Consider the following 115,343-nt stretch of genomic DNA (forward strand, 5'->3'; position numbering starts at 1 on the left):
ATAGGCCAGGAGCTGACATTTGATGCTCCCCCATGTCAACGATAAATCCATGAAAGCAGAATTCCTCAGTCCTCACGATCCCTACCTTGAGTTCGACCAAGTCCTCGTTGCCGCTGGTGAGATATCGGACTCCGAGCTCGTCGCAAGCGTGCCGTGACCGTTGATAGCGCACCGCTTGCCCGAGTAGACATTCTTGCGATCTCCGGGCACCGAACGAAAAACCGTCCAGCGAATCCGGTCAACCGATGCGAAGCTGAAGGCTGTCACGGTGTGCGTTCCTCGACGAGGCTGACCACTACTCTGAACGGGGTCCACTATCAGCCTTAAGACTACTGTTAGCGTTTCATCTTTTTGAACATTCTGGTCATGGTTTCCGCATCGATTGCCTGCATATCCACAAGCTTCAACGATTTGACCATGTGAAGAGTTGCAGTCTTATATTTTTGGAAATGCGGCGTCTTGAGATGGGCCTCATACGCTTGGCGGTCGGCATACATCTCGAGAATCCTGATTTGGGTGTGGTCTTCTCGCTGATACAGAGGGAAGATGGCAATCACCCCCGGTTCGAGTCTTACCGACGCTTCCGCTTCTTCTTTAAGAAGCGCCTTGTACTGATCGAGATGATCAGCATGTATCTCAATCTCCGAGATCCGAAGCATCATTTGCGGCTCCTGGGCATGCGCCCGGTCCAAATTAAGACACAGCCAGACGGCGATCCCAAGTACCAAGAGTTTTCTGCCCAAGTCCGCCAGCGATAGCAGATGGGTTTCAAGTCTCTGCACATTATCCCTTCTTGAAATCAACATTTTTATTCCTTCTTCCCTGATCCATTCAACGGCCTTGGCTGTCCTTTGACCGCTGTCCCCGGGCTTGCGATCGAGCGAAGGCACTGTCCTCCACTCCTCTGCAGAAGATGATAGACGATTACACGCTGAATCAGCCCGCTCATGAATTCCAAATCTTGTAGGGACGTGCTGCAGGTCCATCAGCCGGCAGAACGCGTCGGGAAGCTCGTCAGTCGTCTCGGCCGTCTTCGTGGGCGAAGACCATTCGTCGCGCAGCGGCATTGAATTGGCGCACTCTAGCGCTCCAACACCGGGCGAGGGAAGCACGGCTGCTCAATGCGACTCCACCGAGACAATGCATGTCGACACATGTAGATATTATGTCAACTCGACAAATGCTGGTGCAGCTGCGCCGTTTGCGCTGTCAGTTATAAAGCAGCTGCTTGAGGGCAAGCTGTATCGATTGCTCGACCGCTGGCAAGTCTGCTGCCGTGAGGTGGAGCGACCTGACCCGCAGCCCCTCGAACAAAGCGAAGATGGCGAGTGTGCGACCGCGAATCAACCCTTCGTTCTCTAGCAGGCCAAGCTTGATTCGCCCCGCGCGCAACACCTTCCCGAATGACATCGCTGCCAGGTGATCGGCGTCGCGCACCACGGCAGCAATCACGGGATTGCGGGACGCCTCGGCGGCAATCTCCAGCTGCAGGCGTGCGCTCTGCACGTCGAGGCATTCTGTGATCCACTGCGGTGCAGCGGAAAGCAGTTCGTGCAGTGGATCACTGGACGATTCCAGGCTGGACATCAGCGCTGCCAGCCGGCTGACATTTTCCGCAACAAGTGCGGCAATGACCTTATCCTTCCCATCGAAATAGTGGTAGATGTGCCCGACGCTCATGCCGGCTGCATGAGCGATCTCGGCCATGCTAGCGCCGTGGAAACCACTCGCCGCGAAACACGACGCTGCCGCTTCGATAACCTGGCGTTGCCGTTGGCGGGTACGACCAACCTGGTCAGCCGGCCGGCTCATCGTCGCTCTTCCCCACCTACCATTGCAGTGGCTGCACACGATGGCGCCCCTCCCGGCCGCTTCGCGGGCTGAGCAACGGGATAGCATGCCACTCGCGCCAATTGTTCGGCAGGTACCGGGATGCCGGCACGCAGTATCAGGACGGTTCGATTTGCTGCCGCCTGCACGATGTCGACCACTACATGGTCGCGCACAGTTTTCACGCCGGTCTGCGCTATGTTCATGTCAACACTCGAAGGAGAACCCACCATGCCATTCCAGGCGCGCGTGGCTTTGACGTCGGGCCACAAAAAGATGCAGGGACGTGGCTGCCAGCACCCCGCCCTGGCATTCATCTGTATCCGGTCTGTCGCTCATGCCGAAGTGTCTTTCGCCAGCACGAAATTGCGTCGCAACGCCAGCTGTGGGGAGCCGTCGCGCAACCGCGACGCTTCCGCTGCGGCAGGAAGATCGATGAGGCGTTCCACGAGGGAATCCTTCACCCCAAAGACGACATCGGAATCAAGATAAGGGTCACCCTCAAGGAAGAGATGAGTGACCAAGGTCTTGCAGCCCAAGGCGGCGATCCTGAAATGAACGTGTGCAGGTCGGTAAGGATGACGTCCCTGCGCCTTGAGCATGTCGCCAACAGGTCCGTCATCCGGAATCGGGTACGGTGACGGCACAGTGGCTTGAAGCGAAAAGTTGCCCTCGGAATCAGTGCGGAAGCGTCCACGGCCGGTATAGCGATCTGCAGAGAGCTGTACATCGTAATAGCCCTCTTCATCAGCGAGCCAGACATCCACGCTTGCCTCCGCCACGGGCCGGCCGTCGGTGTCGCGGACGGTTCCCTCCACGAGCAGCGGCGTTTCGCCGGCAACTGCTGCGAAGACAGCGGATCCGTTCGGCAATTCGGGAGGATCGTTTACGTAGAATGGACCAAGGACGGTGGTTTCCGTCGCTCCCTCCGGAACCCGATGATTGAGCGCATCGACAAGCATCGAAACGCCGAGGACATCGGATAGAAGGATGAATTCCTGGCGCGTTGCCGAACACATGCGGCCCGTCGCGGTAAGGAAATCGATAGCCCATTCCCACTCCTCTTGCGTTGGCTCGATCTCGCGAATGAACGCGTGAAGATGCCGGACCAGCGCCCCGCTAATCGCTCGCGTCCGCGGATCAGGACTTCCGGAAACGCGCCCTAGTACCGCGTCGGTAATATTCTCTTCATTAAAATTTCGCATGAGTGTTCCTGAATTTGATCGTCGCTCCCCCGCATGCCGTGCCTTACGCCGTCTAAAGCGCAGGCGACATGCCGGCGAGCTGGAGGTGCCGTCGAACGGATCGTCGCGTGCTGCAGGACAGCTCCTTGCGGCCCCGCCCAAGCAAAAATTTGCACTGACCATTGGCAGGAAGCCGCAATGCCTGGCGCGGCTGCTCCGCTGGCCAAGTCAACTATCTTGCTACTCGACGCCTGCTCTGACTGCTTGGCCTCTGCAGGTGAATCCTAGTCCCTGACACGAGCGCCCCCACCTATCCAAAGATAGCCGGGAAACAAACCTATCTTTCGGCAGGTATCGCCGCTGCTATCCGCGCCTAAGCTTCCTTGTGGCGGTCGAGACGGCTTTGATGAACGCCTTCATCGCCCGAAGTTGCGGACCGAAATCCTCGATGCGAGCTCGCCATCGTGCGGGCGTCGCCTGCCGCGAATCGACACTGATAACAACTGGAGATGACAATGAACGACAACACGCTGGCGCCCTGCCCGGCGACAGGGGATAGTGGAACTGCCCGACCTGGCGAAGTGCAGGCCGAGCTCAGATTTACCGTCCCACAGGACGATGCGCCGATCGTATATCTGGTCGATTACGCCAGTACGACGATCAAGCTTGAAAGCCGTCAGGTGACGATCAGGAATGCGAGGGCCCTGGAGAATGAGATCGAGCTCGAGCAAAACGGCTTCGCACTCGTCGAGTTTACGACCGGATTACAAGACGTACGCGACAAGCACGCGGTAGACACGGTGTTTCGCCAGGAGGCGGAGTCGCTTCTGCAGAAAATCACGGGGGCCAAGCGGGTCGTGATGTTCGCCAGTCTTGCGCGTGACATGCGTTTCGCCGCCACAAACGAGAACCTTGGTGCGGCAACCAATGTCCATGTCGACCATGACCAGGCAACGTACGAGTACAGTATCCGTCAGGTACTTCCTCCTGACGAGGCGAACGAACTGCTCCAGCGGAGATGGGCTGCATACAACATCTGGAAGCCGCTTCGGACAGTCGAGTCGATGCCGCTTGCGGTATGCGATGCGCGGACAATTCGCAAGGAAGACCTGATTCCGACCGCTGTCGGAACATCACCGGATGAGCCCCTGCTTCCCAGGACGGGGTTGGGCGTGCTTTATCGGTCTGACCAGAACTGGTATTACTATCCACTGATGACCGCCGACGAAGCGCTGATCCTGAAAATGTGGGACACCGATCAATCCCGTCCACAATGGGCGGCGCATAGCGCGTTCGACGACCCGACATCGCCTACGGACGCGCAGCCACGTGTCAGCCTGGACGCACGTTTCGTCGTGTTCTTCTGACGCTGAATACAGGCTTCAAACGGAAGCCTGTCCTCCCTGAGTGCGGCATCAGGTCACCTGCCGCACTCGTAGCAAAGCCCCAGGTTGCACCGTAGACTGGTGGTCTTGCGACCACCGTTATGCCATTGCCGGTCCTTCGGTGCCCCGTGCTTATGGAGCCTGCTGCACGTGATTCGATTCGGCGCGCCCACCACCAATCAGGGGCCCGTCGATGCCCTCGTCCCGCATCAGACGCTCCAGGATCCAGCGGTATTGCAACGTTGCGGCATCGAATGATGTCGGCTGCATCGTGATACCTGGCGATGCGTCGATCGTACGCTGCTGCGCGCTGACGATTTCCGCATCCTCGTTAAATGCCAGGTAACTGAAATCGCGGTAGAACTCGGCAAGCCCGGGCGTGCGATCCCAGGATCCATATGAGAAAAAGTAGCGCGACTTTCCAAGGCTTTCAGGGGTTACGGCCTGGCTCGTGTATTCCTTGTGCAAGGGCTCGACTCCACTTGGCGCGTCTTCCCCGAATTTTTGTGCAGCCCCTGGCTCATGCATCTCGGCGTACAAAAGGAACAGCCCGGGAGCAATGAAATCATAGGTGATCCATACATCGAGATGCGTCGCATCAATTTTTTCCCGAATATATTTCGCTGTGGGCTGGTTCAGCAACCAGCGTGATACACGGACGCCCTTTTCCAGCCGCTCGACTTTCGGTCGCGTCTGGCCAAACACCAGACCCGGGCCGAACGAATCACGATGCACGTAGCTTAAATGGGAGAGGTCCAGCAAATTGTCCGCGACAAGCATGTAGTTGGCATTGACTTCGAGTCGCCCCGGCAACATCGACCAGCCCGGAAGATCCGGCCCGACGTTGTCCGGAATATCGGCTTGCGAAGCCTTCTCCGGTTGCCCCATCCAGATCCAGACACAGCCATGGGACTCGGCGGTCGGATACGAACGCACGCACATGCTGCTGGGGATACGCGGCTGCCCGGGAATCTCAATGCATTTTCCGGATGGAGCGAATTTAAGCCCATGGTACATGCAACGGAGGTCATCCCCTTCGATCTGCCCGTGCGAGAGCGGCGCGAGCCGATGGCAGCACCGGTCTTCCATCGCAACCACTGCGCCATCGTCCTTGCGGTAGAAGACGAGCGGCACTTCGAGGTACGTTCTTGTCGTGAGGGCGCCGTTGGGAAAATCTTCACTGAACCCGGCAACATACCAGGCGTTCTTCAGGTACATGAGTGTCTCCTTGTTATATAAAAATATGACTGCTGCCGAGGTTGCATATGGTTCGAGTATTCGGGAGCACGGCCAATCATGCGGGCAGCTCGTTTTTCAGGTGACGGTCGAGGATGCGGCGCGATTGCACGCCGCCCGCATCGATGTTCAACATCAGCAGCTTGCGTTCCGGGTGCCGGAGAATATTCTCTTGCTGCTGTTCCAGCATGTCCCGGTCCTCTCCAAAGATCTTGCCCTGGCCAGTGCGAATCGCGGCGGTCAATTCGGTATCCTGAGGCTTGAAATTGCGCGCCATGCCCCAGAAGTACCAGTGCGACGTCGCTGTTTCCGGCGTGATGAAGTCAACGACGACACTGGAGGCCTTGACCTCGGGCGGTGCGTCATAGCCGCCCCTGCCGGCCAGAGCCACTCCAACTTCGATCATCACGTGGCTCGGTGCCGTAAAACGACATATCTGCCACCGATCTACCGGCGCATCTTCAGGTAGGCTGTTCGCACGCAATGCCGCACGCCAGAAGGGCGGCGCCATCACGTTTTCCATGAAGCGGCTGGTAATGACTTCTTCGTCTTCCACTCTCGTGTTGACCGGTGCTTCGTCGATCTCCTTCTGGCCAATGCTGCTCGCGTGTACATAGGTCTCGTGAGTCAAGTCCATCAGGTTATCGATCATCAGCCGGTAATCGCAGTTAATGTGGTACAGCCCCCCGCCATATGCCCACTCCGGATTGTCCGCCCATTCAAGATGATGAATGCTGGCAGGATCGGCTTGCGCAGCATCACCTGGCCACACCCAGATGAAACCGTAACGCTCGACTACGGGATAACTGCGGATGCAGGGAAATCCCTGCACGCGCTGACCGGGCATGGCAACGGTCTTGCCATTGCAGCCCATCTGCAAGCCATGGTATCCGCACACCAGTTGTCCGTCGCGAACGAAACCGAGCGACAATGGCGCACCACGGTGTGGGCAGAAATCCTCCAGGGCTGCTACCTTGCCGTCGGCACCGCGGTAGAAGACCAGCCTTTCGCCACAGATGCGGCGACCGAGTGGCCTGTCAACGATTTCATCCGGCGTACACGCGACATACCAGGTATTTCTAGGAAACATGCGCGACTCCATCATCCGGCGGCGAGCGGAGCGACCGGCCGCTGGAATCCGGCACGCCAGTCCGGAGTGTAAGGAACGCCCTCAAGCTTGAACACGGACATTACTGCATGGCGTACGGCGTCCGGATCGCGTGTCATCCCGATAAAGCCCTGTTCGTCCGCTACGCGTGCCGCTGGATCCGTACGCTGCGTACGGCGCTTATGGTCAATCGCTGTGGGATTGGCCACCTCGAGGAATACACGGCGCCGTTCCTCGGCGTAGAAGTCGAGCACATCGTCCCCAGCCTCGTTGTTCCACAGCTGACCCAACGCCCGTACCAGTGCCTGGGCATCCTGGACCCCGGACGTAAAGCCCATCCCGCCAATGGGATTGGTCGCATGGGCGGCATCACCGGCAAGCAGGACGCGCCCCTTGCGATACGTGTTGGCCGAGCGCTGGTGCACGCGGTACGAATTCGCGCGCTCCAGTTCAAAGGACGCATTCCTCGGCAGGAAGTTCCTGTAGCGCTCGCGAATGCGGGCCAGGCGCTGTTCTTCGCTGAGATCGCTATCTTCGCCGTAGGCGATGCGCCACAGGTGCTGGTCGTCGATTTTTGCGATGACATGCCAGTCTTCGCCCGCGGCAACCATGTTCGATGCCGCATAGCCGTATTTTTCGAAATCAAAATAGAGGTTCGTGGCCATGAAGGTATCCGGCCAGGTGAAACCTTCGAATTCGATCCCGAGTGCCTTTCGTACACTGCTGCGCGCGCCGTCGGCACCGATCACCCAGTCTGCATCCATCGTGGCGCCGACCCCGTCGACCTCGACGCTGAGTTGGACCGCATCGGCGCTTTGTTCAGCGCCGATGAAACGGGTATTCCAACGCATCGCCGTGCCATCGAACGCGAGGAAATGCCGGAGGATGAGTTCGGCCAGGCGATTCTGGCCGAAGTGCAGCGTGAAGGGATAAGTCAAGCCTTCCAGCAGCCTGAAGTCCATGGTGCCAACATTCCCGCTCAACGGAAAGTGCATCTGAAACGCATGGCCCAGGGCTGCAATCTCCTTGGCGTCGTCCAGCAGGCCGACGTTATCGAGGGCCTTGATGGTCGAGTGCAGGTACACGTTGGCCCTGGGGGAATCGTTGATGCCGACTGCGGCGTCGATTACGGTTACGTGTGCTCCTAGCCGCGCAAGGCCGAACGCCGTGAACAACCCTGCCGGCCCCGCACCGACTACAACGACCCGCTTTCCCTTGCTCATACTGTCATCTCCATTTGGTTATCAGGATGCTGCTACTCGATACGTGGCACTGTCGCAGTCGGCGGCGCCACTGCCACCTGTCGAAGGATAGGTCGCCCTGCTTCTATCTTTCGACAGGTGTTGAACGCAGCAGGGCAACGGCATAGTTGGCGCCAATCGTCCTGATCGCCTGAACATCCACATGGAGAGCACATGATGCCCAGCTATCCTTTCCCGCCTCATTTCCCGCAAGAGGTGTCATGAAGCACCGCTGGGACAGCATCGCCGGAAAATCGTCATGAAACCCACGCCCGCACCAGTGCTGTCCGATGCTGGAGCCAACGCGCACAGTGTCAACACCGCCGTCGATGAATTCGTCAACGTCCTGGGGAGCGGCGCAGTGGCAACCGACAGTGAGGACATCGCGGCGCGCGTCGGCGTCCACGCGATCCCGACAGATCGCCTTCGTTACATTGCTGCACTCATTGCGCCGTCATCGGTAGCGCAGGTCCAGGCTGTCGTTTCCATCGCCAACCGCTATCGCGTCCCACTATGGCTGTACACAGGCCATCGCCATCACGGCCAAGGCGCATCGGTTCCACGCGTTCCCGGCTTCGTGATCGTGGACCTGCGGCGCATGAACCGTGTACTCGAGATCAACGAGAAGTGTGCTTACGCGGTAGTGGAACCCGGGGTCAGCTTCTTCGACTTGTACGAGCACCTGCGCGCCGGCGGCCATGAATTGATGATGCCCGTGCCCGACCTTGCCTGCGACAGCGTTGTCGACTATGTGCTCGATGGCGGCCACGCGCTGCAATCCTGCGGCATGGAAATGGTGCTCGCCAATGGCAGTCTGGTGCGTACCGGCATGGGTGCCCTGTCGACAAGCCGCGCCTGGCACACCTGTGGCCAAGGACTTGGTCTCACGCTTGATGGATTGCTGCTGCAGTCGGATCTCGGTATCGTCACGCGCATGGGCGTATGGCTGAAACCGCGCCCCGAGCGCTACCTGTCCTGCAATATCGTCTGCCGCCACGATCGAGACCTGCAGTCTCTCGTTGATATGATCAGGCCCTTCCTGATGGACGGCACCATTTCCAATCATCCGGTACTGTCCAACCTGGTTGGGACGGCTGCGCGGATTGCCGGCCGACAGGAATGGTATCCCTCCACCGGAGTGATCCCCGAAGAAACACTCGAACGTATTGCCGACGAAACGGGCCTTGGGCGCTGGAACCTGCGCTTCGCGCTTTACGGCCGGCACGATGTCGTAGAGGCCCAGTTGGCCACTCTCGCGGCAGCATTCGGCGGCATCGCCCAGGCAGTTTTCAGCTATCGGGAATACGACGGCAACGCGCCGGAGGAAGCGATTCTTGCGGCCGACAAGTCGCAGGCAGGTATTCCGGAACCGGGCGCGGATCAGATCGCCCGTTGGGCGGGTAGCACCACCGGTGACTATCTCACGTTATCTTCAGTGGCGCGGCTCGACGCGACCGATGTCGAAGCGCATTACCGACTCGTGCGCGCGGGCTTGGAACAGCACGGATTCGATCACCAGTGCATGTTCGTCCTTTCGTCCCGCAGTGCTTTGCAAATATGCTGCATTTCGTTTGACAGGACTGTCTCTGCGCAGGTACGCGCAGCGCATGCCGCCTTCGATGCGGTGCTGGCGCAAGCTGCCGAGGCAGGATTCGGGCCCCACGGCCCGCATACCCACCCCGAGGATGGGGCGGTGGCACACTTCAGTTTCAATGACCATGCGCTGCAGCGCATGCAACGATCGATCAAGGAGCTCATCGACCCGAACGGCATCCTTGCTTCCCGCACCCAATGGCTATGACGACGCGTCGCACCCGTGCCTTCGTCGAGCCCACAGCCACGAAAAAAAGGACGGGATGATATCACCCCGTCCAAAAAGCGCCGGGAGACACGGCGTCAGTGAGAGCTTGCAGAATGGCGGCGGCACCGCGTACCAGGGCGCGCGCAAGCGGTTGCGTCGGCGATCCCCTCGTTGCAAGCTTCGATAATTGAAAGTGCCTTAACCGGCGGTTTCACGGATGAGACGCTCGATGATCCGGCGTGCGCGGTTGGGCCCGACGTCGACGTGGATATCGATTTGCGGCGCGTGCTGGAACTGCAGCATGTTGCGGTACTGGGCTTCGATAACGACCTTGTCTTCCTCGAAGGTGAGTGCCGACTGCTCGTAGACCGTATCCATCATGTCCGGCATGTCGGGGTGCCGGTTGGCAGCCACCGTCCAGAAGTAGTGTGTCGAGACATCAGTCTCCGGCGTCACGCCGTGAAAGCCACGCATATGGAAACCGCCGCGTCCGGCATCGCGCATCGATCCCGCACCGGCGTCGTTGGCCCCTGTCCAGATACGAAGATGGCTGAGATCGAATTCGATCTCTTGCCAGCGGTCGATCAAGCCATCGAAACGCCACGCCGCAGTATAAGTGGGCGGGGGCTCCGACGACGGCATGTACCGCAGCACGCGCACGACGTTGCCCTGCTCCTCGACCTTTGTTTCGGCGTGCATATGTATTTTTGCGTTGCCGCCGATCGTACGCAGATGAACATAGCCGAGATGGCTGAGGTCCAGCAGGTTGTCGTGGATGAGCTGATAAGGCGCGTCGTAATGGTAGACATCGCCACGATAGCGATAACGCGGGTCGTCATGGACGGCATATTCGGGCGCGTCACAGTCCGGCTGACCGCCAGGCTCGGACGGCATCCAGATCCAGACGATCTGATTGCGCACCGAGACTGTGTACGGCCTCACGCATGCCCTGGCCGGTATTTTTTCCTGGCCAGGGATTTCAAGGCACAAGCCGGACGGCGCGTACAACAAGCCGTGATATCCGCAACGAAGTCCGCGTTCTTCCAGCGTTCCGGAAGAGAGTGGCAGTGACCGGTGACAGCATCGGTCTTCAAGCGCGGCGATGGTTCCTTCGCCGGTTCGAAACAATACAACGGGTTGATTCAGGAATGTGCGTGCAATCGGGCGTTCCTGAAACTCCCATTCAAAACCTGCAACGTACCACTGGTTCAGTGCAAACATAGGATACCTGCAATATGTAGTCGGCAATACGTCAACGATATGCCCACATCCTGCAGAGTGCACCTTCCGAAAGATAGCTGGCCACACCAGATTACGGCGGCTTCGCTGCCGCTGAAGGCGGCAAGCGCCATCAGCTTCATGGATCATGCAGTGCAGCGTGTTTACCGGTTGATCAGGCCCAACTGGTACGCGCGCTCCACGACCTGCGCGCGGCGCCGTACGCCGACCTTGTCGTAGATCTGCTGCACATACCATTTAACGGACCCTTCCGTCATGCCCAGCTTGTCGCCAATTTCGCGGTTGAGCAAACCCGTCCCCATCAGCCTGAGTATCTCGAGTTCGCGTGCGCCCAGCGCGCCATACACACCCGTGCCTGATTCCGGAGGCAGCTCCACGCGGATGGTCGGACGGTTGCTGCGCTGCGCAAACGCCTGCAGCAGCTCGGCCGCAAATGCATCGCGCGGCAAGTCGACTGGCCCCGGTGCGCCAACGGAATCCTCGAGCAAGGTCTCGATCCAGGCGCCTTCGTCGAGAAACGTTCTCACGAAACGGCCGCTGGCGCCAATGGCGATCCCGCGACGCAGGGCCCGCTGTGCGGCCAGCCGCTCACCCGACAGCATGAAGCCATGAGCAAGGATGATATCCCAGCGAATCTGGTTACGGATCGCGCCGGCGGCTTGCACGAAACCATGCCACTGCTTCGCTACCGACATTGAATCGGCGATACGGTTTTCGGCCAGCGCCAGCCGCACCCAGGCAAGTGCCCGCGCTTCATCACGCGTCGTGACGCTCCCCCCCGGCATGAACTGCTTTGCAACGCCGACGATACCCTGGTTCCGGCACGCGCGCGCCGCTTCATCGATCTGCCCGTCTCCCAGCAACATCTTGATGTGGCCTGCCGTGATCCAGAACCGTATGCGATCGAAGCCATGCTCGCGCGCAAACGTGGTTGCCGTATCGACGACCCTGTAGGCTTCCGTAATCTTGCCGTCCAAGCGCAGAAGCTTCATCTGCGTCAGCCATGCCGCGATCATCTGGTCGATGAAACCATGCGCGCTCACATGCGCCAGATGCGCATCGAGCAATTCGCGTGCACGATCGAGTTCGTTGCGTTCGTAGTAGATCTCACTCAGCGGCAACGCCACGAGAGCCGCAACCATTGATCCGGGCTCGGTCAGGGTTTCCGCTGTCTCCAGAGCGTCCGACAGGCTGTGAATAGCCACTTCGGTGCGGCCCATCATGAAATGCGATGGTCCGACGATCGCCTCATGAAAAATGGATGTCAATCCCTTGCCGGGACGATGGTAGTGGGAACGGCCCAGCCGGCTCAGGAGATCGATATCCTGCAGCTTGTACTGTTCGCGCTGGGCATACAGCAGCGATGTGTAGAAGCTGCCCCGTACGTGCAGGTTGGCGCGCTCGTAATCCCGAATCAGGACATGCGCAAGCTCCTCGGTACGTGGCATGTCGTCACTGCAGCAGGCGATCATCATCTCGCCATGCACCAGCAATCCCTGCATCTCCGCGATGTCCTCGGACCGGTCCGGGTTTTCCGATGCCATCTGCCGCAGACGCTTGCGCGACAGTTCGACCAGCTCGCGCGAACCGTCGAATTGCCAGAACACGTCGCGTCGCCACGCTTCAATCAGCATGATGCGAGGAAAACACGTCTTGATCTCTTCAGGTAATTGCGCAGCGAGGGTAATGATTTCCACGGATGCGGAAGTCCCGAACTCGCGATTGCACCAATCGTCAAGAATCTGTGCTGCGCGCATGAGATCGCCCAGCGCAACTGCGTGGTCGAATGCATCCACGTAGTGCCGGTGCGCGAGAAGCCAGGCACATGCGCGCTCGTGCAAATCGCGTGTCAGCGCTTCTTGTTCGTCGTGCAGTTGACGTTGCAGGAACTCGGCGAACAAAGGATGGAAGGCGAACCATGTCTGTCCTTCGTCCAGCGGCCGGATGAAGCACCCGGCTGCTTCACATTCGGCGAGCAGCGCGCGGCTGTCAGCGCGGCCGGTAACCGCCTCGCACAACGCCGGGCTGAAGCGCGCCAGTATGGAAATCTGCAGCAGGAAGTCGCGCTTCCCGGTGTCGCCACCGACAGGCATCACCTCTTCCTCGAAGAACTCGGCGAATCGACGGTTCGCACCGGAAAAATAACCCAGCAGGCGGGAGGCGTCTCCCTCGTTGCGCAGCATTTGCTGGAGCAGGACGAGGCCGCCAGCCCAGCCGGCACAACGCCTGGCCAGGACCTCCAGCGCGCCACCCGTCGCGGGCCTGTCGCTGCCCTCCCCCAACACTGCCAATGCCTCGTCCGGTGCCATGCTCAGGTCATGCATTCCCAGCTCGACCAACAATTTGCTTTGGCGTAGCCGCGCCAACGGCAGCATGAGCTGCACGCGCGTCGCGATAAGCACATGCAGACCGGCCGGCAGACGCTTCGCCAGCAGTTCAAGCAGCTGCAATGCCTCGGACCCCGACAGCACCTGGGCGTCGTCGAGAAACAGGTGCACGTCCCTGCCCGCGCTCTCGACCAGAACGGTCAAATGCGCCAGCATCGATTCAATATTGAATACCTTCCCCGGCGCTGCCCCAGGCGGCGCTCCGCAAGCGCTGGCGATCGCGGACGCCATGCAAATGTACAGGTGCGTCAGGTCGCGATGGGTGTCGTTCAGGGTTATCCAGGCCGTAGCCCCATGCTCAGCCAGAATGCCGTGGAAGTGTAGCAGCACCGTGGTTTTGCCGAAGCCGGCGGGTGCACGTACCATCGTGACGGGCGCGTGCGTGAGCTCTGGCAGGCCGATATGCAATGTGGAACGTGCAATTGCGCTACGGTGCAGGGCCGGAGGCTGCCAACGGCGCGCTTCGGGCTGGGAGGATTGCTGGGGCGCCGCGCCCTGGACGGAATGCGCCGCAGCGTATTGAACAGCTGGCATGATTGTCTCCTGTACGGGATCCGATGGTCCCGTCGTTGTTTACGTCCGGCGCATCGGGGCGCGGATCGAGGTCAACTATAACTCAGTGTTCAGCCCCCGCGGTGGAGCATGCAATGCCACGATGCCGTTCGCCGGATCGCCGTGTGCCGGATAGCGCTGCATGACGACAGGATCGTGGCCCGGAACGAAATGGTCAGGGCTGTCGCATAGCCCCAGCAGGCGGCGGTAACCAGCCAGCATGTCCCCGACATCGTGCACGATGGGAAACGGCGATTCATTGCAGACGTTGTCATAGTAGTGGCTCGCATCCGATGCCAGTACCACCCAGCCACGCGCCGTATGCACCCGCACCGCCTGCAGCCCCCGCGTATGACCGCCCACGTGCAGCAACTCGATACCAGGTGCATAGACAGCATCGCCCATGTAGAACACGACCCGGTCGCCATACAGTCCCTCGACGATATGAGTGACATCATCGACCGCATAGGCATGCCGCAGCAGCTGGAACTGCATGTGCCGGCTGACCGCATATTGCAGCTCGGCTTCCTGCAGGTGAATGCGGGCATTCGGAAGCAGGTCGACGTTTCCCGCATGGTCGTAATGCAGATGGGTCAGGATAACGTCGCTCACCTGGCCGGGCGAAATATCCAGGGCCGCCAGCCCGGCAATGGGACAACGCAGGAACTCGCGCTGACGGTGTTCGGCTGCCTGGCGGTTGAATCCGGTGTCGACGAGACAGCAACGGCCCTGCCCCCGGATCACCCAGACAAAATAGTCCATGGGCATGGGGCCGTCGTGTGGATCGGCCTGCATGAAATTCTGGTTGCGGCGCCTGGCCACAGTGGCGTAGCGCAGTGCGTAGACCTCGTATTCAGGCAGGCTGGCGGAATGCAGTGTCATCATGTTGGCTTCGTTACCGGCGGACGCGTGGCGCCGCCCGCACGCTTATTCAGTGTAGGTCTTGATGGCTTCACTCGCCACGCGGAAGGACTCTAGTGCCGCCGGCACGCCGCAATAGATCGCGGTCTGCATCAGCACGGCCTGGATTTCAGTCTTGCTCACACCATTGCGCAGTGCACCCTGCACGTGGACTTTCAACTCGTGCGAACGGTTCAGCGCGGTCAGCATGGCGATGTTCAGCAGGCTGCGGGTCTGACGCGGCAGGTCTTCGTTGCCCCATACCTCGCCCCAGCAATAGGTCGTCACGAGCTCCTGGATCGGCTTGTTGAAGTCATCTGCAGCGGCGAGTGAGCGCTCGACGTGCGCGGCGCCGAGGACAGCCTTGCGGATCGCCAGGCCTTGTTCGAGTTTAGGATTCGTCATCATCATTCCTTGGAAGTTTTTTCGGTACTGTTACCGATCTGTACGCCGGCCCACTGCTCCACTACCTTTGCAATGCAGGTGAAATCGGATTGGGGGCCGAAGGTGGCATTGGTCACCGCCAGCATCTGGCGCACGGCGCTGCCGACGATCATCGGCACTCCGAGGGCTTCGGCCTCCTCCACGCAGAGGCGCGCATCTTTATAGGACAGCCCGGTGGCGAAGCCGAAATCGAACGTGCGCGGAATCACCGCACGGGGGAACTTGTCCACGCTTGCGCTGTTACGACCGCTACTGGCATTGATTACATCGATCATGACGGTCGGGTCCAGACCCGCCTTTACCCCCATCGCCAGTGCTTCCGAAGTCACTGCGAGCGCGGCGGCCGACATCAGGTTGTTGGCCAGCTTGAGGGTCTGCCCCAGGCCCGCCTTGTCACCGCAGAAGAACAGCTTGCCCAGATGAGCGAGGACGGGCTGCAGTTCGTCGTAGACGGCACGCGGTCCGGAAACCATCAGCGCCAGGCTGCCCTTGACCGCGCTGGCGACGCCGCCGCTGACAGGCGCGTCCATGGCAGTGATGCCTGACTCGGCCAATCTTGCCGCGATCTGCACGGCGGCCTTGGGACCAGTGGTCGACAGGTCAACCAGGATCCGTGCCTTGCCGCCATGGATCAGCCCTTCTGGACCGAAGGCTACCTCCTGGACGACATCCGGGGTGGGCAGGCTGACCAGTATGATTTCCGCCTGGGCACCCACCTCCGCCGCCGTTTCGACACTGCGCGCGCCACGTTCGACCAGCGCAGCAACCGCCCTTGCGGACGGATCGCACACGACGAGCGGGTAGCCGGCTGCAGCCAGGCGCGTGGCCATCGGCCCGCCCATGTTGCCAAGGCCAATAAAGCCGATTGTTGGTTCAGACATTTGCTTCCTTTCTTCTAAAAAATTTCGTCGGTGCCAGCGGCCAGCTCATCGAGAAGATTGCGCACGTTGGCGACCTCGTCCGCATCAATGGCATGGGGCCGTCCGGGATAGACGCGCTCCGCGACCCTCCCACCCATCGCGCGGAAGACATCTGCGCTGGCGCGCGTCCGTGCCAGCGGCACCCAAGGGTCGACGTCGCCATTGGTCATCAACACGGGCGTGCCTGCCAGGCTGTCCGCCAAGGTCGGCCATGTCGTGCCTTCCGGGCCGATCAGCCCACCAGTCAGGGCCACCAGGCCGCCCCACCGGCCGGGGTGCCGGTACAGATACTCGCAAGCAAGGCAGGCGCCTTGCGAAAAGCCGAGCAGGACGATCTGCGCACGCTCGAGCCCGGCTGCTTCCAGCTGGTACACCTGCTCGTCCAGCGTGGCGAGGGCAGCATCCAGCTGGGGCTGATTCAGTTCGCGTGGTGCCATGAACCTCTCGGGATACCATGCGTCCCCCGGCGCCCTGGGGGTGGCGTAGCGCAATGATGGCCTGTTCAGGCGTACCAGCAAGTCATCGATGAACGCCGGCGGCTGGCCCCGGCCGTGCAGCGCAATGACCGCTGGCGGCCTGGGCAGCGATCGGCTCTGTTCTGCAGCCGCCATGGTCAGAATTTCAGTGGTTCCAGATAGCCTGTCATCGCCGCTGCCTGCGCAGCGAAGATGGGCGGCACCTGCAGTGTCTTGCCCAAGTTTTCGTAGCTCTCGTCGACCAGGAAACCTTCCGGCTTCGACACCGTGGCCTCGAACATGGCGCCGCCCGGCGTGCGCACGTAGATGGAATCGAAGTAGCCACGATCCTTGCGATCGGACACATCGGTCAACCCCAGTCCTTCCAGGTGGAATTTCACGTCCTTCTGCACCGTCAGGTCGCTGACCTTGAAGGCGCAATGGTGCACCGTTCCTTCGCCGTACAGCCAGGAGCCCTGCGGAAGGTTTGGCTCGACCTCGAAATCGATGATGGTGCCGCTGCCGCCCTCGCCGACTTCATAGCGCACGAAGTCGCCGTCATGGCGACGATTCTTGCCGCTCCAGCCCAGTTGCATGAATTCGTCCGAGTTGTCCATCTGCTGCACGGAGACCGTGATGCCATGCGTGCCACGGATGCCGAATTCCGATGGGATCACGCCATTCGAGTAAGGCAGGCGGTCGTCGTCGTCGATGCCGACCAGTTCGTATTCGATGCCGCAAGGATGAGCGAAACGCAGCAGCTGTTCGCCAAACCGTTCGGTCTGCGTCACGTGGAAGCCCTGTTCGCCCAGGTGGCTTCTCCAGAACGCCAGGGAGGACTGCGGCACCGACAGTGCCAGTGTCTTGATCTGGCCGCTGCCACGGGTAGCCTTGCGGCCGGACTGACGCATGGGGAAACAGGTCACGAGCGTACTCTCGTCTCCCAGGTCGTTGCCGTAGTAGAGGTGATAAATCGGCGTACTGCCGTCATACAGGCCGGTTTTCTTGACACTCTTCAGGCCAAGGACCTTTGTATGAAAGTCATAGTCTTCCTGGGCACCACCCACGTTCAGGGTGATATGGTGGTGCTTGAGGATATGCGGGTTGAGTTGCATGTCTGTCTCCTGTGAAATATGGGTACGTCAGACCGTTGCAGGTGAACGGCCGTGGAATGCGTTGTCCAGCAGGCGCCTGATGCCGGCTGCCTCGATGGGGCGTGGATTCCAATATGGCGCGGCCACGGCGAGCCTGACGGCGTCGTCCAGCCCGGCTTCAGGCATGCCCAGCTCCTTCAACCCGGCAGGTACTCCCAGCGAGCGCGCCAGCCGATAAAGACCATGGGCGGCGCTGTCGCTGCTCAGGGCACGTGCAATGCGCACCATGGCGTCCGGGGCATGCCCGGCGTTGTACGCGACGGCGTGTGGCAACAGCACGGCATGCGTCGGGGCGTGGGGCAGGTCGAAACTGCCGCCGAGGGTGTGGCACAACTTGTGGTGCACGGACATGCCGACAGCCCCCAGGCAAGTCCCGCAGGCCCAGGCGCCGAACAGCGCATCGGAGCGCGCGTCAATGTCGCCAGGATTGCTGACGATCCGCGGCAATGCCCGTGCCAGGGCCGTAATGCCCTGTTCCGCCAGCAGGGAGATGACAGGGTTGGCATCCCTTGCGTACAACGCCTCCACGGCATGGGCAATCGCGTTCATGCCCGAGGTGGCGGACAGCAACGGTGGCAACGTCAGCGTCAGGTCGACATCGTAGATAATTACTTCTGGCAACACATCCGGGGTGCGCTGGGTTGTCTTGACGCCGCTGTCCGTCTGCCCAAGGATCGGTGTCGCCTCGGAGCCTGCGTAGGTGGTGGGGATGGCAATTTGCGGCAGTCCCGTGCGCAACGCCAGCGCCTTCGCCAAACCGATCGCGGAGCCGCCGCCGAGCGCCACCAGACAGTCCGCCCCCGCAACCTTCAGCCGTTCGAGCGCACGCGCCGTTACCTCCACGGGCGTGTGCATGGCAGCTTGCGTGAACACAGCGACGCAAGTGCTGCCCAGCCGTTCCTTCAATGCATGCGCTGCTTCTTCCTGCTCCGGTGTCGACAACACCAGCGCCCTGCCACAACCGAGCGTGGCCAGTTCCTCGCCGGTTCTTGTGAGCGTGCCTGCGCCGAATATGACACGCACCGGCAATGCCGTATAAACAAACGCTTCCATCCTGTCTCATCCTCGCGCTGCCAAGGCAGCTGCAACGTTTTTCGGTGGAGACGATCATTACCGGCGATGGAAACTGGAACACCTGTCGAAAGATAGTTGGTTCACGCCGGCCGCGGCGCCTTCACCACGGCCGGTAAGGCACGTGATTTTCTGTAGCGCAACGGCGGTGTGCCATAGCGCTTGCTGAAGGCAGCGCGAAACGCCCGTTCAGATTGGTAGCCCGTTTGCTCGGCAATCTGCCCGACCGCCAACTTACCCGACAGCAGCAGCTCGGCGGCACGCTGCATGCGCCAGGAAACCAGATAGTCGCCAGGCGTGCAGCCCACCAGCCTGACGAAGCGCCGCACGAAAGCATGGCGCGACAGGCCGGCCTGCTGCGCCAGCGTTTCGGCAGTCCACGGTCCACCTGCATCGCGGTGAATTGCCTGCAGTACTTTGCCGATACGGGCGTCCGCCACGCCGCGCAGCCAGCCTACGGACTGTCCATCGGATGACAGTGCCTGGGCGCGGATGAAGCTCGACAGAATCAGTTCCGCAAGATGAGACGCCGTGGCCAGGTAGCCGGGGCTGCTGGCGGTTTGACGGGTCGCCAGGAAATTCAACAATGGCGGTAGCCATGGAAACAGGTCGCCAGCGCTCCCCTTGAGCATGACGACAGGCGGCAAGTCGCCCAGCAGCGGACTGCGACGCGAGTCAGTCAAGACATAGGCAGACGACAGCATGCGCCCGCGGGGCTCACCGGCGCCAAAATGCAGGCTGATCGGGGCTGTCCAGCGCGAGTGCGCACCAAACGGCGGCAGTCCCCGGGCGTCCCAGTGATCGGTCAGCGCGGTGCGGTTGGCATCGGGACTCGATGCCACAGCATAGCCAAGACCGTGCATGAGCAGCAGCGAATCACCTTCTCCCAGTAATACCGGCGGCCAGCCTTCCGGCATCACCCAGAAAGGCTGGTCGATGCAGCTCAGCACATAGGCATAGGTAGGCCCCTGTGCAGGCATCGAAAACCCCCAGCTTTCGCCGAGCGTGAAGATACCCATGGTGTGCGCCTCGATTTTCAACGACAGTAGTACTTCGCCGAACAGATCCACATTGCCTCCCGCATGAAAACAGCCGAAATTGCGCACATTTCGGCATGGAACCATCATGGTCGTCTCACTACACTTGCCTCGGCGGGGTACACCGCCCTGCACGACAACGAGGAGACCTGATATGTATGTCCGAAATTGCTGGTACGTCGCAGCCTGGAATCATGAAATCAAGGAGAATGCCCTGTTCTCCTGCATGATCATCAACCAGCCGCTGGTCATTTACCGGAAAGCCGACGGCGCACTGGCAGCCTTTGAAAACCGCTGCTGCCATCGCGGTGCGCCGCTCTCGATGGGGCGCCGCGAAGGTGACAATCTGCGCTGTCTGTACCACGGATTGAAATTCGCACCTGACGGGCGTTGCATCGAGATTCCTGGCCAGGACCGGATTCCGAACAATGCCTGCGTCAAGACTTTTCCCGTGATCGAAGCGCACAGCTGGATCTGGGTCTGGATGGGAGATCCGGCGCTGGCCGACCCCGACCTCATTCCCCGCGCGATGGCATTGGACACGCCGGGCTGGCAGTCGCGCTCAGGGCATATCGAGTACGAGACCTACTATCAGCTCATCAACGATAACCTGCTCGATTTTTCTCATCTGGGCTATGTTCACCCTACATCCTTTGCGACCAGCGAAGACTGGGCGTTCACGCGGCCCAAGATCACACGTGTGCCGCGCGGGCTGCGCATCGAGCGCTGGGTTACGGACCAGCCGTCCGCACACGGCGTGGACGCGCCGCGCGTGGATATCTGGAACCGCTACGACTTTCTCCTTCCCGGCATTATCGTCATGGACGCGCATGCGGTCGAAGCCGGTGGTGCGCAACGCAACGACATGGGTCCGCCGGATTTGACCAAGACACCGGCGCTGTTCACTCAGTACTCGTGCCAGGCAGTCACGCCTGTCTCCGACCACCGTAGCCGTTACAGCTACTCGGTCCTGATGCCGGACCATCTTGCCGGTAACGGTATGCTGGACGGATTCTGGGCCGGCACACTGGCAGCATTCGAAGAGGATCGTATCATCATCGAAGCACAGGCGAGCATCAACCGGCTCGATCCGGACCGTGCTCCAGTACCCACCAGTTTCGACGCCGCCCTGGGCCAATTCCGCTGGCTCATCGAAAAAATGGTGAAGGAAGAACAGTCCGTAAGCGCCGCGCCTGTCGTAGCTGCGTAGTACGATGAAGGGCGGCGTGCCGCCCTTCATCGATTCAGATGTCCAGCACCAGCAATGGCGACCTGGCGCGCGAGCAACACGGCGTGAACTGATTGTTGCCAGCCTTTTCCGCCTCCGTGAAATACATGTCCCGGTGATCGGGCACTCCTTCGAGCACCCTGGTGATACAGGTGCCGCAAATGCCCTGTTCGCACGAGATCGGAATCTCGATGCCGTGCGCCGCAAGCACTTCCGTTACCGTCCGCTGCGCAGGGATGGCGAAGCGCTCCCCGGTGCTGGCGATCTGTACCTCGAAGGCGTCGCTGGGTAATCCCTCCTGCAGCGCAGCGCCAAAATACTCCAGGTGGAGACGCTCCTCGGACCAACCAGCCGCCCTGGCACCGGCCATGACAAAGTCGATGAACCCTTTCGGCCCGCACACGTACAGGTGTGCTCCGGCTGGACTGGATGCGAGCACTGCCGGCAGATCCAGTTTCTGGTCCGGCGCCCCGGTGTCGAAGTGAAATTGCACTCGATCGGCAAATGCGGCCTTGCGGATTCGATCAAGGAAAGCAGTGCGCTCGGGCGAGCGTGTGCAATAGTGCATGCTGAACCCGGCGCCAGCAACAGCCAGTCGCTCCGCCATGCATAGTACCGGCGTCACGCCGATGCCACCTGCCAGCAGCAGTGCGTGAGCATGACCGTGTTCCAGTGCAAAGTGATTCTTCGGCGCGCTGATGCGCAGGGTATCGCCTTCCTTTACGCGGTCATGAACGGCGATCGACCCTCCCCGCGATGATGGATCGCGCAGCACGCCGATCAGATAGCGATGCGTCTCCGATGGATCATTGCACAGCGAATACTGGCGCACCAGTCCATCGGCGATGTGCACATCGATGTGCGAACCCGCACTGAATGGTGGCAGTGGTCTGCCATCGACACTGGCAAGTTCGACACTGACAATATCAATCGCCTCGATCGATTTCCTGGTCACGACAACCGTGATATGACTCATCATTACAACTCCCTTCTAGATAACAATCTCATGCTCCAGGTTGGCACTCCCGACAATCCGCGGGGCGGTCTCCAGCAAAAACAAGGAGACCACTGACGCCAATATCGCGAGGCCGACCTGCATATACAAAGGAAAAGTCAGGCCATACAGGTCTGCGCCTCGTCCTGCAAAAAGTGGGGCACAGACACCGCCGACAATCTCGCCCACGGCGCTGACCAGCGCCATCGAAGTACCGAGATATCGGAGCGGCAGCGATTCCGACGGAATCGCTGCCATGAACACTGGAAAAGTACCAGCCGCCGAGGCGCCAAGGAACAGCATGAAGGCCGTTACTGGCAGATCGCCTCCATGCAACAGCAGGCCTGCCGGGGAGAGCACGCCGATGAGGCAAAACAGGACCATCACCGGCTTCCGCCCATACCGGTCGGACAGGCTGGATGCGACGAACGCCCCGCATAGCGCGCCGGACAGGCCCATCACCGCCAACAGCAGGCTCATGCCGCTCTCTGTTATCTGCGCAACACGAATCATATACAGCGGCATGAACACCCAGCCCAGCACCAGCCAGGACAACATCAGACAACTCACAACGCAGCACAGCCAGATATTGCGCACGCGCAGCAGTTGCACGATGCTGTATTTCCGGCGCTCTTTGCCGACAGCGCCCCTCTCGCGGCGTGATGGCTCGCGCAGGCCAAGAAGGCAAAGCAAGGCCAGCAGCAGCCCGGGGATGCCTGCTACATAAAACGCAACGCGCCAGCCATAGGTTTGCGCCAGACCAACGACCACGATCGGTGCCACGAACTGGCCCAGCAGGCCGCCACCCAGGTTCTGGACAATACCCATGTTCAGTCCGCGTCGCAGCGGAGATGACTCAAGCGCCACAATCGACTGTGCGACGGGTACTATCGGCCCTTCCGCCAACCCCATGACGACACGCGCCGCGAGCAGTGCCACGAAGCCCGCCGCCAGGCCGGACACGACGGAGCACAGGGAAAACACCACCATCAGGCCGACCAGCCAGCGTCGTCGCTGGCCGGTACGATCAATCAGCGCGGCAAGGCCCAGGCCGCTGATCGCCCAGGCCAGCGAAAGACCACTGGCCAGCAGGCCGATCTGGGTATTGCTCACGCCCATTTCCGGCGCGATGTACGGCATCAGGTAGTTAATGGCATTACGGTCGAAAAACACGATGCCGACCGAGACGCATAACAGCAATACCATGCGATTTTCGTATCCACGGGAGCCGCTCACCATGGCCGGCCCGATTGGAACGGGTGGGCCGCATTGGACGGCCATGCCGGCATCCCCATTGCCGGGGGTGCCGGCGCAGGTGCTGGCCCTTCGAAGGCACCGCCAACGTAGGCCAGCCAGACACCTACCCCGGCTATCAGGCACAGGCGTACCACGCGATGCAGTTTTCCATTTTTCATATCGTCTCCTGTCACGCGCCCATCATTGCGGGACGCTGTCTTTTGCTGTCTCTGTTAATGAATGTCTGTCGCTATGCCACCGTCATGCCTCCGTCGAGCACCATGATGTGGCCCGTCATGAATGACGACCCATCCGATGCCAGCCACAGCATCGCTTCGGCAATCTCGTCCGCCGAAGCGATGCGCCGCATCGGTACCTGGGCCGCAATGTCGGACAAGGGGATCGCACCATCGACCATGCGTTCAAGCAGCGCCGTATGAACAGGGCCAGGTGCGATGGCATTTACGCGAATGCCGGACGCCGCCAGTTCCAGGGCGGCGGCACGGGTCAGGCCGACAACGCCATGCTTGCTCGCGCTGTAGGCCGCCACCATGGGGATGGCGTTGATACCAGCGCTCGACGAAGTATTGATGATGCAACCGCCTCCTTTTGCCAGCATATGGTTGATCTGGTACTTCATGCCCAGCCATATACCCTTCAGGTTGATGGCAATGACGCGGTCGAAGTCGGCTTCGTCGAGATCCTGCAGTGGCCCGAAGGGCCCCTCGATGCCGGCGTTATTGATGGCAACGGCGATGCGCCCGTGGCGCTGGACGGTGGTCGCCACAAGGCCCGCCATGTCGCGTGCACTGGCCGCATCCGCTTTCACGAATTCGACGCCGGCTCCCAGCTCCGCTGCCACGGCACTGCCTTGGACGTCATCCGGCCCTGCGATGACAACCCTGGCCCCGGATGCCGCGAAGCGGACCGCGGCGGCATTGCCGATACCGCTGGTGCCGCCGACGATGAGCACGGTCTGTCCGCTGAAATCGAAGACCGCGGGCGTCATGACGGCACCTCGAGCCCACCCATGCACATGTATTTGACGACGAGGTAGTCGTCGATGCCGTAATGCGACCCTTCGCGGCCCAGGCCGGACTGCTTCACTCCCCCGAATGGCGCCACCTCGTTCGAGATGAGGCCCGTATTGATGCCGACCATGCCGTATTCCAGGGCCGCACCGACGCGCCAGACACGCCCGATGTCCCGGCTGTAGAAATAGCTGGCCAAGCCGAATTCGGTATCGTTGGCCAGTCGGATCACCTCGTCGTCGCTGTGGAAACGGAACAATGGCGCGAGTGGACCGAACGTCTCTTCCCTCGCAACCCGCATGCCGGGATCGACATCGGCCAATACGGTCGGCTCGAAGAATGTGCCGCCGAGCGCATGCCGGCGGCCGCCGGTAAGTATTCGCGCGCCGCCCTGGACAGCCTCGGCGATGTGGCTTTCCACTTTCTCGACTGCACGTCCATCGATCAGCGGGCCCAGCTGCACACCAGGCGTCGTCCCATTACCCATCTGCAGTGCGGCGACCGCTTGCGTCAGCCTGGCGGCAAAGGCATCGTACACGGCGTCGTGCACGTAGAAGCGGTTCGCGCACACGCAGGTCTGGCCGTTGTTGCGGAACTTCGCGATCAGCGCGCCTTGCACCGCCGCGTCGAGATCCGCATCGGGGAAGACAATAAATGGCGCGTTTCCGCCGAGCTCAAGGGAAACCTTCTTGATGGTCGGGGCGCATTGCGCCATCAACAGGCGGCCGACTTCCGTCGAGCCGGTGAACGAAAGCTTGCGCACCAGCGGATTGCCGGTCAGTTCGGCGCCGATCACGCGCGAGCCTCCCGTGATGACTGTAAAGACGCCCGGCGGAATGCCGGCGCGTTCCGCCAGCACGGCCAATGCCAGCGCGGTGAATGGCGTTTCGCCGGCCGGCCTGACGACCATCGGACATCCGGCAGCCAGTGCCGGACCAGCCTTGCGCGTAATCATCGCGGCGGGGAAATTCCAGGGCGTGATGGCGGCGCAAACGCCGACCGGTTCCTTTACGACGACCAGCTGCTGGTGCTGCCCCGGACTCGGTATGACCTCGCCATAGACGCGCTTGCCCTCTTCCGCAAACCACTTGATAAACGAAGCCGCGTACAGCACTTCGCCGCGCGCCTCCAGGAGTGGCTTGCCCTGCTCCGCCGTCATGATGGTCGCCAGATCGTCCGCATGTTCGAGCATCAGGCCGTGCCAGCGCTCCAGCAATGCACTCCGCTCGCGCGCCATCAGCGCCCGCCACGCCGGCCATGCTGCCGAGGCGGCATCGATGGCACGCCGCGTCTCGGCGGCGCCCATGTCGGGCACGCGGCCGAGCACGACTCCCGTGGCGGGATCGGTAACCTCGATGGTGGCGCCATCCGAAGCGGATAACCACTCTCCTGCAAGGTAGCACTGTTCCCTCAAGAGGGTGGGATCCTTCAACGACTCTCTGAATGTTTGCATGGTTCGACTTCTACAAAAAAGAACAGGTCAGACGACAAGTTTGTCGGCGGTGGCGTTAGTGGCAGGACGCGACGAGCGGGAAGCCTGCTTGTTCGGCAACAGGAATACTGCGAGCGACGGGACCAGGACGAGGGCGCCCAGCATGTTCCACAAGAACATGAATGCGAGCAGCAAACCCATATCGGCCTGGAACTGAATCGGCGAGAAAATCCAGGTCCCGACACCGGCCGCCAGCGTGAATCCGGTCAGCATGACCACCCGGCCCGTGAACAGCAGCGAGCGATAGTAGGATTCGGACAAGGACTTTCCTTCACGCAGCCAGAGCATGGTCACGCTGAGGATGTACAGCGCATAGTCGACCCCGATGCCGACGCCAAGTGCTACCACGGGCAACGTTGCCACCTTGACGCCCATCCCGAGTGCAACCATGAGGGCCTCGGCCAGGATGCTGGTCAATACGAGTGGCAGCACGGCCACAACCACTGCACGCCAGGACCGGAAGCTGACAAGACAGAGCAAAATCACGGCCGCATACACGCCGTAAAGCATCTTGCCGTTGGTATCCCTGACAACGCTGTTGGTGGCGGCCTCGATGCCGCCATTGCCAGCCGCGAGCAGGAACTTGACGTCCTGCGTATCGCGCTCGCGGGCAAACGCGGCAGCGGTGTCGACCACGCGCTGGAGTGTCTGCGCCTTGTGGTCGGCCAGGTAGACGTACACGGTCAGGAGATTGCAGTCCTCGTTGAAAAGACCGCGTGGCGACTGCGTGATGACGGAATTGAGGGCCTGCTGGTTCGGAATGATCTCCATCCACTTCATGCTTCCTTCATTGAAGGCACCGCCCATGATGCGCTGCAGGTCGGCGAACGAGCTTGTCGCGTCGACACCAGGCACTGTGGCGAGCCTGGCTTGCAGGTCGCTGACCCGGGTCAGTGTCTCGTAGTTCGCACATTCGTCCTTCGGCGTAGTGACCATCACCGCCAGCACGTCGCTGCTGGTCGAATAATGGCTGGCGACATACGCGTTATCGCGGTTGTAGCGCGAGTCCTGGCGCAGTTCGGGCGCACCTGCCTTGAGGTCGCCAATCTGGAGGTTGGCGGAAGCACGCAATCCAACCACGGCGCCGGCCACCGACAGCAGGATTGCGGCTGCGGCCCAGCGCCGCGTCGTGAAGAGGTCGAGAAAACGCCATAGCCATTGTCTGCGCCCGTCCATCGCTTCGTTCTCCTGCGCCAGGGCCCGCGCCGCAGCCTTGGGGCTGACGCCGGTATAGGTCAGCAGGACCGGCAGCAGGATCAGGTTGGTGAAGATCAGGATGGCAACGCCGAGGCTCGCAATCAGCGCCAGTGCACGGATGGCGGCGATGTCTACCCATAGCAACACGGCGAATCCCACAGCGTCGCATACCAGCGCCGTGAAACCCGCCATGAACAGGCGCCGGAATGTATTGCGCGCCGCCGCGACGCGATCCAGGCCACGGCCGATGTCCTGCATCACCCCGTTCATCTTCTGCGCACCATGGCTCATGCCGATGGCGAAGACCAGAAACGGCACGAGGATGGAGTACGGGTCCAGGCGGAAGCCGAGCAGCGGTAACAGGCCGAGCTGCCATACGACGGCCACCAGGGAGCAGACAACGACGATGACCGTACTCCGCGCGCACCGGTTGAACCAGAAGACCATCGCAGTGGCGATGACGATAGCGATCGCGAAGAACAGCAGCACGTCGCCCAGGCCGTCGATCAGGTCACCCATGACTTTGGCAAAGCCGACGACATAGACGCGTACACCCTTGCCGTCATATCTGCCCCGGATTTCCTCGATACGTTCCGACAGCTTTTTGTAATCGAGCTTGGTGTTGGACTGTGCATCGTAGTCGAGCAGCGGCACCACGATGGTCGTCGACTTGAAGTCGTCCGCTACCAGGCTGCCGACCTGGCCCGACCGCAGGATGTTCGTCCGCAGCTCCTGCAGTGATGCCGGGCTGCCGTCGAAGGTGTCCGGCATGACTGGGCCACCGTCGATGCCTGCCTCGGTCACGGCGATCCAGCGTACGCCGCGCGTCCATAGCGACTGCATGTAGGAACGCTCTACGCCCGGCACCGCGAAGATGTCGTCGTTTATCTGTTGCAGGGTCTTGAGATACTGTCCGTCCAGCACCGTCTCGCCTTGCGTCTCGACCACCACGCGCAAGGTATTCCCCAGGCCACGCAGATCATTGCGGTGCTTGAGGTAATTCTGGATGTAAGGGTGGCTGGTGGGAATGACCGACTCGAAGCTCGCATTCAACTCCACCTTGCGCGACATGAATCCCAGCACGACGGTCAGCACGAGGCAGACCAGCAGGACCCAGCGGCGGTGATTGAAGATCATCCGTTCGAGCAGGTTGCCGCTGTCGCGGCCAAAATCCACCGGGCCCGTATTTGTGGCCGTGACGCTCGCTTTCATTTCAACTCCTGTTCAGCCGATAAATCGATGCGTTCCGCACCGCGCGGGCCCAATACCAATACGGTTCGGCCTGGCAAAGGAAACAATGCAGCAGCGGGCTGCACGGTACGGGACAGGCCTTTGAACGTCCTGCCGCCATCGCGGCTCGCCACCAGCTGCCCGGTTTCGCTGGCCAGGAGTACGGCGCCGTCATCGAGCACCGCGCCCGCCTGGATCGAAGCGGGCATGCCGGTTGCAACCTGGCGCCAAGTAAGCCCACCGTCTTCTGACAGCAGCGCGTTGCCGCGCAGGCCGTGCGCGAGCAACCGGCCGCCCCGGATGGCGAGCACGCCAAACATCGTTCCCGGATAAGGTGTTGCGACCGTTTTTAACAGGCCATCCGCCGGACCGCGCAGCACGGTACCCTGTTCCCCCACGTACACCAGGTCGTTACCACTGCGCGCCGCTGCGTAAAGGTGCATACCGCGAGCATTGTCGAAGCGCGCAGACTCGGGTTCCCAGGTCACGCCGCCATCGCTGGTCGCGAAAACGAGGCCGAAGGCGCCCGCCACTTCGACCTCCCTGGCACTTTGGACGACCAGAGTCAGCAGCGGCTTGTTGGGACCGTCCTCGACGAGAAACCGGGCGGCCTTCACGGCTCCTTGCGCCTGCTCGCTGGCCTGAGCCGCAGCACGCCTTTCGGCGTCTGCCAGCGCAAGTTGCGCTGCCTGCACGCCGTCCAGCTGCCGCTCCCACGTGACACCGCCATCGATTGAGCGCAGTACCACGCCCAGGTGGCCCACGGCCCAGCCGACCCGGTCGTCGGCAAACGCGACGGCCGTCAGCATGGCGCTCGTGGGGACCTTGCGCGCGGGGCGCCAGGTTGCACCCTGGTCGTCGGAGTAGACCACGGCGCCACCGCGGCCAACGGCGACGATGCGCTTGCCCGCCCAGGTGGCGGCAGTGAGCATCTGGCGCGCGGCTTCCGGGCCGGGCACTGCCGGTCGGTCGAGCATGGTCGGCCGGCCGGCGAGTACCGGCGCCGCGATCCCGCTCACCGCCATGATCAGCAATGCGGCGGCAAGCATGGCGCGGTCAACGCAGCGCATCCTGCACCATCGAATCGGGGTTGAAGAACGCGGCCGGCTTGTATGGTATCGACTTGTAGTTCTGCACGAACCCGGCCACCGAATAGGCACGCGCCTGGAAGTCGAACGTGACGAAGGGCAGTGCGATCACTCCTGGCAGATCGTAGGACACGAATGGATACGACACGAGACCGCGATACAGCTTGCCCTGTGCATCCCACTCGTCGGCCAGCAGGACCGACCAGGTGTCTTCATCGAAGTACAGCTTGCGTTTGGGTACGACATTGCGCATGCCTGGCTTCAGCTTGACGTCCACCTCCCACACGCGGTGCAGCTCCCAGCGGACGTTTTCAGGCTTCGGGAAGCTGGGACCGAACGCCTGTTCCGGCGCTGTCGCGTTGAACTTGTTGGTGTTGTACGGAACGTACATCTCGCGCTTGCCGACGATCGTGAAATCCATCTGGTCGGGTTTGCCGAAAAATCCGTACGATTCGTCGAACTGGGTTACCCCGGACATGTAGAAGTTCGGCGTGTCGTAGCTTACATTGGGGATCTTGCGCACGCGGCGCTGGCCCGGCAGGTATTGCCAGGATCCAGGTTCCTTGTCCTTGAAATCGGTGCTGAAGACCCCTATGATGGCTTCGCCCACGCTACGCGATGGCGCCGTCGTCACGCCCTTGTGTTCCCAGTACACGCCATTGAATGTTCCAGCATTGCCCTGGGGGCTGTAGTACGGATACTGCTCCGTGATGTCGATGGTGCTGGCCAGCGTACGCTTGCCATCGGAGGTAATGAGCCACATGTTGTACGCGGTGCTGATGGTGACGCCCTTCCAGCTCAGGTACAGGTTCCAGATCGCCTCGATGCCGGATTTCGGGATCGGGAACGGCAGGCCGCCATATGCGCCTTCGACGGCCAGACCGCCCTTGGCGAGCTTGGCATTCGTCGCGTTCTTGAACGTGTTGTCGTAGACCGACTGCGGGGCGGTCGCGGTACGGTGCGTCGGATAGACATCCAGGCGATAGTCCGGATAGGTCTTCATCAGATGTTTGGTCGCTTCGCTCAGCTTGCCCGCGTACTTGTCCATGTTGGCCGCGTTGATCTGGTACAGCGGCTTTTCGTCCGCGAACGGTGCGGCCGTGACGCTGCCGGCTTTCAGACCGCCTGGCGGTTTCGGTACATCGCCGGTCCACGCCGGGATGCTGCCATCGGCATTGCCGGCACGTTCGGCGCCCAGCGGGGTCAATGTTGTCTTTAGCTTCGCAGCCTCTTCCGGTGTCGCGGCATAAGCATGCAGAGCGCCCAGCTCGCAGATCAGGGCAGTCAGCGCTGCCAGGCATTTCGATGGTTTCATGGATGTCTCCAGTTTGTTAGAACGAATTCGATAGCGTCGCAGAGATGAAACTGCGGTCGCGGTAACCGTTGTTGGAAGGTTTCCCGACAAAGCGTGTGAGCGTCAGCGCGCCCTTCCACGACTGCGCAAACGTGCCGCCGACACCGATGCTGATATCGCCGGAATGGTCGCCGTAGCTGTAGGTATTGAAGCCCGCTGGCAGGACTGATTTGCCCTTGATGGTGTAGCCGATACCGATTGGCACGTTCAAGTCGAGACGCGGCAGGACCTGGTAAAAGTCGAGAGTCAGCACGCCGCGAACGCCATAGGTGTTGCGATTGGTCGTGGCGTCAAATGCGGCAGGGTTGTCAGATACCTTGACAAGGTGCTGACCGGCGATCGCTCCGGCGAACGAATAGTTGTCGTAGAACGATCCGGCCTTGCCGGCGTAGATGCCGCTGACCTCGAACAGGGCGACGTCGCCCAGCGGACCCACGCTTTGGCTGTTCATGCCTGGCAGGAGTACCGGCGCGAGCGCGGGATCGCCCGTGATGGCCAGCGCGGTCTTGTGGCGATACGACACCTCCGCGCCGACATTGAGCGAGCCAACCGAGGTGTTCGCACTGGCACCCAGCATCTCGACCCCTTCCTGGTAGGCGTGCACGTAGGTCGCAGTGCCTGCAGCGTTCACCGCCGTGAAGATGCGTGGCACCTTTTCGTTGAAGCGCACTGCGTACAGGCCGAAGTCGACGGCACCCCGGTCAGGGCGCCATTTCAAGGCGACGCCGAATTGCGGTCGATCCGGCGTTTCATCCGGTCCGCGCACGATATGCCCGCCGGGAACCGGTGCGAGGATCGATTCGCCGCCGGTGCCGAACATGTCGGCAGGACTGAAATAGCTGCCGACCGGCGGCGTGCGCAACGCACGCCATTTGAACTGGTAGAAGGCTTCGAGTGACACGCCGCCGGGCAGCACCGCCGCTGTCGATATCTGGCTGGTCGGCAGGAACACTTCCTTCGCCTGGGTATTCGGCACGCTGAGCGCCTTCTGCCCGTCGATGGCAGCCATACCATAGGCAATGCCGTTATCAGGAAAGAACAGGCTTTCGCCCCATAGAACGGTATGACGACCAAGGCGCACGGAAACGGGCGCCTCCGCGATCTCGAACTTCGAGTAGGCGAATGCGTTCAGCAATTCCGCGCGGCGACCAGATAGTCGACGGGTAGCACCCGGGAACGCATTGTAGGGAACGGACAGGTTGTTGCTGGTGGCCGGGGAATCATTGTTATTACTGCGGTTGTAGACCCCGTCGTACCAGGCGGCGCCCGTTATACTGAGCCCAGCGTCCCCGTAGCGCAGGTCGAACTCACTGAGCAGGTCGACTCGGTTGCTGATCAGGTTGCCCTTGCGGAAATTGCGGTTGGCGTCGTCGGTATTCGCATTAGCCAGCAGCGTGGCGTCCTGTTCACCGAGGCGCTTCGCCAGCGAGTACTTCACCGTGTTATCCCAACGCATCTTGATGCCGTTGTCGGTCTCGAAGTCCACGGCGTGGACCTGGCCTGCCGCCAGAAGAGCGGCAAACAATGGCAGCGTGCGCTGCCGCGGATTACTGCGACGATACATGATGTCTCCTGTTTATATTTATGGGACGTTCGTTGCTGCTGAATCCAAGATACGGATGGCCACGAGCCCAGACACCTGCCGAAAGATAGTTGGTACATCCTCGCTGTGGTCATGTTCTGCCGCATGCAGACTGTCACTTCGAGCGGGGGAATGAACCGGTGGAGGTTGAAGCGGGAAATCAGCGGGCACGCCATTGCAGCGTGCCCGTGGACGGCCGTGAAGCCGCGTCGAACTAGTGCGTGGCGCGGCTCAGGTATGCCGCCAGCGCGGTGAGCTCTGCATCGCTGATCTCGGTTTTGCGGAAGAACGGCATAACGGAAACGCCATTACGTACGAAGAATTTCACCAGGTCCGGATTGAGGTCCTTGCGCTCTTCCAGCGCCGCCGGAATCTCGCCTTTGTATTTGGCCTGCAGGGCCAGCGTGCCCGGATAGGCATCACCGGCAGCGTGACATGCCACGCACCAGCGTTCGTACACTTGCTTGCCATGCTGCAGCGCCGGCTCCGCGGCGTCGGCACGTACGGCGCAGAAGGCCAGCCAGGCCGCAATCGTCACTCGGTTCATGATCGTCCTTTCTTCTGCTTGCGCAGGTGCTTTGGCCAGATGCCATATCGGCCAGGTGACAGGATGCCGTTCGGATCGACGGCGTCCTTGACCGTCTCATGGAAGCGCAGCAGTGCATGGTCATTGAATGAATACGTGGCCATGACGTCATCCTGGAACGCAGGTGCAGTGCGGTACTCTCCCCAGCCATGCTCCGCGGCGATCTGGATGATGCGCCGGAACGCCTCACGGTTTTTCTTGTTCTGGGCCGCATCCTTCGAGATGAAGAACGGGATGATGAACGTGAAGGACCGCTCCCAGGACGGGACGGGAACGTTCATCGCGAACACCATGGGGATACCGAGTTCCTTTGCTGCCTTGCCGAGCACCTCGTTGATCTTCAGGATTGCCGCGCCGCTGCGCGGGATCACCGGCGAGAACCATGCATGCCCATCCGAAGGCGGCGCCGGATTCCACACAGAGCGGGCACCGATCGCGAATGTGCGCAGGTTGGGAATGCCAAACTGCGCCGGGTATTGCACCTTTTCCTTCTGCTCGGGCGTAAGCGGCAGGTGGTAGAACTCGCGCTCCTCGAATTTCGCATCGGGGATCGCGTTGCGGTAGCGTTCCTGTACGTGCTCCCACTGGGCCCGCACTACCTTTTCCGGCCCGTAGAACGTGAACGCACAACTCCAGAACGGAATCCCATGGGCGACACCGTATGACTCGTACTCCTCGGGCATGGCGCCACGCTTCAACAGTTCGTAATAGGCTGCGTCACGCGGTGCCGGGCCGTGGATCAGGAAGTCATGCAGGCCGGCGAGACTAGGTGTCCCGAGCACCGGACTGTTCAAGTCGGGATACCCCGAGAAGATCCGCGTGTTTTCCAGATGGGTCATGATATCGACCATCGGTTCCAGATCCTTGTAGCGCGGCAGATGAACGACACCCTTCAGGAAGGATTCCGGTTCCGGCATGAGCCAGAAACCCATCTTGGTGACGATGCCGAAGTTCGACTGGCTGAACATGCCGTCGATCCAGGGACCGAACCCGCTCTTGTACAGCTGCCACGATGGGTTGCCCGGCATTGCTCCCATGCCCGTACGCATCAGTTCTCCATTGGCCAGCACGACTTCCATGCCGCAGTGGGCATCGAAGTGATTGCGGAACTGGACCGAGGTGTATCCGGCCCCGCGATCCATCGCGTTGCCCAGCATGCTGCCCCAGCCAGGATCGGGCACGTCGATCCAAAGCTTGATGTTCTTTTCTTGCAGGTAGCGGTACATGTCGAAATAGCTGACGCCCGGCTCGACGATGCAGTAGGCCTGCTTTTCATTGACCTCGATGATGCGGTTCATGCGTTTCAGGTCGAGCACCACGGAACCGGAGTACGTTGGCGCCGATCCGCCATAACCCAGGTTCTTGCCGGTGGAAATCGCGTACAGCGGAATCCTGTACTGGTTCGCGATGCGCACGACCTGCTGCACTTCCTCTGCCGATTGCGGCGCCACGGCTGCCGACGCGAGACGCTCCTCGGGCTCGCCCCAGTAAGGCGAGTAGGCATCGCGGTACAGATGCAGGTCCTCGTCGCTCGTGAATACCCAATCGGCACCGACGACTTTGCGGAAGGCCGACAGCGCCTTGTCGAAGTCGGCCTGCCGTACTCCCGGGGGTAATTTGATGCTCATTTCTTAACTCTCCTGTTTGCGCGCCGGGCCGATGAGCCAAGTTACCAATGCCTGATCCGTTCCTTGTACGCTGCGTTCCAGCACGCGCATTCCATGGCCGTGCGCCAGTTGCTCGATGCAGAACAGGGCCGGTCCGGTTGTCATTCCGGATACCAGCGCAGGACCGTTGCGCCAGAGTGGATCCAGCAACTCCTGCCACACGGTCGTCGGATCGCCATTCATGCCGCGTATCACGCCGGCACGGCCGCGCTGGGCGAGACCATGGGCGCGTGCACGCGCATGGCGCATGTCGACCACGACCGCGTCATAGGACTCCATGGTTGAAATTGCTGCCTGGCCGTGTGCCTGGACCGGCAGCGCAGCCTTGGCCGATAGCAGTGGCAGCATCGCGGTCGCGAGCCCGCATTTCAGTAAGATGCGGCGCCGCCCGGAGTGCATCTGTGCATGCGCTAGTTGCTGTCGAGTAGATGTCATGGTTGGTTCCTCATTTTCATGGCGCATGGGGCAGGTCTTCCGGCGCGGGCGCCGGCCGGCCGAGAATCATGTCGGCCGCTTTTTCCGCGATCATCACGACCGCCGCATTGGTATTGCCCGCAATCAGGGTTGGAAAGACCGATGCATCGGCGATGCGCACGCCCTGCACTCCCCTCACTCTCAGTTCGGGATCCACCACTGCCTGCGCATCGCTCCCCATCCGGCAGCTGCAGCCCGGATGGTGCACTGTGACGGCCGTGCGCCGGATGTAGTCGTCCCATTGGGCATCGGTCTCGACGTCCTGGCCCGGAAGGATTTCCCAGCTCCGGTAACGCGAAAAGTGCTTCGAGGCCAGCAACTTGCGGGCGAGCTTCAGGCCGTTGCGAATCACGACAATGTCGTCGGGATGTCCGAGGAAGTCGGGATCGATCAGCGGCGCGTCGTGCGGATTGGGCGATGCCAGTGACACCTTGCCGAAACTCTTCGGACGCGCGGCGATCGACAGGATGCCGTAGCCATGCCCCAGCGGTAGCGGAAAGCCGTTGGCGTTACGGTGCGCCGGCATGAAGACCAGTTGCAGGTCCGGGCGCCCGGCCGCAGTGGGCGAACGTAAAAAGCCTGTCGCCTCGAAAACATTGCCGCCAATCGGTCCCTTGCGCGCGAGCGCATACTCGATCAGGTTCCAGATGTTGCGGGGCATGGCGCGGGCTGATACGCCGTAGGACGTGTAGTCATTGGTGCGGACCTGGATGGCGGCGGACGAATGGTCGCGAAGTCCCTGCCCCACTTCCGGCAAGTCGTGCACGACATCGATACCCAACTGGCGCAGGCTGGCCGCATCGCCGACGCCGGAGCGCAGAAGGATGGCTGGCGAGCCATAGGCGCCTGCACTGAGAATGACCTCGCGCCGCGCGCGCAGCACGTGCTTCACACCTTCGCGTTCTACCGCAAGGCCAGTTGCTTTCTTGCCGTCGAACGTCACCCGGTCCACCAGCGTATCGGTGAGCACAGTCAAGTTGAGACGCTGCGCCACGGGATGCAGGAACGCCGTCGCCATCGATTCCCTGCGTCCGCGACGTATCGTGGCCTGCCGCAGGCCGAACCCTTCCGGGTCGGCACCATTGAAATCGGGACACTGGCGCAGGTCCAACACCTTGGTTGCGTCCAGGAAGCTGTGCACCAGGGGATTGGCACGCGGCGGGTTCGCCACGTGCATTTCGCCACCCACGCCATGATATGGCGAGTCGTTGTAGAACCCGTTGTCTTCCGAACGCTTGAAGTAAGGAAGCGTGTCGCGATAGCTCCACCCCGGTGCGACCTTGCCCCAGTCGTCGAAGTCGCCGGGGTGTCCGCGAAAATAAACCATGCCATTGATCGAGCTCGAGCCGCCGAGCACGCGGCCACGCGGAATCATGAACGGGCGATCGCCCAGGCCCGGTTGGGAAACGCTTTTATAGCGCCAGTTGATTTCCGGATGATTGATCGCCGCCGCGACGCCCGTCGGGAACTTGATCTGCCAGTGGCGGTCGCGTGGCCCCGCCTCGACCAGGCATACAGTGATGGAGGGATCCGCCGAAAGCCGGTTCGCGAGCACGCAGCCCGCCGAACCACCGCCCGCGATGACGTAGTCGAATGTTGTATCGCTCATGATGTCGTGCTCCCGGCGACCGTCACAGTGCCGCCGAGACAGCGATATCCGACAGACGCTGGAAGCGCTCGATATTCGCCGCCTGCGTCATCACGCCGGTGGTCAGGCAGGCAAAGGTCATGTGCAGGGCCGGATCGATCCAGAACATCGTGCTGCCCGCGCCGTAGTTGCCGAACGTACCCGGCGACGTCATCGTGCCGAATTGGTGATGCACGATACGTTCGCCTCGCACGGAAAAGCCCAGGCCAATATAGGCCGGCGGCGCCTCCCAGCCACTGCGCAGCGCGACGCCCTTGTATAGCTCGTTGGGCAGCTCACCGGTCTGGTTGCGGCTCGCCATGGCCACCATGCGCGGTGAGAGGATGCGCGCACCGTCGAGCTCGCCGCCGCGGCGCAGCATCTCGGCGAAGCGCGAGATGTCCGCCGTCGTCGATACCGCTCCAACGTGCGGTGCCTCATTGCGCTCCTCTTCGAACAGCCCGAAGGTGCCGGGCTGGGTACGGCCGGGAATGCGGATGGGAATAACACCGCGCATGTCCGGCACCACCTTGCGTGCGCGAAGGTCGGCGCGCACGCCGAGTGATGTGCTGTCCATCCGCAGCGGCGTGCACAGATCGTCCTGCAGGATGGTAACGATGTCACGGTCAGCTGCATCGGTGCGGCGCAGCATCTCCGCCATCAGCACGTGGTTGGAAACAGGAGAATAGTCGCACCGGCTCCCCGGCTCCACCGCGCCGTGCACGTTCGCACACACGGCCTGGAGGAGTTCCGCCAGGTTATCCTGAAGCATGTCCGGCTTCGGCGTCCACACGCCGGGCATACCGGTAGTATGGGTCAGAAGGTGATACAGCGTGGCCCGGTCGCGTGGAGCGCCTGCGAATTCCGGGATGATGTCGGCTACCCGCGTCGTCAGCGCCAGTTGGCCGTGTTCGACGGCACGCAGGGCCAGTACGTTGACGAATGCCTTGGTCAACGAAAAGATGCTGAAAACGGCATCCGAAGCCAGCGGATGGGCGCCTTCTGCGTCGGCCGAGCCGACGGTCGCGTCGAGCCCGATCTCGCCAGCGCGCGCGACGCGGATCACCGCGCCGTAGTAGAGGCCCTTGCGCACGTCATTTTCGATAACCGACCTCAAGTGCGCGAGCCGTTCCTCCGACAGCGCACCGTGTTTTGCTTGGTTCATGTTTTTACCTGTGTTGTTATGCTCATCTCAGCCAGCAGCGACGATGCCGCCATCGATATTCAGTACGGCGCCATTGATGAACGAGGCATCCGGTCCGAGCAGGAATGCGATGGCGTGGGTGATGTCCTCGTCGCGGCCCAGGCGGCGCAACGGAATGGTTCCCGCGCGGCGCTCGTATTCCGCCCGATCCACATACGCCACCGCACCCGGCGTCGGCACCGAACCAGGGCACAAGGCATTCACCCGCACGCCGCGTGGACCGAGCTCGGCAGCCATTACCCGCGTCAGCGCAAGTACGGCCCCCTTCACGGCGGAATACACGGCGGTGCGGGGATATCCGCGAAACGATACGGGAGAGGCATAGTTGATGATGCTGCCGCCGCGTGACGCGTCCATGTGGGCCAGCATGGCTTGCGTGCCCCACAGCACGGTCTTTAACCCGCCACCGACCATGAGGTCCACGGTTTCTTCGCTCACCTCTTCGATCGGTTCATAACGCAGGATCGAGGCATTGTTGATCATGGCGTGCAACGGCCCGCAGGCTGCCGCGAACTCGGCCGCCGCGCCCAGGAACCCGGCACGCACGCCGAGATCGGCGACGTAGCCGCAAGCCTTCCCGTCCGTGGCGAGGATCGCCGCGACTGTTTCGTTGACGCTCGTCTCGTCAAGGTCGCTCACAGCGACGGTGGCTCCCAGCCCGGCAAGATAAATCGCGCTGGCTCGTCCCAGTCCCCGGCCGGCACCGGAAATGAATATGTTGTAGCCGGAAAAGTCGTAGGCCATGTCACAGCCCGAACAGTTTGACGACATACGCGCTGTCCATGTATTCGCGGATGGCCTTGATGCGTCCGCCCCTGATGATGAATGCCCAGGCATAGACATTGTTGTAATCGCCACCGCTCAGCAATTTGCCTACCCCGCGGGTCTCGCACATCACCATGTCGCCGCCCGAAACGATGGTGTCGACATGGACCTTTGGATCGCCCGGCGCGAACAGTCCGCGCACGGGGCCGATGAACTTGTCGACAATGTCATTGCCCGTATGGATGCCACTTCCCGGGAGATCCTTGCTGACCTTGGGCTCCCACGTGGTGTCGGCGTCGATATAGGTGCGCAATTTCTCCAGGTCGCCTGTACTGAGAACTGCGAAAAACTCGCGGACCAGTTGTTCGCTGCTGGTGGTATCGGTCATGACTGTCTCCGTGATGTATTGATGAATTTTGGTGGATCTGCTTGCCTGGCGGTTTCGCCGGGAGTGTTTATTTGCCCGAGCGATCCGTCTGGCCTGGCTTGCGTCCGGCCCGCGCCACAAGGCAGCGTGGCGCTGGCACGCCGCTGTTGCGGCCACGCTTCGACGTTCTCGTCGGTGGCGCTCGGCGGGTCGTTCAGCCTGACGGCAATGTCCATGGACTGGCTGGTACGGTCCCCCGGTGCAGGCATGTACCGTCGCTGCTGCGGCCAGATGTGCATGCCGTCCTCGCCGGGTCGCTGGATGCCGATCATGTGCTTCTCCAGGCGGTACTTATTGGGGCGCTTCGGTGTCGAAACGCCAGGTGTCGCGATGACGCACCACGTAACCCGCAGTGGGATCAGGGAAGTGGGTACCGAGCACCAGGGCCTTGCCACCTTCATACCGTTCCAGGAAAGACTTGCGGGTCGCGCATGCCTCGTCCTTGTGGTGGTCGAACGCGGAATGCCTGTGCCAGATTGCACATTGCACCGGGTGATGCATCAGGTCGCCAGTGATGACGGCATGCTCGCCTTGCGAAGCGATGTGCACGCTGGCATGACCTGCCGTGTGCCCGGGCGACGGTTCGAACCAGACTTCATCGCACACCTTGTGGTTTGTCTCGACAAAATCGGCAAGGCCCGCGTCGACGATGGGCTGCACGGCATCGGGCACATGGTCGGCATGCCAGTCGCCTGCCGCGGCCAGCGCCTGGATCTCCTGCCATTCCACGCGGCCGAACAGGTAGCGTGCGGCCGGAAAGGTAGGCACCCAGACGCCGTCGACCAGGCGCGTGTTCCAGCCGACGTGGTCATAATGCAGATGGGTGCACATGACGGCATCGATGCTTTCAGGGGGATAACCGGCGGCGGCGAGATCGTCCAGGAATGCGTTCTGCATATGGTTGAAGATTTCAAAGAAACGCACGCGGTCGTTGCCAATGCAGGTGTCGACCATGATGCGGCGCGTGGGTGTTTCCACCACGAAGCACTGCCAGGCAATCATCATCTGCCCCAAGGGTGACATGAACCCCGGGTGCAACCATTCGCGATGCGGTGCGATCAGGTCGCCCTCCTCGCCTGGATACATCAGGCTCTGTGGCGAGACGATGGACGGAGTCTCGACGATGCGCGTTATCTTCACGTCGCCGACCTGCCAGGACTTGATATCTTCAATGGCCATGGCGAATTTCCATCAGACTGTCAGGCTGAGGGAGCCGAGGCGCTTCTGGAAGCGCCAGCCGGCCTCGGTCAGGACGAAGGTATCGTCGTACTGTCCCAGGTGAACCCCAGGCTCGGCCTTGACTGGACGGGGACTCTCCGTATCCGTGCTCGAGACAAACAAAAGGTAGGTCCTGCCACGCGCCTCGGTCGGCGATACCAGATCGATGACTGTGTTGGTCATGATGTGGCGGGACAGGCGCGGCGGGCGGTCGCGAAACATCACCATGATGTTGTCGTTGCCGATGATCGGATTGTCCGGATCGAACGGACGCGCGAAGGCCGCGTCCTGCGTGAACAGTGCGGCGATCCCTTCATGGTCGCGCTCGTCGTTCAGCATCGCGAACTGGCGCACCAGCCGCTCGCATGCCCATTCCGCCGCCATGCGCTCGCTGCTGTTCATTTCTGCCATTTTCTGTCTCCTGTGGTGTCAAGTGTGTGCTGCGGAGACCAGATTAGTCAGACAAGTATTCGTTGAGACCTGCCGAAAGATAGGAAACGGATCGCCCGTGCTAACGCTATCTTTCGATAGGTGCCCGCGGCCCGGGCGGCTAAGTACCATCAAGTTTCGAAACAGGTGCCCGGCAATGGCCGGCACAGGTCTGGCGGCAAGCGCCAAACAGTTTTCCCCGGCCGCCGGCACTTGTACCGGAGCCTCAATCAAACAAGCGAGACACAACATGACGACAAAATTCGATATCGTCGCAATCGGTTCAGGCCATAACGGGCTGGTGGCGGCGGCCTACCTGGCGGCGGCAGGAAAGAAAGTACTGATCCTGGAACGCAATGAGTGGCTGGGCGGCGGCGTGGTGACGCGCGAGTTGACAGCGCCCGGTTTCAAGCACGACCAGCACAGCGTGGGCCACATCTTCATCCAGGCCAACCCTCTCATCAAGAACGATGAACTCAAGCTGCTGTCGAAGTACGGCCTCCGGTACGAGTATCCCGAAATTCCGCTGATGTCCGTGTTCGAGGACGGCAGCACGCTGGCGCTGTACCGCGACCGGCAGAAGAACTACCAGGAGATTTCCAAGTTCTCGAAAAAGGATGCGGACGCTTACCTGCGCTTCTCCGAGATCGCGGAACGCTACCTGCCGATGCTGATCAGCACGCTGTACTCGGCGCCTGCGCCGGTGGGCGCAAGCTATGCAATGATGGACCAGAGCCGTGAGGGTCGCGACATGTTCGCGACCATGATGCGCAGCGGCTGGGACATCATCACGGAATGGTTCGAGCACGAAAAGGTGCGCCTGCACTTCGCCCGCATGTTGGGCGAGAACCTGCACAGCCCGGAGGAACAGGGCTCGGGTATCGGGCTGTTCATGTTCCTGTCGTTCCTGGAAAAGTACGGCATGGGTGTTCCGGTAGGTGGCAGCGGTGCACTGACAGCAGCGCTGGTACGCTGCATCGAGGACCACGGTGGTACGGTCCTGGCCGGCACCGACGTGCGCCGCGTCGTCGTCAAGAGCGGGCGCGCCAGCGCAGTGGAGACCACGGACGGCCGCACTTTCGAGGCGACTGACGGCGTGATCGGAGCGATCCACCCGCACCTGCTGTCGCGCTATATCGAGGGCATCGATCCGGTGGTCACCAAGGCGGCGGAGAAAACCAAGACGTCTTACTGTGCCTGTTTCACCATCCATTGCTCGCTCAACGAAAAGCTGCTCTTCCGCGCGGGCGACCAGGTCGAGAAGGCGGCGTTCGTCGAGCTGTTGCGGGTGGATACCACGCGGTTCCGTCGTTCCTTCGATGAGGTACGCTACGGCCTGGTGCCGAAGGATCCCCTGATCGGCCTGATCTCCGCGACAAATCACGACCCATCGCGCGCACCTGCCGGCAAGTCCATCGTACACGCCTGGGACTACGTTCCATATCAGATCGAGGGAAAGACGCCGCAGTACTGGGACGAGTACAAGGAAGCGTACGCCGAGAGCCTGATCGGCGAGATGGGCCAGTACATCACCAACCTGAACGCGAGAAATATCATCGGCATGCATACCGACAGTCCTCTGGACATGGAGCGGACATCGGCCAGCTTCCAGCGGGGCGACCTGCACGGCATCGCAGGCTACCTGTACCAGTTCGGCGCGCACCGCCCGACGCCCGAACTCGGACGCAACACGGTGCCAGGCGTGGACCGGTTCTACCTGGTGGGCCCGTTCCAGCACCCGGGCGGCGGCGTGTTCGGCGCGGGCCGGGCGACGGCGATGCGCATGTTCGATGACCTGAAGATGAACTTTGAAAAGGTGATACGCGCATGAGCACGGGAATGAAACTCTACTCCCCCGATAGCAGCGAACTGATGCAGATCTGCACGCTGGAACGGGATGGCGACCAACTGGTCATCAAGGGCACAGCATTCGGTGCCATGCCCATCACCGCGCAGCTGCGTGCGGCCGAGGCACGCGCCGGATTGCGGCTGCTGGACTGGCGTACTGCCCTTTTCCTGTTGACACTGATCTTCCGCCGCTGACGGCACCGCGGGCTGCGATCGCAGCCCTTTTTCTTATCCGGAGACATCATGAACGACAATAATGAAGCGTTGGCGAAAGCCTTTCTGCGCCAGATCGAGCAAAACAACCTGGAAGGAGCCTTGGCGCTTGCAAGCGATGACTTGAGCTATTGGTTACCAGGCCCGGGGGCCATGAGCAAGGACCAATTCAAGGCGTTTATCGCGCCGATCAATGAAATGGTACGCAGCATACGTTTCAATATTACTGGCGCCACCGTGCAGGGGGAGCGCGTTGCATTGGAAGCGGAGAGCGAAGCGGATCTGACCAACGGGCGTACTTACCGCAACCGCTACCACTTTCTCTTTGTTTGCAGGGACGGTCGCATCAATGCAGTGCGCGAATATGCCGATTCCGCGCCGGCAGTTGCCGCGTTCTTCGCCGCCTGACCATGCACGCACCTTGGCCCAGCGTTGCCAGCCATGGTCGGCAAGTGCCGGGCAAGCAGACTGTTGAAAGATGAAGACATGAAAACAAAAGCAGCAATCGCCTTGCGCGCTGGTGCCCCGCTTGCAATCGCGACCGTCGATTTGGACGGTCCGAAGGCGGGCGAAGTGCTGGTCGAAATCAAGGCCACGGGCATCTGCCACACCGACTATTACACTCTCTCCGGGGCGGACCCGGAAGGTATCTTCCCTGCCATCCTCGGCCACGAAGGTGCCGGCGTTGTTGTTGACGTGGGTCCTGGCGTTACGACCCTGCGCAAGGACGACCACGTGATCCCGCTCTATACGCCGGAATGCCGGCAGTGCAAATTCTGCCTGTCGCAAAAGACCAACCTGTGCCAGGCCATCCGTTCCACGCAAGGCCGTGGCCTCATGCCGGACAGCACCACCCGCTTCTCGCTGGACGGCGAGCCCATCTATCATTACATGGGCACCTCGACCTTCTCGAACTACATCGTTGTGCCGGAGATAGCACTCGCAAAGGTCCGTTCCGATGCGCCGTTCGACAAGATCTGCTACATCGGCTGCGGCGTGACGACAGGCGTCGGTGCCGTCATCTTCACGGCCAAGGTGCAGGCAGGTGCCAACGTCGTCGTGTTTGGCCTAGGCGGCATCGGCCTGAATGTGATGCAGGCCGCGAAGATGGTCGGGGCGGACAAGATCATCGGCGTCGACATCAACCCGGCCCGGGAAGATATGGCTCGCAAGTTCGGCATGACCCACTTCGTCAACCCGAAGAAAGTCGACAATGTCGTCGACGCCATCGTGCAGTTGACCGATGGTGGCGCTGACTACAGCTTTGAATGCATCGGCAACGTGCAGACCATGCGCCAGGCGCTGGAGTGCTGCCACAAGGGTTGGGGCCAGTCGATTGTCATCGGCGTGGCCGAAGCCGGCAAGGAAATCGCCACCCGGCCGTTCCAGCTGGTGACGGGCCGCGTGTGGAAGGGCTCAGCCTTCGGCGGCGCGCGCGGCCGGACAGACGTTCCGAAGATCGTCGATTGGTACATGGAAAACAAGATCAATATCGACGACCTTATTACGCACCACCTGCCCCTGGAACGCATCAATGAAGGATTCGACCTGATGAAGTCGGGCGAGTCGATCCGCTCTGTCGTGCTCTTCTGAACCTTCCCGGCCCAGGCGGCACCACGCATGCCGCCCTGTGACCGTTTCGCGCTACGCCACCTGCCCCGTCCTTGGCAAGTTGTGGTTGAGAGCGCAACCCCGACAGTACCACTATTATTCGGCTACGCTGCGCGGTCAGCGTAGACAGCGAAAGGGCATCGGTTCGTGTATCGGGAGCACCTCATTTTTCCGCATGCTCCCCCTGTCGGGGGAACACGCGAACTCCCACTATTTGCTTGCTGCGACGCCTTCAGCGGCGGCCATCCGGTCCAATATGCGCCGCATATGGATGCGTGCCCGATCCGATACGATGTCCACCAGCGATGCCTCGCCAAGCTCGTCGAGCCGAAGCTGTTGCTCCTCGACGAACACCTTGTCCTCATTGAAGGCTGCTCCGATCGCCTCGAACAGCTGGTCAGTGGCGGCGGGGTCATCCTGCCGGTAGCCATTAGCCGTCGACCAGAAATAATGGCACGAGTTTTGGGTTTCCGGCGTCAGGCCGTGGAACAGCCGGAGGGAGAAGCCAGGCTGATTGCGGTTCTGTTCGGCGCCATTGCCGGTGTCAATGGCCCCGCTCCACTGAATGATGTTGCCGGGTGCAAGAAATTCGAATTCTTGCCACCGATCCACGTTGCCCTTGAATTTTACGGCGGCGGCGTAAGTTGGGGGCGGTACCGAGTTGCGCATCCATCGGATGAACTTCAACCCGGTGTCGGTAGGCGTCGTTTCCATCAGCGCTTCCACATGGACCTTCGGATGACCGCCGATCGTGCTTGCGTGCACATAGCCGACGTGGGTCAGGTCCATCAGGTTGTCGATCAGCAGTCGATAGTCCGCCTTGCAATGGTACAGACCGTGTTTGTGCGGCCACTGGGCATAGTCGTTGTGGTACGGGTAATCGATGATGGTGGTGGTGTCAGCCAACGCGGGATCGCCCAGCCAGATCCAGAGGAATTCGTCCTTCTCATGGAGCGGGAAGCTGCGTACGGCGGCACGTTGTGGAATCCGCTCCTGTCCCGGTACCTTCACGCATTTGCCGCTGCAGTCGAATTCCAGGCCGTGATAGCCGCAGCGAATACCTGCATCCACCACGGTTCCCAGCGACAAGGGAGCCCCACGGTGACAACAGCGGTCAAGGAGCGCGGCAGCCGTTCCGTCTTTGGTACGAAACAGGACGACAGGCTCGTCGCAGATGCGCCGCGCCAGAGGAACATCCGTTACTTCATGTGCCCATGCCGCGATATACCATGCATTCAAAATGAACATGTTGCCTCCCTAAATCGACGCGAGAAATGCGTTGATGCTCCGGGCCAGCAACTGCGGCTGCTCGACGTGCGACAGGTGTCCGCCAGGTAGTTCCACGTAGCGCGATCCGTCAATGGCGGCGGCGATTGCCTTGCCTTCCGCTGGCGGCGTCGCGACATCAGCGGTGCTTGAGACAACCAGCGTCGGGCACTTGACTGCGCCAAGAACGCCACGCAAATCGACGTCACGCAATGCCGCGCTCGCCCCCAGGAAGCCCGCCTTGGGCGAAGCAAGCGCCATGTCCACCAGGTGGGCTGCACCTTCCGGATTCGTGGCGACATAGTCGGCGGACAGCCAACGTTCCAGAACTGCCCCGCGCACCGTGGCCATGCCTTTTTCGCGCGTTGCCGCGATGCGTGCATTCCACGGCTCCGGCGGTCCAAGATAAGCTGCCGTGTTGCACAGTGTCAGGCTCCTTACGCGCTGCGGTGCCGATACGGCTAGCTGGACGGCGACCATCGCGCCCAGCGAAACACCGCAAACGTGCGACGAAACGATACCCTGGCTGTCGAGGAGCGCTGCAAGGTCAAGAGCGAGCTGCTCAACGGTGTAATCCTGCTCCGGCACACTGCTTTGACCCTGCCCGCGCAGGTCAAAGCGCAAGACACGATACTGGCGGCCCAGATCGGCGACCAGGGTGTTCCATACCGAGAGCTCGGTTCCGATCGAGTTCACCAATACAAGCGGGGGTGCCTGATCCGCACCATCGACACGATAGTGGATGCTGACGTTTTCGTTATCAAAATAGGGCACTGCGACTCCTTTAGGTTCAGCGTTTGTATGGAGTCATGATCAAATCAGGCCCACTATCTGTCAATTCGATGGAGAAATAGTCATAATCCGTAGCATGGATAACGAAAAGCTGGATTTGAATTTGCTTCGGGTTTTTGATGCGCTGATGCAAACGAAGCACGTCACGCAAGCAGGTGAAATTGTTGGCTTGAGCCAGCCTGCAGTGAGCTTTGCACTCAACAAGTTGCGAAAGCTGACTGGCGACGCGCTGTTTGTCCGGACACCGAAGGGCATGGAGCCCACGCCGCGTGCCACACGCATGGCTCCACCGGTGCGGCAAATACTCGAGATGGTCGTGCGCGACGTCTTCAATGCAGATCAATTCACTCCGGCCACCAGCACACACCGATTCACGTTGAGCATGACTGATATTGGCGAGCTGGTGTTTTTGCCAGCGATGTTGAAGCGCCTCAAGCGGGAAGCTCCCAGTGTTGCACTCGAGGCGGTATCGATGTCACCGGCGCGACTCGGAGAAGCGATGACAATGGGGTCGGTAGATTTGGCGCTCGGCTATTACCCTGACATCACGCGGGCGGATTTCTATCAGCAGCACCTGTTCACGCATTCCTTTGCCGCGCTCGTCCGTACGGACCATCCGCGTATTGGCGCGCAGATGACAATGGACCAGTTTTTGGCCGAGACGCACATCGTCGTGCGCGCTGCAGGACGAAGTCAGGAGCTGTTCGAGCGCCACCTGGAACAGGCGCATATTCAACGTAAAGTCGGCCTTATCCTGCCACACTTCCTGAGCATCCAGCATGTGTTGCCGGATACGGACATGGTCGCCACCGTTCCATATTCCTGCGCCAAAGTTTTCTCCCGAGCCCGTACTGTGCGCATGGTCGGGTTACCAATGCAGACGCCGAGTTTTGACGTGAAGCAGTACTGGCATTCGCGTCAACATAGCGACCCCGCCAATCAGTGGCTGCGTCAGCTTGTCCATGAGATCTTTTCCAACGGGATCGAATCGATTTGAGTTTTCCAGCGTCGGTGGAAAGGCACGAGCTGCAGAGGTGTCCGTCTGCCCACCGTCACAGGAGCATTAACGCCTTTGGATGCTCGTTCATGAAGCGGTATTTTACGCCCCGAGGATAGTACGGAGCGTGCAGCAGACCTCAAATGCACACGGCGGCCACGACATCGATGACCCCTCAAAATTAATTTTCTGCAACAAAATTCCTGTCTTTCGATAGGTGCGCCACATATAAGCATCGGCACAAACTGTGGACTTACACCAGATCCAGGGGGTAAACAGGCGCAACGCATCTAGCACATGCCTTCTACCTCCTGAGGCTCGGTCTGCACAACGCTCTGGTTTGGGCATCCCAAAGTGACTGAGCCGAGCGCTGACCAGTGGTACAAACCAAAATGAGAGATTTCAAATGAAAGATTTGAATGGCAAAGTCGCCTTCGTCACTGGGGGCGCCAGCGGAATCGGCCTGGGATTGGTCCGGGCCTTCTTAAACCAGGGAATGAATGTAGTAGTTGCCGATATCCGTGACGATCACCTGGAGGAGGCGACCCAACTGCTGTACGAACATGGCAGTCATTGCCACTTTATGCGCCTGGACGTGGCCGACCGCACTGCTATGGCAGCCGCTGCGGACGAAGCCGAACGGGTTTTCGGCAAGGTGCACATACTCTGCAATAATGCAGGCGTTGGTAGTCACCTACCAATGGATATCGCTACTTACGCCGACTGGGATTGGACACTCGGTGTCAATCTCGGCGGCGTGATTAACGGGATCGTCAGCTTCCTGCCGCGCCTCCTGCGGCATGGCGAGGGCGGCCATATTGTCAATACCTCGTCCATGGCGGGGTTGACACCACTACCGTCGTGGGGCGGCATCTACAGCACATCGAAATTCGCTGTGCGCGGTCTCTCCGATTCGCTGCGCCTGACCTTGGGACCACGCGGCATCGGCGTAACCACGCTCTGCCCTGGTCTTACGCGCAGCAATATTCGCGAATCGGAGAAGGTGCGCCCCCCGGCATTGGCTTCAAATACGGCAGACGGTGCGCCGGAAGGGTCGTTCGCACACACTGGGATGGATCCGCAGGAACTTGGCGAGGCAGTAGTACGTGCGATCAAGCGCAACGATGGCTATGTGCTCGCCCATGGTGAAAACCGTGCTAGCGTGCAGGCGGAGTTCGATGAAGTGATGTCATATTTTTCAATGGAACCGGTAACCGATCCTGATCGGCTGAACGCGATGAGCGGTTATGAACAGATGATCAACGAAGCGAAAAGCATGCAAGTGCGAGCGTAACCTAGAAAGCGTTCTTGGAATGACAAGGCAGGCGACCAAGCGCGTCGACTTAAAAACGGATTGGAAATCCAATTGGCCGGCCTGGCCTTCCCTGATCTGACGGACACTTATTCTTCTCGCACGCGGCGGATATCGGATACTGCAAACCGCATCCGTGCAATCCGCTTTGCTTGAAACCCATGTTCAGATGGCAATCTTGCTAGATCTGTTAACGCGCCGCCATCTGCGCCTTGACCCATGCCTCAATCTCGCAGCGGATCCACCCCCACCCACGTGCCGACAGCTTGACCTGCTTCGGAAACTCCCTTTTCCGGATCGCTTTGTAAATCGCAGCCCGCGACTTGCCAAAAACCGCTGTAAGCTCAGGCAGTCGCATGATGCTCGGTTCATTAACCGGCAATTGATCGTACATCTCGATTCGATACAGGTACCTGTGGGATCAGATTACGCGTTCCCTGCCCCGCACAATGATCTGCGAAAATAAAAGCATCAAGCGGCCTAGTCATATGAACAGGTCGGTACAGCCATACAGACCATGCGGAGTTGTGGAGCGTCAAGCTGCATCAAGCAGGCCGGGAATTTACCATCCTGACCGCGTCGAGAACCGGCATGGTCCGACTGGCGATCTGGAAAGAGTTGACATGAAAAAGGAAGGTGGACTATCCCCGGATTCCGCATGAAGGCCGAAGTAGGAGCATCGGATTACATTACCGGCTCGTGCGATGGAAATTCTTTACGAGCGCGCAAGACTTCAAAAGAACGCACGGCCAACCGATGTGGTGTTCCCTACCCCTTCCGCAAAAGCGCACAGCGACATGGTGTCCACCATGCAGCTTCGGCGACTAGGCATGGAGTTGACGATGCATGGCCTTCGCTCTATATTTCGCGACTGGGCGCTCGAGCAGATCCGTTTTCCGGCAGAAGTATGCGAGGCAGCATTGGCACACTCTTTTTGTGAAGGGTACCATCTTGCTGGCGAATGCATCGCCATCACCGTCGCCTCTCTTTCAGGCGGCTGCATCGATTGTGCGAGGCAGCCTCGATCGCTGTCAGACCTACGGTGTGAAGAGGAAGAGCGACATCCTGATGTCGACGATACGGATCGCGAAGTGCAATCCGGCGGTAAGCGTTTTACCTCTGATAGATGCCGCTGGACCGCTTTGGCGCCAGCGGCGCTAATGTCATCGGGAGCAACCTTGGTTGTTCGAACATCCTGGCACGCAACTGGCGCCGCGAGCAGAACACAATATTGGCAGGCAAATCATGCGACAGGGCCAGTTGCGCCACCGATACCTCGGCTCGCAAGGTTGCGTCGCCAGCTCCCGATTGAACTCGAGCGGATACTTCGTGCTGCACCAGCGTCCACTATGTTCAATTCCACTCGCATCAAAATTTGCAAATGAATTTATGGGAGCGGGCACGGACGTCGCGTCGATCCTAAGCCATTGCCTCCACCCTCATCAGAAAGAGCGCGTTTTCGTTGATGCTCTGGTCTCGACTGAACAGTGTCGTGTCAGCGACCGGGTTATTTCGTGCCGGCGTGATTGAACAGATCCGGAAAGGCGTAGCCCTTCCCCGCTGGAGCCGTAACATTCCACTCAGGTGGAAATTGGGCTGGCTGCGTGCCGTTCGTGTTTCGCAGCACGAAGCCGCGATTGAACCGTTCTGTGAAAGGTAGCGCGTGGCTGCCGTCCCGCGCGGCAAGCTGAGTGAACAGCCGGTGCCGAAGGTCCACGCGAACCGTCTCTAGTGCCGGTTCGTTGATCAAATTGTTCATCTCGCGCGGATCCTTTGCAAGATCGTACAGTTCCTCCGTGTCGTACACACCAAAGTACTGGATGTATTTCATATTGTTGCGGACGATGGCAAACGAAGCGGGCGTCATAGGGTATTCCCAGTCCCAATAGTATTCGTACACAAAGTCCTGCTGCGGCCACTCACTCCATTTCTTCTTACCTTCGAGGAGCGGCAGCACGCTATTGCCCTCGAACTGCGGTGGCGCCTCCACGCCGGCCAGCGCAAGGAATGTCGGAGCCAGATCGAGGTTACGAACACGCGCCTCGCTCCGCACGCCAGCCGGAATGCGACCGGGAGCGTAGGCGATCATTGGCACGCGTACCGATTCCTCGTAGGCATTGCGCTTGTCAACCAAGCCATGCGCACCCCACATTGATCCATTGTCACTAAAGAAGACAACAACGGTATCCTTTTCTAGGCCAGACCGTTTCAGGTAATCGAGTAATCGGCCTACGCTGTCATCGACGGAGCTGAGCACTTCGTCGCACTCGCGGCGCTCCTTCTGCAACGACTCGATTCCATTCAAGTACCGGATGTCGATGCCGTGCCAGGTGTTTCGCTGATTCTTCACCCACACCGGTTTGCCGCGATAGTTTTCTGGCGTGTCAGCGAAATTATCTGGCACCTGGTAGGTGGCGCCCTGATACTGACCAGCGTACTTCGGTGCTGGAATACACGGGCTGTGCACCGCTTTCTGCGAGAAGTACAGGAAGAATGGTTTTTTCGGATCGCGCCCATGCTCGAGCCAATCGACCGCGTAGTCAGTCAGCTCATCGGTGATGTAGGCCTTGCGGTCTACCCGCTTGCCATCGACGTTGAGGGTTTGCTGCACCCCTTTCTGGAAATCGCCCTGTGGCAGGTACGTGCCTTGGCCAATAAAGCTCACCCACCTGTCGAACCCGGGCCGGGGCGCATCGTTTTCGCCGCCCATATGCCATTTGCCGACCAGCGCGGTTTGGTAGCCAGCCTTTTGCAGATAGCTAGGGAAATACGTCAGCCCAGCTTCGCTGGAATTGGTATTGTCCACAATCTTGTGGTTGCGAGTAGTCATGCCGGTAAGGATCGTGGCGCGGCTCGGGCTGCACAGCGACGTCGTTACGGCCGCGCGCGGCAGGTAAGTACCTCCCTTGACCAGCCGATCAATATTCGGAGTGCGCAGCAGTCGGTTGTCTACGCCAAACGAATCGATCGGCAGATCGTCCAGCAGGATGAAAATCATGTTCGGCTTAGCCGCTGCTGGTGCCGCGTGGGCTGGAGCGCCCGGCAGCAGTGCCGTTGCGAGGCTGACTCCCGCAGCCACCAGGCGCGCTAGTAATGGCCTGAGTCGGCTCCTGAATCGCCGATGTCCAACGACCGGTGTCGCGACCCTGTCGCGCTGCAAGAGGTGTTTCATGTAAGCTCCGTTTTCGTGTCAAAGTTAAAATCGGTCCCGCACGGCGCGGTCGCGGTTCAGTCGCGTTTGATGCAGCGGAAGCCAATGTGCGAGGTTGTACTGTCGATTGCTTGGGGAAAGCGGGCCGCCGGGCGGTAGCGTTGGCAGTAATCGGGGGAACACAGATGGGAGCCGCCTTTTAGCACGCGCCGTCCGAGCCGGGCCGATGCGTCATTTGGGTCGGCACTTTCGTGCTGGGCGCCACCGCGTGGATTGCGTGGCGTGCAGCCGCAGCGCGATACCTTCGTTGCAAGACGGGCACCGGGAACATACCAGTCGTCAGTCCATTCCCAGACATTGCCGATCATGTCATGCAGACCGTAGCCATTCGCTGGAAAGGCACTGACTGGCGAAGTCCTCAACCAGCCGTCATCCAAGGTGTTTTCCCAAGGGAAGCGGCCCTGCCAGTAATTCGCCAGCAGGCGCCCGCCCGGAGCGAGTTCGTCGCCCCATGCGTAATCCTTGCCATCGAGGCCGCCGCGCCCTGCCCGCTCCCATTCCGCCTCTGTCGGCAACGTCTTGCCGGCCCAGTTTGCGTAGGCACATGCATCGGCATGAGCGACGTGCACCACGGGGTGGTCGTCCAGCCCATTGAGGCTGGAGCCGGGACCATATGGATGGCGCCAGTCGGCACCTATGCACCACGTCCACCAGCGGCCGGGGTCGTCCAGCGACACCTGGCCAGGCGGGGGCACGAATAACAGCGAGCCTGGCTGCAACAGTTCGATATCGACGCCTGGGTAATCCTGCGGGTCTGGCGCCGTTTCCGCAAAAGTGCGATAGCCAGTAGCAGCCACAAAACGGGCGAACTCTGCATTTGTTACGGGAACAACATCGATCCAGAAGCCATCAACGGCAACTTGGCGTGGAGGTGCTTCCTCCGGGTAGAACCGCGCTGAACCCATCTGAAACGTGCCGCCAGGAATCCAGACCATGCCCTGTCGATGGGCGGGCGCTACGGTATTCGTCACGGATGAGAGCAAAGATGTCGTTGACATGGGGCAATCCCTACATTAATAGCGGCGAATCTTAAAAGGACCTTGCCTGGTTGGCCCAAGACTTTTTAGCGATATCGATATAAAAAAATAAATTCTATGTTTATGCATAATTTGTAGATAAACCTTTATTCCTTTTGGTCATAAAGATGATCAGTTTAATTCTTTGACTTGTAATCTTGCCTGGCCGAGACTCCGCCGCAGTTGCCCTCCGGCTCGACAGTCTGATGGCGACACGAGTCTATCCATACAAATGATCCGCGCCTCAAGCACGGACTGAATACATCGGGACAGTTATGAAAAAGCAGAACAGGAATGAGCAGTGGATTAAAGCAGGCCTGGCGGCCAGCTTGCTGGCAGGCGCGGCCCATGGACCGGCTGCAGCAGCGGAAGACCAGGCGGCGGAGAGCACGGTGGGCGCCAGTGCGGCAGTGGCAACTGCGCCGGATTTTGCCGCCGAGCGCCTGCCGGCTGATGGCAGTGTGCCCAGCGTGACTGTGACAGCTACGCGCAGGAGTGCCTCCCTGCAATCCGTGCCCCTTGCTGTATCGGTGGTAAGCGGGGAGCAGCTCGAACTCGCCAACCGCACCAGCATCGATACAGTGGTGCAAGAGATTCCGAGCGCGACCTTCCGTCAGCAAGGTGGCAACAAGGATTCGACGATTTTTGTCCGTGGTATCGGCACCATCTCCACGTCGCCTGGCGTTGAGCCAACAGTATCGACGGTGGTGGACGGCGTCGTCTACGCGCGCCCTGGCCAAGCCACGATCGATCTGCTCGACGTGGACCGCATTGAAGTGCTGCGCGGGCCGCAGGGCACGCTGTTTGGCAAGAACGCCTCTTCCGGGGTGCTCAATATCGTCAGCCTCGCACCCGGCGAAGCGCTGACCGGCTATGTCGACGGCGCGGCCTACACCGGCAACGAACGGCGGGTGCGCGCGGGTGTCAGCGGTTCCCTGCAGCCCGACGTGCTGCGCGCGTCGATCAATGCGGCCTATGCGAAGTACGATGGCAATGTCACCAACGTGCATGCCGGCGGCGGCAAGGTGAACGGCTATGAACGGCGCGGCGTGCGCGGCCGGCTCGACATCACGCCAAATGCCGATACCGACATCACGCTGATCGCCGACTACCTGAAGGCGGAAAGTTCGCCGACCGCCACGCCCTACAAGCAGACCAGCGCGGTGTACGCGCAGGCGATCCTGCCGGTCGTCGCCGGCACGGAGAACCGCCAGGTCAACTACGACATCGAGAATGCGATCGACGACACCAACAAGGGTGTCTCGGCCCAGGTCAACTGGCGCCGCAACGGCTACACGCTGACATCGATCACGGCGTGGCGCGGCTGGGACAACACGCAGCACACCACCAGTTCGGCCATCGGCAACAGCACCGAAGCGGTGCGCGTGACGGCGGCCTACCCAGCCACGGGCGACATCGGCACCCTGGAATTCACGCAGGCCTCGCAGGAACTGCGCATCGCCTCGCCCGGCATTGGCCTGTCCGCCCTTGGCACGGTCGACTACGTGGCCGGCCTGTACTACCTGCACGGCAAGGACCGCGAAACCTACCAGCGCGTCGTGACCACCACGGCGCGCAACAGCGGTCGCGCCGACTACGGCGTGGAGAGCGACAGCTACTCGGCGTTCGGCGAGGCCACGATCCGCATCGACCCGGCCTGGCGCATCATTGCCGGCGCCCGCTGGACGCGCGACGAGCTGTCGTACGATCACGCCCGGACGTCGACCCAGCCGTTCACCTTCACCGGCGTGCAGCCGGGCACGCAGAGCAGCGGCAGCACGGCGAATTCCGCATGGTCCGGCCGGCTGGGGATCCAGCACGACCTGTCCGCGACGGCAACCACCTATGCCACCTGGTCGCGCGGCTACAAGGGGCCAGCGTACAACGTGTTCTTCAACATGCTGCCGCGCGACACGCTGGCGCTGGCGCCGGAAACGTCGAACTCCGTCGAACTGGGCTTCAAGGCCACCGCTTTCGCACGGCGCCTGACCTTCAATGCGGCGCTGTTCCGCACGGAGTACGCCAACTACCAGGCGAACTTCTACGATACCGCAGCCGGAGCGGTTGTCACGCGCCTGATCAATGCCGGCGACGTGTCGACCCGCGGCCTGGAGCTCGACGTGACGGCGCGGCCCACGCGGGAGCTGACCCTGTCCGGCGCGCTTGCCTGGACGGATGCGCAGATCGACCAGTTCAGATGCCCGGCGGCGGCGGCCGGTTCGTGCAACCTGAATGGCGCCACGCTGCCGTTTGCGCCGCGCTTCAAGAGCTTCGTGCGCGCCGCCTATGCGCTGCCGCTCGAATCCGGCCACACACTGAACTTCAGCGCGGACTACACCTACCAGACGCGCACCCAGTTCGACCTGCTGCAGTCGCCGGACGCGATCCAGCCGGGCTACGGCATCGTCAATGGCGCTGTCGAGCTGGCGCAGCCGGGGCAGGGCTGGCGCATTGCGCTGATTGGCAAGAACCTGGCGAACAAGTCGTATGCGTCCAACCTGGCCGCGTCGACGGGCTACGTGACGCGTGCCGTGCCGCGTGACACCAGCCGCTACTTCGGCATCACGGCGCGCAAGGAGTTCTAACAGCACTACCGACTCCCTACCACGTCAGCAGCTTCCAAGCGGCACCGACATACGGCGCAGCCTTTCGGCGCCGTTTTCACTTAGACCGCATACGATGGTTGACGAAATCTCGCTACGCCTATGGCAATTGAGCTGCTAACGCGAGCCATATGGTGGTCAAACTTGGGTCTGATTGCCGTACTTTCCCCGTACTCGCGGAAGGAGAACTACACAGAGAGTGTCTGGAAGTCGCTCCACGTGAAATCGCCTTCTGATGAATGCGGGATCTCACCTGAGGCCGGACCGAACGGCTCGGTTTAACGATCACCGGCAACTTGAACCACTCGGCGATATGCCGCCGGTAGAGGCTGAGGCAAACTATTAACGGGCACTGAGCGGTCAAGCCGTTCGAGCCTGGCTCAAACTAACCGGCCTCCACGAAAGCCAGGACTGTTCATCCTTTGCATCATTGTGGGATCCTCGGTACTCCCTTACCGGGCAGCCATTCTCGCCTTCACCCATGCCTCAATCTCACAACGCACCCACCCCGACGCCCGTGCCGACAACTTGATCTGCTTCGGAAACTCCCCTATCCGGATCGCTTTGTAAATCGCAGCCCGCGACTTGCCACAAACCGCTGTAACCTCAGGCAGTCGCATGATGCTCAGTTCGCTAATCGGTGTTTGATCGTACATCTCGACCTCCATGCAAGTAGTGGGTAAGGCCGCCCTAGCGGCAAATAATGGGCAAGCAGGACGGCGCTGCCATCCCAAGAGTGGCGCAGGCAGCGAATAAATTTCGCTGCCTGCCCGTCCAACACTACCGGTCATCGGTTGTCAATCAAGTGCTTCACGCGGCCTCGACTTCGCCGCCTGCGTCATCCGCCTTATGCACCGACAATGCGGCATTGAGCGTCAACGTCGTGCCGTCCGCGAGTCGCCATACGCCGGGAACTTCGGAATCGGCGTCCCAGAGAGCAGTCAACGTGCAGCTGTAGGGTCGTTCGGCGCCCTGGCGAACTTCAACGGCGTGCTGCAGGCTGATGCGTATGCAGGCTTCAATGCCGTCTATGACACGGGCCGCGTCATCGAAGCAGCTTGCTGGGCAGTGGCAAGCCAGCAGGAATCTACTCATGAATGCTTTTCATAGGGTTCAGCAAACAGATGTCTTCATGGCGGGCAGGTATCGCTTTACAGTCCTTGCATGAGGAACAACTTAAAGGTGATATTGCGATGAAATTTGAAACACCGGCGGGTCGAAACCCGATTGATGAGCTTAATGTTGTTGGCAAACCCGTTGACCGCGTCGAGGGCCCGCTTAAGGTTACTGGCAATGCGACGTTCGCCTACGAGCAGCATGCTGTCGCACCAAGCGCCGCATATGGCTACGTTGTCGGAGCAGGAATCGCAAAAGGCCGTATTGCATCGATCGACGTGACCCGAGCGCGCGCCGCGTCAGGGGTGCTGGCTGTCGTCACGGCCAGCAATTCCGGCAAGCTCGACAAAGGCGCTTTCTACGCTGCACGTGCGTTGGCCGGACCGGATATCGACCACTATCATCAGGCAGTAGCGCTTGTCGTTGCCGAGACCTTCGAGCAGGCACGCGCCGCCGCCAACATGGTCGACATACGCTACCAGCGCTCCACAGGCGCATTCGATCTGGAAGCAGCACGCCGAAGGGCCCGGGCGCCGAAGCAGGGCCCCTACTCGCCGCCGCCGGAGACCTCACGTGGCCAGTTCGCCGAAGCATATGCCGCTGCACCGGTACAACTTGACGCGACCTTTTCGACGCCCGATCAGGCACACGCGATGATGGAACCGCATGCCACGATTGCTGCGTGGGAAGGCGAAAAGCTGACGTTGTGGACTTCCATTCAACAGATCAACTGGGGCGTTCGCGACATTGCGAAAACGCTCGATATCCCAAAGGAGAATGTGCGCATCGTGTCGCCTTATATCGGTGGCGGTTTTGGCGGCAAAGGCACGATCCTGTCTGACGCCGTGCTGGCGTCTCTGGGCGCGCGTCATGCTCGACGTCCAGTCAAGGTCACGCTGCAGCGGGCACTCATGTTCAACAATGCGACCCATCGCCCGGCGACCATCCAGCGGGTTCGGATCGGCGCGTCGCGGGACGGTAAGATCATCGCCATCGGACATGAAAGCTGGTCCGGAAACATCGAGGGAGGGCGTCCGGAAGCGGCGACGGCGCCAACTCGCGTTCTGTACGCCGGGCCGCATCGGATGACACGTCTGCGCTTGGCACACCTCGATCTCCCGGAAGGCAGTGCCATGCGTGCCCCGGGCGAAGCGCCAGGCATGATGGCCCTCGAAATCGCCATGGACGAGATGGCCGAAAAGCTTGGACTCGATCCTGTCGCATTCCGCATCGCCAACGATACCCAGGTTGACCCCGAAGACCCTGGCCGTCCGTTCTCCCTGCGCCAGTTCGTCGAGTGCATGCGCTTGGGCGCAGAGCGCTTTGACTGGAAAAAGCGTCCCGCCAGCCCGGCCAGCCGGCGCGAAGGGCGCTGGTTGGTCGGGATGGGCGTGGCAGCCGCGATCCGCGGCGCCCCGGTGACCAAGTCGGCTGCGAGGGTACGGCTTGATCGTCATGGTATGGTGACTGTGGAAACCGACATGACCGATATCGGTACCGGTAGCTACACTATCATTGCGCAGACTGCAGCGGAGATGATGGGCGTGGAGCTTGACTCGGTAACCGTTCGTCTCGGCGACTCGCAGTTTCCCGAGTCAGCCGGTTCGGGGGGCCAGTGGGGAGCAGCATCGGCGACGGCTGGAGTTTACGCTGCCTGCGTCAAGCTGCGTGAGACTGTAGCGAGCAAGCTCGGCCTGGATCCGGCCGGTGCGCAATTCGTCGCTGGCCAAGTGCGTCAAGGCGGACGCAGCATTCCGCTCGCGCAAGCGGCGCGCGATGCCGAGCTGGTGGAAGAAGACACCATGGAATACGGCGAACTCGCCAAACGCTATGCGCAGCAGACCTTTGGCGCCCACTTCGTCGAAGTGGCAGTCGATGCCGTGACGGGCGAAATCCGCCTGCGTCGCATGCTCGCAGTCTGCGCGGCAGGCCGTATCCTGAATCCGAAAACGGCGCGCAGTCAGGTCATCGGCGGGATGACGATGGGTGCCGGCGCGGCATTGATGGAAGCGCTCGTCGTCGACAAGCGACACGGTTTTTTTGTGAACCACGATCTGGCAGGATATGAGGTTCCCGTCCACGCCGACATGCCGCATCTGGACGCGGTGTTCCTCGACGAGGCCGATCCAACGATCGCACCCTTGAAAGCAAAGGGCGTCGGCGAGCTGGGCATCAGCGGCGTCGCAGCGGCGATCGCCAATGCGATCTACAACGCGACCGGGGTGCGTGTGCGGGATTATCCGATCACGCTCGATAAGCTGATCGATCGGCTGCCCGCTTGATCCAACACCCCGGCACTTGTTTTGGCGCCGGGGTGTCGGGATAGTTGCGTCAGCGCCCAGATAGCGCCGGTTACCTTGATGGTGGCAACGCCAACACTGCAGGCTGTTCAGCGATATGCCTGCGGCTTATCGCCGTCGGTGCCCGATTGGCTGATACCCAGATTTTCGTTGACGTAAAGAGCCGGGTTGTTCGCGACCTCTGCAACAAACTCGGCAATACTCGCGCGTGACGTTTCCGTTCCTTTGTACATCTCGCCCTTTGTCGTCAGCACAAATTCGGCAACTGGCGTGTCAGTCAGCCACACCGGACGCAAAACCGTATAGTCGAGCGACGATTGTTCGAGTGCTTCGGCCACTGCCAGATTCACAGGACGGGTGTACCCAACCATGGCTCGATCCCATTGGTTGAAAGGTTCCGGGAGTTCGTCGTAAATGCCGCCTGCACTGATAGCGATGATGCGCCGAACGCCGCACTCTTTCATGGCGGCGATGACAGCATGCGTTTTTTCATCGAGATCCATGCCACCAGCAGCGCTGAAGACAATGTCCTGGCCGCGGACCGCGGCGCGCAGATCGTCTGGATTGTTGATATCGCCTTCACACACATCGGCTCGACCGCTGCCCAGGTTCCCGATTCGACCTTTATGGCGCAGAAAGAGCGTCAGCTTCACGTCTTCCTGTTGTAGCAAACGTTGGATGACAACCCTTGCAGTAGCGCCATTAGCGCCGAGGATCAGAATTTTTTTCATTTGAGTGATGGGCCGTAACGAGATTTACAGCCTGAGTGAGTTCCTAAGTAAGTTCGTTGTATTGAACAAGAAAACCGTTCCTGGCCGGCACTCGCCTGGAACGGCTGGGAGCATTATCGGCTTTGTATCACGCGGTCTGCCCACCATCGACGACAAATGCTCCACCGACGGCAAAGGCAGCGCCTTCCGAGCACAGCCAGATCACGGTTGACGCAATCTCCTCGGGTTTCCCCATTCGGCCCACTGGCTCCTGAGCAATAACAGCCTCGCGTCCTTCGGGCGTGCCGCCAGAGAAGCGATCCATCATTGGCGTTTCGATGATCCCTGGACAAACTGCATTGATGCGAATCTTGGCGCTTGCATAGTCCAGTGCCGCGGTTTTGGTCAATCCGATGACGCCGTGCTTGGAAGCTGCATAGCCGCCGGATGCAGGAAATCCTTTCACGCCAGCCCCCGACGACGTATTCACGATCGCGCCGCCGCCCTGCTTGAGGATATGCGGGATCTGATATTTCATACACAGGAACACCCCGCGCAGATTCACTGCAATCTGCTGGTCCCAGACATCGACAGGGAGATCCGCAAGCGGAATGTTGGGTTGCTCGATGCCGGCATTGTTGAATGCAAAATCGAGGCCACCGAAGGCGTCGATTGTCTTTTCTATCGCGGCTATCACGTCCGCCTCTTGTGAAACATCGCATACCGCGGCCTGTGCCCGTCCCCCTTCGGCCTCAATTAATCGTACGGTTTCCTGAATCGTGCTTGCCGTATGGCCGGTTGCCATGACATTCGCACCTTCGCGGGCAAAGGCCAATGCCGTTGCGCGGCCAATACCGCTACCAGCGCCGGTGACGAAAGCGGTTTTTCCATCAAATTGTTTCGTAGTCATTAGTTACTCCATATTAGTGATTGATATCGATAGGAAGTTCTTTCGCTATGCTGTCCATGCATCGCACTATCGTTGAAATCTAGGCCAATTGCGGCACCTGACAGTGCCATGCGCCAGGAGTTGTCAGCTCTCCTGGCTATTTCAGGCCTCTCCACCAAAACGTGAAATTCTGGAGCGGATCGGCTAGAAACACCGGCTCACCTATTCGCGGCGTGAGCAGGCGGTAACGTTTCCCCTCGCTGGCTGCGACAGCGCGCTCGAAAGGCTCGTCCCAGGAGTGGCGTGCCAGTGTGAAGCGCCCTGCGTGGCCGCTCAGCAGCGTCCGTGCATTCAGTATTTCGGCAGCGCGGGAAGCTTCTTCCGGATTCATGTGGATATCAGCCCAGCGCACGTTGTACTGACCAGCATCGAGCGCGACGAAATCGAAGCTGTCGAAGCGTTTGCTGATGTTGGCGAAATGCGGCCCAAACCCCGTATCGCCGCTGAAATACAATTTGCGTTGTGGCGTCTGCAGTGCGTAACTGGCCCACAGACTTTGGTTGCGTTTCATGAAGCGGCCAGAGTAGTGCTGCGCCGGCAGCACGTGCACCTGCAAGTCGGGCGCAAGCTCCACCGAGTTGTGCCAGTTCGTTTCCCGAATCTTTTCATCAGGGTAGCCCCAAAGTGACAGGTGGGCCCCGTTGCCCAAGCCCGCAATCACCATCCGCGTCTTCGGTTCGAGGTTCTTCATGGTCCGGTAGTCGAGGTGATCGTAGTGGTCATGTGTGATCAGGACAGCGTCGATTTCCGGCAGGTCCTCGATGGTATAGGGAGTGGTGCCGTCGAAGGCCCGCACCATGCCGGGAATCGGTGCAGCGTAATTGCTGAAGACAGGATCAATCAGGATTCGCTTGCCCCCGATCTGGACGAAATACGAGGAATGCCCGAGCCACACAACGATGTCCTGCTCAAGCGGCAGGCCGGTGAGGCTGGTCTTCACGGATGGCAGGGTGACGGATGGCGCCGGATTGTCACGCGGCTCGAAGCGCCCGCGGATTACCGCAGCGATGAAGCCGAAGCCGCTCGGCCTTGGTGGCGAGGCCACTTCGTTGCGGAACTCGCCGTCGCGGTATTGCGGCGAAGCCTGCAAGGTCGCGGCATCGCGCAAGCGCCCTGTCGTGGGATAGATATATGCGCAGGCGCTCACGCCGGCGACGCACAGCAAAGCCAGGCTGAACTTCAAGAATCGTTTCACTTCGTCTCCAAAAATAGTCGACTGGCAGTCTGTCGGCGATCAGCGCGATTTTGCATTCTTGCGAACACCATTCTTAATGGCCGTTATCTCTGCGACGATCGCCACTGCAATCTCGGGCGGTGTGTGGCTGCCGATCGGTAGTCCGACCGGGCCATGCAGGCGGTTAACCTGGTTCGCGCTAAGGTCGAAATGCATCGCCAGCCGTTCCTTGCGCCGCTCGCTGTTGACGCGCGATCCCAGCGCACCGACGTAGAACGCCGACGACTTCAAAGCCTCCAGCAATGCTAGGTCGTCCAGCTTGGGATCATGCGTGGTGGTGACAACGGCAGTATGCGGGTCCAGCCCGAGCTCGATGGCGACATCGTCGGGCATTCCTGCCAGGAGCGGGACGCCCGGAACGCACCATTCTGAAGAATATTCCGTACGCGGATCGCACACGAATACCGCGTAGCCAAGGGCTTGCGCCATGGGCGCCAGGTAGGCCGCGATCTGGCCCGCACCGATGATGAGCAGGCGCCAGCGCGGCCCGTGGATGGTCTCCAGGTGCGTGCCGTCGAAAGACAGGACGTCCGTGCATGCGGCGTCGTCCAAGCCCACGTCCGGCTCACCCACGATGACCGTGCGCCGCACCAGGCGGCCTTGTGCGATTGTGTCCTTCAGCATCGCCAAGCCAGCGTGACCGGGGTTTGGCTCGACCATAAGCTCCATGGTCCCTCCACAGGGAAGGCCATAGCGCCTTGCTTCATCCTGGGTCACGCCATAGGTCAGCAGGAATGGCAGGCTCGAACGCCACTCGTCGCTGCGAACCTTGGCAATCAGGTCGTCTTCGATGCATCCGCCGGAGACCGAACCGATCACCAGGCCATCTTCGCGCAGGGCCATCCACGACCCGGGCGGGCGCGGCGCCGAGCCCCAGGTGCGTACGACTGTAATCAGTGCAAACCGGTACCCCTCGCTGGCCCAGCGCCCTACACCATCCAGCACTTGCCGGTCCATATCGAACATGGTGATCCTTTGACGCTCAAAAGGATGCCGGCATCTTGGGCAGGAGTTTGTCGAGCGTGACGGGATAATCGCGGATGCGCACGCCGGTGGCGTTGTAGATCGCATTGGCCACCGCAGCGCCGACGCCGCATAATCCCAGCTCGCCCACGCCCTTGGCCTTCATCGGCGAGGACATCGCGTCGACCTCGTCGAGAAAAATGACCTCCTGGTGCGGGATGTCGGCATGCACCGGCACTTCGTAGCCGGCCAGATCATGGTTGACGAAGTAGCCGATACGCTTGTCGACAACGAGGTGTTCCATCGTCGCGCCGCCCACGCCCATGGTCATCGCGCCGATCAGTTGGCTGCGCGCCGATTTGGGGTTCAGGATACGGCCGGCCGCGCACACCGCGAGCATGCGGCGTATGCGGATTTCAGCGGTGGTGATGTCAACGCCCACTTCGACGAAATGCGCACCGAATGTCGATTGTTGGAACTGCTTTTCCAGGTCGCCGTATTCCATCTTGTCTTCGGCCGTGACTTCGCCCTGGGCGGCAATCTCGTGCAGCATGACGGAGCGCCCGCCGGCTGCGACGGCGCCGTTGGCAAACTGCGCGCTCGCCGCATCGAGTCCTGCCTTTTGCGCGATCTGCTCGCGCAGCTTGACGCAGGCGGCATACACGCCCGCGGTCGCGCTGTTGGCGCCGAATTGGCCGCCCGATCCGGCCGAGACCGGAAAATTCGAGTCGCCAAGACGAACGGCGATCCGATCGATTGGTAGCCCAAGCATCTCGGCAGCGGTCTGGGCAATGATTGTATAGCTGCCCGTGCCGATATCGGTCATGTCAGTTTCGACAGTCACCTTGCCGTCACGTTCGAGCCGTACCCGCGCCGCCGAAGCGATATTCATGTTGTTGCGGAAGGCTGCCGCCATGCCCATGCCAACCAGCCAGCGGCCATCCCTCACCTTGGCCGGCATGGGGTTGCGGTTTTTCCATGCGAAGCGGTCGGCGCCAGTACGCAGGCACTGCACGAAGCGGCGTTGCGAGAACTTGCGGCCGGCTTGCTGCGGATCGACGGTCGTGTCGTTGATGATGCGGAAGGTTACCGGATCCATCTTCAGCTTCTCCGCCATCTCGTCCATCGCCACTTCCAGTGCCATCAAGCCTGGCGCCTCGCCCGGTGCGCGCATCGCATTGCCTTCCGGGAGGTCGAGCGTGGCCAGGCGCATGCGTGTCAGGCGGTTGGCTCCCGCATACAGCAGGCGCGTCTGGTTCACGGCGGTCTCCGGCCCGCCGCCGGGCAGGTCTCCGGACCAGCTTTCGTGCGCGATGGCAGTGATGCGGCCTTCGCGCGTGGCGCCGATGCGCAGGCGCTGGATAGTGGCAGGACGATGTGTCGTGTTATTCATGATCAACGAGCGCTGCAACGCGACTTTCACCGGGCGGCCTGCTGCGCGGGCGCCCAAGGCAGCCAGCACGGCTTCGGCGCGCAGGAATAGCTTGCCGCCGAATCCGCCACCAATGTAGGGCGATACCATCCGCACGTTCCGTGCGGGGATGCCCAGGGTTTTGGCGAGATCCTGCCTGCCCCAGTCGATCATCTGGTTCGACGTGTACAGCGTGAGTTGTTCGCCCTCCCAGACGGCGACGGAGGTATACGGCTCCATCATCGCGTGGCTCTGGTCCGGCGTCGTGTAAGTGGCGTCCAGTTTCACCGGCGCATTGGCAAAGCCGCGCTCGAAGTTGCCTGTCTTGCTGTCCGCATTGTCCTGTCCCGCCGGTTCGACGGCAGCCGCTTTCGCCTGGCCGAGGTCATATGCGCCTCGTTGCTTCGCGTAGGATGGCTTGACCAGGGAGGCGGCGGCCCGCGCCTGCTCGAAGGACTCTGCAACGACAATGGCAACCGCCTGGTGATAGTGCTGGACCTCCGGTCCCGCCAGCAGGTGGGCGGTATTGAACTTGCCTTTGCCAAGCTTGCCGGCATTTTCATGGGTGATAATGGCGAGCACCCCAGGCGCTTTGCGGGCGGCGCTGGTATCAATCGAGGTGATACGGCCTTTCGCGATCGCCGCACCAACGACGTAGCCGTACGCCGCGTTCGGTGCTTCCTGGTGGTGCTCGTGGGCATAGCGTGCACCGCCTGTCGTTTTCAGCGGGCCGTCGATCCGGTCGAGCGGTTGGCCAATCACCTTCATCTGGTCGATAGGATTAGTGCCGGCGGGTGTGATGAATTTCATGCTTGGCCTTTTCTGGCTTGTGCCAGCAGGGAATCAATCGTGCGCTGAACGAGCACGACCTTGAATGCGTTCTCTTCCGTCGTGCGGGCACCGGCCAGCAGCAGGGCCGAGAACGCCTTTCCGCCTTGTGGCAGCACCTGTTCCGCTCCCGGCACGCGCCACGGGCGATGCGCAACCCCACCCACCGCGACGCGTCCGGTGCCGTCGGGCTGGATCACCGCCGCCACCGAGACCAGGGCAAATGCGTAGGAAGCGCGGTCACGGACCTTCTGATAGAAGTGCTGGCCGCCCAGCGGGCGCGGCAGCGTCACGGCAGTGATCAGTTCGCCCTGCCGCAGTGCGGTCTCGATGTGCGGGGTGTTGCCCGGCAGTCTGTAGAAGTCTGCGATCGGGATCGTGCGCCTGACGCCATCTGCAGCGACCGCCTCCACGCCCGCGTCGAGCAACTGCATGGCGACGGCCATGTCGCTCGGGTGGGTTGCAATGCAGGCAGTGCTCTGTCCAACGATTGCATGGCCACGCGTATAGCCGCCGATCGCCGAGCATCCGCTGCCAGGCAGGCGCTTGTTGCATGGCTGGTTGGTGTCGTAGAAGTACGGGCAGCGGGTTCGCTGCAGCAGGTTCCCCGCCGTGGTCGCCTTGTTGCGCAACTGGGCGGAGGCGCCTGCCAGCAGGGCACGCGACAGCACGCCATAATCGCGGCGCACGCGCATGGCGGCGGCAAGATCGGTGTTGCGCACTAGCGCGCCGATGCGCAGGCCGCCATCGCCGGTGGGTTCGATCTTGTCCAGACCCAGCCCGTTGACGTCGATCAAGTGCGTTGGTGTCTCGATCTCGAGCTTCATCAGGTCCAGCAGGTTGGTCCCGCCGGCAATGAAACGGCTGCCCGGCCGACGCAGCGCCGCCGCTGCAGCTTCGGCGGGCGAGTGTGCGCGTTCATAGGTAAACGCCCTCATGCCCGGCCTCCGGCGACTTCGTTGATCGCATCCACGATATTGGAGTACGCCCCGCAGCGACAGATGTTGCCGCTCATGCGCTCGCGCAGCTCGTCGAGCGACAGCATAGGTTGCGCGGTGAGGTCGCCGCTGACGTGACTTGGAATGCCTTGCTTGACCTCATCGAGGGCGGCGACAGCTGAGCAGATCTGGCCTGGCGTGCAATAACCGCACTGATAGCCATCGTGTTTGATGAACGCGGCCTGCATCGGATGCAGTTTCCCCGGCTGCCCAAGACCTTCAATCGTGGTCACCTGCGCGCCCTCGTGCATGATTGCCAGACTCAGACAGGAGTTGATTCGGCGACCGTCGACGATGACAGTACAAGCGCCGCATTGTCCCTGGTCACACCCCTTCTTGGTGCCGTTCAAATGCATGTGCTCGCGCAGGAGGTCGAGCAGGGTGGTGCGGGTATCGACATCCTTCTCGAAACGGCTGCCGTTGACCGTGAGTGAAACTTTGCCGGTCACAGGGTTGAGCGTGGTTTGCGCCGTGCTGGTGCTGTTTGATGGACTCTGGGCTGCCGCAATCGGCACAGCGGCCGCGCTGGCGGACAGCGCGCCGGCGATTAGTACATTGCGCCGTGTCTGATCGATATCGCTGGTATCTTGCATGGAATCCTTCCGGTGGCTCGTGTTATTGCATGGGAAAGAGCGCTGGCAACCTGACCCAAACGCTCGAATATCGTAGTGATGGTATGCCAAGACTTATGCACGATTGATACCGCTGATAGATATGACCTTATGAAAAGGATTCATCAATCGATAGATCCTCGCAGCCATGCGGCAGAGAATAACCCCGAACATTAATTAACTGAGCTCATAAAGCCAAGTAAATAAGTCTGCACTTCTTTCATATATTCTCCCTTACCATCCTCGATGGAAATATCCAATTTCATTGAAGGAATTTCATGAACGCAAAATTTGAGGCGCACGTGCCGCCGCAACATCTGGACGCTGGCAATCCGGGGTCTTCCGGTATCGCAGGCAACAGCCGCGCCTCCTGGGGCGGCGTTTTTGCTTTATCGCTCTCTGCGTTCGTGCTTGTCGCTTCCGAATTCATGCCGGTCAGCCTGCTGACCCAGGTCGCGACAGACCTGAGCGTGACTGAAGGCCAGGCCGGACAGTCGATTGCCGTATCGGGGGTGTTCGCCCTGATGACGAGCCTGTTGATTTCGTCAGTGGCAAGGAGCCTTGACCGCAAGAAGTTGCTGTTGGGTTTGACACTACTGATGGTCATTGCCGGGACCATTGCAGCGTTCGCCCCAAGCTATACGGTATTCATGATTGGCCGTGCGTTCCTCGGTATTGCCATCGGCGGCTTCTGGTCGATGTCTGCCGCAGTCGCGATACGTCTTGTGTCAATTGACCAAGTGCCGAAAGCACTCGCTGTTGTCAACGGCGGCAATGCCCTTGCCACCGTGGTGGCAGCGCCGCTGGGCAGTTTTTTGGGCGCCATCGTTGGATGGCGCGGGGCATTCTTCTCCCTGATTCCGATTGCGATCATCGCCCTGGCCTGGAAGCTGATCAGTCTTCCAGCGATGCCTGCTGTGCCGGGTCGTCAACCAAACAGTCTCTTCAGTTTATTGAAGCGCAAACCGGTCGTGCTCGGCCTGGCGGCAGTGAGTGTGCTCTTCATGGGGCAATTCACCCTGTTTACTTATCTGCGCCCATTCCTTGAAGGTGTAACGCGCACGAGCGCGACGATGACGTCGGCGATGCTTCTCATCATCGGTATCGCTGGTTTCGTCGGAACGATCCTGATCGGCCGTGTATTGAAGGGCTACTTGTACCGGACCGTGGTCGTGATCCCGTTGACGATGGCAGCGATCGCACTTGCGCTGATCGCGTTCGGCGACTCCGTCGTGACGACTGGGGTGTTGCTCGGCCTATGGGGCCTGCTCGCGACCTCGGCGCCTGTCGGCTGGTGGACCTGGCTCGCTCGTACGCTGCCTGACGATGCCGAAGCAGGCGGCGGCTTGATGGTTGCTGTCGTGCAGCTCGCAATCGGCACCGGGGCCGCTGCCGGCGGCATCCTGTTCGATTGGTATGGTTATCGGGCGACATTCGGGGCGAGCGCATCCATCCTAGTGGTCGCGGCGGTTCTCGCTGTGTTGGCGGCACGGTCTGCCGACCGTTCTGCTTAGGTATGTCGCACCAAGACGCCGAGATTCCGATCTGGATCAGCACTAGTCAATTTCTACGGAGCGAGTCCTTGGCGTCGTCAAGCATGGGGCGACGTTCCCCTTCTTTGCCACTTTCAATCACCACATCGGAGCAGATATGAAAACAACTGTCATGACAGCGTCACTCCTGCTGCTGAGCGCATCAGCATTTGCCCAAAGCACGGGTCCCACCGTTGCGCCGGGCAAGACGACAACAGCGAGTACCGGCGCAGCCGCGCAGGAAATGGTCATCGCACGAGCAGGAAGCCAGGCATCGTCCAAAGGGCCTGCACAGTATTTCACGGGGAGCGTCCGGGTCGATCCGCTGTTTGGTGCGAGGGCGCCATCGACGGCGGCCGGGGTGGCCGTTACGTTCGAACCGGGCGCGCGTTCGGCATGGCATACCCATCCCGCAGGCCAGGTGCTGATCGTCAGCGCAGGTGCTGGACGTGTACAGCAATGGGGCGGCGCCGTGCAAGAGATTCGCCCTGGCGATGTCATCTGGACACCGCCGGGCGTCAAGCATTGGCACGGTGCGGCGGCAACCACTGGAATGACCCACATCGCCATTCAGGAATCGCTTGGCGGCAAAAATGTCGAATGGATGGAAAAGGTCAGCGATGAACAATATCAACAATAAACGGACAGCATCCCGGATGATGCGTGTCACCACAGCCCTGCTGTGTTGTGTACCGGGACTTGGACAGGCCGATCAGGCTGCCGCGCATGTGAAAACCCTGCCTGGCGGAACGGCGCCATCGGGAATGGGAGCAGCCGTACCGGCGCTCGAACATTACACGCACGATCTGCTGTTGGGCGATGTCTGGAAGCGCCCCGGCCTATCGCCGCGCGACCGCAGTATCGTCACCCTTACGGTGCTGATCGCACGCGGCCAGTCGACCGAGCTGCCCTTCTATCTGCGCCGGGCGCTTGACAGTGGTGTGAAACCAGGCGAAGTTTCGGAAATTATCACGCACCTCGCGTTTTATGCAGGCTGGGCCAACGCGACCACAGCGACGCACGCCGCCGGGACAGTGTTTGCCGAGCGCGGCATCGGCGCCGACCAGCTGCCTGCCGCGAAGGTCCGCCATCTTCCACTCGACAAGCCGTCTGAGGAACAGCGCGCAGCGATGGTCGAGGAGAACTTCGGCAAGGTTGCGCCGGGTGTCGTCAAGTACACCACGGATGCGCTGTTTCGCGACTTGTGGCTGCGACCCGGCCTCGCACCGCGCGACCGCAGCATGGTGACCGTCAGCGCACTGGTGGCAGGCGGTCAGTCGGCCCAGATCAACTTTCATCTCAATCGTGCGATGGACAGCGGATTGACCGAAAAAGAGGCGGGAGAGATTCTGACCCAGCTGGCGTTCTACGCAGGCTGGCCAAATGTGTTTTCCGCCATGGCGGTGTTCAAGGAAGTATTTGCACAGCGACCGCCTGCGGTCTCTGCCCGATAGGCTGTGGCTCAGCGCCTGACGTCCTCGAACTGGTGTTCTGTTCGTGGAAGGTCAGGCTGCCGCCGCGCGCGCGAAGGCAAGCGCTTGTCGGAGATACGGTCACCCCCCGCATGCCTGATGGTGTCGATGATGAGGCCAAGCGCACGTGAAGAGTGCCTTCGGCTTGGATAATACGCGTGCAGGCCGGGAAACGTGGGACACCAATCCTGCATGACCGAAACAAGCCGGCCATCGGCCAGATAGGGTGCCGCCAGGTCTTCCGTAAGAAAAGCCAGGCCGCAGCCGCTGACGGCAGCATTTGCCATGTGGTAGCCGTTGGTAAAAACGGCCTGCCCATGCACTCTGAGATCGATAGGTTTGCCGTCTTTTTCCAGCTCCCAGGCATATATTCCGCCACTACTGGCAAGGCGCAAGGTAATGCAATTGTGTCTAAGGAGATCCTGAGCTGTCGCTGGCTTTGTATGCCATTCAAAGTAGCCCGGCGAACCGACGATGACCGTTTGGACGTCCGGTGTCAGCCTCACTGCGATCATGTCCTTTTCAACCTGGTCGCCATAGCGCACACCGATGTCGAAGCGGTCTGCCGCAATATCGAGCATCCGGTAATCCGCATTGAATTCAACGTGCAGATCGGGATACTTCGGCAAAATTGGCGCCAAGCGTGGCCATAGGACCGTGTCGATCACGCTGTCGATCGCCGTGATTCTGATGTTTCCCGCAGGGGTTTCACTCAAGTCGCTGATTGCGGCGAGTTCAGCCTCGATCTCCTCCAGGCGGGGTGCGACGTTCTGCAGCAGTCGCTCTCCAGCTTCGGTGGGGGAGACGCTGCGGGTGGTTCGGGTAAGCAAACGCACGCCCAGTCGCGCCTCAAGAGAACGAACTATGTGGCTGAGTGCAGACTGCGTCAAGCCGAGTTTCGCAGCCGCTCGTGTAAAGCTGCGTTCGCGTGCAACTGCGATGAAAACGACGATATCGTTAATATTTTCACGAGCCACTAGGGTGATCCTTGGATGGACATTTTTTCGGACGCAGGTGATGTTGTGATTGCAAGATTGACGCAGCATATCAGGTACTTGTGCGAGTACAGGCAATACAACGGTGAGATAACTCTACAATTACCTTGCTGCGGTCATGAAGTATGCTAGATCGGGCATGGGAAAGGCGCCAAGATGCGTAACGTCCAAGGACACTGAGAGCCTGTCAGATTTTCTGTGTGAAACGGGGTCATGAAATAATGCCGAAAGAACTATTCCATGACCGAAGTGATGACCACCAAGAAGCCGAAGAAACAGAAAGCAGCATATCCATTCCCCGTCGAGTTGATCGACCAGTTGCTTGCTCAAGTTGAGAACAAGGACGCTGCAGTCAACGCCGAGGCGGCCGAAGCTGCGCTGGACGCGTTCGCGGCCGGTCCATGGGGCATCAAATTCCCCACTGTGGCAGCTATGTGGCGACGCCAGTGGCAGCAGGTGATCCCGTTCTTCGCATACCCGCCAGAGGTGCGCAAAATCCATCTACACCACAAATGCCATTGAGAGCCTGCATATGCGCCTTCGGAAGATCGTCAAGAACCGCGGTCATTTTCCGAGCGACGACGCCGCGACCAAACTGCTATTCCTGGCCTTGCGAAATATTGAGAAAGACTGGAAGATGGCGCCGCGTACCTGGAAGCTCGCTGCCAATCAGTTCGCCATCATGTTCGGCGAGCGATTCACCAACGCGATTACCTAACTACGAAATCTGGCCCTGCACACATAATTTCTGACAGGTCCAACCAGAACGGCCCCCGCGACTCGATCGCAGGTCGGTTGGAGTGTCGACATCAACAAAATCCGACAAAAAAGTTGCCGGGTGACTTTTTCAACACAATAGGCCAGAAGCAGACCTCCGCTGACGAATGCCCCAATCACAGCACGACCACAACGAAAGCACAATAGACAATGAGCTTGTCATTTCACATTGACTTCAACGGCGAGTGCGAAGAGGCATTTAGCTTCTATGCAGCGTGCCTCGGGGGGAGGATTGGTACGATGCTCAAGATCGCAGACTCACCGATCCCGGCATCGACGACTCGTCCGGGACGCCACATCGTTCATGCGAATATCTGTATCGATGGGGTTGAGCTGGCCGGTGCCGATGTTGAAGCACACAACTACAGAAGGCCGACGGGCTTCTATGTGTTGCTCGGTGTCGATTCGGAAGAAAAGGTCGATTCTTATTTCAGTGCGCTACAGACCAATGGGCAGGTAATCCTGGCGCCGCAGCAGACTTTCTGGTCTTCCCGCTATGCCATTGTGATCGACAGGTTTGGCGTACCTTGGAAGATCAATCGCGGAACGTGACAAGGTCCGCTTTGGGGGCCAAACCGGCCACTGGCGAAAGGCAGCGATCAGCCCGCCAATCGACGCCAGGCGATCCGGCGCTTCGCAAACGTCATATTCGCTTCATCCTGCTCGACCATCATCTGCCGGCCCCCGAAGGCACACTGCGCACGTGCCCTGGATCTGGAAAGTCCAGGTGCCAGGGCGCGCCCTCGATCGGGTCAGGCGGCGGGAGACAATGCCGCCAGTGGTTCCGGCTCCGGTACCGGGCTGGAGTGCGCGGCGATCCAGTCGCTCAATTCACGCCCGAAGACGCGCAGGCGCGCTGTCTCGACCTGGCGGCGTTTGTATGCATCGTGACTGGACGGCCCGGTCATGCTGCGCTGGTGGCTTTCCTTGTCCATCAACTGCAGTTCATAGTCGAAGAAAAAGCCAACGTCATAATCCTGGCCCGCCGTTTCAGGATAGCCCTGCTCGGCCTGCAGATGGATCATCTTGCGCACCGTGACCTGGATGCTGCTGAAATCGGCCCCGCTGTGGGGATTGTCGGCGCGCGTCTGGCGCCTGGCGACGGCCAGGAGCTCCGCGTCCATCTTTTGTAGCAGCTCGGTCGGATACTCGTGGCTGCGTTCCAGCATGCAGCGGTATTTCACGAAGATTTCCTTGGCCGCTTCCAGATCGAGCAAGGTATTGCGGGTGCGATTGGGCTCGATATTGGTGATGGACAGGATGTGCGCGCGCTGCAGGGTTTCCAGCGCCAGCAGGCATTCGAAGCGGGTGCCGAAGACGAGGCGCACGCCCAGGTGGTCGTAGATATCCTGCGCCAGATAAGCCGCCTTTTGCAGCAGCTTGAGCAGGATGCTGTTGCGCCCCTTGTTGCGCTTGCGTTCGAGATGGTGCAGGGGCAGGCACAGCTCGCCGTTGGACAGGAAAAAATGGCCCTCGTCGTCTTCGTGGATGACTTCGTCAAGCGTGGCAAACACCTGATCGCGGATCGTATTGAAGTGGCGCAGCTCCAGGTTGTTGTCGATGTAGAAAATCGCATGCATCACCTTGAGGATGGCGCAAGACCACATGCGCCGCTCGCATTGTTGCTGCGCCTGGTGGGACGCGTGGACGAGCAGCTGGACCGGATCGCCGGGCTCCAGCACGTCGCGCGGAATGAGCTTTTCCTGGCCCGGCTGCAGGAACGTGCCGATGATGAAATCGACGGCCTCGCGGTGGCCGTTCCGGATGATTTCGCGGGCGGCCGGCTGGTCCAGGTCGTAGCCGTATTCGCGCACGAATTCGCGCGCATCGTGCAGGTTGCGCAGGGCAAGCGCGCCGAGGTCGATCGCCGAGCGTCCGCTGGTCATGGCCCCGAGGTAGCCCCAATTTAACGAGAATTTGCGCTTGGTCTCGAGCGTGGGCCGAAATTCGCTCATGTCTGTTGCCTTGATTTGCTTTGCTCGGACCAGTATCCAATTGTTCGGTGTTGAGGTCAATTAATATTCGATGCATACAGGCATCAATTCTCCTTCAGGCCACAGGCTTTCGGGCGGCGTGGCCAGGATTGCATGGGCAGTGGGACCCAGCAACCGCCTTGGTCATGGACATCACGGCAAGCTTACTCAATGTCCGTTGTGTGTGGCACCTGCCGGTCGCGATAGTCCGTTAGTTTTTACCGTGGCAACATGTTATCGACCGGCACGCTATCAACAACACCGCAATAGTGCGATAAACGTTGAAATATCGTACCGATTGCCGTACCATATTTCCATAATTTTCGAATCATCGAATGGACAGCACCATGCAAACGAAAGAAGTTTTGGCGGCGCTGGCGGCGCTGGCCCAGGAAAGCCGCCTGGCGGTGTTCCGGCTGCTGGTGCAGGCCGGCCCGGAGGGCATGGCGGCCAGCAGGATCGCCGCCACGCTCGATATCGCACCCTCGTCGCTGTCGTTTCACCTGAAGGAGCTCACGCACGCGGGCTTGCTGGCGTCCCGGCAGGACGGCCGCTTCGTGATCTACTCGGCGGACATCGGGGCAATGAACGGCCTCATCGGTTTCCTCACCGAGAACTGCTGCGGCGGCGTGCCATGCGGCGCGGGCAAGCCAGCCGGGGCGAACGCGTGCTGACCGCCTTCCTGATCTTCGCCGCTACCCTCGTCCTCGTCATCTGGCAGCCACGCGGGCTGGGCATCGGCTGGAGCGCCGCGGCCGGCGCCCTCGTCGCGCTGCTGGCCGGCGTCATCGACGTCGGCGACATCCCCGTCGTGTGGCACATCGTCTGGAATGCGACGGGTGCGTTTGTCGCCGTGATCGTCATCAGCCTGTTGCTGGACAAGGCCGGCTTCTTCGAATGGGCGGCGCTGCACGTGGCGCGCTGGGGCAAGGGCAACGGCAGGCGCCTGTTCGCGATGCTGGTGCTGCTTGGCGCAGCCGTCGCGGCGGTGTTCGCCAACGACGGCGCGGCCCTGATCCTGACCCCGATCGTGATCGCCATGCTGCGCGCGCTGCGCTTCGACGCCCGCTCCACGCTGGCGTTCGTGATGGCCGCCGGCTTCATCGCCGATACGGCCAGCCTGCCGCTGGTGGTGTCGAACCTGGTCAACATCGTCTCGGCCGATTATTTCGATATCGGCTTCGCCCGCTACGCGGCCGTGATGGTACCGGTCAACTTCGTCTCTGTCGCGGCCACGCTGTGCGGTCTGCTGCTGTTCTTCCGCAAGGACATCCCTGCCGACTACGACCTGGCGCAACTCAAGCGCCCTCAAGAAGCCATTCACGACCGCGCCACGTTCGTCACCGGCTGGTGGGTGCTCGGCTTGCTGCTGATCGGCTTTTTCTGGCTCGAATCACTGGGCGTGCCGATCAGCGCGGTCGCGGCGGTCGGCGCCGCGTTGCTGCTGATCGTGGCGGCGCGTGGTCACAAGATCCCGACCCGCGAAGTGCTGCGCGGCGCGCCGTGGCAAGTGGTCGTTTTCTCGCTTGGCATGTACCTCGTCGTGTACGGGCTGCGCAATGCCGGGCTGACCGATTACCTGACCACCCTGCTGAACCGCTGCGCCGAACATGGCGTCTGGGGCGCCGCGCTCGGCACCGGCTTCATCACGGCGATCCTGTCGTCCATCATGAACAACATGCCCACCGTTCTGATCGGCGCGCTGTCGATCGATGCCACGACCACCCAGGGCGTGGTGCGCGAGGCGATGGTGTATGCCAACGTGATCGGCAGCGACCTGGGCCCGAAGATCACGCCGATCGGCAGCCTGGCCACGCTGCTGTGGCTGCACGTTCTGGACAGCAAAGGCATCCACATTTCGTGGGGCTACTACTTCCGCACCGGCATCGTGCTCACGCTGCCGGTGCTGTTCGTTACCCTGGCCGCGCTGGCCATCCGCTTAGCTTAGGAGACATCATGAGCGTCACCATCTACCACAACCCCGCCTGCGGCACGTCCCGCAACACGCTGGCCCTGATCCGCAATGCCGGCATCGAGCCGGTCGTCATCGAATACCTGCGGGACCCGCCGGAACGCGCGACACTGGCCGAACTGATCGCAAAGGCGGGGCTGACCGTCCGGGAGGCGATCCGCCAGAAAGATACGCCCTACCTGGAACTGGGCCTGGACGATCCTGGCGTGACGGACGGCCAGCTGCTCGAGGCGATGCTGGCCCACCCGATCCTGATCAACCGTCCGTTCGTCGCGGCGCCCGAAGGCGTGCGGCTGTGCCGCCCGTCCGAACTGGTGCTCGACATCCTGCCGGCGCCGCAACGCGGCGCGTTCACGAAGGAAGACGGCGAACAGGTCATCGACGAACAGGGACGGCGCATCGACCATGGATAAGATCGCGAACCTGCCCAACCTGCGCGCCGCCCAGCTCGACATGCCGGCCATGCACAAGCTCGAACCGGCGGGCGGCATGGACCACCCGCCCCGCTTCCTGCTGCTGTACGGGTCGCTGCGCGAGCGCTCGTTCAGCCGCCTGTTGATCGAAGAAGCGGCGCGCATCCTCGAACATTTCGGCGGCGAGGTGAAAATCTTCGATCCGACCGAACTGCCGATGGCCGGCAGCGTGCCGGAAGACCATCCGAAAGTGGTGGAACTGCGCGAGCTGTGCCTGTGGTCCGAGGGACACGTGTGGTGCAGCCCGGAGCGGCACGGCGCCGTCACGGCCGTGATGAAAAACCAGATCGACTGGATCCCGCTGGAACAGGGCGCGCTGCGCCCGAGCCAGGGCCGCACGCTGGCGGTGATGCAGGTGTGCGGCGGCTCGCAGTCGTTCAACGTCGTCAACACGCTGCGCCTGCTGGGCCGCTGGATGCGCATGTTCACGATACCGAACCAGTCGTCGGTGCCGATGGCCTACAAGGAGTTCGACGACGACGGCCGCATGCGGCCGTCGGCCTACTACGACCGCGTGGTGGATGTGATGGAGGAGCTGTTCAAGATCACGCTGCTGATGCGGGGCCGTACCGGGTACCTGACGGACCGGTACAGCGAACGCAGCGAACGGGCGATGAAGGCGATCGACCGGCAGATCGAAAAAATCTGATCCTTACAACCACCCGGCCTTCTTGAAGCGCCAGTACAGGTAGCCGCTGACGCAGCCCATCGTCAGCAGCGCGAACGGATAGCCGTACTTCCATTTCAGCTCGGGCATGAACTCGAAATTCATGCCCCACACGCCGGCGAACGCGGTGAACGCGGCGAAGATCGCGGCATAGGACGCCAGCTTCTTGCTGATGTCGTTTTCCTCGATCGCCACCATCGACAGCGTGACCTGGATCGCGGTGTTGATCGTGTCGCGCACGGCATCGAGCCGGCCGGCGATGCGGGACAGGTGATCGTGCACGTCGCGGAAGTAATCCTGGGTTTCGACCACCACGCCGGGCACCCGGCCGCCATACAGCCGCCCCATCGCATCAAGCAGCGGAATTACCGCGTGGCGCAGCACCAGCGCCTTGCGCTTCAGCGCGTACAGCCGCTCGATGTTGGCGCGCTGCTCGTCCTTCTGGCTGAAGATCTGGTCCTCGATCGATTCGAGGTCGGATTCGAGCATGTCGACGATCGGGAAATAGCGGTCGACCACGGCATCGACCAGCGCATACAGCACGAAGCCCGCGCCCTTGCCCAGCTGGTGCGGCTCGCGCTCGGCGCGGGCCCGCACGCCCAGGAAATCCTGGCTCGAATCGCGCCGCACCGACAGCACGTAGTTCGGCCCCGCGAACACGGCCAGCTGGCCGACGCTCAGTTCGTCGCCGTCGATTTCGACGATGTGGACGACGACGAAGATGCTCTCGCCGTATTCCTCCATCTTGGGCCGCTGGTGGCCGCGCGCGGCATCCTCGATGGCCAGTTCGTGCAGGCTGAATTCGTCCTGCATGACGGCGATTTCGTCCACGTCCGGATCGCGCAGCGCGACCCACACGAAGGCATCGGGTTGTATCAGGTATTCGCTGATGTCCACGACCGGGACATCGGTGAGTTTCTTGCCTTCCTGGTAGGCGACACAGTTGATCAGCATGAATGAAATTGCGGTGAGAATGGTGAATCGATGCGGGAGCTTACATTACAGCCTGCAGTACCGGGCAAAAACCCCGCGCACCGGCGCTAGCCGACGGTATGCCCGTACAGGATCGTTGCGCCGATGGCGATGAGCACGAACCCGCCAACGAGTTCGGCGCGGCGCCCCACCACCGCGCCCACCGCCCGCCCCAGCATGATGCCGAGGGTGACCATGACGAAGGTGCAGGTGCCGATCGCCGCCGCGGTCAGCCAGATATTGGCGTCCATGAAAGCCAGGCCCACGCCGACGATCATCGCATCGATGCTGGTGGCGAAGCCGGTCACCACCAGCAGCCAGAACGAGCCGTTGTCGGGCCGGCCGCCGTCGTTATCATCGTCGTCGGTGGCGCCGAGGCTGGCCACGATCATCCGCACGCCGAGGCCCCCCAGCAGCAAGAAGGCGATCCAGTGATCCCACGCCTCGACATACGGCGCCGCCACCTGGCCCAGCGCCCAGCCGGCGATCGGCGTCAGGCCTTCCACGACGCCGAAGATCAGGCCGATGCGCAGCGCCGCGCGCAGGCTGGGTTTTTGCAGGGCGGCGCCCTTGCCGATGGCGACGGCGAATGCGTCGGTGGCCATGGCGAGCGACAGGGCGGCGGTTGCGGCGAAATTCATGCGTTGCTTTCCGGTCGGGCATGCGAACGACATACCGCGCGGCCCGACTGAGCACGCGATACGCCATTGGTCTTGCCAACCGGGCTGGCTGTCCGCACCACGGCCAGGGGCCGGGCATGTTGACGCGGACGCTCTCGGGAAAACGAGAGCAGGCTACTCCCCAAAGTGCCTGCGCATTGTAACCGTATCGCCGGGCATGCGCGAGATGCGCATGCCCGCCTCAGCGCGCGGCCGGCCGGTCCGCGACCGGCTCGCCGAAGTCCGGCGTGCCGTCCGCCTTCCAGCCGATGGCCTGGGCCCGCGTGTGCCGGTTCGGGTCCTGCAGCGAGTCGCCGGGCACCTGCTCGACATCGCGGGCGTGGTACACCAGGATATCGGTCCTGCCGTCCGGCGAGGTCGTGAACGAATTGTGCCCGGGTCCGAACTGGCCGGTGCGCCGGCTGCTCGCGAACACGGGTTCCGGCGACTTGGTCCACGAGCGGGCATCGAGCAGGTTCGCATCCGCGCGCGCCGTCAGCATGCCCAGCGCGTAGCTGGCATCGGTGGCGCTGGCCGAATAGGTCATGAACACGCGGCCATTCTTCACCAGCACGGCGGGCGCCTCGTTGACATCGAACTTCACCTTCTCCCACGGGTACTGCGGCTGCGTGAGCAGGGTCGCCGGTCCGGCGATCGACAGCGGGGTATCCATCTTCGCGATGTACACGGCGGTCAGGTGCTTGTCGGCCGTGGGCGGGCGCTGTGTCCACAGCAGGTAGCGCTGGCCGTCCAGCGCGAACGTGGTGGCGTCGAGCGAGAACGATTCCCAGCCGGTCCTGAGCTGGCCGCGCTCGATCCACTGCCCTTCCAGCGGGTTGGCGGCGGCGTTTTCCAGCACATACAGGCGGATATCCAGCGGCGCGTCGGCGCGGCCCGCCGTGAAGTACAGGTACCACCTGCCGTCGATATGGTGCAGCTCCGGCGCCCAGATGTGGAAGCTCATCGGCCCGGCGGCGTGCTTGCGCCAGACGACCCTGCTTTCGCCCTTGCCGATGCCGTCCAGGCTGCGCGCCCGGCGCAGTTCGATGCGGTCGTATTCGGGCACGGTCGCCGTGAAGTAGTAATAGCCGTCCGCGTGCAGGCTCGCGTGCGGGTCGGCGCGCTGCCGCACCAGCGGATTGTCGAACCCGGCCTGGGCGAACGCGGCGCAGGAACACAGGAGAGCGGCGGCCAGCGCGGTGCTGGACAGCAGCGTGCACCGCTTGACGGGTAATTTTACGGGCAGATTCATGGATGGGAGCGGTGGCAAGTTGGTTCGCCGCGAGTGTGCCATTGCCTTGGCCTGCCCCGCAATCACACTTCGGCGTGCTGCGATGCCGGAAGCGGTATCGCAATGAAACCACCGGCGATCGTGAACATTCTGTCGAGGCGAGAACGCAACACCCGTTCGGCCAAAAGCATCGCTTCTCCCATGAATGACGGTAGACTTGGAGATATTTCCACAAGGCATTACCGCCCATCACCGTCATGATCATCCGCACCTCCATCGGCACCCGCCTGACCCTGGCCTTCGGCATCGTCATGCTGATCCTGGCGGGCATCACGCTGCTCAGCATTTCCCGTCAATCCTCGCTCCACGACGATACCGAACTGGTCGTCCGGGACCGCTATGCCAAGGTGGTGCTGGGCACGCGCGCGCTGGACGGCATCCAGGAGGCGGCCAGCACGATGCGCAGCCTGCTGATCGCGGCGGACCCGGCGCAGCTGCAGGCCGAGCGCGCCCGCCTGAAGGAACGGGATGCGGACGTGACGGCCACGCTGCGCGAATTCGAGGCGCGCATCACCACGGACAAGGGCCGCGCCGGCATGAAGGCGGTGATGGCGGCCAAGGAAAAATACGAGGCCGACCAGGCGCGGTTCCTGGCGCTGCTCGATGCCGGCAACAAGCCGGAAGCCACGGCGCTGCTGCTGGGCGCCCTCGCCGGCAGCCACTCGGGCTACATGGAACTGGTCCACAACATGAACCGCCTGGGCGGCGAGCTGATGGAAAAAAGCGCCGTGCAGGCCGAGCAGACGTATGCCAGCGGCCGCCGGCTGACCCTGCTGCTGGCTGGCGCCGGCATTGTCCTGGCGGCGGCGATGGCACACTGGCTCCGGCGCAGCATCACCGTGCCGTTGCGCCATGCGGTCGAAATTGCCAACACGATCGCGGCGGGCGACCTGTCGGGCCGCATCGTGGCCGGCGGGAACGATGAAACGGGCCAGCTGCTGCGCGCGCTGGCCACGATGAACGACAACCTCGGCGGCATCGTGCGCGAGGTGCGTGCCAGCGCCGAGTCGATTTCCGGCTCGGCCGGCGAGATCGCCGGCAGCTCGCTGGACCTGTCCGGCCGCACCGAGGAACAGGCCAGCTCGCTGGAGGAAACGGCATCGTCGATGGAAGAGCTGACCAGCACCGTGCGCCAGAGCGCGGACAACGCCCAGCAGGCGAGCAGCATCGCCCGCACCGCGGCCACCGTGGCCGCGCAGGGCGGCGCCGAAGTGGCGCAGGTGGTGCAGCGGATGGCGGACATCACCGAATCGTCGCGCCGCATTGGCGATATCACGGGCGTGATCGACGGCATCGCCTTCCAGACCAACATCCTGGCGCTGAACGCCGCCGTGGAGGCGGCGCGGGCGGGCGAACAGGGCCGCGGCTTCGCCGTGGTGGCGAGCGAAGTGCGCCAGCTGGCGCAGCGTTCGGCCGCCGCCGCGCGGGAAATCAAGGGGCTGATCGAAGAGTCCGCCGAGAAGGTCGCCGCCGGCAACAAGTATGCGGGCCAGGCCGGCCGCACGATGGATGCTGTGCTGGCCGAGATCGAACGGGTGTCCACGTTGATGACCGAGATCGGCAACACCAGCCGCGAGCAGAGCGAAGGCATCGACCAGGTCAACCAGGCCGTGATCGCGATGGACCAGGTGACGCAGCAGAACGCCACGCTGGTCGAGCAGGCCTCGCGCAGCGCCGAAGCGCTGCAGGGCCGGACGCAGGAATTGCTGGCGACAGTAGACCGGTTCTCGCTGGGCAACGGCACCCCGGCAACACGCCTGCCAGCTCGCTTGACGGCATAGTCCCGGAATCGACCCGCAAATTCACGCTTTGACCAGGAGTTGACCCGCCATGCAGCATTGAATTCACAATTTCTTCTTCCGCACTGTTGAAGCCCAGACAAGTTTTCAGGTACTTTTAGGTATCATGGCCTGACCTTATCAGTTTTCAGCATGCCGACTCGGCGGAAGGATTGCGCATGGTACAAACCCGGCAGTTCAATGGCTTCCACGAGAAGCAAGCGGACACGATCGCCCTGCGGCAGGCGGTGGACAGCCGCATCGCGCAGCTGCTCGGCGACAGCGTGGACCCGCTGGCCGCGGCGATGCGCGCCGGCGCGCTCGGCAGCGGCAAGCGCATGCGCCCGCTGCTGGTGATGCTGGTCGCCCGCGACCTCGGCGTGACATCGCCCGACGTGCTCGACGTGGCCTGCGCGGTCGAACTGGTGCATGCCTCGTCGCTGATCCTGGACGACATGCCGTGCATGGACAATGCGCGGCTGCGGCGCGGCAAGCCCGCCGTGCACGTGCAGTTCGGCGAGGATGTCGCCATCCTGGCGTCGATCGCGCTGCTCAGCCGCGCCTTCTGCGTCGTCTCGTCCGCCCAGCACCTGGCACCGGCCACGCGTTCGCGCCTGGTCTGTACCCTGAGCGAAACCATCGGCGCGCAGGGGCTGGCGCGCGGCCAGTTCCAGGACCTGCGCGGCAACGGCCAGCGCTCGGCCGACGAAATCACCACCACCAATGAACTGAAGACCGGCGTGCTGCTCGGCGTCGCCGTGGAAATGGCGGCCGTGCTGGCACAGGCAAGCGACGCGGTGACGCAATCGCTGCGCGCCTTCGCGATGGCCGCAGGCCACGCGTTCCAGATCCGCGACGATTTCGCCGACGGCGGCGACAGCGCCATCACCGGCAAGGACACCGGCAAGGATATCGGCAAGGCAACGCTGGTCAACACGCTCGGCCCGGCCGAGGCGCGCCGCCGCATGGGCGCCTACGTGCAGCAGGCGGAACGCCACCTGGGCGATGCGCTGGGCCCCGGCGGGCATACGCATGCCTACATGGCGCAGCTGCTGGCGCAGGCATCCCCGGCCCCGCAGATCGTGCCCGCCATCGCGCCGCGCCCGGCCGCGCAGCTCGGCGCGCAGTTCGTCTAGCGCTGGCGGGGGCGCATCGCATGGCACATTTCGGCGTGGTGGCGCCCGCGTTTCCCAGCCATTTCAGCGCGCTGGGCGCGCTCGCCGCGGCGCTGGCCGAACGTGGCCACCGCGTCACGTTCCTGCACCGCCCGGATGCGCGCGCCTTTGTAACGGATGAACGGATCGGCTTCCATGCCGTCGGCGCGGCCAGCCATCCGGCCGGCTCGCTCGCGCAATCGTTGCGGCGCGCCGCCAACCCCGGCGGCCCGCTGGGACTGCGCCGCGTGATCCTCGACATGGCCCAGGCCACCGACATGCTGTGCCGCGAACTGCCCGCCGCCCTCGACGCGCTGCGCATCGACGCGCTGCTCGGCGACCAGATGGAAGCGGCCGCCGGCCTGGTGGCCGAAGGGATGGGCATGCCGTTCGTCTCGGTGGCCTGCGCGCTGCCCGTCAACCGCGAAGCCGGCCTGCCGCTGCCGGTCATGCCGTTCGCGTGGGGCGACGACGAACGTTCGCTGCGCATGGCCGAAGGCAGTACCCTGGTCTACGACTGGCTGATGGCGCCGCACCGCCGTGTCATCGAGGAGCGCGCCCGCGCGTTCGGCATCCCCGCGCGCGGCATGCTGCACGAGTGCCTGTCGCCGCTGGCGCAGGTCAGCCAGACGGTGGCCGCGTTCGATTTTCCGCGCCGCGCGCTGCCGGCGCATTTCCATCATGTGGGGCCGCTGCGGAGCGCGGCACCCCATGGCGCCCGCCGTGCGCCGATGCCTCGTATCGCGCCCGGCCGCCCGTTCGTGTTCGCCTCGCTGGGCACGCTGCAGGGCCAGCGGTTCGGCCTGTTCCGGCGCATCGCCCGGGCGTGCCGCATGCTCGACGCGCAACTGCTCGTGGCGCATTGCGGCGGCCTCACGGCGAGCCAGGCGGGCGCGCTCGAAAAGGACGGCGCCACGTGGGTATGCGATTTCGCGGACCAGGGGGCGGCGCTGGCCCGCGCCGACGCGGTGGTATCGCACGCCGGCCTGAACACGGTGATGGACGCGATCGCCGCCCGCACGCCGATTCTCGCGCTGCCGATCGCCTTCGACCAGCCCGGCGCGGCCGCGCGCATCTGCCATGCCGGCATCGGGCTGCGCGCCTCCGCCCGTTTCGCCGGGCCGCGCGGGCTGGCCGCGCAGCTGGAGCGGCTGTTGACGGAACCTGCGTTCGCGGCGCGGCTCGACACGCTGGCCGGCGCGGTGGCCGGCGCCGGCGGGACCGAACGGGCCGCCGACATCGTCGAACAGGCGCTGCGCCTGCGCGCGGATCTGCCGGCCGGCGCGACGGCATGAGGGACATGTCGGCATGACCACGGCGCCGTATGATGTGATCCTGGCCGGCGGCGGCCTGGCCAACGGCCTGGTCGCCTGGCGCCTGCTCGCGCTGCGTCCGGACCTGCGCATCCTGCTGCTGGAACGGGACGGGCGCATCGGCGGCAACCACACCTGGTCGTTCCACGACAGCGACCTCGATGCGGCGCAGCGCGCGTGGATCGCCCCGCTCGTGTCGCACAGCTGGCCCCGCTATGACGTCGCGTTTCCCGGCTTTTCGCGCACGCTGGAAGGCGGCTACGCCAGCGTGGCGTCGGACCGGTTTGCCGACGTGATCGAGCGCGACCTCGGCCCCGCCCTGCAAGTGAATGCGCGCATCGAGGCCATGACGCCGACCTCGGTGCGGCTGGCCGGCGGTTCGACGCTGCACGCCGGCGCCGTAATCGACGGCACCGGCCCGGCCGCCAGCGCCGAACTCGCGCTGGGCTACCAGACCTTCCTCGGACGGGAAGTCAGGCTGGCGGCGCCGCATGGCCTGGCGGCCCCCGTCATCATGGATGCCCGCGTGGCGCAGCAAGGCGGCTACCGCTTCGTGTACCTGCTGCCGTTCGGCCCCGACCGCGTGCTGATCGAGGACACGCACTATGTCGACGGCCCCGGCTGGGACCCGGACCGGCTGCGCGACAACATCGCCGACTACGCCCGCTCGCGCGGCTGGCGGATCGCCGAAGTGCTGCGCGAGGAACACGGCTCGCTGCCGATCGTGCTGGCCGGCGACTTCGACCGGTTCTGGGACGAACTCGGCGCGCAGCCCTGCGCCGGCCTGCGCGCCGGCCTGTTCCATCCGACCACCGGCTACTCGCTGCCGCACGCCGTGCGCCTGGCCGACCGCATCGCCGCCCTGCCCGACCTGCGCGCACCGGCGCTGCGGGCCGCCATCCGCGCCGAAGCGGGCGAGGCGTGGCGCGGCCAGCGCTTCTTCCGGCTGCTCAACCGCATGCTGTTCCTGGCCGGTCGGCCGGACGACCGCTGGCGCGTGATGCAGCGTTTCTACCGGCTGCCGGCGCCGCTGATCGCGCGCTTCTATGCCGGCCGCCTCGGGCTGGCCGACAAGGCCCGCCTGGTGGCCGGCAAGCCCCCCGTACCCGTGCGCGCGGCGCTTGCCGCCGCCTGCCAGACTCACCCCCGTCAAATCAGGAAATGCGAATGAACGAAGCAAAAACCGCCGTGGTCATCGGTGCCGGATTCGGCGGCCTGGCGCTGGCGATCCGCCTGCAGGCCAGCGGCGTGCAGACCACGCTGCTGGAAAAACGCGACAAGCCGGGCGGCCGCGCCTATGTCTACGAAGACCAGGGCTTCGTGTTCGATGCCGGCCCCACCGTGATCACCGACCCTTCCGCGCTGGAAGAACTGTTCGCCGTGGCCGGCAAGCGCATGGCCGACTATGTGGACATGCTGCCGGTGGCGCCGTTCTACCGGCTGTGCTGGGAAGACGGCAGCCAGTTCGACTACGTCAACGACCAGGAAGCGCTCGACCGCCAGATCCACGCGCGCAACCCGGCCGACGTGCAGGGCTACCGGAAATTCCTGGCGTATTCGAAGGCGGTGTTCGAGGAAGGCTACGTGAAGCTGGGCGCCGTGCCGTTCCTGTCGTTCCGCGACATGATCCAGGCCGGCCCGGCACTGGCCAAGCTGCAGGCCTGGCGCAGCGTCTACAGCCTGGTCTCGCGCTTCATCCAGGACGAGCACCTGCGCCAGGCGTTCTCGTTCCATTCGCTGCTGGTGGGCGGCAACCCGTTCGCCACGTCGTCGATCTACACGCTGATCCACGCGCTGGAACGGCGCTGGGGCGTGTGGTTCCCGCGCGGCGGCACGGGCGCGCTGGTGAAGGCTCTCGTGCGATTGTTCGAGGATATCGGCGGCCGGATCGAGCTGAATGCACCGGTGGCGCGCATCGAAACACAGGGCGCCCGCGCCAGCGGCGTGCTGCTGGAAGACGGGCGCCGCTTCGCGGCGGACGCGGTGGCATCCAACGCCGACGTGATGCATACCTACGCCGCGCTGCTCGGCCAGCATCCGCGCGGCGTGGCGCAGGCCAAATCGCTGGGCAAGAAGCGCTTCAGCAACTCGCTGTTCGTGCTGTACTTCGGGCTGGACCACCACCACGAGCAGCTGCAGCACCACACCGTCTGCTTCGGCCCGCGCTACCAGGGCCTGATCGACGAGATCTTCACCGGCGACAAGCTGGCCGACGATTTCTCGCTGTACCTGCATGCGCCGTGCGTCACCGATCCGTCGCTGGCGCCGCCGGGCTGCGGCAGCCACTACGTGCTGGCGCCGGTGCCGCACCTGGGCAACGCGCCGATCGACTGGGACGTGGAAGGCCCGCGCTACCGCGACCGCATCTTCGACTACCTGGAACGGCGCTACATGCCGGGCCTGCGCAGCCAGCTCGTGACGAGCCGCATCTTCACGCCGTTCGATTTCCGCGACGAACTCAATGCCCACGTGGGCTCGGCGTTTTCGCTGGAACCGATCCTCACGCAGAGCGCCTGGTTCCGGCCGCACAACCGCGACGGCGAACTGGCCAACCTGTACCTGGTGGGCGCGGGCACCCACCCGGGCGCCGGCGTGCCGGGCGTGATCGGTTCGGCCAAGGCCACGGCCGGCGTGATGCTCGAAGGAGGCCTGGCATGACCGAAGCGCTGATGGAGCACGCCACCCGCACCATCGAGGTGGGCTCGAAGAGTTTCGCGGCGGCCGCGCGGCTGTTCCCGCCCGACATCCGGCGCAGCGTGCTGATGCTGTACGCCTGGTGCCGGCACTGCGACGACGTGATCGACGGCCAGGAGCTGGGCTTCAACGTCTCCATGCCCGAGGGAACGAACGCCGCGCTTGCCATGGCCGGCCTGGAAGAACAGACGCGCCGCGCCTATGCCGGCGACCGGATGGCCGACCCGGCCTTCGCCGCGTTCCAGGAAGTGGCGCTGCGCCATGCCATTCCGCAGCGCTTCGCGTTCGACCACCTGGCGGGCTTCGCGATGGACGTGGCGCCGACCCGCTACGAAACCATCGACGACACGCTGCGCTACTGCTACCACGTGGCCGGCGTGGTCGGCCTGATGATGGCGTCGATCATGGGCGTGAACCGCGCGGAAGTACTGGACCGCGCATGCGACCTGGGGCTGGCGTTCCAGCTCACCAATATCGCCCGCGACATCGTCGAGGATGCGCGCATGGGGCGCTGCTACCTGCCGGCCCAGTGGCTGCGCGAGGCGGGCATCGCCCCGGACGAGGTGGCGCACCCGCGGCACCGCGTCGCGCTGGCCAGGGTGGCGGCACGGCTGATCGACCATGCGGAACCTTACTACGACTCGGCCGCCGCCGGCATTGCCGACCTGCCGCCGCGCTCGGCCTGGGCGATCGCCACGGCCCGCAATGTGTACCGGCAGATCGGCATCGAAGTGCTGCGGCGCGGCCCCCGCGCGTGGGACGAGCGCGTGGGCACATCGAAGGCGGCCAAGCTGTGGCTGCTGGCGAAAGGCGGCGGGACGGTGTTCAGCGCGCGTCTGCGGACGATGCCGGCGCGTCCGGCCGGCCTGTGGCAGCGTCCCGGCCGGGACGCCGCGGCGCCCCCTGGTGCAGCACGTGCAGCCGGCGCTTGAGTTCCGCCACCGGCGGCGCATACAGGAAGCCGAACGACACGGCGCCATCCTTGCCCTCGACCGCGTGGTGCATGCGGTGCGCCTGGTACAGCCGCTTCAGGTAGCCGCGGCGCGGCACCCAGGTGAACGGCCAGCGGCGATGCACCAGCCCGTCGTGCGCCACGAAATACAGGAAGCCGTAGGCCGTCATGCCGGCGCCGATCCACTCCAGCGGATGCGCGCCGCGCGTGCCGTAGAAGATCAGCGCGATGGCGATGCCGGCGAACACCAGCGCATACAGGTCGTTCTTTTCGAACCAGCCGGTGCGGGGTTCGTGGTGCGAACGGTGCCAGCCCCACCCGAAGCCATGCATGACGTACTTGTGGGCGGCGATGGAGAACAGTTCCATCAGCACGACGGTGACAACGACGATGAGCGCATTGACTAGCATGAGGGCCGGGCGTGAACGAAGACCTGTATAGCCTACCACGCCCGCCGTGTGCGCACGGTTGGGCGGCGGTCCCGCTTCCCAGCAACGACATCTCCAGCAACGACATCCATTGAAAGGAAGTGCCATGTTTTCCCGATCCACTCCGGCAGCCTGCGCCATGCTTGCCATCCTGCTGTGCGGTACGGCGGCGGCGGCCTCCATCGAAGTACGCGTCTCGCCCGTGGCGGACACCGGCGGCACGGTCAACGTGGCGGTCTGCGACAGGGAGCGCTTCCTGAAGCAATGCGCCTACAGCGCCGCCGTGCCGGCCCGGGCGGGCGAAATGAAGGTGACGATCGACGGCGTGCCGGCCGGTACCTGGGCCGTGCTGGCCTATCACGATGCCAACGCCAACAGCAAGCTCGATCGCAGCCCGATCGGCATGCCCACCGAGAAATACGGGTTCTCCCGCGACGCGCGCAACATGTTCGGACCGCCCGCGTTCGACAAAGCGGCGATCGAGGTGGGCGACGGCCCGGCCGTGGCACCGATCACGCTGCGCTGACCCGCCGGCGCGCGGGGCCCCGGTCAGGTCGGCGCCAGCAGCTTGCCGTTTACGATCACGTTTTCCAGCCGCAGGTTCTTCGCCCCGGACACCTCGAGCGCGGGCTTTTCCAGCGTCACGTCGACATCCCTGATCAGGATGTCGGCGATCTCGGTCTGCCCGGGATTCGGCGCGATCCTGCCGAACGTGCCGAAGCGCCCCTTGATGCCGACCAGGCTGATGTTGCGCACGATCGACTTCGGCGGCGGCGCGCCTTTCATGTCGAAATACTGCGTCCATGGCCGGACGGCGATGATCAGGCCCCGCTCCGAATCGAGCGTGAGGCCGCGGAAGTGGATGTCCTCGTAGTGCTGGGGCGTGTCGGCCCGCAGTTTCAATACGGCCACGTTGGCGACGCCGCCGCCCACCCTGCAGTTCTCGACGACGATATCGCGTACCAGCGTGGCTTCGCTGCCGAGGGTCAGCACGCCGTGGCCGCGCCGGAATTCACAGTTGCGCACGCGCACATGCTCGACCGGCGGACTGTCCTTGTCCTCCAGCGCACGCGGTCCTTTCGAACCCTTGGCGGCGATGCAGTCGTCCGTCACGGAAAAATAGCAGTCCTCGATCGTCACGTGCTGACAGCTGTCCAGGTCGATGCCGTCGGTGCTGGGCGCCTGCTTGTAGTCGTCCGGCACCTCGAAGCGGGCAGCTCGCACCGTGACGTCCCGGCAGCGGTACAGGTGCAGGTTCCAGAACTGCGAATCCTTGAACGTGACGCCTTCGACGGTCACGCCGCGCGACTGTTCGATCAGCGCCAGGCGGGCGCGCGGCACGCCGATGTTGGCGAAGTTGTGCGGATCGGGCGCGGCATTGCGCAGCTTCCAGAACAGGTCCCAGACCGGCCGCCCGGCACCGTCCAGGGTGCCCTCGCCGGAGATCTTCAGGCCGTCGCAACCGTTCGCATTGATCAGCGCCGGATTGAAGCTGGGCGCGAAGTGGCCTTCGATGCGCGTGCGTTGCGGGGGAAAATTGCTCAGGTCGGTGGAGCATTTCAGGACCGCTCCCCTGGCCAGGTGCAGGTTCACTTTCGGTTTCAGGAACAGCGCGCCGCTGACGAACACGCCGGGCGGCACCACCACCGTGCCGCCGCCCTGCCCGGCCACGTGGTCGATGGTTTTCTGGATGGCCGCCGTGTTGACCGTCCTGTCGTCCGCGACGGCGCCGAATCGCGTGATCGGCGTTTCAAGGGATTTTACCGGGGCGGCACCCGCCCGCGCGGCGCAGAACGGCGCGGCAAGCAGGCAGGCGGTGAAGCCGCGGCGGGTGATGGGGCGGCGGGCAGTAAGGCTATCAGGCATTCCGGCGTCCATGGGCGAATGGGTGACGGAACATCTTAGGGGACCACGCCGCGCGAGGCCAGTGCGCGGCGCCATTCAATCAGGAACTTGAGCCGTGCGCCCCGTTACCGCGCCGCGATATGGCCGGCCTGCAGCATCGCCAGCAGCGCGATGCCCAGCACGATCCGGTAGCCGACGAACGGCCAGAATCCCCGGCTGCCGACGATTTTCAGGAACGCAACGATGACCCCGTAGCCCACCACGAACGCCACCGCGGTGGCCAGTGCCGTGGGGCCGGCGGCGACCGGGCCGGCGACGCCCCACGTCTTGTAGAGCTGGTAGCCGCCCGAGGCCATCACGGCGGGAATCGCCAGCAGGAACGAATAGCGCGCGGCCGCTTCGCGGGTGTAGCCCAGCAGCAGGCCGGCCGTGATCGTGCCGCCGGAGCGGGAAACGCCGGGGATGAGCGCCATCGCCTGCGCGAAGCCGAACAGGATGCCGTCGCGCCACGACATCTGGTCGAGCCGGCGTTCCTGCTTGCCGTAATGCTCGGCGGCGCCCAGCAGCACGCCGAACACGATCAGCATCGTCGCCGTGAGATAGAGGTTGCGCAGATGCGTTTCGATGGCGTGCTGCAGCAGCAGGCCCAGCACGCCGATCGGCACCGAGCCGGCGATGATCAGCCAGCCCAGGCGCGAGTCCGGGTGTGCACGCGCCGCCGGGTCGGACAGGCCGCGCAGCCAGGCGCTGAAGATGCGTGCGATGTCGCGGCGGAAGAACAGCAGCACGGCCAGCTCGGTGCCGATCTGCGTGATGGCGGTGAACGCGGCGCCCGGGTCCAGGCCGGATGGCAGGAACGGGCCGATGATGCGCAAATGCGCGCTCGACGAGATCGGCAGGAACTCGGTCAATCCCTGGATGAATCCGAGGAATGCGGCTTCCAGCCAGCCGACGGTTGACACCATCATGCGCAGGCCTCCACGGCACGGCGGCGCAGTACCGCATTCTCGGGAAACGCGCGCTCGAGGGCCGCGGCAGGGTCACAGGTAAGGATCATGAAAAAAACTTTATGAAGAGGAACATCACCGCCTGCAGAGCAGCGAAAACAACCCCGGATACTACCACTGCCGAGGCCGCTGCTGTGATCATTCCTGCAATAATCCAGTAGCCGTCCCGCTCCAGTACGCCAAGCGCGAGCATGCTGATCGCCAGCGCCGGCAGCATGTTCCCCAGCGGAATCGGCAACAGCACCACGATCGCCAGCAGCAGGCAGATCAGCCCCACCACGTATTCCATCGGCGGCAGCGCGCAGATGCTGGCACGTGGCCGCAGCATGCGTTCGGCGCGGCGCAGCCATGGATTGATGCGCCCGATCAGCGCCTGGAAATCGGTGCGCGCCATCGAACGCCGGGCGATGAACCCGGGCAGCCACGGCTTGCGGGCGAACGCCAGCTGGGCGGCCAGCAGCACCAGCGGCGCGCCCAGGATCACCGAGGTGCCCGGCAATGCAGGCAGCGCGTTGGGGCACGCGAACACGAACAGCAAGGCGCCGAGCGCCCGGTCGGCCAGCGCCGTCAGCAGGTCGCCGACGGAAATGCGTTCGCGCCCGCCGTCCTCGGCCAGGCCCTGCAGGATCTCCGACAGGGCCGGCCCGCCTGAAAGGTGCTTCATCGCCCGTCTCCCATCGTCGTCGTCCGCCGGTAGTCGGGCCAATAGTCGGGCCAGTAGTCGGGCCAATACATGATCGTCATGGTCATTCAGTCTCCTTCCGCCAGCGCGGCTTCGATCCGGCGGATCGATACCTTGGCGATGCGCCGGTCCGCCACCGCGAGCACTTCGTAACGCAGGCCGTCGAGTTCGATGGCCTGGCCCACCTCGGGGAAGCTCTCGAAGCGCGCCAGCAGGAAGCCGGCCAGCGACGTGTACTCGGCATCCTCGCCCACCAGCCCATCGGTTTCCAGCGCTTGCTGCAGCAGGTGCAGGTCGGCCACACCGTCGACTTCCCACACGCCGGGCGCGCGGGACTGGATGGCCAGCTGCTCGTCCTCGTCGGGGAATTCGCCGGCGATCGCCTCCAGGATGTCGACCGGTGTCAGCAGGCCCTGGACCACGCCGTATTCGTCCGTCACCAGCACCAGCTGGCCGTGCGAGCGCTTCAGCGTGTCCATCGACTTGAGCACGCCGGCGGTATCGGGCATGACGATGGGCTTGCGCAGCCGTGCGCCCGCGCCGGCCTCGTCGATGCGCCGGCGCAGCAGCAGGTCGCTGATCAGGTCCTTGGTGCGCCCGATGCCGATCACATTGTCGAGCTCACCCCGGCACACCGGTAGCAGGCCGTGCGGCGTTTCCTGCAACTGGCGCAGGATGTCGTCCGCGGCGTCGTCGAGGTTGACCCACGAGATCTCCGACCGCGGCGTCATCACCGAACGGATCGACCGGTCGGCCAGCGCCAGCACGCCGCTGACCATGTTGCGTTCCTCGACGGCGAAGGCGTCCTGTTGCACCGGCGCCTCGTGCGGCACCTCGCCGGCCGCATCGGTACGCCTGCGGCCGCCCATCAGGCGCAGCACCGATTCGGCCGTGCGGTCGCGGAACGGCACGCGCGCCTCGTTCTTGATGAAATTACGGCGCGCGAACTGGTTCAGCGTTTCGATCACGATCGAGAAGCCGATGGCCGCGTACAGGTAACCCTTCGGGATATGGAAGCCCAGACCCTCGGCCACCAGCGACAGGCCGATCATCAGCAGGAACGAGAGGCACAGCACGACGACGGTCGGATGCGCGTTGACGAAGCGCGTGAGCGGCTTCGAGGCCAGGATCATCACGCCGATGGAGATCACCACCGCCGCCATCATCACGCCCAGTTCGTCGACCATGCCCACCGCGGTGATCACGGCATCGAGCGAGAACACCGCGTCGAGCACGACGATCTGCGCCACCACGGCGCCGAAGCCGGCATACACCTTCGATTCGGACAGGGCGTGCGTCACCCCTTCCAGGCGTTCGTGCAGTTCCATCGTGGCCTTGAACAGCAGGAACACGCCGCCGCCCAGCAGGATCAGGTCGCGGCCGGAAAAGTCCAGCGGCCCGACCGAGAACAGCGGCGCCGTGAGGGTGACCAGCCACGAGACGATGGTCAGCAGGCCGAGCCGCATCAGCATCGCCAGCGACAGGCCGATCAGCCGCGCCTTGTCGCGCTGGTGGGGCGGCAGCTTGTCGGCCAGGATGGCGATGAAGATCAGGTTATCGATGCCCAGGACAATTTCCAGGACGATGAGCGTGAGCAATCCTGCCCATATTGCCGGGTCGAACAGCCATTCCATTGAGGTTACCTTTACGTGTGAACTGCATATTGCCGGCGGCGACATGCGCTGCCGAGGCGCGCAGCGGCGCGCCGAATCGGGATGGGAAGATGCCGCAACGGGTACCGCCGACCGCCGTGCATACATGCCCGGCGCATGCCGGGCATGGGTTCACGGCGACAGGCGCCCTGGCCGCGCCGGATGAACGGCGGGGCGGCGCGTCAGGCCCGTGGGGGCGGCTTGATCGGCGGGAAGGGAGACAGCCCGCGCCGGGACGGCACGGGGGAAGACACCGCCACCTGGGGCGGCAAGACCAGCTGCGGCCGCGCTTCGCGGCTCACGCAGTCGTGGAAATCGGTTCCCGCGGGAGGCTCGTCGGGATCGATGTCGCACAGCGCCGGGCCGTGCAGCGAGGCGGCGGAGCCGGCTTCAGTAGCGATATCGGAACCGGCATGGGAATTGGAGCTGGAATCCGGATGCGAATTCGGGTGGAAATCCGCGTGGCGATGCGCTTCCGCGCTTGCATCGGGGTTTGCACCGGCGAGCGCCGAGGCGAAACCGGCAGGCATCGGGACGGCCGGCTGCATCGAGGAGATCGACATCGACAGCGCCAGCACGTTCAGGGGAAACAGGAAGATCAGGAAGATGACGAATACTCGTCTCATATACAACATGCGTGGTACGTAACGAGACGAGTATAGCACCGAATTTCGATCACCCCGCCCTGTCGCCGATCCGGAACTCGCCCACCAGCGCCACCAGCGTGGCGGCCTGCTGCTGCAGGCTTTCCGCCGCCGCGGCGGCTTCCTCGACCAGCGCGGCGTTCTGCTGCGTGACGCCATCCATCTGGCCGACCGCCTGGGTGACCTGGCCGATGCCGCCGCTCTGCTCCACGCTGGCGGCCGCGATCTCGGCGATGATGCCGGCCACGCCGCGCACGCTGGCCACCACTTCCTCCATGGTGGCGCCCGCGCCCTGCACCAGTGTGCTGCCGCGTTCCACCTGGGCGACTGAATCGCCGATCAGGGCCTTGATCTCCTTCGCCGCGCTGGCGCTGCGCTGGGCCAGGTTGCGCACCTCGCTGGCCACCACGGCGAAACCGCGGCCCTGCTCGCCCGCGCGCGCCGCTTCCACGGCCGCGTTCAGCGCCAGGATATTGGTCTGGAACGCGATGCCGTCGATGACGGCGATGATGTCCACCACCTTGTTCGACGACGCGTTGATCGCGGCCATCGTATCGACCACTTCGGCCATGGCCGCGCCGCCGCGCGTGGCCACGCCCGATGCGTTGTCGGCAAGCTGCCGCGCCTGCGCCGCATTGTCGGAATTCTGGCGCACGGTGCTTGTGAGTTCTTCCATCGACGCGGCGGTTTCTTCCAGCGCGCTGGCCTGCTGTTCGGTGCGGGCCGACAGGTCGGCGTTGCCGAGGCTGATCTCGGCGCTGGCCGTGGCCACGCTGGCGGAGCTGTCGCGCACGCGTGCCAGCACCCCTTCGATCTTCGAGACGAACACGTTGAAGCCGTTGCCGATGACCGCCAGCTCATCGTTGCCGTCGACGGCGAGCCGCTTCGTCAGGTCGGCGTTGCCCCCGGCCAGCTGGGTCATCGTGCCGGCCAGCTCGCGCAGCGGGCGGGTCAGCCGGCGCAGCGTGAACAGCATCACGAACGCCGCGACGAGCGCACACACCGCCGAGGCGATCACCGTGTGCATCAGCAGCTTGCGGGCCGGCGCGGTGGCCACGCTTTTCGGGAACGACAGGCGTACGGCCCATGGGGCCACGCCGCCGTCCAGCCGCAGCGGCTGCACCAGGTTGACGATGCCGCCCGCTTCATACCCGAACGGCTGGCCCGCCCGCACTGCCGCCAGCGCCGCGGGCGGCATGTCGTCCGCCTTCTTGCCATTGCGGGCAGCATCCGGGTGGCTGGCGTACAGGCCTTCGTTCGATACCAGCGAGAGCCTGCCTTCGTCGACCGTCTTCATGCCCGCCAGGATTTCGCCCAGTTTCGTCAGCAGCAGGTCGGCGCTGACGACGCCCTTGACTTCGCCGCCGACGACGACCGGCGCCATCAGCGACGCCATCAGCACTTCCTTGCCGTTGACCGGATACGCCACCGGTTCGGTCAACATGCGCTTGCCGGTTTTCCTGGGAACGTCATACCAGTCGTTCGCGCCGGGCGCATTGCTGAAGGTGATCGGTTCCACATGGATGCCGCCATCGGCCTGGCGCGTGTAATACGGCATGTAGCGGCCGGTCGCGTCGAAGCGGGGCTTCCGGCCGGCGAATTCGGCATCGCGGCCATCGAGCGCGTTCGCCTCCATCGTCACGGACGAGCCCATCACATCGCTCGAGCCGCGCAGCACGGCCTGCACCGCGGCGTCGACCTGCTCGCGCGAGAGGTGGTTTCCGGCGGCCAGCGTGGCGCCGACGGTGTTGGCCAGCGTGGAGGCTGCGGCGAAATTGGTTTCGATGCGGCCCGCCAGCGTGCCGGCCGCGGCGGCGGCGGAACTATGGGCAAGCCGCATCGCCGCTTCTTCCGCGCTGTCGCTGTTGCGCGTGCCGGTGACGGTCGCGACCAGCGCCAGGCTCAGGATCACCAGCCCTGTCGCGGCGATGCCGATACGGGCGTTCAGGGAGAGATTCTTCAGTGCTTTCATGCTGCTTTCCTCAGAACGTACGGTTCACGCCGACGATGGCGGTGGCCCTGGCGACGTTGGCCGATCGCAGGTTGCCGGCGGCATCCGCGATGCCCGTCGTGTAGGCCTTGTAGGCATCGGTCCGGCCCCACGCGCGCGTGACGGCGAAGGAGGCGCTCCAGCCGCCGCCCAGATCCTTCGTCACGCCCGCTTTCGCATCGCGCCAGTTCCACATGTCGTTGCCGGCGCCGGCAACGCGGCCGTCGCCCGCGTGCAGGTTCAGCGTCCAGCCGTTGCCCAGGTCGGGATTGGCGCCCACGTCCAGGTAGCCGGTGCCGCGGGCATTCGGGATGCCGAAGAACTTGCCGCTCACGGTGCGGTAATACTTCAAATAGGCGGCCCGGTACGTCAGGCCCGGCACCAGCTCGGCATAGTCGAAGCGGTCGCCGGTGGCGCTGATGCGGGCGCCCGGGTAGCGGTAAATGTAGGCCGTCATGCTGTAGCCGATGGCGCCGAGGCTGCCGCTGTAGCCGCCGTACAGGTCCCACTCGAAGCGGCCGTCTTCCATGAAGCGGTCGCTGACCGTCGAGACCCACGTACCGGCCGACCAGCCGTCCGGCCGCACGACATCGATGCCGGCCTGCACGGCGGGCTTGCCCCACGTCTGGCGGATGCCGCGCGAAACATATTGGGACACCACGCCGGCGTTGGCGGACCATTGCGCCACCTGCGACGCGGTGTCGGGTTCGGACGACTGCGCGGCGCCCGCGCACAGGGCGAGGCAAAGCGCGGGCAGGAGCGCGCCGCTCCGTGGGAAATTCTGGGTCATGGGAAGTTTGTGCAAGTGGCGGCAAACAGGCCGCGGTGGTTTGAAGAAATGTATCCGCGCGGCAATAATACCGGCGATTGGTACCGATCCTCGTGAAACGTGCGCTTTTGTCCACGCCTTTTGCGTGCATTGCGACATGAATGCAACAGAACCGCTCAGCGGATTGATCCGGTTCGGCCTGTGCGCGGCCTGCCCGCTCGGCTACACTCGGCCGTCGAATCAGATGGAGACCACATGCCCCGCCCCACCCTTGCGCCGGCAATGCTGCCCGCGATCCTGCTTGCCGCGCTGGCGGCCCCAGCCGGCGCCGCCCCGCCGCGGCAGCTGACCATGCCCGACATGCCGCTGCACGATCCCTTCGTGGTCGCGGACAAGGCCAGCGGCACGTACTACCTGTACACGTCGAACGTGCCGTCGATGAGCGGCGTATGCGATACCGGCATCATGGCCTACCAAAGCCGCGACCTCAGGACGTGGTCGGCGCCACAGGTGGTGTTCAGGGTACCGGCCGGCTCCTGGGCCAGCGGCGGCGCGTGGGCGCCGGAAGTGCATCCGTGGCGCGGCAAGTATTATCTGTTCACCACGCTGCACAACGAGGCGGCCGCCATCGCCGCCCCTTCGGCTTCCGGCTGGCCGGCCTACCGGCGCGGCACCGTGATGGCGGTTGCCGACCGCCCGGAGGGGCCGTTCACCGTGACGAACGGCGGCGAACCCGTCGCCCCGGCGGAGCTGATGACGCTGGACGGCACGCTGTACGTGGACCGCGCCGGCAAGCCGTCCTATGTGTACGCGCACGAATGGATCCAGGCCGGCGACGGCACCATCGAGGCGCTGCCGCTGACGCAGGACCTGAAGCCGGCAGGACCGCCGAAGCTGCTGTTCAAGGCATCGAGCGCGCCATGGTCGAACGGGCAACGGCCGGTGGCGCCGGACGGCAGGCAGGCCAGGACGAATGTGTACGTCACCGACGGCCCGCAGCTGTATCCGTCGAAGGACGGCAGCCTGCTGATGCTGTGGTCGAGCTATGACAGCAACGGCTACGTGCAGTCGGTGGCGCGCTCGCCTTCCGGCGAACTGGCCGGGCCATGGGAGCAGCTCGAACCGATCGTGCGTCGCGATTCGGGGCACGGCATGCTGTTCGACACGTTCGACGGCAAGCGCATGCTGGTGGTGCACCGGCCGTTCAAGAATGCCCGCGGCAAGCTGTACGAGGTGCGCGACGCCGGCGGCAGGCTGGAAGTGCTGAACCAGCGCGTGGACCTCGACGGCGACCACCTGATGGCGCCGTCGCCGCCGGAACGGGACCATTGCGCGGCTGGAGCGAAGTGACGGTAGGAGTATGGCGTGCGGACAAGTACGGACTTCGGCTCGGAAAACCGGTGTCCGACCGTTGCGGCGGACCGACCGAAGAGCCGGTGTCCGACACCAGAATGTCGACGTTACGGGAAGCATCGATTGTCGCCAGCTGAACGGCACTGGATAGCAGCGGTACGCACAGCTGATATGCCCTTCCGGTGCGTTCAGGTGGCGCGATCCTCCTTGCGCCGCCGTGGCCGCACCCTCGCGGCATCGTCCGCGGCGACGCGCGCGGCGTCGGCGACGGCCAGGAAATTGTCGACCTTGGCCGAGCGTTCGGCGTCGCGCGAGGCCAGTGCCAGGTTGGTGACGACCTGCGCATCGGCGATGTCGACATACACCACGCCTTCGGCGCGGATCTGGCTGACCGAGGCGGGCACGATCGAGACCCCGAACTCGGCGGACACGAGGTTGACGACGGAGGACAGCTGCGGCGCCTGCTGGCCCGGCAAGGGTTCGAATCCGGCATGCCGGCACGCGTTCAGGATCTCGTCGTGCAGCATCGGGCTTTCTTCGCGGGGAATCAGCACGAAGGATTCGCCGGCGAGCGCCGTGAGCGGGATGCGGCGGCTCTTCGCCAGCCGGTGGCCGGCCGGAAGCACCACCTTCATCGGCTCGCTGGCGATCTGGTACAGCGCGATGCCGGCGAACGAGTGCGTGCCGGGGCGCAGCAGCGCCAGGTCGAGCCGGCCTTCTTCCAGCAAGGCGAGCAGCTGCGACGTGGTGCCCTCGGTCAGCGTCAGCGCCACGCCGGGATACGTGGCGCGAAATACCCGGATCAGCGAGCGCACGATCGGGTGGAACGCGGCGGAAGCGGTCAGCCCCAGGTGCAGGCGGCCGGTCTCGCCGCGCCCGGCGCGTTGCGCATTCAATACAGCCTGCTGCGCATCCCCGAGCAGCCGTTTCGCATCGACCAGCAGTGCCTTGCCGGCCTCGGTGAGCGCCACGCCATGGCCCGTGCGGTAAAAAACGTGCACGTCGAGCTCGCGCTCGAGCGTGAGGATCTGCTGGCTCAGCGGCGGCTGGCCAATGCCGAGTTTTTCGGCTGCCCGTGTGACATTGCCCTCTTCGGCCACCGCGACGAAATAGCGCAGGCGTCGTAAATCCATCCTGTTTTCCTATGTTTAGCCATGCGCTAATTGCGAACCACTACGCGGTATTGCAAAAAGCTCTGGGATTCAACTGTTTCATATATTGGACAGTATAGCGCAACGTCGCGATAATCCATGCCTTGCAACCTGGCGCACTCCGCCCGGGAAAAAACTCAGGAGAGAGGTCTCAATGGCTGTCGAAGGCACCCAAACAAAAGCGCGACGGGAGTTCCGCAACATCCACGTCACGGAATTGATGAACTACCGCCAGCCGTTCTCGGCGATCGTGTCGATCATGCACCGCGTCAGCGGTTTCCTGATGTTCCTGCTGCTGCCGTTCATCCTGTACCTGCTGCAGGAAAGCATCCGCTCGGAAATCTCGTTTGCCCACTTCCAGGGCATCGCGTCGCACCCGCTGGCCAAGCTGGTGATCCTGGCGCTGGTGTGGGGCTACATGCACCACTTCTGCGCCGGCATCCGCCACCTGGTGATGGATACCCACGTGGGCCTGGACAAGGATTCGGCCCGCAAGAGCGCCGTGTCCGTGCTGGTGGTTACCTGGGCTGTCGTGATCGTGGTTGCCCTGAAACTGTTCGGAGTCTTCTAAGCCATGAAAAACAATATCGGACCGAAGCGCCTCGTCGTCGGCGCCCACTACGGCCTGGGCGAATACCTGGCCCAGCGCGCCACCGCGATCGTGATGGTGGTGTACACCGCCGTGCTGCTGATCGCCTTCCTGACCGGGAACAACTTCTCGTACGAAGGCTGGGCCGGCCTGTTCGCGCAGACCTGGTTCAAGCTGTTCACCTTGGCCACGCTGCTGGGGCTGTTCTATCACGCCTGGGTCGGCGTGGTCAGCATCTATCAGGATTATGTGAAGAACGTGGCCGTTCGCTTCATCATCCAAACCGCTTCCGCCGTGTGGCTGGTGGCATGCGCCGTGTGGTCGGTGCAGATTCTCTGGAGTGTGTAAATCGTGGCAGCAATCAAATCCGCAATCCCAGTCCGCCGCTTCGACGCGGTGATCGTCGGCGCCGGCGGCTCCGGCATGCGCGCTTCCCTGCAACTGGCCGAAGCGGGCCTGAACGTGGCCGTGTTGTCGAAAGTGTTCCCGACCCGCTCGCACACCGTGGCGGCGCAGGGCGGCATCGGCGCCTCGCTGGGCAACATGGCTGAAGACAGCTGGTTCTGGCACATGTTCGACACCGTCAAGGGTGGCGACTACCTGGGCGACCAGGATGCGATCGAATTCATGTGCCGCGAAGCACCGAAGGTCGTGTACGAGCTGGAACACTTCGGCATGCCGTTCGACCGCAATCCCGACGGCACGATCTACCAGCGCCCGTTCGGCGGCCACACGGCCAACTTCGGCGAGAAGGCCGTGCAGCGCGCCTGCGCCGCGGCCGACCGCACCGGCCACGCGCTGCTCCATACGCTGTACCAGCGTAACGTCCGTGCCCGCACCCACTTCTTCGTCGAATGGATGGCGCTGGACCTGATCCGCGATTCGGAAGGCGACGTGATCGGCGTGGTGGCGCTGGAAATGGAAACCGGCGAAGTGATGATCCTGCAGGCGAAGACGACGATCTTCGCCACCGGCGGCGCCGGGCGGATCTTCGCCGCGTCGACCAACGCGTTCATCAACACCGGCGACGGCATGGGCATGGCCGCACGGGCCGGCCTGCCGCTGCAGGACATGGAATTCTGGCAGTTCCACCCGACCGGCGTGGCCGGCGCGGGCGTCTTGATCACCGAAGGCGTGCGCGGCGAAGGCGGCATCCTGATCAACTCGCAGGGCGAGCGCTTCATGGAGCGCTACGCGCCGACGCTGAAGGACCTGGCGCCGCGCGACTTCGTGTCGCGCTCGATGGACCAGGAAATCAAGGAAGGCCGCGGCGTGGGCCCGAACAAGGACCACGTGCTGCTCGACCTGCGCCACATCGGCAAGGAAACGATCGAGAAGCGCCTGCCGTCGATCCTGGAAATCGGTCACAAGTTCGCCAACGTGGACGCGACGAAGGAACCGATCCCGGTCGTGCCGACGATTCACTACCAGATGGGCGGTATTCCAACGAACATCCACGGCCAGGTCGTGGCACCGTCGGCCGACGGCTCGCAGAAGATCGTCAACGGCCTGTACGCGATCGGCGAATGCGCCTGCGTCTCCGTGCACGGTGCGAACCGCCTGGGCACGAACTCTCTGCTCGACCTGGTGGTGTTCGGCCGCGCGGCCGGCAACCACGTGGTGGCCTCGAACCTGAAGGCAAAAGAGCACAAGGACCTGCCGAAGGATGCGTCCGACTACGCCCTGAACCGCCTGAACAAGCTGGAAACCTCGACCGGCAGCGAAAAGGTGCAGGGCGTGGCCAACGACATCCGCGCCACGATGCAGAAATACTGCGGCGTGTTCCGCACCGACGACCTGCTGAAAGCCGGCTTCGACGAGATCATGAAGCTCGACGAGCGGCGCAAGCACGTGTCGTTCAAGGACAAGTCGAAGGTGTTCAACACGGCCAGAGTCGAAGCGCTCGAACTGGACAACCTGATCGAGACGGCCAAGGCCACGATCACGTCGGCCGTGGCGCGCAAGGAATCGCGCGGCGCCCACGCGCACAGCGATTTCCCGAACCGCGACGACGAGAACTGGATGAAGCACACGCTGTGGTTCTCCGAAGGCAACCGCCTGGACTACAAGCCGGTCGTCACCAAACCGCTGACGGTGGAAACCTTCAAGCCAAAAGCACGCACTTTCTAAGGTCTTACTGACATGGCACGCACTCTCAAATTCAAGATTTACCGCTACGATCCGGACAAGGATGCCAAGCCTTACATGCAGGACCTGACGGTCGAGCTGAAGGACACCGACAAGATGCTGCTCGACGCGCTGCAGCGCATCAAGTCGGACGTGGACGATTCGCTGGCGCTGCGCCGCTCGTGCCGCGAAGGCGTGTGCGGTTCGGATGCGATGAACGTCAACGGCAAGAACCGCCTGGCGTGCACGACGAACCTGAACGAACTGGTCGAACCGATCATCCTGCGCCCGCTGCCGGGCCTGCCGGTGATCCGCGACCTGATCGTGGACATGACGCAGTTCTTCAAGCAGTACGAATCGATCAAGCCGTTCCTGATCAACGAATCGATCCCGCCGGAGAAGGAACGCCTGCAGACGCCGGCCGAGCGCGAAGAGCTCGACGGCCTGTACGAGTGTATCCTGTGCGCGTGCTGCTCGACGTCGTGCCCGTCGTTCTGGTGGAACCCGGACAAGTTCGTGGGTCCGGCCGGCCTGCTGCAGGCCTACCGCTTCATCGCCGACTCGCGCGACGAAGCCACCGGCCAGCGCCTGGACGATCTGGAAGATCCGTACCGCCTGTTCCGCTGCCACTCGATCATGAACTGCGTGGACGTGTGCCCGAAGGGCCTGAACCCGAACCGCGCGATCGGCAAGATCAAGGAACTGATGGTTCGCCGCGCGATCTAGAAGCCGCGCACGCGGGATACCGCAATGAAAAAGCCGGGGTGAACGCGCAATGCGTTTGCCCCGGCTTTTTTTCGGCTGGTGCCGGCAATGGACGAGCTGGAACCATGACATTCTTCGGCACCTTGCCCCCTTCCCTGCAGACCCGGTGGGCGATATACAGCCGGCCCTGTTGGGGCGTCTGCCTCCTGTATTTTCGGTTAGTTGCAAATTGACCGCTGCGCTTCGGCAGTGGCAGGCATGCGAGAATTTACCGATGAAAAATCCCGCATCGGCCCTCTTTTCCGGCCATGGCGAAGTGCGTTCCCTGCTGCGCAAGCGGGACTGGAGCGGCTTTCCGTTCGGCCCGCCGGAACGATGGCCGCCGATCGTGCGGCAGACCATCGACATGCTGCTCCATACCCCGGCGCCGATGAGTTTCCTGTGGGGCGACGACCTTCTGTATTTCTACAACGATGCCTACACGGCGATCCTGGCCGACAAGCATCCCGCGGCGCTGGCCGGGCCATTGTGGGAAAACTGGCACGAGCACCAGGACGAGTTTGCCCCCATCGTGCGCAAGGCGCAGGATGGCGAAGCCTGCATTCTCACCGACATGCCATTCCCGGTCGCCCGCGGCGGCACGCTGCAGCAGGGTTATTTCACCTATACCCTGCTGCCGGTGTTCGATGCGGCCGGCGGCGTGACCGGCATTCTCGCGATCACGATCGAAACCACCATGCGGGTATTGTCGAACCGCCGGCAGGAATTCCAGCTGGGCCTTGCCGACCTGGTGCGCCCGCTCACCGATCCCCACGAAGTGATCGCCAGGGCCAGCGAGCTTCTGGGCCGGTGCCTCGCGGCGGACCGCGTGGTCTACGCCCTGGTGGACGACACGGGCGACACGGCGACCATCGAACGGGACTGGACCAGCGGCAGGCTGCCGACGATGGCGGGCAGCTTTTTCCACCTGGACGAATTCGGCCCCGCGCTGGCCGACGCCGTGCGCGCCGGAACGTCGCTGGTGCTGGGCGACGTCAAGGCGGACGAGCGCTCCGCCGCTTTCGCGAAAGCGTACACGGACCTCGGCCTGCAGGCCGTGCTGGTGATCCCGTTGATGAAACAGGGGCGCCTGCGCGCGCTGCTCAACGTGCATCACGTGGAACCCCATGCATGGACCCGTGTCGACGTGGACATCGCGGAAGACATGGCGGACCGCACCTGGTCGGCCGTGGAAAGTGCGCGCTCGCAGGCCGAGCTGCGCGAGGCGGACCGGCGCAAGGACGAGTTCCTGGCCATGCTGGCCCATGAATTGCGCAATCCGCTGGCACCGATCGGCGCGGCCGCCGAGCTGCTGCAGCACGGCAAGCTCGACGAGGCCAGCGTGTTGCGCACCAGCCAGGTCATCGGCCGCCAGGTGCGGCACATGACCAGCCTGGTGGACGACCTGCTCGACGTGTCGCGCGTCACGCGCGGCCTCGTCGAACTGCGCATGGACCGGCTCGACCTGCGCCATATCGTGACCGAAGCGATCGAGCAGATCACGCCGCTGATCCGGGCCCGGCGGCACCACCTGGCCCTGGCCCTGCCGCCGGATGCGCCCATCGTGCTGGGGGACAGGAAACGACTGGTGCAGGTGCTGGCCAACCTGCTCAACAACGCGGCCAAGTACACCGACGAAGGCGGGCATATCGGCGTGGAAACGGATGTGCGCGACGACCATGTGCTGGTGCATGTCGTCGACAACGGCATCGGCATGACGCCGGAACTGGCGCGCCGCGCCTTCGACCTGTTTTCGCAGGCGGAGCGCTCGTCCGACCGCTCGCTCGGCGGCCTGGGGCTGGGCCTGGCACTGGTGAAAAGCCTGATCGAGCTGCACCATGGCACGGTGCACTGCCGCAGCGACGGCCCGGGCAAAGGGAGCACGTTCACCGTCTGCCTGCCCCGTGCCGAACCGGAACCGGCCGGCCGCGCGCCCATCGGCGGGAAAGAGCCCGACCCGTCGCGCACCGGCGGACCGCTGCGCATCATGGTGGTGGATGACAATGTCGACGCGGCATCGATGCTGGCCATGCTCCTCGAAGCGGCCGGCCACCAGGTGCTGGTCGAACATTCGCCGCTGCAGGCGCTGGCCCGCAGCCGCGCCGAGGCGCCGCGCGTGTTCCTGCTCGATATCGGCCTGCCGCAGATGGATGGCTACGAACTGGCCAGGCGCCTGCGGGCCCAGCCGGAAACGGCCGGCGCGCTGCTGATCGCCGTCACCGGCTACGGCCAGGACAGCGACCGGGCCCAGACCGCCGCCGCCGGCTTCGATCACCATCTGGTCAAGCCGGTCGATTTGCCGCAGCTGTACAGGCTGCTCGCCCGCGTGGCACCGTAGCCGGCTGCATCCGCGCAAATGACCGCCCCGCCTTCCCTGCCCGGCCTCGGGGCTGGATCCTCAGTGGCGGAACATCCGCTCCACGTGGCTCATGTCGAACACGGGCTGCTGGCTGGCGACGAGGTCCGCTATCGCGCTGGCCGGCCGTGGCGGTTCGTCGGAAGGCGCGTTGACCGTGCCGAAGGCTGCCGCCAACGCGCTGCCGGCACAGAGAATGCATTTGATCAGGGTCATGTCTGCCTCCGCTATCGTTATAAGGCGGCCTTTGCAACCGCTCTGACTTCAGAGTAGTCCCCGCACGGCAGGAAGGAAAGCCCATATTGGCGATAGCAGGTATCTGTCGGACGAATGCAACTCTTGTTCTCTCCAGCAAACGTTTTCAGAAGGAAAAACGCCCCGGCCGCGCGGCAGCCGGGGAGTACGAATGCCATTGCAACGCGCCGGCATGCGGCGAACGGCCGTGTCGGCTGCCCGAGGCCTAGCTGGTGCGCAGCAGCGCCGTCAGTGCCACCAGGCGGTCCGCCTCCTGCGCTTCATGGTAGGGCCGCATCAGGCGCACCGGCGTGCCGTTGATTTCCCGTAGCTGCCCGCTCCACGCGCCCTCGTACAGCAGCTTCAGGTCGCGCCGGTCGGCATCCGTCATCGTGCTGGCGGCACCATAGTTCATGATGCTGAACGGCTTGCTGGCGTCGTGCTCGCCGAAAACCTCGGAAGGCCAGCGGGTTTCGCTGATGAGCGCGAAGAAATGGCGCAAGCCGAACACGTGCCCCAGTTCATGGGCCATCGTTTCGACCTGCTCCGTCTCGTCGAGCTCGAAGAATTTCGGGTAGATCTTCAGTTCGTGCCTGCCGGGATCGGGGAAGAACGCGCTGGCCAGCACGCAGCCGCTGACGGAGCAGCGGTCCGCCTCGCGGATGGCGATCTCGAAATCGTAGGCGTCATCCCGTTCGGAGAGCTTGACGGGAGCGCCCTCGCCCCATTGCTCGACGCCTTTGCCCAGCAGGAGCCGCACCGCCGCGGCCGCGGCATCGGGCTGCTCGAACGCTTCCAGCGAAAACTGGTTGAAGCGCCAGCGCAGCGTGACATCCCTGCCCCATAACGGAATGAATCCTTCGCTGGCATCGACCAGCAGGTCGAGCTTGGACGCGCCGCGCGGGCGCTCGTGGCCGCGCGAATCCGTCGCGCACACCGCCTTGTACTTGCCGTAGACATGTACCGCCGTCCCGGCGAGAGCCGGCTGTTTCCCGGCCCACCGGAACGCTTCCCGGTCCACCGACGGATAGACCGCGTCGCCGTTCGTCTCGTTCTGCCCCATTGTTCCCTCCGTCCTGGCTGGTTTTACGTCGTCCCGCCAGGGCGCCATTCCGCAGGCGCGCCGAGCGGGTTCACTTTAATTATCGGCCGCTTTCCGGCGCCTGCAATCGCTTTCCCTTCCTCGCATGCCGGAAGCGGGAATCGTGGCAAAAATGCCACGATCCGCAGGCTGGCTTGCATCGCGTCCAGGACATTCCAGCGGACGCTACTTAAATAAAAGTAATTAACAAGGAGGTCACAATTGACTCCTATGCTCCGGGACTGACGTTTCCCAATGTACAACTGGAGCAAAAACTTGATCGAGAAAAAAATGGCGCTCGCGATCGGCTGCGCACTCGGAGCGCTGTACGTGTTTTCCACTCCGGTGCTGGCGCAGGACCCATCGCAGGAGCCGGCACAGGCAAGCCAGGCCCCTGCGCCGCCCGACTCCCGGACCGCTCCTCAAGCCGATCCACAAGGAAAGCCGCAGGCCGATCGGCAGGCAGCCAACCAGGCCGATTCCCAGGTCGTGGTCGTCACCGGTTCGGCCCGTCCGCAACGGCGCTTCGATGTTTCCTACGCCGTGAATGCGCTGTCGCAAGCCGAAGTGCAGAAGCTCGCGCCGCTGAACATGGCCGACCTGCTGGGCAAGCTGCCGGGCATCCAGGTCGAGGCCACCGGCGGCGAAGTGCAGAACGTGACGCGGGTGCGGGGCATTCCCACCGATGACGGCTATGCCTTGTTCCAGCAGGACGGCCTGCCGCTGATGACGGAGATCAACGGCTTCTTCTTCCGCGGCGACAGCATGAACCGCTACGACCTGATGACGAAGACCATCGAGGTGGTGCGCGGCGGCCCCGCGCCGATCTACGCCAGCCAGGCCGCGGCCATCGTCAACAGCACCACGGTGACCGGCACGGAGACCACCCGCGGCAAGGCCCAGGTGACGGTCGGCACCACGGGCCTCAGGCGCATCGATGCCTACCAGGCCGGCAAGATCGACGACCGCACCTTCTATGCGATCGGCGGCTTCGTGCGCGAGGATGACGGCCACCGCGACAACGGCTTCCCGAACGACCGCGGCGGCCAGATCCGGGCGAACATCAAGCGCGTGACCGACGCGGGCACGTGGAAGCTGAGCGCTAATTTCCTGAACGACCATAACGTGTTCTACCTGCCGATCCCGGTGGCCGATCCGCGCAATCCCGGCGTGTCGCTCGATCCGTACATCGATTATTTCAAGGGCACGATGAACTCGCCGGCGCTGCGCAACGTCAGCCAGAAGTACCTCGACGGGTCCGATGCGCTGCAATCGAGCCGGCGCGACCTGGCAAATGGCCGGCACCTGCGCTTCGGCAATATCGGTTTGCAATACGACGGCGAACTGGGGCCGTGGCAGGTGGCGGCCAAAGCGGGTTTCACGAAGGGCACGCTCGATTTCGACGCCTTCTATTCGACGTCGAACCCGGCCGACGCGACGACGTTCGCCAACGGTTTCCTCGCGGCCGCCAGGTCCGCGTTCGGCGCGGTGGACCGCCTCGGCTATGCGCTGTCGGGCACCGGCGGCCAGGCCTACGATCCGGCGTCCGCCTCCGGCCTCGTCATGCAGGGGCAGTACCGCGCCCTCGCCTCGGATTTCCACTCGAACCAGGTGGACCTGAACGTCACGCGCAACTTCCGGACCGGCCTGGGCAGCCACGATGTGAAAGCGGGCTTCTACGGCAGCACCTATGGCGCCACCAGCCGGTCGGTCTACAACGACATGCTGATCGAGGTGCAGGGCCAGCCGCGCACGCTCGACCTGCTGGCCTATTCGGCTTCGGGCGCCGTGCTCGGCTCGGTCACGGACAACGGCGTGCTGCGCTACACCACCACGCTGAACGGCGGCGACGTGGATGCCCGGATGGGCGCGCTGTACCTGAACGATACCTGGGATATTTCCGACCGGCTGCGCCTCGACGCCGGCGTGCGCACCGAGCGCTACAAGTACGACGGTCATGCGCTGCTGACGGAGGCGGCAAACCTGGGCGACGCGGCCACGCTGGCCGACAACAACACGCGCGCCTTCACCGGCGCGCGCCAGGCACACGTGATCAAGCCGCACACCACGAACTGGACGGTGGGCGCGAACTACGACTTTTCCACGCGGTTCGGCGGCTATGCCCGTGCTTCCCACCTCGAAGTGCCGCCGACGATGCAGGTGGCCTCGTCGGTCGACCCGCTCGTGCTGACGACGAAGGCGAACCAGTACGAAGCCGGCTTCAAGGCCACGTTCGGCCGTTCCTACCTGTACGTGACAGGCTTCTACACGCAGTTCGATCCATTGAACGCTTCGTTCGTGGCGTTCAACCCCGTTACGGGGCGCAACGACCAGACCGTGCCGTTCTTCGGCAAGGCCGTCATCCGCGGCGCCGAGATCGACGGCGCATGGCACCTGGCGAAACGCCTCGTCGTCAACGCTTCGCTGACCTTCCAGGACCCCGAATACCGCAACTTCGTCAGCGCCACGGGCGCCGACCCCTCGCGAGTGGTCGGCAACCAGATCGTCCGCGAACCGAGAGTGTTCGGCAATATCCGCCCGAGCTACAGCTTCAGCGTGGGCGACAACGTCGTCGACGTCTCCGGCAGCTATGCTTACACGGGCAAGCGCTACGTCGACCTGTTCAATGCCACCGCGCTGCCTTCGTATCGCTCGGTGGGCGCCGGCATCCTCGTCACGCGCGGCGACTGGCAATTCCAGCTTGCTGGCGACAACCTGACGAACGCGAAAGGCCTCACCGAAGGCAACCCGCGTACCGATACCCTGGCGGGCCAGGGCAGCAACGTGGCGATCTACGGCCGGCCGGTGTTCGGGCGCAGCGCACGCCTGATGGTGAGCAAAGCATGGTGAACACGGCAAAAGCGGGCAAGGAAACAATGACGCGGATCAGCAGGCATTTCATTCTCGCGGCGGCACTGGCCGTCGCCCTTCCCTCCTTTTGCGCCCACGCCGCGCCGGTCAGGGACGGGTACTGGGCGCTGATGGCGAACCAGCTGTTCCCCACGCTCGCCGGCATCAGGGGCGCGCCCCCGCAAGGCCTGGCAACGGTGCTGGACACCCGCAGGAAGCGCATCGATGCATGCGAGGGTGCGTCGAAGTGCCTGTTCCTCGCGTCCACCTGGACCGACGATGAAATGGACGCCGTGGCGCGCGCCGTGCCGTCGGGCTCGGCCGCACCGTCGAGGCCGCCGATGGCCGACGACGGGGTCAAGGCCCAGGTGGTGCGCGAATTGCGAGGGCTGAACGCGATCCTGCAGGTCTATGGCTTCGGTACCGAGCCGCGCTACCCGAAGATCGACGGCCCGGTCGAGAAGCCCGGCAGCGAAGAGTTCAAGGCCCTGGTGGCGGACGCCATCTGGCTGGCCGGGGCGTCGCGCAACGATCCGGGGATGGGCCTGGATCCGAGCATGCCGCTGGCGATCGCCCTCATCGACGTCAACGAGCGGCGCGACGCGGTGGCCTTCGAGCCGCTCGACAAGGCGCACAACGCGGCGGCATTCGCGCTGGCGCGCGGCATCGACTGGAAGCGCCACAGGTACACGGCGATCATCATCCCGGGCGTGGGGCCGGAAAACCCGACGATCGCGCTGAGCGCGCGCGGCAAGCTGCACCTGCGGCTGGCCGCCAGCCGCTTCGCGGACGGCGATGCGGCATTCATCATCGTCAGCGGCGCGGCCGTGCATCCGAAGGATTCGCGCTTCAACGAAGCGGTCGAGATGCGCAAGGTGCTGGTCGAGCGCTACGGCATTCCGGCCGAGCGCATCGTCATCGAACCGTATGCCCGCCATACGACCACGAACCTGCGCAACGCCACGCGGCGGCTGGTCGCCATGGGCGCGCCGATCGACCGCCCCACGCTGATCGTCGCCAACGCCAGCCAGAGCCGCTACATCGAAAGCCCCGAGTTCGCCGCCCGCAATCCGGCTGAGCTGGGCTACCAGCCCGGCACCGTCGGCGCGCGCCTGTCGCCTTACGAGCTCGAGTTCGTGCCGTCGCCGCGGTCGCTGCGCGTCGACCCGTGGGACCCGCTGGATCCCTGAAGCAACTGCCGCCGCTGCGTGCGACTGGCGTCGCGCGTGGCGCGCGGGCCGGCTCGCAGGCCACCGCCAGCGCCACGTCCATCGTGCCGATCGGCCGTCATGCGGGGCGTCGCTATCAAGATATGATCCGCATCAAATTTACTGCGAATATCGTAACAGCCAGGCGCCCGAGTTGCGCCACGACAGCGCGGTCGCCGTATCCTGCATTACCGGCCGCCCCGATGGCGCGACGGGCATCAACTCCACAGGAGCACACATGGGCAGGGTAGCGATCGTGACGGGCGGCACACGCGGCCTGGGCGAAGCCATCCCGGTGGCCTTGCAGGAAGCCGGCAACCGCGTGGCGGCCGTGTATCACAACAACGAGGAAGCGGCGGCCGCGTTCGCCGACCGACACCGCATTCCCGTCTTTTGCTGGGATGTCGGCGACTTCGATGCCTGTGCGCGCGGCGTGGCCGGCGTCGATCGCGCGCTCGGCCCGGTCAACATCCTGGTCAACAATGCCGGCGTTACCCGCGATGCGATGCTGCACAGGATGACACCGGAGCAATGGTCGGCCGTGCTGCACACCAACCTCGGCTCAATGTTCAACATCGCCCGCAGCCGCTGTCGCCTACACTGAAAGCAGTCAACCGCCGGAGCCCATCATGTACAAGACCATCGTGGTGCATGTCGACGACAGTCCCCAATTCAAGCCGAGGCTCGCGATGGCGGCAGCGCTGGCATCGGCGCACGGCGGCCACCTGGTCGGCAGCGCCGTGACCGGCATCACGCAGCACGACTTCGTCATGCTCGGCACGTCGCCGCTGATGGCGCTGCCGGACGACGGCTTCGACGTGCTGCGCAGCAGCGCCGGCGACCAGCTGCTCGGGTTCGCCACCGAAGCCGGCCGGCTGGGCGTGGCTTCCTGGGAACAGCGCATGATCGAGGACGATGCCGCCAATGCCCTGCTGCTCGAATCGCGCTATGCCGACCTGCTGGTGCTCAGTCCCGGCACCCCCGCCGGATCGCGCCTGCGGCTGACGGCCGACCTGCCTGAATACGTGGCCCTGCACAGCGCACGGCCGGTCCTGGTGGTGCCGCCCGACCATGCGGACACCGACCTGGCCGGCACCATCGTCATCGGCTGGGATGCCGGCATGGAGGCGACCCGCGCGGTCGCCGGCGCACTGCCGCTGCTGCTGCGTGCCCGGTCGGTGCTGGTGGCGGTGGTCAATCCCGACGGGATGGCCGGGCGCCATGGCGAGCAGCCCGGCGCGGACCTGGCCACCTACCTGGCGCGCCACGGCGCGACGGTGGAAATCGTGCCCGAGCACAGCAACGCACCCGTGGCCGCCACGCTCGTGGGACTGGCGCGCGACGCGGGCGCGAACCTGCTGGTGACCGGCATCTACGGCCACAGCCGCTACCGCGAGTGGTTCGCCGGCGGGGTCAGCCGCGACCTGCTGAAGAACGTCAGCGTGCCCCTGTTGCTGGCGCACTGACATGCACGCCCCCGGCGCCCGGTACCGGAGGCCGCCATGACGCGCAAGCCCCTCTCCAGCTACTGCGCCTACCAGCCCGAAGGCAGCGCCTGGCAAGGCGGGCCGCTGCACGAAGTGCCTGGCCGCGCTACGGAAAACGCCGCCGCGGACCTGTTCCTGAACGGCCTGCTGGCCGGGCTGACCAGCTCGATCTCGCCCGCGGCGCTCGCCACCGCGTGGTTCGACTGGGTGTGCCACCTGATGCTGGCACCGTCGAAGGCACAGGAGCTGGCCGTGCAGGGCGCGGCGGGAGCGGTCAGCTGGCTCGGCTATGCCGCCCGCGCAGCCATGCCCGCCGCCGACCCGGCGCGCATCATCGAACCGCTGGCGCAGGACCGCCGCTTCGCCGACCCCGCGTGGCAGCGCTGGCCATGGAACGTGATGTCGCAGGGCTTCCTGATCCAGCAGCAATGGTGGCACCACGCCACGTCTGGCGTGCGCGGGGTATCGCGCCACCACAGCGAGGTAGTCACATTCACGGCGCGCCAGCTGCTCGACTGCGTGGCGCCATCGAATTTCGTGCTGACCAACCCGGTGGTGCAGGCGGCCACGCTGCGCTCGGCGGGCACCAACCTCGTGTCGGGCGCGGTGCGCGCCGCCAGGGATACCGCACGGGCGCTGTCCGGCATGCGGCCCGACAGCGCCTACGTGCCGGGCCGCGATGTGGCCGTCACGCGCGGCACCGTCGTGCTGCGCAACGAGCTGATCGAGCTGCTGCGCTACGACCCGGCGACGCCGCAGGTGCACGCGACTCCGCTGCTGATCGTGCCGGCATGGATCATGAAGTACTACATCCTCGACCTGTCGCCGCACAATTCCCTGGTGCGTTACCTGGTGGGCAAGGGCCACACGGTGTTCATGATCTCGTGGAAGAATCCCGCCGCGACCGACCGCGGGCTCGGCATGGACGATTACCGCAGGCTCGGCGTGATGGCCGCGCTCGATGCGGTGTGCGTGGAGACCGGCGCCGAACGCGTCAACGCCTGCGGCTATTGCCTGGGCGGCACGCTGCTGGCCATCGCAGCCGCGGCCATGGCGCGCGACCACGATGCCCGGCTGGCCAGCATCACGCTGCTTGCCGCGCAAACCGATTTCAACGAGCCGGGCGAACTGTCGCTGTTCGTCGACGAAAGCGAGGTCAGCTACCTGGAGGCGGCCATGTGGTCCACCGGCTACCTCGACACGCGGCAGATGGCCGGCGCCTTCCAGGTGCTGCGCTCGAACGACCTGATCTGGTCGCGGCGCCTCAAGCATTACCTGCTGAACCAGGAAGACCGCGACAGCGACCTGATGGCCTGGAATGCGGATGCGACCCGCATGCCCTACCGCATGCATTCCGAGTACCTGCGCCGGCTGTTCCTGAACAACGACCTCGCCAACGGCCGCTACCTGGTCGGCGGGCGGGCGGTCGCGCTGACCGACATCGATGCGCCCATCTTTGCCGTGGGCACGCTGACCGACCACGTGGCACCCTGGCGCTCGGTCTACAAGATCGTGCTGCTCAGCGATACCGAGGTGACGTTCCTGCTCACTTCCGGCGGCCACAATGCCGGCGTGGTGGCGCCGCCGGAAGACGGCGCCGCCCGCTCGTACCAGGTCGCCACGCATGCGCAGGACACGGCCTTCATCGATGCCGACACCTGGCACCGCTGCGTGCCCGCCGCGCATGGCTCCTGGTGGCCCGAGTGGGAGGGCTGGCTGGCGGCGCACGCCGGCCCGCTGATGCGGCATCCACCGGCCGGGGCGACGCTCGATGCCGCCCCGGGCCGCTACGTGCTCCAGCCGTGACGTGCGCGGTGGCCGTCTTCGGTGCGTGGCACCTTGGACAGCACCGCATTTCTCGCGCCGAAGCGGGCCGCCGGATCCGCCGGCGGCATGGCACCGGGTGCCGGCAACGCGGGCCGCCGGACCGCCCCCGCTCCGCGCAACGGCCACGCCACTTCCGTCGCTTGCAAAATCTCATTATGATGTCGAAAAGACAGCTCGCAACGCTTCGTGCTCCATTCCCTGCAGGCATTCCCGATACGATCTTTCATGGAGACGAGTATGGATCGTGGTGAAACAAGCGACCCCGGCATACAAGCGCCGGCGGAAACATTCGTTGCTTTGCTACCAGCCGTCATGCATGCCTGGGAAAACCGGGTGACCGCCGAGGTACCCGTTGCGAAGGACCTGGATGCGTCGATCCTGGCTGGCGCCCTGCCCTTGATCCATGAAACCCTGGCCGAGGCGTTGTCGGGCGGCGACGCCATGGTCGTCGGCGGCAGCACGCTCGGCGCGGCGCACGGGCGCGAACGGGCGCTGATGACCGGCTACCGGCCTTGCGACCTCATCCACGAACTGCAGATCTTCCGCGATGTGATCCTGGATACCGCGGAACTCGGCGGCGTGCGTTTCAGCCAGGACCAGCGGGCGCTCGTGCGATGCCTGACCGACGGGATCGCCCGTGACAGCCTGAACGGCCACAGCCAGGTCCGCGAACAGGAGCGCAAGCAGTTCAGCGCCGCGCTGTCGCGCGATGTGCGAAACCTGCTGAACGTGGTTGGCGTAACGGCCCAGCTGATCGGGCAAAAGGCGCACGATCCCGGCATTGCCAGCATGACCGCGCGGATCACCGGCAAGATCGGCGAAGCCGACGCCATGCTGCAGAACGTGACGAACGAAGCCTCCCTGACCAGGACGCTGAAGCTGAAACTGACGATCGGCCAGGTGAGCCTGTTTCCGTTGATCGAACAGGTCCGCATCGACTTCCAGGATGCCCCGCCGGCGATCAGGATCCGCAGCGACCGCATCGAGGGCTACTGGAGCTGGGCGACGATGGACAGCGCGCTGCGCGACCTGGTCATCCTTGCCAGGCAGTTCGGCGCGCCGACGGGCGAGATCGTCATCGCGGCGAAAGTCGATTTCGGACGATTGTTCCTGTCGGTCCATGACGCCAGTTTTTTCCTGGGCGCCGATGAAATCGGGGCGCTGTTCGGAAACCCCGACCGGTATGGCGACGGGGATGCCGCCCGCACCGGCCTGTCGTCCGTAAGGGAGGTGGCGGAAAGCCATGGCGGATCGCTGGTCGTGCGCAGCTCCGCATCGTCGGGCACGACGTTCACCATCAACATACCGCTCGATGCGCGCCCCTACGTCCAATGATGCCCGGCCGTGCGGACGGCGCACGGCGAACCAAACGCGCGGCCGCGCATCCAACGGGCAGATGCAGGAAACTGGTGGAATTACCGTCGCGGCATCGACCGGGAACGGGCCCCCGGCCGAAACGCGCGGAACCATCGGCCAGACCGCCCCATTTCGCCTGGAGAACAGCCATGAGCACGACCATCAAGCTTGAAAGAACCGACTGGAAATCGTACTTCGACACCGTTGCCCGGGAGCTGGCGGGAAAGCAGGTCGAGATAGAAATCGCTTCGCTGGACATCGGCAGCCAGGTCGCCGCCCGGTGGCTGCCTGCGCTGGGCGTGACCTACGACGAGAAAAACGACCTGCTGGCCGTGATCGCGGAAGGCCTGGACCACATGATCAGCCATCCGCGCGAGGTGTTTGTCGAAAGCGAAGGGGGCGAACTGCGGTCGATCAATGCGATCGACGCCGAGGGTGCGAGCCAGATCATCCGGTTCAGGGACCCGCCTGCGCCGCCGGCGGCATGACGCTGGCACCATGCCGCACGGATGGCGGCATGGCGATCG

At 63.1% G+C, this 115,343-nt stretch carries 101 protein-coding genes, 2 pseudogenes and 1 riboswitch; of the genes and pseudogenes, 41 read left to right on the forward strand and 62 right to left on the reverse strand.

Features of this window, described 5'->3' with window-relative positions:
* Positions 1-335 precede the first annotated feature (335 nt).
* The 3 genes from GJV26_RS30605 to GJV26_RS02425 all read right to left on the reverse strand — a co-directional run bounded on the left by GJV26_RS30605 (position 336) and on the right by GJV26_RS02425 (position 3,035).
* Positions 336-890 (reverse strand): putative quinol monooxygenase, encoded by a 555-nt coding sequence (locus GJV26_RS30605; protein ID WP_229427937.1) that lies wholly within the window; start codon positions 888-890, stop codon positions 336-338.
* Positions 891-1,209: 319 nt separating this feature from the next.
* Positions 1,210-1,899 (reverse strand): TetR/AcrR family transcriptional regulator, encoded by a 690-nt coding sequence (locus GJV26_RS02420; protein WP_155707338.1) that lies wholly within the window; start codon positions 1,897-1,899, stop codon positions 1,210-1,212.
* Positions 1,900-2,165: 266 nt separating this feature from the next.
* Positions 2,166-3,035, reverse strand: coding sequence for an intradiol ring-cleavage dioxygenase (locus GJV26_RS02425; RefSeq protein WP_155707340.1), 870 nt, complete (start codon positions 3,033-3,035; stop codon positions 2,166-2,168).
* Positions 3,036-3,529: 494 nt separating this feature from the next.
* On the opposite strand from GJV26_RS02425, the gene GJV26_RS02430 reads away from it, so the two are divergent.
* Positions 3,530-4,381 (forward strand): CmcJ/NvfI family oxidoreductase, encoded by an 852-nt coding sequence (locus GJV26_RS02430; RefSeq protein WP_155707342.1) that lies wholly within the window; start codon positions 3,530-3,532, stop codon positions 4,379-4,381.
* Positions 4,382-4,531: 150 nt separating this feature from the next.
* Here the strand turns inward: GJV26_RS02430 and GJV26_RS02435 are convergent, their stop codons facing one another.
* From GJV26_RS02435 to GJV26_RS02445, 3 genes are all read right to left on the reverse strand, one after another.
* Positions 4,532-5,617 carry an aromatic ring-hydroxylating dioxygenase subunit alpha gene (locus tag GJV26_RS02435; RefSeq protein WP_155707344.1) on the reverse strand — a complete coding sequence of 362 codons (1,086 nt, stop codon included), beginning with the start codon at positions 5,615-5,617 and terminating at the stop codon, positions 4,532-4,534.
* A gap of 76 nt (positions 5,618-5,693) precedes the next feature.
* On the reverse strand, positions 5,694-6,725 hold the full coding sequence (locus GJV26_RS02440) for an aromatic ring-hydroxylating dioxygenase subunit alpha (protein ID WP_155707346.1): 1,032 nt from the start codon (positions 6,723-6,725) through the stop codon (positions 5,694-5,696).
* A gap of 11 nt (positions 6,726-6,736) precedes the next feature.
* Positions 6,737-7,966 (reverse strand): FAD-dependent oxidoreductase, encoded by a 1,230-nt coding sequence (locus tag GJV26_RS02445; RefSeq protein ID WP_155707348.1) that lies wholly within the window; start codon positions 7,964-7,966, stop codon positions 6,737-6,739.
* A gap of 277 nt (positions 7,967-8,243) precedes the next feature.
* Between GJV26_RS02445 and GJV26_RS02450 the strand changes: the two genes are divergently transcribed.
* Positions 8,244-9,785 (forward strand): FAD-binding oxidoreductase, encoded by a 1,542-nt coding sequence (locus GJV26_RS02450; RefSeq protein ID WP_155707350.1) that lies wholly within the window; start codon positions 8,244-8,246, stop codon positions 9,783-9,785.
* A 198-nt stretch (positions 9,786-9,983) separates the two neighbouring features.
* Here GJV26_RS02450 and GJV26_RS02455 read toward each other — a convergent pair whose 3' ends face one another.
* The 9 genes from GJV26_RS02455 to GJV26_RS02495 all read right to left on the reverse strand — a co-directional run bounded on the left by GJV26_RS02455 (position 9,984) and on the right by GJV26_RS02495 (position 20,034).
* On the reverse strand, positions 9,984-11,006 hold the full coding sequence (locus tag GJV26_RS02455; RefSeq protein WP_155707352.1) for a Rieske 2Fe-2S domain-containing protein: 1,023 nt from the start codon (positions 11,004-11,006) through the stop codon (positions 9,984-9,986).
* Between the two features lie 161 nt (positions 11,007-11,167).
* A complete protein-coding gene (locus GJV26_RS02460) occupies positions 11,168-13,945 on the reverse strand; it encodes a winged helix-turn-helix domain-containing protein (protein WP_155707354.1) in 2,778 nt (925 codons plus the stop codon).
* 75 nt (positions 13,946-14,020) lie between these two features.
* Positions 14,021-14,848, reverse strand: coding sequence for an N-acyl homoserine lactonase family protein (locus GJV26_RS02465; protein WP_229419148.1), 828 nt, complete (start codon positions 14,846-14,848; stop codon positions 14,021-14,023).
* Positions 14,849-14,890: 42 nt separating this feature from the next.
* Positions 14,891-15,271 (reverse strand): carboxymuconolactone decarboxylase family protein, encoded by a 381-nt coding sequence (locus GJV26_RS02470; RefSeq protein WP_216643191.1) that lies wholly within the window; start codon positions 15,269-15,271, stop codon positions 14,891-14,893.
* Positions 15,271-16,188: an NAD(P)-dependent oxidoreductase gene (locus GJV26_RS02475; protein WP_155707358.1), complete on the reverse strand. Its 918-nt coding sequence runs from the start codon at positions 16,186-16,188 to the stop codon at positions 15,271-15,273. The genes GJV26_RS02470 and GJV26_RS02475 overlap by 1 nt, the downstream gene beginning before the upstream one ends.
* 14 nt (positions 16,189-16,202) lie before the next feature.
* Positions 16,203-16,838: an alpha/beta hydrolase gene (locus GJV26_RS02480; protein WP_155707359.1), complete on the reverse strand. Its 636-nt coding sequence runs from the start codon at positions 16,836-16,838 to the stop codon at positions 16,203-16,205.
* 2 nt (positions 16,839-16,840) lie between these two features.
* On the reverse strand, positions 16,841-17,797 hold the full coding sequence (locus GJV26_RS02485; protein WP_155707361.1) for a VOC family protein: 957 nt from the start codon (positions 17,795-17,797) through the stop codon (positions 16,841-16,843).
* 27 nt (positions 17,798-17,824) lie between these two features.
* The gene (locus tag GJV26_RS02490) at positions 17,825-18,859 is read right to left on the reverse strand and encodes a maleylacetate reductase (protein ID WP_371866550.1); all 1,035 of its coding nucleotides are present in this window, start codon (positions 18,857-18,859) and stop codon (positions 17,825-17,827) included.
* 131 nt (positions 18,860-18,990) lie between these two features.
* Positions 18,991-20,034: an AraC family transcriptional regulator gene (locus GJV26_RS02495; RefSeq protein ID WP_155707365.1), complete on the reverse strand. Its 1,044-nt coding sequence runs from the start codon at positions 20,032-20,034 to the stop codon at positions 18,991-18,993.
* A gap of 64 nt (positions 20,035-20,098) precedes the next feature.
* Between GJV26_RS02495 and GJV26_RS02500 the strand changes: the two genes are divergently transcribed.
* Positions 20,099-21,154: an aromatic ring-hydroxylating dioxygenase subunit alpha gene (locus GJV26_RS02500; protein ID WP_155707367.1), complete on the forward strand. Its 1,056-nt coding sequence runs from the start codon at positions 20,099-20,101 to the stop codon at positions 21,152-21,154.
* A gap of 34 nt (positions 21,155-21,188) precedes the next feature.
* On the opposite strand, the gene GJV26_RS02505 is transcribed toward GJV26_RS02500, so the two are convergent.
* The 18 genes from GJV26_RS02505 to GJV26_RS02590 all read right to left on the reverse strand — a co-directional run bounded on the left by GJV26_RS02505 (position 21,189) and on the right by GJV26_RS02590 (position 40,755).
* The gene (locus tag GJV26_RS02505; RefSeq protein ID WP_155712201.1) at positions 21,189-22,148 is read right to left on the reverse strand and encodes a PDR/VanB family oxidoreductase; all 960 of its coding nucleotides are present in this window, start codon (positions 22,146-22,148) and stop codon (positions 21,189-21,191) included.
* Between the two features lie 15 nt (positions 22,149-22,163).
* On the reverse strand, positions 22,164-23,372 hold the full coding sequence (locus GJV26_RS02510) for an MFS transporter (RefSeq protein ID WP_173346121.1): 1,209 nt from the start codon (positions 23,370-23,372) through the stop codon (positions 22,164-22,166).
* A gap of 280 nt (positions 23,373-23,652) precedes the next feature.
* Positions 23,653-24,411, reverse strand: coding sequence for an SDR family NAD(P)-dependent oxidoreductase (locus GJV26_RS02515; RefSeq protein ID WP_155707370.1), 759 nt, complete (start codon positions 24,409-24,411; stop codon positions 23,653-23,655).
* The gene (locus tag GJV26_RS02520; protein WP_155707372.1) at positions 24,408-25,886 is read right to left on the reverse strand and encodes an NAD-dependent succinate-semialdehyde dehydrogenase; all 1,479 of its coding nucleotides are present in this window, start codon (positions 25,884-25,886) and stop codon (positions 24,408-24,410) included. The genes GJV26_RS02515 and GJV26_RS02520 overlap by 4 nt, the downstream gene beginning before the upstream one ends.
* Positions 25,887-25,913: 27 nt before the next feature.
* Positions 25,914-28,334, reverse strand: a complete 2,421-nt coding sequence (locus GJV26_RS02525) for an efflux RND transporter permease subunit (RefSeq protein WP_155707374.1) — start codon at positions 28,332-28,334, stop codon at positions 25,914-25,916.
* Positions 28,331-29,401 carry a WD40/YVTN/BNR-like repeat-containing protein gene (locus GJV26_RS02530; RefSeq protein WP_173346122.1) on the reverse strand — a complete coding sequence of 357 codons (1,071 nt, stop codon included), beginning with the start codon at positions 29,399-29,401 and terminating at the stop codon, positions 28,331-28,333. The genes GJV26_RS02525 and GJV26_RS02530 overlap by 4 nt, the downstream gene beginning before the upstream one ends.
* 7 nt (positions 29,402-29,408) lie before the next feature.
* On the reverse strand, positions 29,409-30,755 hold the full coding sequence (locus tag GJV26_RS02535; RefSeq protein ID WP_155707378.1) for a DUF1329 domain-containing protein: 1,347 nt from the start codon (positions 30,753-30,755) through the stop codon (positions 29,409-29,411).
* Positions 30,756-30,771: 16 nt separating this feature from the next.
* Positions 30,772-32,358: a DUF1302 domain-containing protein gene (locus GJV26_RS02540; RefSeq protein WP_155707380.1), complete on the reverse strand. Its 1,587-nt coding sequence runs from the start codon at positions 32,356-32,358 to the stop codon at positions 30,772-30,774.
* A gap of 232 nt (positions 32,359-32,590) precedes the next feature.
* Entirely contained in the window at positions 32,591-32,923 is a 333-nt protein-coding gene (locus GJV26_RS02545; protein WP_155707382.1) for a c-type cytochrome, read from the reverse strand.
* A complete protein-coding gene (locus GJV26_RS02550; protein ID WP_155707384.1) occupies positions 32,920-34,590 on the reverse strand; it encodes an FAD-binding oxidoreductase in 1,671 nt (556 codons plus the stop codon). Before GJV26_RS02550 ends, GJV26_RS02545 begins: the two co-directional genes overlap by 4 nt.
* Positions 34,591-34,593: 3 nt before the next feature.
* On the reverse strand, positions 34,594-35,064 hold the full coding sequence (locus GJV26_RS02555; protein WP_155707385.1) for a hypothetical protein: 471 nt from the start codon (positions 35,062-35,064) through the stop codon (positions 34,594-34,596).
* A 16-nt stretch (positions 35,065-35,080) separates the two neighbouring features.
* Entirely contained in the window at positions 35,081-36,712 is a 1,632-nt protein-coding gene (locus GJV26_RS02560; protein ID WP_155707387.1) for a GMC family oxidoreductase, read from the reverse strand.
* Between the two features lie 22 nt (positions 36,713-36,734).
* Complete coding sequence (locus tag GJV26_RS02565) at positions 36,735-37,895, reverse strand: serine hydrolase domain-containing protein (RefSeq protein WP_155707389.1); 1,161 nt, start codon at positions 37,893-37,895, stop codon at positions 36,735-36,737.
* A 27-nt stretch (positions 37,896-37,922) separates the two neighbouring features.
* On the reverse strand, positions 37,923-38,678 hold the full coding sequence (locus GJV26_RS02570) for an SDR family NAD(P)-dependent oxidoreductase (RefSeq protein ID WP_173346123.1): 756 nt from the start codon (positions 38,676-38,678) through the stop codon (positions 37,923-37,925).
* 1 nt (position 38,679) lies between these two features.
* On the reverse strand, positions 38,680-39,087 hold the full coding sequence (locus tag GJV26_RS02575) for a nuclear transport factor 2 family protein (RefSeq protein WP_155707392.1): 408 nt from the start codon (positions 39,085-39,087) through the stop codon (positions 38,680-38,682).
* On the reverse strand, positions 39,084-39,398 hold the full coding sequence (locus GJV26_RS02580) for a hypothetical protein (RefSeq protein ID WP_155707394.1): 315 nt from the start codon (positions 39,396-39,398) through the stop codon (positions 39,084-39,086). The genes GJV26_RS02575 and GJV26_RS02580 overlap by 4 nt, the downstream gene beginning before the upstream one ends.
* Positions 39,399-39,417: 19 nt before the next feature.
* Positions 39,418-40,305: an MBL fold metallo-hydrolase gene (locus GJV26_RS02585; RefSeq protein WP_155707396.1), complete on the reverse strand. Its 888-nt coding sequence runs from the start codon at positions 40,303-40,305 to the stop codon at positions 39,418-39,420.
* 12 nt (positions 40,306-40,317) lie between these two features.
* Complete coding sequence (locus GJV26_RS02590) at positions 40,318-40,755, reverse strand: nuclear transport factor 2 family protein (RefSeq protein WP_155707398.1); 438 nt, start codon at positions 40,753-40,755, stop codon at positions 40,318-40,320.
* 175 nt (positions 40,756-40,930) lie between these two features.
* On the opposite strand from GJV26_RS02590, the gene GJV26_RS02595 reads away from it, so the two are divergent.
* The 4 genes from GJV26_RS02595 (at position 40,931) to GJV26_RS02610 (ending at position 44,427) form a co-directional block, all read left to right on the forward strand.
* On the forward strand, positions 40,931-42,604 hold the full coding sequence (locus GJV26_RS02595) for a phytoene desaturase family protein (RefSeq protein WP_216643095.1): 1,674 nt from the start codon (positions 40,931-40,933) through the stop codon (positions 42,602-42,604).
* Positions 42,601-42,816 (forward strand): hypothetical protein, encoded by a 216-nt coding sequence (locus GJV26_RS02600; RefSeq protein ID WP_155707400.1) that lies wholly within the window; start codon positions 42,601-42,603, stop codon positions 42,814-42,816. Before GJV26_RS02595 ends, GJV26_RS02600 begins: the two co-directional genes overlap by 4 nt.
* Positions 42,817-42,864: 48 nt before the next feature.
* Positions 42,865-43,242: a nuclear transport factor 2 family protein gene (locus tag GJV26_RS02605; protein ID WP_155707402.1), complete on the forward strand. Its 378-nt coding sequence runs from the start codon at positions 42,865-42,867 to the stop codon at positions 43,240-43,242.
* Between the two features lie 78 nt (positions 43,243-43,320).
* Positions 43,321-44,427 carry an S-(hydroxymethyl)glutathione dehydrogenase/class III alcohol dehydrogenase gene (locus tag GJV26_RS02610; RefSeq protein ID WP_155712203.1) on the forward strand — a complete coding sequence of 369 codons (1,107 nt, stop codon included), beginning with the start codon at positions 43,321-43,323 and terminating at the stop codon, positions 44,425-44,427.
* A gap of 228 nt (positions 44,428-44,655) precedes the next feature.
* Here GJV26_RS02610 and GJV26_RS02615 read toward each other — a convergent pair whose 3' ends face one another.
* Both GJV26_RS02615 and pcaD read right to left on the reverse strand, forming a co-directional pair.
* Positions 44,656-45,693 carry an aromatic ring-hydroxylating dioxygenase subunit alpha gene (locus tag GJV26_RS02615; protein WP_155707404.1) on the reverse strand — a complete coding sequence of 346 codons (1,038 nt, stop codon included), beginning with the start codon at positions 45,691-45,693 and terminating at the stop codon, positions 44,656-44,658.
* 9 nt (positions 45,694-45,702) lie between these two features.
* On the reverse strand, positions 45,703-46,485 hold the full coding sequence (gene pcaD, locus GJV26_RS02620) for a 3-oxoadipate enol-lactonase (protein ID WP_155707406.1): 783 nt from the start codon (positions 46,483-46,485) through the stop codon (positions 45,703-45,705).
* 94 nt (positions 46,486-46,579) lie between these two features.
* Here pcaD and GJV26_RS02625 point away from each other — a divergent pair, with 94 nt between their 5' ends.
* Both GJV26_RS02625 and GJV26_RS02630 read left to right on the forward strand, forming a co-directional pair.
* Complete coding sequence (locus tag GJV26_RS02625) at positions 46,580-47,500, forward strand: LysR family transcriptional regulator (protein ID WP_155707408.1); 921 nt, start codon at positions 46,580-46,582, stop codon at positions 47,498-47,500.
* A 406-nt stretch (positions 47,501-47,906) separates the two neighbouring features.
* On the forward strand, positions 47,907-48,794 hold the full coding sequence (locus GJV26_RS02630) for an SDR family oxidoreductase (RefSeq protein ID WP_155707410.1): 888 nt from the start codon (positions 47,907-47,909) through the stop codon (positions 48,792-48,794).
* Positions 48,795-49,002: 208 nt separating this feature from the next.
* On the opposite strand, the gene GJV26_RS02635 is transcribed toward GJV26_RS02630, so the two are convergent.
* The 3 genes from GJV26_RS02635 to GJV26_RS02645 all read right to left on the reverse strand — a co-directional run bounded on the left by GJV26_RS02635 (position 49,003) and on the right by GJV26_RS02645 (position 52,958).
* The gene (locus GJV26_RS02635; protein ID WP_155707412.1) at positions 49,003-49,206 is read right to left on the reverse strand and encodes a helix-turn-helix transcriptional regulator; all 204 of its coding nucleotides are present in this window, start codon (positions 49,204-49,206) and stop codon (positions 49,003-49,005) included.
* Positions 49,207-50,319: 1,113 nt separating this feature from the next.
* Positions 50,320-51,984 carry a sulfatase family protein gene (locus GJV26_RS02640; RefSeq protein ID WP_155707414.1) on the reverse strand — a complete coding sequence of 555 codons (1,665 nt, stop codon included), beginning with the start codon at positions 51,982-51,984 and terminating at the stop codon, positions 50,320-50,322.
* A 56-nt stretch (positions 51,985-52,040) separates the two neighbouring features.
* Positions 52,041-52,958 carry a formylglycine-generating enzyme family protein gene (locus GJV26_RS02645; RefSeq protein WP_155707415.1) on the reverse strand — a complete coding sequence of 306 codons (918 nt, stop codon included), beginning with the start codon at positions 52,956-52,958 and terminating at the stop codon, positions 52,041-52,043.
* 356 nt (positions 52,959-53,314) lie between these two features.
* On the opposite strand from GJV26_RS02645, the gene GJV26_RS02650 reads away from it, so the two are divergent.
* Complete coding sequence (locus GJV26_RS02650; RefSeq protein ID WP_155707417.1) at positions 53,315-55,624, forward strand: TonB-dependent receptor; 2,310 nt, start codon at positions 53,315-53,317, stop codon at positions 55,622-55,624.
* 470 nt (positions 55,625-56,094) lie between these two features.
* On the opposite strand, the gene GJV26_RS30610 is transcribed toward GJV26_RS02650, so the two are convergent.
* Positions 56,095-56,433 carry a helix-turn-helix transcriptional regulator gene (locus GJV26_RS30610; protein WP_308807613.1) on the reverse strand — a complete coding sequence of 113 codons (339 nt, stop codon included), beginning with the start codon at positions 56,431-56,433 and terminating at the stop codon, positions 56,095-56,097.
* Between the two features lie 181 nt (positions 56,434-56,614).
* On the opposite strand from GJV26_RS30610, the pseudogene GJV26_RS02660 reads away from it, so the two are divergent.
* Positions 56,615-56,725: pseudogene (locus GJV26_RS02660) on the forward strand (IS66 family transposase); the annotation flags it as partial.
* 110 nt (positions 56,726-56,835) lie between these two features.
* Positions 56,836-59,040 (forward strand): aldehyde oxidoreductase molybdenum-binding subunit PaoC, encoded by a 2,205-nt coding sequence (paoC, locus tag GJV26_RS02665; RefSeq protein WP_155712205.1) that lies wholly within the window; start codon positions 56,836-56,838, stop codon positions 59,038-59,040.
* Positions 59,041-59,147: 107 nt separating this feature from the next.
* Here the strand turns inward: paoC (GJV26_RS02665) and GJV26_RS02670 are convergent, their stop codons facing one another.
* From GJV26_RS02670 to paoA, 7 genes are all read right to left on the reverse strand, one after another.
* Positions 59,148-59,789, reverse strand: coding sequence for an SDR family oxidoreductase (locus GJV26_RS02670; protein WP_155707419.1), 642 nt, complete (start codon positions 59,787-59,789; stop codon positions 59,148-59,150).
* Positions 59,790-59,916: 127 nt separating this feature from the next.
* A complete protein-coding gene (locus GJV26_RS02675) occupies positions 59,917-60,678 on the reverse strand; it encodes a glucose 1-dehydrogenase (protein ID WP_155707421.1) in 762 nt (253 codons plus the stop codon).
* A 136-nt stretch (positions 60,679-60,814) separates the two neighbouring features.
* Positions 60,815-61,912 carry an MBL fold metallo-hydrolase gene (locus tag GJV26_RS02680; protein ID WP_216643098.1) on the reverse strand — a complete coding sequence of 366 codons (1,098 nt, stop codon included), beginning with the start codon at positions 61,910-61,912 and terminating at the stop codon, positions 60,815-60,817.
* 39 nt (positions 61,913-61,951) lie between these two features.
* Positions 61,952-62,917: an XdhC family protein gene (locus GJV26_RS02685; RefSeq protein WP_155707423.1), complete on the reverse strand. Its 966-nt coding sequence runs from the start codon at positions 62,915-62,917 to the stop codon at positions 61,952-61,954.
* Between the two features lie 16 nt (positions 62,918-62,933).
* Positions 62,934-65,135, reverse strand: coding sequence for an aldehyde oxidoreductase molybdenum-binding subunit PaoC (gene paoC / locus GJV26_RS02690; protein WP_155707425.1), 2,202 nt, complete (start codon positions 65,133-65,135; stop codon positions 62,934-62,936).
* Positions 65,132-66,091 (reverse strand): FAD binding domain-containing protein, encoded by a 960-nt coding sequence (locus GJV26_RS02695; protein ID WP_155707427.1) that lies wholly within the window; start codon positions 66,089-66,091, stop codon positions 65,132-65,134. Before GJV26_RS02695 ends, paoC (GJV26_RS02690) begins: the two co-directional genes overlap by 4 nt.
* Positions 66,088-66,744, reverse strand: coding sequence for an aldehyde dehydrogenase iron-sulfur subunit PaoA (gene paoA, locus GJV26_RS02700; RefSeq protein WP_155707429.1), 657 nt, complete (start codon positions 66,742-66,744; stop codon positions 66,088-66,090). The genes GJV26_RS02695 and paoA overlap by 4 nt, the downstream gene beginning before the upstream one ends.
* Positions 66,745-67,040: 296 nt before the next feature.
* Between paoA and GJV26_RS02705 the strand changes: the two genes are divergently transcribed.
* From GJV26_RS02705 to GJV26_RS02715, 3 genes are all read left to right on the forward strand, one after another.
* Complete coding sequence (locus GJV26_RS02705; RefSeq protein WP_155707431.1) at positions 67,041-68,276, forward strand: MFS transporter; 1,236 nt, start codon at positions 67,041-67,043, stop codon at positions 68,274-68,276.
* 136 nt (positions 68,277-68,412) lie between these two features.
* Positions 68,413-68,934 carry a (R)-mandelonitrile lyase gene (locus GJV26_RS02710; protein ID WP_216643099.1) on the forward strand — a complete coding sequence of 174 codons (522 nt, stop codon included), beginning with the start codon at positions 68,413-68,415 and terminating at the stop codon, positions 68,932-68,934.
* Positions 68,915-69,748, forward strand: coding sequence for a carboxymuconolactone decarboxylase family protein (locus GJV26_RS02715; RefSeq protein WP_371866439.1), 834 nt, complete (start codon positions 68,915-68,917; stop codon positions 69,746-69,748). Before GJV26_RS02710 ends, GJV26_RS02715 begins: the two co-directional genes overlap by 20 nt.
* Positions 69,749-69,756: 8 nt before the next feature.
* Here GJV26_RS02715 and GJV26_RS02720 read toward each other — a convergent pair whose 3' ends face one another.
* Positions 69,757-70,743, reverse strand: a complete 987-nt coding sequence (locus tag GJV26_RS02720; RefSeq protein ID WP_371866551.1) for a LysR family transcriptional regulator — start codon at positions 70,741-70,743, stop codon at positions 69,757-69,759.
* A gap of 366 nt (positions 70,744-71,109) precedes the next feature.
* Between GJV26_RS02720 and GJV26_RS02725 the strand changes: the two are divergent.
* Positions 71,110-71,479: pseudogene (locus GJV26_RS02725) on the forward strand (transposase); the annotation flags it as partial.
* 209 nt (positions 71,480-71,688) lie between these two features.
* On the forward strand, positions 71,689-72,090 hold the full coding sequence (locus tag GJV26_RS02730; RefSeq protein WP_155707435.1) for a VOC family protein: 402 nt from the start codon (positions 71,689-71,691) through the stop codon (positions 72,088-72,090).
* A gap of 200 nt (positions 72,091-72,290) precedes the next feature.
* On the opposite strand, the gene GJV26_RS02735 is transcribed toward GJV26_RS02730, so the two are convergent.
* Positions 72,291-73,553 (reverse strand): TIGR04552 family protein, encoded by a 1,263-nt coding sequence (locus GJV26_RS02735; protein ID WP_229419149.1) that lies wholly within the window; start codon positions 73,551-73,553, stop codon positions 72,291-72,293.
* Positions 73,554-73,858: 305 nt separating this feature from the next.
* On the opposite strand from GJV26_RS02735, the gene GJV26_RS02740 reads away from it, so the two are divergent.
* From GJV26_RS02740 to arsH, 4 genes are read left to right on the forward strand one after another with little or no spacing between them, the layout of a single operon-like run.
* Positions 73,859-74,185 carry an ArsR/SmtB family transcription factor gene (locus tag GJV26_RS02740; protein ID WP_155707437.1) on the forward strand — a complete coding sequence of 109 codons (327 nt, stop codon included), beginning with the start codon at positions 73,859-73,861 and terminating at the stop codon, positions 74,183-74,185.
* On the forward strand, positions 74,179-75,459 hold the full coding sequence (locus GJV26_RS02745) for an arsenic transporter (protein WP_371866552.1): 1,281 nt from the start codon (positions 74,179-74,181) through the stop codon (positions 75,457-75,459). Before GJV26_RS02740 ends, GJV26_RS02745 begins: the two co-directional genes overlap by 7 nt.
* Before the next feature lie 8 nt (positions 75,460-75,467).
* Positions 75,468-75,896: an arsenate reductase (glutaredoxin) gene (gene arsC / locus GJV26_RS02750; RefSeq protein ID WP_155707441.1), complete on the forward strand. Its 429-nt coding sequence runs from the start codon at positions 75,468-75,470 to the stop codon at positions 75,894-75,896.
* Positions 75,889-76,605: an arsenical resistance protein ArsH gene (arsH, locus tag GJV26_RS02755; protein ID WP_155707443.1), complete on the forward strand. Its 717-nt coding sequence runs from the start codon at positions 75,889-75,891 to the stop codon at positions 76,603-76,605. The genes arsC and arsH overlap by 8 nt, the downstream gene beginning before the upstream one ends.
* Positions 76,606-76,608: 3 nt before the next feature.
* On the opposite strand, the gene corA is transcribed toward arsH, so the two are convergent.
* The 3 genes from corA to GJV26_RS02770 form a co-directional block, all read right to left on the reverse strand.
* The gene (gene corA / locus GJV26_RS02760) at positions 76,609-77,577 is read right to left on the reverse strand and encodes a magnesium/cobalt transporter CorA (protein WP_155707445.1); all 969 of its coding nucleotides are present in this window, start codon (positions 77,575-77,577) and stop codon (positions 76,609-76,611) included.
* Positions 77,578-77,663: 86 nt separating this feature from the next.
* Entirely contained in the window at positions 77,664-78,236 is a 573-nt protein-coding gene (locus GJV26_RS02765; protein ID WP_155707447.1) for a manganese efflux pump MntP, read from the reverse strand.
* Positions 78,237-78,245: 9 nt separating this feature from the next.
* Positions 78,246-78,416: riboswitch (yybP-ykoY riboswitch) on the reverse strand.
* 40 nt (positions 78,417-78,456) lie between these two features.
* The gene (locus GJV26_RS02770; protein WP_216643100.1) at positions 78,457-79,506 is read right to left on the reverse strand and encodes a glycoside hydrolase family 43 protein; all 1,050 of its coding nucleotides are present in this window, start codon (positions 79,504-79,506) and stop codon (positions 78,457-78,459) included.
* 236 nt (positions 79,507-79,742) lie between these two features.
* On the opposite strand from GJV26_RS02770, the gene GJV26_RS30525 reads away from it, so the two are divergent.
* The 6 genes from GJV26_RS30525 to crtB all read left to right on the forward strand — a co-directional run bounded on the left by GJV26_RS30525 (position 79,743) and on the right by crtB (position 87,416).
* On the forward strand, positions 79,743-81,326 hold the full coding sequence (locus GJV26_RS30525) for a methyl-accepting chemotaxis protein (protein ID WP_155707451.1): 1,584 nt from the start codon (positions 79,743-79,745) through the stop codon (positions 81,324-81,326).
* A 176-nt stretch (positions 81,327-81,502) separates the two neighbouring features.
* Complete coding sequence (locus GJV26_RS02780) at positions 81,503-82,459, forward strand: polyprenyl synthetase family protein (RefSeq protein WP_155707453.1); 957 nt, start codon at positions 81,503-81,505, stop codon at positions 82,457-82,459.
* 20 nt (positions 82,460-82,479) lie between these two features.
* On the forward strand, positions 82,480-83,772 hold the full coding sequence (locus tag GJV26_RS02785; protein WP_155707455.1) for a glycosyltransferase: 1,293 nt from the start codon (positions 82,480-82,482) through the stop codon (positions 83,770-83,772).
* A 13-nt stretch (positions 83,773-83,785) separates the two neighbouring features.
* Positions 83,786-84,961 carry a lycopene beta-cyclase CrtY gene (gene crtY, locus GJV26_RS02790; RefSeq protein WP_155707456.1) on the forward strand — a complete coding sequence of 392 codons (1,176 nt, stop codon included), beginning with the start codon at positions 83,786-83,788 and terminating at the stop codon, positions 84,959-84,961.
* Positions 84,958-86,448, forward strand: coding sequence for a phytoene desaturase (locus tag GJV26_RS02795; RefSeq protein ID WP_155707458.1), 1,491 nt, complete (start codon positions 84,958-84,960; stop codon positions 86,446-86,448). Before crtY ends, GJV26_RS02795 begins: the two co-directional genes overlap by 4 nt.
* Positions 86,445-87,416, forward strand: a complete 972-nt coding sequence (crtB, locus tag GJV26_RS02800) for a 15-cis-phytoene synthase CrtB (protein ID WP_155707460.1) — start codon at positions 86,445-86,447, stop codon at positions 87,414-87,416. Before GJV26_RS02795 ends, crtB begins: the two co-directional genes overlap by 4 nt.
* Here the strand turns inward: crtB and GJV26_RS02805 are convergent.
* Positions 87,310-87,846: a sterol desaturase family protein gene (locus tag GJV26_RS02805; protein ID WP_155707462.1), complete on the reverse strand. Its 537-nt coding sequence runs from the start codon at positions 87,844-87,846 to the stop codon at positions 87,310-87,312. The genes crtB and GJV26_RS02805 overlap by 107 nt on opposite strands.
* A gap of 124 nt (positions 87,847-87,970) precedes the next feature.
* Here GJV26_RS02805 and GJV26_RS02810 point away from each other — a divergent pair, with 124 nt between their 5' ends.
* A complete protein-coding gene (locus GJV26_RS02810; RefSeq protein WP_229419150.1) occupies positions 87,971-88,390 on the forward strand; it encodes a DUF2141 domain-containing protein in 420 nt (139 codons plus the stop codon).
* 23 nt (positions 88,391-88,413) lie between these two features.
* Here GJV26_RS02810 and GJV26_RS02815 read toward each other — a convergent pair whose 3' ends face one another.
* The 7 genes from GJV26_RS02815 to GJV26_RS02845 form a co-directional block, all read right to left on the reverse strand.
* A complete protein-coding gene (locus GJV26_RS02815) occupies positions 88,414-89,730 on the reverse strand; it encodes a glycoside hydrolase family 28 protein (protein ID WP_173346124.1) in 1,317 nt (438 codons plus the stop codon).
* 104 nt (positions 89,731-89,834) lie between these two features.
* Positions 89,835-90,677, reverse strand: a complete 843-nt coding sequence (locus GJV26_RS02820) for an undecaprenyl-diphosphate phosphatase (protein WP_216643101.1) — start codon at positions 90,675-90,677, stop codon at positions 89,835-89,837.
* Positions 90,678-90,762: 85 nt separating this feature from the next.
* Complete coding sequence (locus tag GJV26_RS02825; RefSeq protein ID WP_155707466.1) at positions 90,763-91,380, reverse strand: exopolysaccharide biosynthesis protein; 618 nt, start codon at positions 91,378-91,380, stop codon at positions 90,763-90,765.
* Between the two features lie 86 nt (positions 91,381-91,466).
* On the reverse strand, positions 91,467-93,032 hold the full coding sequence (locus GJV26_RS02830) for a TerC family protein (protein WP_155707468.1): 1,566 nt from the start codon (positions 93,030-93,032) through the stop codon (positions 91,467-91,469).
* Positions 93,033-93,232: 200 nt separating this feature from the next.
* Entirely contained in the window at positions 93,233-93,676 is a 444-nt protein-coding gene (locus GJV26_RS02835) for a hypothetical protein (RefSeq protein WP_155707470.1), read from the reverse strand.
* 49 nt (positions 93,677-93,725) lie between these two features.
* A complete protein-coding gene (locus GJV26_RS02840; protein ID WP_155707472.1) occupies positions 93,726-95,666 on the reverse strand; it encodes a methyl-accepting chemotaxis protein in 1,941 nt (646 codons plus the stop codon).
* Positions 95,667-95,676: 10 nt separating this feature from the next.
* A complete protein-coding gene (locus tag GJV26_RS02845) occupies positions 95,677-96,474 on the reverse strand; it encodes a TorF family putative porin (RefSeq protein ID WP_155707473.1) in 798 nt (265 codons plus the stop codon).
* A gap of 234 nt (positions 96,475-96,708) precedes the next feature.
* On the opposite strand from GJV26_RS02845, the gene GJV26_RS02850 reads away from it, so the two are divergent.
* The gene (locus GJV26_RS02850; protein WP_216643102.1) at positions 96,709-97,803 is read left to right on the forward strand and encodes a glycoside hydrolase family 43 protein; all 1,095 of its coding nucleotides are present in this window, start codon (positions 96,709-96,711) and stop codon (positions 97,801-97,803) included.
* A 191-nt stretch (positions 97,804-97,994) separates the two neighbouring features.
* Here GJV26_RS02850 and GJV26_RS02855 read toward each other — a convergent pair whose 3' ends face one another.
* Positions 97,995-98,939, reverse strand: coding sequence for a LysR family transcriptional regulator (locus GJV26_RS02855; protein WP_155707475.1), 945 nt, complete (start codon positions 98,937-98,939; stop codon positions 97,995-97,997).
* 172 nt (positions 98,940-99,111) lie between these two features.
* Between GJV26_RS02855 and sdhC the strand changes: the two genes are divergently transcribed.
* The 5 genes from sdhC to GJV26_RS02880 all read left to right on the forward strand — a co-directional run bounded on the left by sdhC (position 99,112) and on the right by GJV26_RS02880 (position 104,755).
* Positions 99,112-99,528, forward strand: a complete 417-nt coding sequence (sdhC, locus tag GJV26_RS02860) for a succinate dehydrogenase, cytochrome b556 subunit (RefSeq protein ID WP_155707477.1) — start codon at positions 99,112-99,114, stop codon at positions 99,526-99,528.
* 3 nt (positions 99,529-99,531) lie between these two features.
* Complete coding sequence (gene sdhD, locus GJV26_RS02865; RefSeq protein ID WP_155707479.1) at positions 99,532-99,894, forward strand: succinate dehydrogenase, hydrophobic membrane anchor protein; 363 nt, start codon at positions 99,532-99,534, stop codon at positions 99,892-99,894.
* 3 nt (positions 99,895-99,897) lie between these two features.
* Complete coding sequence (sdhA, locus tag GJV26_RS02870) at positions 99,898-101,676, forward strand: succinate dehydrogenase flavoprotein subunit (protein ID WP_189442409.1); 1,779 nt, start codon at positions 99,898-99,900, stop codon at positions 101,674-101,676.
* Between the two features lie 12 nt (positions 101,677-101,688).
* Positions 101,689-102,399, forward strand: coding sequence for a succinate dehydrogenase iron-sulfur subunit (locus GJV26_RS02875; RefSeq protein WP_155707481.1), 711 nt, complete (start codon positions 101,689-101,691; stop codon positions 102,397-102,399).
* A 253-nt stretch (positions 102,400-102,652) separates the two neighbouring features.
* Positions 102,653-104,755: an ATP-binding protein gene (locus GJV26_RS02880; protein ID WP_155707483.1), complete on the forward strand. Its 2,103-nt coding sequence runs from the start codon at positions 102,653-102,655 to the stop codon at positions 104,753-104,755.
* 60 nt (positions 104,756-104,815) lie between these two features.
* On the opposite strand, the gene GJV26_RS02885 is transcribed toward GJV26_RS02880, so the two are convergent.
* Together GJV26_RS02885 and GJV26_RS02890 are read right to left on the reverse strand one after the other, a co-directional pair.
* On the reverse strand, positions 104,816-104,989 hold the full coding sequence (locus tag GJV26_RS02885; protein ID WP_155707485.1) for a hypothetical protein: 174 nt from the start codon (positions 104,987-104,989) through the stop codon (positions 104,816-104,818).
* A gap of 244 nt (positions 104,990-105,233) precedes the next feature.
* The gene (locus GJV26_RS02890) at positions 105,234-106,070 is read right to left on the reverse strand and encodes a zinc metalloprotease (RefSeq protein WP_216643103.1); all 837 of its coding nucleotides are present in this window, start codon (positions 106,068-106,070) and stop codon (positions 105,234-105,236) included.
* A gap of 294 nt (positions 106,071-106,364) precedes the next feature.
* Here GJV26_RS02890 and GJV26_RS02895 point away from each other — a divergent pair, with 294 nt between their 5' ends.
* The 7 genes from GJV26_RS02895 to GJV26_RS02925 all read left to right on the forward strand — a co-directional run bounded on the left by GJV26_RS02895 (position 106,365) and on the right by GJV26_RS02925 (position 115,304).
* Positions 106,365-108,938: a TonB-dependent receptor gene (locus tag GJV26_RS02895; protein ID WP_216643104.1), complete on the forward strand. Its 2,574-nt coding sequence runs from the start codon at positions 106,365-106,367 to the stop codon at positions 108,936-108,938.
* A gap of 26 nt (positions 108,939-108,964) precedes the next feature.
* A complete protein-coding gene (locus tag GJV26_RS02900; protein WP_173346125.1) occupies positions 108,965-110,128 on the forward strand; it encodes a YdcF family protein in 1,164 nt (387 codons plus the stop codon).
* 256 nt (positions 110,129-110,384) lie between these two features.
* Positions 110,385-110,750 carry an SDR family NAD(P)-dependent oxidoreductase gene (locus GJV26_RS02905; protein ID WP_155707487.1) on the forward strand — a complete coding sequence of 122 codons (366 nt, stop codon included), beginning with the start codon at positions 110,385-110,387 and terminating at the stop codon, positions 110,748-110,750.
* Between the two features lie 25 nt (positions 110,751-110,775).
* A complete protein-coding gene (locus GJV26_RS02910) occupies positions 110,776-111,612 on the forward strand; it encodes a universal stress protein (protein WP_155707489.1) in 837 nt (278 codons plus the stop codon).
* Positions 111,613-111,648: 36 nt separating this feature from the next.
* Positions 111,649-113,439 carry a PHA/PHB synthase family protein gene (locus GJV26_RS02915; protein WP_155707491.1) on the forward strand — a complete coding sequence of 597 codons (1,791 nt, stop codon included), beginning with the start codon at positions 111,649-111,651 and terminating at the stop codon, positions 113,437-113,439.
* A gap of 333 nt (positions 113,440-113,772) precedes the next feature.
* Positions 113,773-114,795: a sensor histidine kinase gene (locus GJV26_RS02920; protein ID WP_155707493.1), complete on the forward strand. Its 1,023-nt coding sequence runs from the start codon at positions 113,773-113,775 to the stop codon at positions 114,793-114,795.
* A gap of 170 nt (positions 114,796-114,965) precedes the next feature.
* A complete protein-coding gene (locus GJV26_RS02925; protein WP_155707495.1) occupies positions 114,966-115,304 on the forward strand; it encodes a DUF5335 domain-containing protein in 339 nt (112 codons plus the stop codon).
* Positions 115,305-115,343 lie beyond the last annotated feature (39 nt).

The organism is Pseudoduganella dura (assembly GCF_009727155.1).
Lineage (GTDB): Bacteria > Pseudomonadota > Gammaproteobacteria > Burkholderiales > Burkholderiaceae_D > Rugamonas > Rugamonas dura.

Coding starts and splice junctions, on each gene's coding strand:
- GJV26_RS02420 (WP_155707338.1), bottom strand. CDS start 1,899: ATGCTATCCCGTTGCTCAGCCCGCGAAGCGGCCGGGAGGGGCGCCATC.
- GJV26_RS02425 (WP_155707340.1), bottom strand. CDS start 3,035: ATGCGAAATTTTAATGAAGAGAATATTACCGACGCGGTACTAGGGCGC.
- GJV26_RS02430 (WP_155707342.1), top strand. CDS start 3,530: ATGAACGACAACACGCTGGCGCCCTGCCCGGCGACAGGGGATAGTGGA.
- GJV26_RS02435 (WP_155707344.1), bottom strand. CDS start 5,617: ATGTACCTGAAGAACGCCTGGTATGTTGCCGGGTTCAGTGAAGATTTT.
- GJV26_RS02440 (WP_155707346.1), bottom strand. CDS start 6,725: ATGTTTCCTAGAAATACCTGGTATGTCGCGTGTACGCCGGATGAAATC.
- GJV26_RS02445 (WP_155707348.1), bottom strand. CDS start 7,966: ATGAGCAAGGGAAAGCGGGTCGTTGTAGTCGGTGCGGGGCCGGCAGGG.
- GJV26_RS02450 (WP_155707350.1), top strand. CDS start 8,244: ATGAAACCCACGCCCGCACCAGTGCTGTCCGATGCTGGAGCCAACGCG.
- GJV26_RS02455 (WP_155707352.1), bottom strand. CDS start 11,006: ATGTTTGCACTGAACCAGTGGTACGTTGCAGGTTTTGAATGGGAGTTT.
- GJV26_RS02460 (WP_155707354.1), bottom strand. CDS start 13,945: ATGCCAGCTGTTCAATACGCTGCGGCGCATTCCGTCCAGGGCGCGGCG.
- GJV26_RS02465 (WP_229419148.1), bottom strand. CDS start 14,848: ATGATGACACTGCATTCCGCCAGCCTGCCTGAATACGAGGTCTACGCA.
- GJV26_RS02470 (WP_216643191.1), bottom strand. CDS start 15,271: ATGATGACGAATCCTAAACTCGAACAAGGCCTGGCGATCCGCAAGGCT.
- GJV26_RS02475 (WP_155707358.1), bottom strand. CDS start 16,188: ATGTCTGAACCAACAATCGGCTTTATTGGCCTTGGCAACATGGGCGGG.
- GJV26_RS02480 (WP_155707359.1), bottom strand. CDS start 16,838: ATGGCGGCTGCAGAACAGAGCCGATCGCTGCCCAGGCCGCCAGCGGTC.
- GJV26_RS02485 (WP_155707361.1), bottom strand. CDS start 17,797: ATGCAACTCAACCCGCATATCCTCAAGCACCACCATATCACCCTGAAC.
- GJV26_RS02495 (WP_155707365.1), bottom strand. CDS start 20,034: ATGATGGTTCCATGCCGAAATGTGCGCAATTTCGGCTGTTTTCATGCG.
- GJV26_RS02500 (WP_155707367.1), top strand. CDS start 20,099: ATGTATGTCCGAAATTGCTGGTACGTCGCAGCCTGGAATCATGAAATC.
- GJV26_RS02505 (WP_155712201.1), bottom strand. CDS start 22,148: ATGAGTCATATCACGGTTGTCGTGACCAGGAAATCGATCGAGGCGATT.
- GJV26_RS02510 (WP_173346121.1), bottom strand. CDS start 23,372: ATGGTATTGCTGTTATGCGTCTCGGTCGGCATCGTGTTTTTCGACCGT.
- GJV26_RS02515 (WP_155707370.1), bottom strand. CDS start 24,411: ATGACGCCCGCGGTCTTCGATTTCAGCGGACAGACCGTGCTCATCGTC.
- GJV26_RS02520 (WP_155707372.1), bottom strand. CDS start 25,886: ATGCAAACATTCAGAGAGTCGTTGAAGGATCCCACCCTCTTGAGGGAA.
- GJV26_RS02525 (WP_155707374.1), bottom strand. CDS start 28,334: ATGAAAGCGAGCGTCACGGCCACAAATACGGGCCCGGTGGATTTTGGC.
- GJV26_RS02530 (WP_173346122.1), bottom strand. CDS start 29,401: ATGCTTGCCGCCGCATTGCTGATCATGGCGGTGAGCGGGATCGCGGCG.
- GJV26_RS02535 (WP_155707378.1), bottom strand. CDS start 30,755: ATGAAACCATCGAAATGCCTGGCAGCGCTGACTGCCCTGATCTGCGAG.
- GJV26_RS02540 (WP_155707380.1), bottom strand. CDS start 32,358: ATGTATCGTCGCAGTAATCCGCGGCAGCGCACGCTGCCATTGTTTGCC.
- GJV26_RS02545 (WP_155707382.1), bottom strand. CDS start 32,923: ATGAACCGAGTGACGATTGCGGCCTGGCTGGCCTTCTGCGCCGTACGT.
- GJV26_RS02550 (WP_155707384.1), bottom strand. CDS start 34,590: ATGAGCATCAAATTACCCCCGGGAGTACGGCAGGCCGACTTCGACAAG.
- GJV26_RS02555 (WP_155707385.1), bottom strand. CDS start 35,064: ATGACATCTACTCGACAGCAACTAGCGCATGCACAGATGCACTCCGGG.
- GJV26_RS02560 (WP_155707387.1), bottom strand. CDS start 36,712: ATGAGCGATACAACATTCGACTACGTCATCGCGGGCGGTGGTTCGGCG.
- GJV26_RS02565 (WP_155707389.1), bottom strand. CDS start 37,895: ATGAACCAAGCAAAACACGGTGCGCTGTCGGAGGAACGGCTCGCGCAC.
- GJV26_RS02570 (WP_173346123.1), bottom strand. CDS start 38,678: ATGGCCTACGACTTTTCCGGCTACAACATATTCATTTCCGGTGCCGGC.
- GJV26_RS02575 (WP_155707392.1), bottom strand. CDS start 39,087: ATGACCGATACCACCAGCAGCGAACAACTGGTCCGCGAGTTTTTCGCA.
- GJV26_RS02580 (WP_155707394.1), bottom strand. CDS start 39,398: ATGATCGGCATCCAGCGACCCGGCGAGGACGGCATGCACATCTGGCCG.
- GJV26_RS02585 (WP_155707396.1), bottom strand. CDS start 40,305: ATGGCCATTGAAGATATCAAGTCCTGGCAGGTCGGCGACGTGAAGATA.
- GJV26_RS02590 (WP_155707398.1), bottom strand. CDS start 40,755: ATGGCAGAAATGAACAGCAGCGAGCGCATGGCGGCGGAATGGGCATGC.
- GJV26_RS02595 (WP_216643095.1), top strand. CDS start 40,931: ATGGCCGGCACAGGTCTGGCGGCAAGCGCCAAACAGTTTTCCCCGGCC.
- GJV26_RS02600 (WP_155707400.1), top strand. CDS start 42,601: ATGAGCACGGGAATGAAACTCTACTCCCCCGATAGCAGCGAACTGATG.
- GJV26_RS02605 (WP_155707402.1), top strand. CDS start 42,865: ATGAACGACAATAATGAAGCGTTGGCGAAAGCCTTTCTGCGCCAGATC.
- GJV26_RS02610 (WP_155712203.1), top strand. CDS start 43,321: ATGAAAACAAAAGCAGCAATCGCCTTGCGCGCTGGTGCCCCGCTTGCA.
- GJV26_RS02615 (WP_155707404.1), bottom strand. CDS start 45,693: ATGTTCATTTTGAATGCATGGTATATCGCGGCATGGGCACATGAAGTA.
- GJV26_RS02625 (WP_155707408.1), top strand. CDS start 46,580: ATGGATAACGAAAAGCTGGATTTGAATTTGCTTCGGGTTTTTGATGCG.
- GJV26_RS02630 (WP_155707410.1), top strand. CDS start 47,907: ATGAAAGATTTGAATGGCAAAGTCGCCTTCGTCACTGGGGGCGCCAGC.
- GJV26_RS02635 (WP_155707412.1), bottom strand. CDS start 49,206: ATGTACGATCAATTGCCGGTTAATGAACCGAGCATCATGCGACTGCCT.
- GJV26_RS02640 (WP_155707414.1), bottom strand. CDS start 51,984: ATGAAACACCTCTTGCAGCGCGACAGGGTCGCGACACCGGTCGTTGGA.
- GJV26_RS02645 (WP_155707415.1), bottom strand. CDS start 52,958: ATGGTCTGGATTCCTGGCGGCACGTTTCAGATGGGTTCAGCGCGGTTC.
- GJV26_RS02650 (WP_155707417.1), top strand. CDS start 53,315: ATGAAAAAGCAGAACAGGAATGAGCAGTGGATTAAAGCAGGCCTGGCG.
- GJV26_RS30610 (WP_308807613.1), bottom strand. CDS start 56,433: ATGACCGGTAGTGTTGGACGGGCAGGCAGCGAAATTTATTCGCTGCCT.
- paoC (WP_155712205.1), top strand. CDS start 56,836: ATGAAATTTGAAACACCGGCGGGTCGAAACCCGATTGATGAGCTTAAT.
- GJV26_RS02670 (WP_155707419.1), bottom strand. CDS start 59,789: ATGAAAAAAATTCTGATCCTCGGCGCTAATGGCGCTACTGCAAGGGTT.
- GJV26_RS02675 (WP_155707421.1), bottom strand. CDS start 60,678: ATGACTACGAAACAATTTGATGGAAAAACCGCTTTCGTCACCGGCGCT.
- GJV26_RS02685 (WP_155707423.1), bottom strand. CDS start 62,917: ATGTTCGATATGGACCGGCAAGTGCTGGATGGTGTAGGGCGCTGGGCC.
- paoC (WP_155707425.1), bottom strand. CDS start 65,135: ATGAAATTCATCACACCCGCCGGCACTAATCCTATCGACCAGATGAAG.
- GJV26_RS02695 (WP_155707427.1), bottom strand. CDS start 66,091: ATGAGGGCGTTTACCTATGAACGCGCACACTCGCCCGCCGAAGCTGCA.
- paoA (WP_155707429.1), bottom strand. CDS start 66,744: ATGCAAGATACCAGCGATATCGATCAGACACGGCGCAATGTACTAATC.
- GJV26_RS02705 (WP_155707431.1), top strand. CDS start 67,041: ATGAACGCAAAATTTGAGGCGCACGTGCCGCCGCAACATCTGGACGCT.
- GJV26_RS02710 (WP_216643099.1), top strand. CDS start 68,413: ATGAAAACAACTGTCATGACAGCGTCACTCCTGCTGCTGAGCGCATCA.
- GJV26_RS02715 (WP_371866439.1), top strand. CDS start 68,915: ATGAACAATATCAACAATAAACGGACAGCATCCCGGATGATGCGTGTC.
- GJV26_RS02730 (WP_155707435.1), top strand. CDS start 71,689: ATGAGCTTGTCATTTCACATTGACTTCAACGGCGAGTGCGAAGAGGCA.
- GJV26_RS02740 (WP_155707437.1), top strand. CDS start 73,859: ATGCAAACGAAAGAAGTTTTGGCGGCGCTGGCGGCGCTGGCCCAGGAA.
- arsC (WP_155707441.1), top strand. CDS start 75,468: ATGAGCGTCACCATCTACCACAACCCCGCCTGCGGCACGTCCCGCAAC.
- arsH (WP_155707443.1), top strand. CDS start 75,889: ATGGATAAGATCGCGAACCTGCCCAACCTGCGCGCCGCCCAGCTCGAC.
- corA (WP_155707445.1), bottom strand. CDS start 77,577: ATGCTGATCAACTGTGTCGCCTACCAGGAAGGCAAGAAACTCACCGAT.
- GJV26_RS02765 (WP_155707447.1), bottom strand. CDS start 78,236: ATGAATTTCGCCGCAACCGCCGCCCTGTCGCTCGCCATGGCCACCGAC.
- GJV26_RS02770 (WP_216643100.1), bottom strand. CDS start 79,506: ATGAATCTGCCCGTAAAATTACCCGTCAAGCGGTGCACGCTGCTGTCC.
- GJV26_RS30525 (WP_155707451.1), top strand. CDS start 79,743: ATGATCATCCGCACCTCCATCGGCACCCGCCTGACCCTGGCCTTCGGC.
- GJV26_RS02780 (WP_155707453.1), top strand. CDS start 81,503: ATGGTACAAACCCGGCAGTTCAATGGCTTCCACGAGAAGCAAGCGGAC.
- GJV26_RS02785 (WP_155707455.1), top strand. CDS start 82,480: ATGGCACATTTCGGCGTGGTGGCGCCCGCGTTTCCCAGCCATTTCAGC.
- crtY (WP_155707456.1), top strand. CDS start 83,786: ATGACCACGGCGCCGTATGATGTGATCCTGGCCGGCGGCGGCCTGGCC.
- GJV26_RS02795 (WP_155707458.1), top strand. CDS start 84,958: ATGAACGAAGCAAAAACCGCCGTGGTCATCGGTGCCGGATTCGGCGGC.
- crtB (WP_155707460.1), top strand. CDS start 86,445: ATGACCGAAGCGCTGATGGAGCACGCCACCCGCACCATCGAGGTGGGC.
- GJV26_RS02805 (WP_155707462.1), bottom strand. CDS start 87,846: ATGCTAGTCAATGCGCTCATCGTCGTTGTCACCGTCGTGCTGATGGAA.
- GJV26_RS02810 (WP_229419150.1), top strand. CDS start 87,971: ATGTTTTCCCGATCCACTCCGGCAGCCTGCGCCATGCTTGCCATCCTG.
- GJV26_RS02815 (WP_173346124.1), bottom strand. CDS start 89,730: ATGCCTGATAGCCTTACTGCCCGCCGCCCCATCACCCGCCGCGGCTTC.
- GJV26_RS02820 (WP_216643101.1), bottom strand. CDS start 90,677: ATGATGGTGTCAACCGTCGGCTGGCTGGAAGCCGCATTCCTCGGATTC.
- GJV26_RS02825 (WP_155707466.1), bottom strand. CDS start 91,380: ATGAAGCACCTTTCAGGCGGGCCGGCCCTGTCGGAGATCCTGCAGGGC.
- GJV26_RS02830 (WP_155707468.1), bottom strand. CDS start 93,032: ATGGAATGGCTGTTCGACCCGGCAATATGGGCAGGATTGCTCACGCTC.
- GJV26_RS02835 (WP_155707470.1), bottom strand. CDS start 93,676: ATGAGACGAGTATTCGTCATCTTCCTGATCTTCCTGTTTCCCCTGAAC.
- GJV26_RS02840 (WP_155707472.1), bottom strand. CDS start 95,666: ATGAAAGCACTGAAGAATCTCTCCCTGAACGCCCGTATCGGCATCGCC.
- GJV26_RS02845 (WP_155707473.1), bottom strand. CDS start 96,474: ATGACCCAGAATTTCCCACGGAGCGGCGCGCTCCTGCCCGCGCTTTGC.
- GJV26_RS02850 (WP_216643102.1), top strand. CDS start 96,709: ATGCCCCGCCCCACCCTTGCGCCGGCAATGCTGCCCGCGATCCTGCTT.
- GJV26_RS02855 (WP_155707475.1), bottom strand. CDS start 98,939: ATGGATTTACGACGCCTGCGCTATTTCGTCGCGGTGGCCGAAGAGGGC.
- sdhC (WP_155707477.1), top strand. CDS start 99,112: ATGGCTGTCGAAGGCACCCAAACAAAAGCGCGACGGGAGTTCCGCAAC.
- sdhD (WP_155707479.1), top strand. CDS start 99,532: ATGAAAAACAATATCGGACCGAAGCGCCTCGTCGTCGGCGCCCACTAC.
- GJV26_RS02875 (WP_155707481.1), top strand. CDS start 101,689: ATGGCACGCACTCTCAAATTCAAGATTTACCGCTACGATCCGGACAAG.
- GJV26_RS02880 (WP_155707483.1), top strand. CDS start 102,653: ATGAAAAATCCCGCATCGGCCCTCTTTTCCGGCCATGGCGAAGTGCGT.
- GJV26_RS02885 (WP_155707485.1), bottom strand. CDS start 104,989: ATGACCCTGATCAAATGCATTCTCTGTGCCGGCAGCGCGTTGGCGGCA.
- GJV26_RS02890 (WP_216643103.1), bottom strand. CDS start 106,070: ATGGGGCAGAACGAGACGAACGGCGACGCGGTCTATCCGTCGGTGGAC.
- GJV26_RS02900 (WP_173346125.1), top strand. CDS start 108,965: ATGACGCGGATCAGCAGGCATTTCATTCTCGCGGCGGCACTGGCCGTC.
- GJV26_RS02905 (WP_155707487.1), top strand. CDS start 110,385: ATGGGCAGGGTAGCGATCGTGACGGGCGGCACACGCGGCCTGGGCGAA.
- GJV26_RS02910 (WP_155707489.1), top strand. CDS start 110,776: ATGTACAAGACCATCGTGGTGCATGTCGACGACAGTCCCCAATTCAAG.
- GJV26_RS02915 (WP_155707491.1), top strand. CDS start 111,649: ATGACGCGCAAGCCCCTCTCCAGCTACTGCGCCTACCAGCCCGAAGGC.
- GJV26_RS02920 (WP_155707493.1), top strand. CDS start 113,773: ATGCATGCCTGGGAAAACCGGGTGACCGCCGAGGTACCCGTTGCGAAG.
- GJV26_RS02925 (WP_155707495.1), top strand. CDS start 114,966: ATGAGCACGACCATCAAGCTTGAAAGAACCGACTGGAAATCGTACTTC.